Annotated in this window: 91 protein-coding genes and 2 riboswitches; of the genes, 78 read left to right on the top strand and 13 right to left on the bottom strand. The window is 43.4% G+C overall.

The genetic code is table 11. From position 1 onward, the window contains the following. The first annotated feature begins 225 nt into the window (after window positions 1–225). The 9 genes from GPK88_RS04160 (at window position 226) to GPK88_RS04200 (ending at window position 4,761) form a co-directional block, all read left to right on the top strand. A complete protein-coding gene (locus GPK88_RS04160; RefSeq protein ID WP_173762510.1) occupies window positions 226–444 on the top strand; it encodes an aspartate dehydrogenase in 219 nt (72 codons plus the stop codon). Between the two features lie 25 nt (window positions 445–469). Continuing rightward, the gene (locus tag GPK88_RS04165) at window positions 470–832 is read left to right on the top strand and encodes a YccF domain-containing protein (protein ID WP_015526476.1); all 363 of its coding nucleotides are present in this window, start codon (window positions 470–472) and stop codon (window positions 830–832) included. A 213-nt stretch (window positions 833–1,045) separates the two neighbouring features. Further along, window positions 1,046–1,261: a hypothetical protein gene (locus GPK88_RS04175; protein WP_173762509.1), complete on the top strand. Its 216-nt coding sequence runs from the start codon at window positions 1,046–1,048 to the stop codon at window positions 1,259–1,261. An 18-nt stretch (window positions 1,262–1,279) separates the two neighbouring features. Then, window positions 1,280–1,690, top strand: a complete 411-nt coding sequence (locus tag GPK88_RS04180) for a peptide deformylase (protein ID WP_173762508.1) — start codon at window positions 1,280–1,282, stop codon at window positions 1,688–1,690. 56 nt (window positions 1,691–1,746) lie between these two features. Continuing rightward, window positions 1,747–2,115, top strand: a complete 369-nt coding sequence (locus GPK88_RS04185; RefSeq protein WP_173762507.1) for a VOC family protein — start codon at window positions 1,747–1,749, stop codon at window positions 2,113–2,115. Between the two features lie 10 nt (window positions 2,116–2,125). Then, complete coding sequence (locus GPK88_RS04190) at window positions 2,126–2,581, top strand: YaiI/YqxD family protein (protein WP_173762506.1); 456 nt, start codon at window positions 2,126–2,128, stop codon at window positions 2,579–2,581. 1 nt (window position 2,582) lies between these two features. Further along, window positions 2,583–2,924 carry an arsenate reductase family protein gene (locus tag GPK88_RS04195; protein ID WP_021650098.1) on the top strand — a complete coding sequence of 114 codons (342 nt, stop codon included), beginning with the start codon at window positions 2,583–2,585 and terminating at the stop codon, window positions 2,922–2,924. A 507-nt stretch (window positions 2,925–3,431) separates the two neighbouring features. Then, window positions 3,432–3,554, top strand: a complete 123-nt coding sequence (locus tag GPK88_RS19105) for a hypothetical protein (RefSeq protein ID WP_256442545.1) — start codon at window positions 3,432–3,434, stop codon at window positions 3,552–3,554. 16 nt (window positions 3,555–3,570) lie between these two features. Then, window positions 3,571–4,761 carry a phosphopentomutase gene (locus tag GPK88_RS04200; RefSeq protein ID WP_173762505.1) on the top strand — a complete coding sequence of 397 codons (1,191 nt, stop codon included), beginning with the start codon at window positions 3,571–3,573 and terminating at the stop codon, window positions 4,759–4,761. A 318-nt stretch (window positions 4,762–5,079) separates the two neighbouring features. On the opposite strand, the gene GPK88_RS04205 is transcribed toward GPK88_RS04200, so the two are convergent. Both GPK88_RS04205 and GPK88_RS04210 read right to left on the bottom strand, forming a co-directional pair. Next, window positions 5,080–6,279: an MFS transporter gene (locus tag GPK88_RS04205; protein ID WP_173762504.1), complete on the bottom strand. Its 1,200-nt coding sequence runs from the start codon at window positions 6,277–6,279 to the stop codon at window positions 5,080–5,082. Between the two features lie 72 nt (window positions 6,280–6,351). Next, window positions 6,352–6,486: a DUF1349 domain-containing protein gene (locus GPK88_RS04210; protein ID WP_147604293.1), complete on the bottom strand. Its 135-nt coding sequence runs from the start codon at window positions 6,484–6,486 to the stop codon at window positions 6,352–6,354. A gap of 150 nt (window positions 6,487–6,636) precedes the next feature. Here GPK88_RS04210 and GPK88_RS04215 point away from each other — a divergent pair, with 150 nt between their 5' ends. From GPK88_RS04215 to GPK88_RS04235, 5 genes are all read left to right on the top strand, one after another. Then, window positions 6,637–7,488: an AraC family transcriptional regulator gene (locus tag GPK88_RS04215; protein ID WP_243279013.1), complete on the top strand. Its 852-nt coding sequence runs from the start codon at window positions 6,637–6,639 to the stop codon at window positions 7,486–7,488. Between the two features lie 40 nt (window positions 7,489–7,528). Beyond that, on the top strand, window positions 7,529–7,684 hold the full coding sequence (locus tag GPK88_RS18810) for a DUF6440 family protein (protein ID WP_330597024.1): 156 nt from the start codon (window positions 7,529–7,531) through the stop codon (window positions 7,682–7,684). Between the two features lie 294 nt (window positions 7,685–7,978). Beyond that, window positions 7,979–8,722: an MBL fold metallo-hydrolase gene (locus GPK88_RS04225; RefSeq protein ID WP_118063987.1), complete on the top strand. Its 744-nt coding sequence runs from the start codon at window positions 7,979–7,981 to the stop codon at window positions 8,720–8,722. Then, window positions 8,709–10,076, top strand: coding sequence for an MATE family efflux transporter (locus tag GPK88_RS04230; RefSeq protein WP_173762503.1), 1,368 nt, complete (start codon window positions 8,709–8,711; stop codon window positions 10,074–10,076). Before GPK88_RS04225 ends, GPK88_RS04230 begins: the two co-directional genes overlap by 14 nt. Window positions 10,077–10,226: 150 nt before the next feature. After that, entirely contained in the window at window positions 10,227–12,245 is a 2,019-nt protein-coding gene (locus tag GPK88_RS04235) for an ATP-binding protein (protein ID WP_173762502.1), read from the top strand. 81 nt (window positions 12,246–12,326) lie between these two features. Here the strand turns inward: GPK88_RS04235 and hcp (GPK88_RS04240) are convergent, their stop codons facing one another. After that, window positions 12,327–13,931, bottom strand: a complete 1,605-nt coding sequence (hcp, locus tag GPK88_RS04240; protein WP_173762501.1) for a hydroxylamine reductase — start codon at window positions 13,929–13,931, stop codon at window positions 12,327–12,329. 149 nt (window positions 13,932–14,080) lie between these two features. Here hcp (GPK88_RS04240) and GPK88_RS04245 point away from each other — a divergent pair, with 149 nt between their 5' ends. From GPK88_RS04245 to GPK88_RS19110, 8 genes are all read left to right on the top strand, one after another. Further along, the gene (locus tag GPK88_RS04245; protein ID WP_173762500.1) at window positions 14,081–14,773 is read left to right on the top strand and encodes a Crp/Fnr family transcriptional regulator; all 693 of its coding nucleotides are present in this window, start codon (window positions 14,081–14,083) and stop codon (window positions 14,771–14,773) included. A gap of 109 nt (window positions 14,774–14,882) precedes the next feature. Further along, window positions 14,883–15,572: a Crp/Fnr family transcriptional regulator gene (locus GPK88_RS04250; RefSeq protein ID WP_173762499.1), complete on the top strand. Its 690-nt coding sequence runs from the start codon at window positions 14,883–14,885 to the stop codon at window positions 15,570–15,572. 20 nt (window positions 15,573–15,592) lie between these two features. Then, window positions 15,593–16,591: an anaerobic sulfite reductase subunit AsrA gene (gene asrA, locus GPK88_RS04255; protein WP_173762498.1), complete on the top strand. Its 999-nt coding sequence runs from the start codon at window positions 15,593–15,595 to the stop codon at window positions 16,589–16,591. A 1-nt stretch (window position 16,592) separates the two neighbouring features. Next, on the top strand, window positions 16,593–17,381 hold the full coding sequence (asrB, locus tag GPK88_RS04260; protein WP_118368662.1) for an anaerobic sulfite reductase subunit AsrB: 789 nt from the start codon (window positions 16,593–16,595) through the stop codon (window positions 17,379–17,381). Window positions 17,382–17,395: 14 nt separating this feature from the next. After that, window positions 17,396–18,361 (top strand): sulfite reductase subunit C, encoded by a 966-nt coding sequence (asrC, locus tag GPK88_RS04265; protein WP_173762497.1) that lies wholly within the window; start codon window positions 17,396–17,398, stop codon window positions 18,359–18,361. A gap of 318 nt (window positions 18,362–18,679) precedes the next feature. Next, window positions 18,680–19,150: a GNAT family N-acetyltransferase gene (locus GPK88_RS04270; protein ID WP_173762496.1), complete on the top strand. Its 471-nt coding sequence runs from the start codon at window positions 18,680–18,682 to the stop codon at window positions 19,148–19,150. A 367-nt stretch (window positions 19,151–19,517) separates the two neighbouring features. Beyond that, window positions 19,518–20,873: an MATE family efflux transporter gene (locus tag GPK88_RS04275; protein ID WP_173762495.1), complete on the top strand. Its 1,356-nt coding sequence runs from the start codon at window positions 19,518–19,520 to the stop codon at window positions 20,871–20,873. Between the two features lie 2 nt (window positions 20,874–20,875). Continuing rightward, complete coding sequence (locus GPK88_RS19110; RefSeq protein ID WP_256442547.1) at window positions 20,876–20,998, top strand: hypothetical protein; 123 nt, start codon at window positions 20,876–20,878, stop codon at window positions 20,996–20,998. An 89-nt stretch (window positions 20,999–21,087) separates the two neighbouring features. On the opposite strand, the gene GPK88_RS04280 is transcribed toward GPK88_RS19110, so the two are convergent. The 4 genes from GPK88_RS04280 to GPK88_RS04295 all read right to left on the bottom strand — a co-directional run bounded on the left by GPK88_RS04280 (window position 21,088) and on the right by GPK88_RS04295 (window position 25,000). Further along, complete coding sequence (locus GPK88_RS04280; protein WP_173762494.1) at window positions 21,088–21,975, bottom strand: hypothetical protein; 888 nt, start codon at window positions 21,973–21,975, stop codon at window positions 21,088–21,090. Between the two features lie 63 nt (window positions 21,976–22,038). Further along, a complete protein-coding gene (locus GPK88_RS04285; RefSeq protein WP_173762493.1) occupies window positions 22,039–23,403 on the bottom strand; it encodes a VirD4-like conjugal transfer protein, CD1115 family in 1,365 nt (454 codons plus the stop codon). After that, on the bottom strand, window positions 23,396–24,040 hold the full coding sequence (locus GPK88_RS04290; protein WP_215707553.1) for a ClpP family protease: 645 nt from the start codon (window positions 24,038–24,040) through the stop codon (window positions 23,396–23,398). The genes GPK88_RS04285 and GPK88_RS04290 overlap by 8 nt, the downstream gene beginning before the upstream one ends. Window positions 24,041–24,118: 78 nt before the next feature. Then, on the bottom strand, window positions 24,119–25,000 hold the full coding sequence (locus GPK88_RS04295) for a hypothetical protein (RefSeq protein WP_173762492.1): 882 nt from the start codon (window positions 24,998–25,000) through the stop codon (window positions 24,119–24,121). Window positions 25,001–26,224: 1,224 nt separating this feature from the next. Here GPK88_RS04295 and GPK88_RS04300 point away from each other — a divergent pair. From GPK88_RS04300 to GPK88_RS04355, 12 genes are all read left to right on the top strand, one after another. Next, window positions 26,225–28,042, top strand: a complete 1,818-nt coding sequence (locus GPK88_RS04300; protein ID WP_148445608.1) for an McrB family protein — start codon at window positions 26,225–26,227, stop codon at window positions 28,040–28,042. Window positions 28,043–28,061: 19 nt separating this feature from the next. Continuing rightward, on the top strand, window positions 28,062–29,411 hold the full coding sequence (locus GPK88_RS04305; RefSeq protein ID WP_195566934.1) for an McrC family protein: 1,350 nt from the start codon (window positions 28,062–28,064) through the stop codon (window positions 29,409–29,411). Then, window positions 29,404–30,606, top strand: a complete 1,203-nt coding sequence (locus tag GPK88_RS04310; RefSeq protein WP_195566932.1) for a DnaB-like helicase C-terminal domain-containing protein — start codon at window positions 29,404–29,406, stop codon at window positions 30,604–30,606. The genes GPK88_RS04305 and GPK88_RS04310 overlap by 8 nt, the downstream gene beginning before the upstream one ends. Before the next feature lie 63 nt (window positions 30,607–30,669). Next, the gene (locus GPK88_RS04315; protein ID WP_215707554.1) at window positions 30,670–31,740 is read left to right on the top strand and encodes a hypothetical protein; all 1,071 of its coding nucleotides are present in this window, start codon (window positions 30,670–30,672) and stop codon (window positions 31,738–31,740) included. A 117-nt stretch (window positions 31,741–31,857) separates the two neighbouring features. Continuing rightward, window positions 31,858–33,099: a cytosine permease gene (gene codB, locus GPK88_RS04320; protein ID WP_173762490.1), complete on the top strand. Its 1,242-nt coding sequence runs from the start codon at window positions 31,858–31,860 to the stop codon at window positions 33,097–33,099. Between the two features lie 89 nt (window positions 33,100–33,188). Next, window positions 33,189–33,264, top strand: a riboswitch (cyclic di-GMP riboswitch). A gap of 171 nt (window positions 33,265–33,435) precedes the next feature. After that, window positions 33,436–34,008, top strand: coding sequence for a hypothetical protein (locus tag GPK88_RS04325; RefSeq protein WP_173762489.1), 573 nt, complete (start codon window positions 33,436–33,438; stop codon window positions 34,006–34,008). A gap of 10 nt (window positions 34,009–34,018) precedes the next feature. Further along, window positions 34,019–34,210 (top strand): diguanylate cyclase domain-containing protein, encoded by a 192-nt coding sequence (locus tag GPK88_RS04330; protein ID WP_173762488.1) that lies wholly within the window; start codon window positions 34,019–34,021, stop codon window positions 34,208–34,210. Window positions 34,211–34,367: 157 nt separating this feature from the next. Further along, window positions 34,368–34,589 carry a hypothetical protein gene (locus GPK88_RS04335; protein WP_148445595.1) on the top strand — a complete coding sequence of 74 codons (222 nt, stop codon included), beginning with the start codon at window positions 34,368–34,370 and terminating at the stop codon, window positions 34,587–34,589. Window positions 34,590–34,606: 17 nt separating this feature from the next. Continuing rightward, complete coding sequence (locus GPK88_RS04340; RefSeq protein WP_173762487.1) at window positions 34,607–34,825, top strand: hypothetical protein; 219 nt, start codon at window positions 34,607–34,609, stop codon at window positions 34,823–34,825. 97 nt (window positions 34,826–34,922) lie between these two features. Further along, window positions 34,923–35,630, top strand: coding sequence for an AzlC family ABC transporter permease (locus GPK88_RS04345; RefSeq protein ID WP_173771346.1), 708 nt, complete (start codon window positions 34,923–34,925; stop codon window positions 35,628–35,630). Window positions 35,631–35,639: 9 nt separating this feature from the next. Further along, a complete protein-coding gene (locus GPK88_RS04350; protein ID WP_275945157.1) occupies window positions 35,640–35,966 on the top strand; it encodes a branched-chain amino acid transport AzlD family protein in 327 nt (108 codons plus the stop codon). 646 nt (window positions 35,967–36,612) lie between these two features. Further along, window positions 36,613–38,130 carry a CoA-acylating methylmalonate-semialdehyde dehydrogenase gene (locus GPK88_RS04355; protein ID WP_021977103.1) on the top strand — a complete coding sequence of 506 codons (1,518 nt, stop codon included), beginning with the start codon at window positions 36,613–36,615 and terminating at the stop codon, window positions 38,128–38,130. 293 nt (window positions 38,131–38,423) lie between these two features. Here the strand turns inward: GPK88_RS04355 and GPK88_RS04360 are convergent, their stop codons facing one another. Further along, window positions 38,424–39,188 (bottom strand): DeoR/GlpR family DNA-binding transcription regulator, encoded by a 765-nt coding sequence (locus tag GPK88_RS04360; protein WP_021977104.1) that lies wholly within the window; start codon window positions 39,186–39,188, stop codon window positions 38,424–38,426. Between the two features lie 177 nt (window positions 39,189–39,365). Continuing rightward, entirely contained in the window at window positions 39,366–41,006 is a 1,641-nt protein-coding gene (hcp, locus tag GPK88_RS04365; RefSeq protein WP_195566926.1) for a hydroxylamine reductase, read from the bottom strand. Window positions 41,007–41,257: 251 nt separating this feature from the next. Between hcp (GPK88_RS04365) and GPK88_RS04370 the strand changes: the two genes are divergently transcribed. From GPK88_RS04370 to GPK88_RS04390, 5 genes are all read left to right on the top strand, one after another. Next, window positions 41,258–41,674 carry a Fur family transcriptional regulator gene (locus tag GPK88_RS04370; RefSeq protein ID WP_148445585.1) on the top strand — a complete coding sequence of 139 codons (417 nt, stop codon included), beginning with the start codon at window positions 41,258–41,260 and terminating at the stop codon, window positions 41,672–41,674. Further along, window positions 41,671–42,621, top strand: coding sequence for a metal ABC transporter substrate-binding protein (locus GPK88_RS04375; protein WP_174095707.1), 951 nt, complete (start codon window positions 41,671–41,673; stop codon window positions 42,619–42,621). The genes GPK88_RS04370 and GPK88_RS04375 overlap by 4 nt, the downstream gene beginning before the upstream one ends. 13 nt (window positions 42,622–42,634) lie before the next feature. Next, window positions 42,635–43,297, top strand: a complete 663-nt coding sequence (locus GPK88_RS04380; RefSeq protein WP_173771339.1) for a metal ABC transporter ATP-binding protein — start codon at window positions 42,635–42,637, stop codon at window positions 43,295–43,297. Beyond that, window positions 43,294–44,091: a metal ABC transporter permease gene (locus GPK88_RS04385; protein WP_015526431.1), complete on the top strand. Its 798-nt coding sequence runs from the start codon at window positions 43,294–43,296 to the stop codon at window positions 44,089–44,091. The genes GPK88_RS04380 and GPK88_RS04385 overlap by 4 nt, the downstream gene beginning before the upstream one ends. 96 nt (window positions 44,092–44,187) lie before the next feature. Then, the gene (locus tag GPK88_RS04390) at window positions 44,188–45,648 is read left to right on the top strand and encodes a S1C family serine protease (RefSeq protein WP_148445577.1); all 1,461 of its coding nucleotides are present in this window, start codon (window positions 44,188–44,190) and stop codon (window positions 45,646–45,648) included. Window positions 45,649–45,888: 240 nt separating this feature from the next. Here GPK88_RS04390 and GPK88_RS04395 read toward each other — a convergent pair whose 3' ends face one another. Continuing rightward, the gene (locus GPK88_RS04395) at window positions 45,889–46,647 is read right to left on the bottom strand and encodes a response regulator transcription factor (protein ID WP_178004125.1); all 759 of its coding nucleotides are present in this window, start codon (window positions 46,645–46,647) and stop codon (window positions 45,889–45,891) included. 302 nt (window positions 46,648–46,949) lie between these two features. On the opposite strand from GPK88_RS04395, the gene GPK88_RS04400 reads away from it, so the two are divergent. The 6 genes from GPK88_RS04400 (at window position 46,950) to GPK88_RS04425 (ending at window position 54,343) form a co-directional block, all read left to right on the top strand. Continuing rightward, on the top strand, window positions 46,950–48,305 hold the full coding sequence (locus GPK88_RS04400; protein WP_215707555.1) for a Na+/H+ antiporter NhaC family protein: 1,356 nt from the start codon (window positions 46,950–46,952) through the stop codon (window positions 48,303–48,305). A 12-nt stretch (window positions 48,306–48,317) separates the two neighbouring features. Then, on the top strand, window positions 48,318–49,934 hold the full coding sequence (locus GPK88_RS04405) for an amidohydrolase (RefSeq protein WP_215707556.1): 1,617 nt from the start codon (window positions 48,318–48,320) through the stop codon (window positions 49,932–49,934). A gap of 34 nt (window positions 49,935–49,968) precedes the next feature. Beyond that, complete coding sequence (locus tag GPK88_RS04410) at window positions 49,969–51,450, top strand: aldehyde dehydrogenase family protein (protein WP_215707557.1); 1,482 nt, start codon at window positions 49,969–49,971, stop codon at window positions 51,448–51,450. 90 nt (window positions 51,451–51,540) lie between these two features. Then, on the top strand, window positions 51,541–52,155 hold the full coding sequence (locus GPK88_RS04415) for a cytidylate kinase-like family protein (protein WP_173771325.1): 615 nt from the start codon (window positions 51,541–51,543) through the stop codon (window positions 52,153–52,155). 22 nt (window positions 52,156–52,177) lie between these two features. After that, entirely contained in the window at window positions 52,178–53,038 is an 861-nt protein-coding gene (gene aguB, locus GPK88_RS04420) for an N-carbamoylputrescine amidase (RefSeq protein WP_173771323.1), read from the top strand. 192 nt (window positions 53,039–53,230) lie between these two features. Next, on the top strand, window positions 53,231–54,343 hold the full coding sequence (locus GPK88_RS04425) for a 4-hydroxybutyrate dehydrogenase (protein ID WP_215707558.1): 1,113 nt from the start codon (window positions 53,231–53,233) through the stop codon (window positions 54,341–54,343). 721 nt (window positions 54,344–55,064) lie between these two features. Here GPK88_RS04425 and GPK88_RS04430 read toward each other — a convergent pair. Further along, a complete protein-coding gene (locus GPK88_RS04430; protein ID WP_173771319.1) occupies window positions 55,065–56,072 on the bottom strand; it encodes a LacI family DNA-binding transcriptional regulator in 1,008 nt (335 codons plus the stop codon). Between the two features lie 261 nt (window positions 56,073–56,333). Between GPK88_RS04430 and GPK88_RS04435 the strand changes: the two genes are divergently transcribed. The 8 genes from GPK88_RS04435 to GPK88_RS04470 all read left to right on the top strand — a co-directional run bounded on the left by GPK88_RS04435 (window position 56,334) and on the right by GPK88_RS04470 (window position 66,043). Beyond that, window positions 56,334–57,734, top strand: coding sequence for an L-fucose/L-arabinose isomerase family protein (locus tag GPK88_RS04435; RefSeq protein WP_148448958.1), 1,401 nt, complete (start codon window positions 56,334–56,336; stop codon window positions 57,732–57,734). 58 nt (window positions 57,735–57,792) lie between these two features. Beyond that, window positions 57,793–58,662 (top strand): transketolase, encoded by an 870-nt coding sequence (locus GPK88_RS04440; protein ID WP_330626555.1) that lies wholly within the window; start codon window positions 57,793–57,795, stop codon window positions 58,660–58,662. Window positions 58,663–58,664: 2 nt separating this feature from the next. Then, window positions 58,665–59,597: a transketolase family protein gene (locus tag GPK88_RS04445; RefSeq protein ID WP_173762474.1), complete on the top strand. Its 933-nt coding sequence runs from the start codon at window positions 58,665–58,667 to the stop codon at window positions 59,595–59,597. 10 nt (window positions 59,598–59,607) lie between these two features. Beyond that, complete coding sequence (locus GPK88_RS04450) at window positions 59,608–61,128, top strand: FGGY-family carbohydrate kinase (RefSeq protein WP_148448952.1); 1,521 nt, start codon at window positions 59,608–59,610, stop codon at window positions 61,126–61,128. A 189-nt stretch (window positions 61,129–61,317) separates the two neighbouring features. Next, the gene (locus tag GPK88_RS04455) at window positions 61,318–62,073 is read left to right on the top strand and encodes a sugar phosphate isomerase/epimerase family protein (protein WP_173762472.1); all 756 of its coding nucleotides are present in this window, start codon (window positions 61,318–61,320) and stop codon (window positions 62,071–62,073) included. Between the two features lie 28 nt (window positions 62,074–62,101). Beyond that, window positions 62,102–62,866 (top strand): gamma-glutamyl-gamma-aminobutyrate hydrolase family protein, encoded by a 765-nt coding sequence (locus GPK88_RS04460; RefSeq protein ID WP_173771317.1) that lies wholly within the window; start codon window positions 62,102–62,104, stop codon window positions 62,864–62,866. Continuing rightward, window positions 62,863–63,420, top strand: coding sequence for an LOG family protein (locus GPK88_RS04465; RefSeq protein ID WP_173771315.1), 558 nt, complete (start codon window positions 62,863–62,865; stop codon window positions 63,418–63,420). Before GPK88_RS04460 ends, GPK88_RS04465 begins: the two co-directional genes overlap by 4 nt. 103 nt (window positions 63,421–63,523) lie before the next feature. Then, entirely contained in the window at window positions 63,524–66,043 is a 2,520-nt protein-coding gene (locus GPK88_RS04470; RefSeq protein ID WP_173771313.1) for a beta-mannosidase, read from the top strand. A 125-nt stretch (window positions 66,044–66,168) separates the two neighbouring features. Here the strand turns inward: GPK88_RS04470 and GPK88_RS04475 are convergent, their stop codons facing one another. After that, a complete protein-coding gene (locus tag GPK88_RS04475; RefSeq protein WP_173771311.1) occupies window positions 66,169–67,581 on the bottom strand; it encodes an alanine/glycine:cation symporter family protein in 1,413 nt (470 codons plus the stop codon). 1 nt (window position 67,582) lies between these two features. Then, window positions 67,583–67,685, bottom strand: a riboswitch (glycine riboswitch). A gap of 174 nt (window positions 67,686–67,859) precedes the next feature. After that, window positions 67,860–68,759, bottom strand: coding sequence for a LysR family transcriptional regulator (locus GPK88_RS04480; RefSeq protein ID WP_173771309.1), 900 nt, complete (start codon window positions 68,757–68,759; stop codon window positions 67,860–67,862). Between the two features lie 349 nt (window positions 68,760–69,108). Between GPK88_RS04480 and GPK88_RS04485 the strand changes: the two genes are divergently transcribed. From GPK88_RS04485 to GPK88_RS04605, 25 genes are all read left to right on the top strand, one after another. Then, window positions 69,109–70,374: an SLC13 family permease gene (locus GPK88_RS04485; protein ID WP_173771307.1), complete on the top strand. Its 1,266-nt coding sequence runs from the start codon at window positions 69,109–69,111 to the stop codon at window positions 70,372–70,374. Window positions 70,375–70,586: 212 nt separating this feature from the next. After that, the gene (gene ttdA / locus GPK88_RS04490; RefSeq protein ID WP_021977662.1) at window positions 70,587–71,492 is read left to right on the top strand and encodes a L(+)-tartrate dehydratase subunit alpha; all 906 of its coding nucleotides are present in this window, start codon (window positions 70,587–70,589) and stop codon (window positions 71,490–71,492) included. Window positions 71,493–71,512: 20 nt separating this feature from the next. Next, window positions 71,513–72,145, top strand: coding sequence for a L(+)-tartrate dehydratase subunit beta (gene ttdB, locus GPK88_RS04495; RefSeq protein WP_021977663.1), 633 nt, complete (start codon window positions 71,513–71,515; stop codon window positions 72,143–72,145). 245 nt (window positions 72,146–72,390) lie between these two features. Further along, window positions 72,391–73,065, top strand: coding sequence for a YczE/YyaS/YitT family protein (locus GPK88_RS04500; protein ID WP_330626557.1), 675 nt, complete (start codon window positions 72,391–72,393; stop codon window positions 73,063–73,065). Between the two features lie 470 nt (window positions 73,066–73,535). Next, window positions 73,536–74,831: an aminotransferase class V-fold PLP-dependent enzyme gene (locus GPK88_RS04505; RefSeq protein ID WP_173762465.1), complete on the top strand. Its 1,296-nt coding sequence runs from the start codon at window positions 73,536–73,538 to the stop codon at window positions 74,829–74,831. 191 nt (window positions 74,832–75,022) lie between these two features. After that, window positions 75,023–77,017 (top strand): beta-galactosidase, encoded by a 1,995-nt coding sequence (locus tag GPK88_RS04510; protein ID WP_215707559.1) that lies wholly within the window; start codon window positions 75,023–75,025, stop codon window positions 77,015–77,017. Window positions 77,018–77,186: 169 nt separating this feature from the next. After that, the gene (locus tag GPK88_RS04515; protein ID WP_118609019.1) at window positions 77,187–77,387 is read left to right on the top strand and encodes a helix-turn-helix transcriptional regulator; all 201 of its coding nucleotides are present in this window, start codon (window positions 77,187–77,189) and stop codon (window positions 77,385–77,387) included. A gap of 3 nt (window positions 77,388–77,390) precedes the next feature. Next, entirely contained in the window at window positions 77,391–77,723 is a 333-nt protein-coding gene (locus GPK88_RS04520; protein WP_118608985.1) for a HipA N-terminal domain-containing protein, read from the top strand. Further along, window positions 77,720–78,679 carry a HipA domain-containing protein gene (locus tag GPK88_RS04525; protein WP_173771305.1) on the top strand — a complete coding sequence of 320 codons (960 nt, stop codon included), beginning with the start codon at window positions 77,720–77,722 and terminating at the stop codon, window positions 78,677–78,679. Before GPK88_RS04520 ends, GPK88_RS04525 begins: the two co-directional genes overlap by 4 nt. A 156-nt stretch (window positions 78,680–78,835) precedes the next feature. After that, on the top strand, window positions 78,836–79,357 hold the full coding sequence (locus GPK88_RS04530; RefSeq protein ID WP_148445555.1) for a cysteine hydrolase family protein: 522 nt from the start codon (window positions 78,836–78,838) through the stop codon (window positions 79,355–79,357). A 379-nt stretch (window positions 79,358–79,736) separates the two neighbouring features. Next, entirely contained in the window at window positions 79,737–80,879 is a 1,143-nt protein-coding gene (locus GPK88_RS04535) for a tyrosine-type recombinase/integrase (RefSeq protein WP_173771301.1), read from the top strand. Between the two features lie 187 nt (window positions 80,880–81,066). Beyond that, complete coding sequence (locus tag GPK88_RS04540; RefSeq protein ID WP_173771299.1) at window positions 81,067–82,782, top strand: DUF7601 domain-containing protein; 1,716 nt, start codon at window positions 81,067–81,069, stop codon at window positions 82,780–82,782. A 13-nt stretch (window positions 82,783–82,795) separates the two neighbouring features. Then, a complete protein-coding gene (locus GPK88_RS04545) occupies window positions 82,796–83,167 on the top strand; it encodes a hypothetical protein (protein WP_148445549.1) in 372 nt (123 codons plus the stop codon). Next, on the top strand, window positions 83,167–83,712 hold the full coding sequence (gene lepB / locus GPK88_RS04550) for a signal peptidase I (RefSeq protein ID WP_173771297.1): 546 nt from the start codon (window positions 83,167–83,169) through the stop codon (window positions 83,710–83,712). The genes GPK88_RS04545 and lepB overlap by 1 nt, the downstream gene beginning before the upstream one ends. 106 nt (window positions 83,713–83,818) lie before the next feature. Continuing rightward, window positions 83,819–84,793, top strand: a complete 975-nt coding sequence (locus GPK88_RS04555) for a DUF7601 domain-containing protein (protein WP_173771295.1) — start codon at window positions 83,819–83,821, stop codon at window positions 84,791–84,793. A 30-nt stretch (window positions 84,794–84,823) separates the two neighbouring features. After that, window positions 84,824–85,597, top strand: coding sequence for a class B sortase (gene srtB, locus GPK88_RS04560; protein WP_173771293.1), 774 nt, complete (start codon window positions 84,824–84,826; stop codon window positions 85,595–85,597). A gap of 7 nt (window positions 85,598–85,604) precedes the next feature. Continuing rightward, on the top strand, window positions 85,605–86,342 hold the full coding sequence (locus GPK88_RS04565) for a streptococcal pilin isopeptide linkage domain-containing protein (protein WP_118609257.1): 738 nt from the start codon (window positions 85,605–85,607) through the stop codon (window positions 86,340–86,342). 69 nt (window positions 86,343–86,411) lie between these two features. After that, a complete protein-coding gene (locus GPK88_RS04570; protein ID WP_243279055.1) occupies window positions 86,412–87,380 on the top strand; it encodes an AP2/ERF family transcription factor in 969 nt (322 codons plus the stop codon). A 169-nt stretch (window positions 87,381–87,549) separates the two neighbouring features. Continuing rightward, window positions 87,550–89,157 carry a response regulator transcription factor gene (locus GPK88_RS04575; RefSeq protein WP_118608934.1) on the top strand — a complete coding sequence of 536 codons (1,608 nt, stop codon included), beginning with the start codon at window positions 87,550–87,552 and terminating at the stop codon, window positions 89,155–89,157. Between the two features lie 21 nt (window positions 89,158–89,178). Beyond that, a complete protein-coding gene (locus tag GPK88_RS04580) occupies window positions 89,179–90,030 on the top strand; it encodes a sensor histidine kinase (protein ID WP_118608935.1) in 852 nt (283 codons plus the stop codon). A 161-nt stretch (window positions 90,031–90,191) separates the two neighbouring features. Next, window positions 90,192–91,094 (top strand): sugar ABC transporter ATP-binding protein, encoded by a 903-nt coding sequence (locus GPK88_RS04585; protein WP_215707560.1) that lies wholly within the window; start codon window positions 90,192–90,194, stop codon window positions 91,092–91,094. A 172-nt stretch (window positions 91,095–91,266) separates the two neighbouring features. After that, the gene (locus tag GPK88_RS04590; RefSeq protein ID WP_173771287.1) at window positions 91,267–92,577 is read left to right on the top strand and encodes a substrate-binding domain-containing protein; all 1,311 of its coding nucleotides are present in this window, start codon (window positions 91,267–91,269) and stop codon (window positions 92,575–92,577) included. A gap of 98 nt (window positions 92,578–92,675) precedes the next feature. Beyond that, window positions 92,676–93,593, top strand: coding sequence for a sugar phosphate isomerase/epimerase family protein (locus GPK88_RS04595; RefSeq protein WP_118608939.1), 918 nt, complete (start codon window positions 92,676–92,678; stop codon window positions 93,591–93,593). 251 nt (window positions 93,594–93,844) lie between these two features. Then, window positions 93,845–94,324, top strand: coding sequence for a PTS sugar transporter subunit IIA (locus tag GPK88_RS04600; protein ID WP_173762840.1), 480 nt, complete (start codon window positions 93,845–93,847; stop codon window positions 94,322–94,324). A 113-nt stretch (window positions 94,325–94,437) separates the two neighbouring features. Continuing rightward, entirely contained in the window at window positions 94,438–95,910 is a 1,473-nt protein-coding gene (locus GPK88_RS04605; protein WP_215707561.1) for a PTS transporter subunit EIIC, read from the top strand. Window positions 95,911–96,064: the final 154 nt, after the last annotated feature.

Below are 96,064 nucleotides of genomic sequence, written 5' to 3' on the forward strand. Positions count from 1 at the left end.
TTCTTCCATTTACGATGATTGGTTTTGGAAGATATTTTATGAAAAAGGCTCCAAAGGAAATAAATTCAGTATTTGGATATGACTGATACATATGTTATTGATGTGCAGGATCCAGGAAATGCATTGGATGCGTTGATGTTCGTACTTGCGATTGATGCAGAAAAATGTTCCAGGAATTAGATAGTTGATCTTGTTGTCGAAGATATTCGGAGATGGGGAGGTAGCATGGGATTATTCAAAAAGAAAATCGTGAAAAAAACATATGACCGAGAACATATGAAACCTGTTATTCGTGCAAGCATTTGCACCGGAGAAGAAGTAGCAGAATTTAAAGATATACGGACCGGAAAAATCGAAGAAATCATGCTGATCAGATCTCCAGAGGACTTAGAAAAATTCAAAGAGATATATGAGATAATAGAGGAAATTGCAAAAGAATATTAAACATTGATAAGGAGGATGTGTTGTCATGAGAACGATAGGTAATATTCTTTGGTTTATATTTGGAGGATTACTGGGCGGTTTGGCCTGGGTTTTTGCAGGATGCATATGGTGTATTACAATTATTGGAATTCCGGTAGGTCTGCAATGCTTTAAATTTGCAACCCTGGCATTCTGGCCGTTTGGAAAAGAAATCGTGTATGGAAATGGCATGTTTTCGTTTCTGGTAAATCTTATATGGATTATATTTTTTGGATGGGAAATGGCACTTGGAAACCTAATAGTTGGTTGCATTTGGTGCATTACGATAGTTGGAATTCCATTTGGAAAGCAGTTTTTCAAGATGGCAAGACTCTCTTTTATGCCATTTGGGGCGAGTGTAATAGGATAGAATATGTGAGGTCTTATAGATGAAAAATGAAATAATATTATTTACGGATGGTGATATTAATATTGAAGTTCAAATAAACCCTGAACAGGAAACAGTCTGGTTGACACAGAAGCAAATGGAAGAAAGATATTATTGAGTATCGTACGATGGAATATTATCGGAGAAGGTATGTAGAAAACTGATTCTTAATATTATCTCCAGAGGAATTGAGTTATGATGTACACAGTAAAACGAATCGATGAAGATCTGAATTTTGGTTGTGAAGAACGACCGGATGATGCACCAGTCATGGCAATAGTGACTCTTATGGATTCTTCAGGAAAAGAAGTGACAGTAAAAGCGGAGGACGCCAGGCTCTATGAGCGTAATATCAATGAAGGAGACAAAGTTTGTCTCGATGTAAATAATAAATTGGAAAAAGTAGAATGAAAGCTACAGGGAGAAAAAATGGTAAAGCAAATTGTAAGAGACATTTTCTTTTTAGGCCAGCCATCTGAACCAGCCACGAAAGCAGATATTCAGGTTGGAAAAGATCTGCAGGACACACTGCGGGCAAACCGGGAACGGTGCGTTGGTATGGCTGCAAATATGATTGGTGTAAAGAAGAATATCATCATTGTAAATATGGGATTCATAGATGTTGTGATGTTCAATCCGGTGATTGTTTCAAAGCGTGATATGTATGAGACAGAAGAAGGCTGTCTGTCTCTGGATGGTGTTCGTAAGACGACCAGATACCAGGAAATTGAAGTAGAATATTATGACTTCAACTGGAAAAAACAGCGCCAGAAATTGTCAGGATGGACAGCACAGATTTGCCAGCATGAAATTGATCATTTGTCTGGAAAGATTATTTAACCGCATGCGGATTGCGAATATTCGCTTGACTCAAAGCGGATTGTGAGGTGACGGATATGCTGAAAAATGTACTGATCGTGGTAGATGATATAGAAAAATCTATAGAGTTTTATAAGGACTTATTTGGACTGCAAGTGATTCTTAAGAATGAAGGTAATGTGATCTTATCGGAGGGACTTGTTTTGCAGGATGCCGACGTATGGGGGAAAACATTGAATGAAACTTCTACGCCATTCAATAACATGATGGAACTGTATTTCGAGGACTTTGATATAGATGGATTGCTTGCGAAATATGAATCTGGTAAGTATTTCGTTCGATATGCCACAGAACTGACAGAACTTGCAGGTGGGCAGAAGCTTGTAAGGCTGTATGATCCGAGTGGTAATCTCGTCGAGGTTCGTACGCCATTTATGTGTAATTAAAGGAGAAGATATGCAGATTTTTGTTGATGCAGATGCCTGCCCGGTAGTCGGTATTGTTGAAAAAGTTGCAAAAGAGCACAGTATTTCGGTAACGTTATTGTGTGATACCAATCATGTGTTATCTTCTGATTACAGTGAGGTGATTGTAGTTGGAGCCGGAGCAGATGCCGTGGATTATAAACTGATCAGCATTTGTCATAGGGGCGATATTGTTGTATCACAGGATTATGGAGTTGCGGCAATGGCACTTGGAAAAAATGCGTATGCGATTCATCAATCTGGGAAATGGTATACCAATGAAAATATTGACCAGATGCTTATGGAGCGGCATCTGAATAAGAAAGCACGAAGGGCATCCGGAAAGAAGCACTTAAGAGGCCCAAGAAAACGAACATCGGAGGATGATGAGCATTTTAGAGAATCCTTCGAGAAAATGATACATATGGCAATGGATAAGGAGAATTGATTTGAACGTACAGATTTTTGGAACAAAGAAGTGCAATGATACAAAGAAAGCAGAACGTTTCTTTAAAGAACGTGGGATCAAGTTTCAGTTTATTGATATGAAAGAGAAGGGCATGAGCAAGGGCGAATTTAATTCAGTTGCTCAGGCAAATGGTGGACTGGAAAATATGATCAACTGGGAGGGCAAGGATAAGGATCTGCTTGCGCTCATTAAGTACATTGCAGAGGAAGATAAACTTAAGAAGGTGCTGGAAAATCCGCAGGTGATTAAGACACCGGTGGTTCGTAATGGAAAACAATCCACTCTTGGATATCAGCCGGATATCTGGAAGGCGTGGAAGTAAGAGTACCGGTAGATTTTTGACCAGGATAAAACAAATGATTCAACTGAAAGGCAAGGTACGTGGTGGAGCCATGCAAGATATCCTGAGCGAGAGACACCTAAAAATTTCAACATTCCGGAGACGGAAACCCGGCGTCCAGCCTTTTTGGCAGCTTCCGTCTTCTCAGACACTTCAAGATAAATGGCTTCCGTCATTTTCCCAGAATGTTGATTGCTTTTTTTAACACATCAAGTGCATCTTGGGTATCACGTAATTCACGTCTGAGACGGGCAATTTCCTTCTGCTCATACAGCATGATGAAAATGCACTTCTTCTGCGGACGAAAAACGTGATGTCAACCCTGACATCTGAAAGCGTAAATCACCGTAAATATATGTTCATGAGCTGTAAGGAACGTCTGATGAAGTATCTTGTAGAGTCCTACGCATGTAAAAGAGAAATAAATACTTGCATATTGCGGCTGAACAAGACACAGACGGAGCTCTGTCCGACAGAGGTGGATTCAATGTGAGAAGTGTTCAGAGAAGTATTGCAGCCTTGGAAAAAGAGAATCTGATCACCCTGGAAAGCGGAAAGATTACCGTATCTCAAGAACAGTTCGTGAAAATGAGGAAATATCTGGAAGAGTAGGAAGGAGACAAAAACCATGAAGAAATATAAGAGAATATTTACTATTGTAATAGACTCTTTTGGGGCAGGAGAAATGCCGGATGCGGCTCAGTATGGGGATGAAGGAACAGATACTATGGGACATATTTCCCAGAATGTAGATGAATTTACGATTCCAAACCTTCAGAAACTTGGAATTGCAAATCTTCATCCGTTGAAACAGGTTGCAGCAGTGGAACGACCAATGGGTTATTATACATTTTTAGAAGAAGTCAGTACCGGAAAAGACACTATGACAGGACACTGGGAAATGATGGGACTTCACATCACAAAACCGTTTAAGACTTTTACTGAGACCGGATTTCCAAAAGAGCTGATCGATGAGCTTGAGAAGAGAACGGGACATAAAGTAATTGGAAACAAGAGCTCCAGTGGAACAGAGATCCTTGATGAACTGGCTGAGGAAGAAATCGCTACCGGTCATATGATCGTTTACACATCTGCTGATTCTGTATTACAGATCTGCGGAAACGAGGAGACATTCGGACTGGATGAACTGTATCGCTGCTGTGAGATCGCTCGTGATATCACTATGAGGGATGAGTGGAAAGTCGGACGTGTTATTGCAAGACCTTACCTTGGCAAGAAAAAAGGTGAGTTCAAACGTACCAGCAACCGCCATGATTATGCACTGAAGCCCTACGGGAAAACTGCGCTTAATGCATTGAAGGATGCAGGTTATGATGTGATCTCCGTTGGAAAGATTTTTGATATTTTTGACGGTGAGGGACTGACAGAGTCCAATAAGTCAAAAAGCTCTGTTCATGGAATGGAGCAGACAATTGACATTGCAAAAAGAGAGTTTGAGGGGCTTTGTTTTGTAAATCTTGTAGATTTCGATGCTCTTTGGGGACATCGACGCAATGTAAAGGGATATGCAGAGGAACTTGAAAGATTTGATGTAAAACTTGGTGAACTTCTTGATGAACTTCGTGAGGATGACCTTCTGATCATTACAGCTGACCACGGAAATGATCCGACACATACAGGAACTGATCACACAAGAGAAAAAGTACCATTTTTTGCTTATTCCCCATCTATGGAGGGATATGGAAAGCTGGAAGATCAGAATACTTTTGCAGTAATCGGTGCAACGATCGCAGATAATTTTGAAGTTAAGATGCCGGAGGGAACAATTGGAAGTTCTCTTCTGGATGAATTGAAATAAAAGGAAGGTAAAGAGGAAACTGGTATGAAACTCTTATTAAATGTGGTTGGGATTTTGTGAAGAAAACGGTGTGTATGTAAAAGAACTATAAAAATACATTAGGTAATCGATATAAAATGATTCGTGCGAACCAATAACTAAAAGACAGGTCTAGATACATTGAAATAATTTCAGTGTGTCCAGACCTGTTTTTTTTACAGCTTCAGGTAGTTCAGATGCAATACAGATTTTTCTCTTTCTGAGAATGAATTTCATTTTTGACCACATTTTTTCAATAGGGTTTAAATCCAGGCTGTTTTATGTTTACTTTATACAGTACTATTTCTGATTGCACTGATTTTTTCGATATAGAAGAAACAGCATAAATAATAGAATTACCGGAAAAATAAGTCCGCATCCCATGCCAATCCGGATATTATTTCCAGCATTCTGGGTAATACGACCAACGATTCCAGGTCCAATACTGCCGCCTAAATCTCCAGCCATGGCAAGAAGAGAGAACATAGCTGTTCCGCCTGTTGGAAAAGTTTTTGAGGAAATACTGATTGTTCCAGGCCACATGATTCCAACTGAAAATCCACATGCAATACAACCGATAAGTCCGATAATCGGGTTGGATGACAAAGCAGTAAGTAGATAACAGACAACGCATAATATGCCTGAACCACTCATAAACTTCATTAAATCTAACTGTTCTCCATATTTCCCAAAAATTATACGGCTGATTCCCATTGTTATTGCAAACATACATGGACCTGCCAAATCCCCCAGTGTTTTTGATAATCCAAGTGCAGATTCAGCATAAGCAGATGCCCATTGAGCCATTGCAAGTTCAGAAGCTCCGGAACAGATCATCAGACATATTGCAACCCAGAAAAATGGTTTGGAAAACAGATTCTTAATTTCCATTCCAGAACCATTATCAACCAGAGGTTCAATAGGACAGGTCATGAAGTTATAAGTATTAACTGCAGGAATGATTGCCCATATTACGGCGAGCCATTTCCAGTTGTCTATTCCAAATATAAGAAAAAATAAGCTGGAAATCAAAATTGTCCCAACAGCTCCCCAACAGTAAAACGAATGGAGCAGACTCATAGTTGCTTCTTTGTTTTCAAACGGACAGGCCTCGATAATAGGGCTACAAAGTACTTCTATTAAACCGCTTCCGATGGCATAAATAATAACACTACATATAATTCCAATAAAAGGATCAGGTAAAAAATCAGGTAAAAATGCCAGCCCAAGCAGACCCAGTGCAGAAAATATTTCTGATGCAATAATGCACACACGATATCCGATATGATCTACGAATTTGGCACAGAACAGGTCAACCAGAAGCTGTGTAAAAAAGAAGAAAGTGGATATCAGAGCAATGTTACCGAGAGAAATATGGTAGTCACTGTGAAATTTCAAAAAAAGAAGCGGTGCGAAGTTTGCCGCAATAGCCTGTGTGATAAAGCCCATATAACAGGCAATTTTTGTCTTATGGTAGTCAGTTTTTTTAATAGCATTCATTTTTTATTTTCCACTCCGAATGTTTTTAACAGTTTTATGTTCGATAGAAAGATGCTCATAACAACATTTTGCCTAGTGACTGTCATCTGCCATTACCATTACAGAAGCAGAATCATAGGTCTCTTTAAAATCATGAGATACTTTTACTTTAAGGATAAAGTCGCCTTCAATGCTGATCTCACTTTCATTCATCCATTTAAAAATCATAAGAATACCTCTTTCCTTTTTTTACTTGATTATATAGCAAATATTAGATATATACATTGAATTAAATTGTAGAAATACTGTATAATATCGTAAAAGAAAGAATGTGATATGAAGATGGATTATAATAAGATACTTACAGACGAGGAGTTCATGGAAATTAAACAGCATGGAAGCAGTGCTTATCCATTCCAGTATTATTATGATAATCTGGAATTGTTTGATTTTCATTGTATTGAATGGCACTGGCACAGGGAATTTGAGTTTTTATATGTCGAGTCTGGACAAGTTACATGTGGGATAGGCGAAAAAAAGATTATATTGTCAGAAGGAGAGGCGATTTTTATCAATTCTAAAATATTGCATCAGTTTTATGCATCATCTGATGGTGTTATTCCTAATTTTGTATGTATGCCTGAATTTATTGCGCCAGAGAACAGTTTGATCTATAAAAAATATATTTTACCAATCATTTCATCGAATATATCCTTTCAATGTTTTCGAATTAATGAATCATGGCAGGTAAAAATTATACAAATTATGATAAAAATAATGGAAATACAGGAGAATGAGAAAATAAGAGAGCTTGCTACTTTGGCATTGTTGCAGAATTTATGGCTGATTTTTTATGAAAATGTAAAGTTATCTGGTAAAGAAGAGGTGCAAACAGTTGATGAGGCTGCACAGAAAAGAGTACAGTTAATGATGCAATATATACATGAAAATTATAATCATGGGTTGTCGCTGGATGAAATAGCTTCACATATAGGAGTAAGCAAAAGTACAGCACTTAATTTGTTTCGACGATTTTTACATACTACGCCGGTTGCTTATCTGATAGGATATCGTTTACAGGCAGCTTCCTGGTTATTGAAAAATACGAATAAAAAAGTAAAAACAATTGCTTATGAAAGCGGATTTCGTAATGTGGATTATTTTTGTAGATTGTTTAAAAGGCGTTATCATTTAACACCATCAGAATATCGTTGCATATGCTTAAAATAGTATAATTTATGAATAATAAAAAGATTCTGCATATGAAGGGATTCGTCAAATTCTTGTAGATAAGGAGACGGGAGTTAATTACCTTTGTTGGACATCCGGAAATGGAGCCGGTATTACACCTCTTCTGGATTCTGAAGAGTTTGATAAGAGTTTTACTTACAAAGAGAAACTCAAGCTCCCAGGACAACTTTTCTAAAAGGAAATTAATCTGATGATGGTGGGGAGATTTACTTCTCCCCGCTTGAAATCGACAAATTTATAACCAGGAAGTCGCTGGGGAATAGATATGGAAGTAAGATCTGGTTGATTTTTATGGAATCAGTGCACAGATGAAGACTTTTATTGACCGTACTTATCCAATCTGGCAGCATCTTGGTAAAAAAGAGGTTTACTATATTATATCGGCTGGTCTGGGTGTGGACATTATTTAAAGTAAGGGGATGTGTTGATTTGCTATCCGGTACCGGCGTTAATTTATACAGGTGATATTATGAAAATTACTTACATTAATCATAGTGGATTTTTACTTGAAACAAGAGACTGCTATTATATTTTTGATTATTACAAGGGTGAATTACCGAATCTTGACAAGGAAAAAGAAGTGATCGTCTTTTGCAGTCACTTCCATAAGGATCATTTTAACCCACAAATCTTTGGGATCCTTGATGATATGGGTATGACTTATCAGGCAGTTCTGGCGAATGATATACGAAAAAGGAACCATTTGTCGGGTATGAAGATCACATATGTTTATCATGATCAAACTTATAATCTGGATAATGGAACCCAAGTCGATACATTACTATCCAACGATAGTGGTGTTGCATTTATTGTTAAAACAAAGGAAGGCATCATTTACCATGCCGGTGACTTAAACGACTGGTATTGGGATGGTGAGTCGAAAACTGATAATCAGAGACTTACTTCAGCATATCGTGCGGAGATCAGGAAAATCAAGGGTATGTATTTTGACGCTGCATTTGTTCCATTGGATCCGAGACAGGGAGATCATTATGCCGACGGGATCCTGTATTTCCTTAAAAATGTAGATTGCAATGTCATTTTTCCAATGCATTACTGGAATGATGCCAATGTAATTAAGCGGTTTATTACTGAATATCCGCAATATAAGTCACGCATTAGAAACACAGAATGTACAAAACTAATTTTGATGAAAGGAAGAATAAGTGAAATTATGAAACCTGTGGGGGAATATGATAATGTCAAAAGATGAGTATTTAATCACAGATGCGCCTCTTAAAGCACTGACGTTTTTTGCAATGCCAATGATTCTGGGCAGTTTTTTTCAGCAAATATATAATATGGCTGACTCCATCATCGTTGGTCAGTTTGTTGGCTCCTCCGCACTTGCGGCTGTCGGTGCCTGTGCAGCACTGACCAACGTTTTCATTTGTGTGGCACTGGGCGCCGGGGTCGGTGCAGGTGTGCTCGTGAGCCGCTATTTCGGTGCCAGGGAGTATGGAAAAATGAAAACCATCGTGTCAACATCCTTGTTTAGCTTTTTAATTCTAAGCATAGTCCTTGGTGTTTTCGGCTTTTGCTTTTCCCACTGGATGATGAGTGTGTTACAAACCCCTGGAGATATACTGAATGATGCAGTGTTATATCTGCGGGTTTATTTCGTGGGATTTCCTTTTCTGTTTATGTATAACATTCTTTCCAATATGTTTACTTCCATAGGCGAATCAAAAATCCCACTGGGGCTTTTGATATTTTCGTCAATCTTAAATATTTTTATGGATCTCTGGATGGTGGCCGGACTTGGTCTCGGTGTGTTTGGCGCAGCTCTTGCGACTCTTATAGCACAGGGAATTTCTGCGGTGTTTTCACTTTTGCTTTTCCTTAGCAGGATGCGTCGATATAAAAGTCGCTTTGACTGGTTTGACAGGCAGGAGTTACATTCCATGCTTCAAATTGCTGTACCTTCAGTTCTTCAGCAGTCTACAGTGTCCATCGGTATGATGATCGTACAGGCAGTTGTAAATCCCTTCGGTACACAGGCACTCGCGGGGTATGCTGCGACGATGCGGGTAGAGAATGTTTTTTCATTGATTTTTGTATCGATCGGCAATGCGGTTTCCCCATATGTTTCCCAGAATCTTGGTGCAAAGAAAATTGAACGGATCAAAAAAGGATATCACGCAGCACTGGTGTTAGATATATGTTTTGCAGTTCTTGCTTTTATAGTCATTGAAACATTACATACTCAGATTTCCTCGCTATTTCTTGGTAAAGATGGAACTGCCGTGGCTTATCAGGTATCCGAGGGTTATATGAGATGGCTCGGTTACTTCTTCATCTTTATGGGAATCAAAATGGCAACAGATGGGGTCCTTCGTGGTCTCGGAATCATGCGCCCGTTCCTCATTGCAAACATGGTGAACCTGGCGATTCGCCTGTCTGTTGCTTTGATCTGTGCACCGCGTTTTGGCATTATATTTGTCTGGCTCGCTGTACCAGCTGGTTGGTTTGCGAACTTTTTAATATCCTATGTGGCTCTCAGAAGATCATGGCCGCCTGTTGAAGTGGTGTCACAATTGCCAGGGACACCTGGCTTGAAAAACTGATGGCATAACAATATGATGCTATGCTATAATAAAGTAAACGATTTGAAATATAAATTCAGAAATTCGGGAAGAAAATGGCAAATGGAGAAACTTGGAAATTAGGCAGAAAACCAAAAATCATTTTGGATTTTCAGGCGGGGGGAAAAGCGTATGGATGATTTCAAAAAACTCACAGAGCAGCTTTTGAAAATATATATTAACGCTGATTCAGCAAATGATCTGGGTATCGAAAATTACTTTGACGAAAATATCAGTCTGATTGGAACCGGGAAACATGAGCTTTACAGGAATCTGCATGAGTTTTTAGAATCATTTAAATTTGATGTAAAACGGAGAGGTAAAATCAGAATTGAAGTACGAAATTTACATCAGGAAGAAGAAAGACTTGATGATGACCATGTTCTTGCACACGGGACAGTAGATTTTGCAGGTCTGTTTAAGGATGGTTCAAGCTGTTTTGAAATGGAGACAAGATTTACCGTTATCTATAAGCGGACGAATGGGAAATGGCTGGTTCAGCATCTGCATCAATCAGCACCAGATCTGGAACAGATGGACGGTGAAGAGTTTCCTCTCACATTGGGAAAGCAGGTCAAAAAAACTCGGCAGGCACTTCAGGGATTAGGCACTGCCTACTATCACATCTCAAGGTTGAATTTAAAAACAAAGAAGGTTGAACTTGTCAAAAGATCTCGAAAAATGGATTTGGATATAAAAGATAATATTGCAGATTGGGATCCTCAGTTCAAGATTATCGAAAGTATTATAGCAGAACCGTTTGTACAGAAGTATATAGATTTTTTTGATATACAAACCATGGCGGCACGGCTCCATAATAAAGAATCTATGTCTTCCGAATTCAAAAAAAAGGATGGATCATGGTTTCTTTCCATGGTTGTTCCTCAGAGCTATGATAAAAATAGAAAGGTTACATCAGTTCTGATTGCAAATCGAGATGTGACAGAAGAAAAACTGCGGGAATTAAGACAAGAGGAAGAATTGCGGGAAGCTAAATTAAAAGCAGAATGTGCAAATAAAGCAAAATCATCATTCCTGTTCAATATGTCTCATGATATCAGGACTCCTATGAATGCAATTATTGGTTATGCAGATCTGGCATCCAGACATTTGAAAGAAACAGAAAAAATTGGCAGATATCTTGAAACAATACAAATATGCGGAGAAAGACTTTTGTCGTTACTCAGTAATGTTCTGGATCTTGCAAGAATTGAAAATAATAAGATCGAAATGGAATATGATGTTTCGAATGTCCATGAAAACTTTGAAAATTGTGTCGCTATGTTCCAACAGCTGGCAGAAAGTAAAAATCAGACACTCTCTCTGACAGAACAAATTATGTATCCGTATGTATATATGGATGCACCACATTTATCAGAAATCTGTTTCAATATTATAAGCAATGCTATAAAGTATACAAATACAGGAGGTACGATATCCTGTGATGTTGTACAGAAATCTTGTGAAAAAGATGACTGGTGCAATATGATCATCACCATTACCGATAATGGAATTGGTATGTCTGAAGATTTTCAAAAGCACATTTTTGAAATTTTTGAAAGAGAACGCAACTCTACAGTCAGTCATATTGAGGGCAACGGCATCGGAATGGGTATTACGAAAAAGCTTGTAGATCTTATGGATGGCTCAATAGAAGTGAAAAGCAAGCAGGGTGAGGGTTCCATATTTACAGTGACTGTTCCTTGCAGAAAAGCGTCAAAAGAAGATTCTATGATGAAGAAAAAAAGTAATCTGCGTAATAAGAATTGCCTGAATGGTGTTCGGATTTTATTAGTCGAAGATAATGAGATCAACACAGAAATTGCAACGGAACTATTAATGGAAGAAGGCTGTATTGTTGAGACTGCAAATGATGGTGCTGCATGCATTGATATGATTGAAAAGGCTGATGCTGATTATTACAAGATGATCCTTATGGATATTCAGATGCCGGTTATGAATGGATACGATGCCGCATTAGCTATTCGAAAGATGAAGGATACTAAAAAATCCAGGATTCCAATTATTGCAATGACTGCGAATGTCTTTGCGGAAGATATACAAAAGGTTCTTTCTGTTGGAATGAATGCTCATGTTGCAAAGCCTGTAGATATGAATATTCTTGTGCCAACAATGATGAAATATTTGTAAAAGACGTAAAGAAACAACATACCGCGAAAGTCCTTATGAAAGGGTAGAAGCCCCCACTGTTTTGTGGGGGCTTTGAAAAATTTATTTATTATGCTTCACCAGTGCTTTGAGGTCTTCTTCCGGTGTGGTAATAGGTGCAATACCATAATTTTCTACCAGAAAATTCAGAATATTAGGAGAAAGGAATGCCGGAAGAGAAGGACCAAGACGGATATTTTTGATACCCAGATGCAGGAGGGTTAACAGGATACAGACTGCTTTCTGTTCATACCAGGAGAGTACGAAGGAAAGCGGAAGCTCATTTACAGAACATCCAAATGCATCTGCAAGTGCCACAGCAACCTGGATCGCACCATAAGCATCATTACACTGACCCATATCCATCAGTCGTGGCAGACCACCGATCTCTCCCAGATCGAGATCATTGAAACGGAATTTTCCACATGCCAGGGTGAGGACAATACTGTCAGAAGGTGTCTGCTTCACAAATTCCGTATAATAGTTTCGACCTGGCTTGGCACCGTCACAGCCGGCAACCAGGAAGAAATGGCGGATCGCGCCTGATTTTACGGCTTCTACCACAGTACCTGCATGGGACAGGATAGCTGCATGACCAAAACCGGTTGTCACTTTTTTACCACCGTTGATACCGGAGAACATCTGATCCTCTTTGTAACCACCCAGCTCCAGTGCTTTTTCAATAAGTGGTGTGAAATCTTTCTTCTCGTCAATATGGACAGCTCCCGGGAAGGCAACTACTTCTGTTGTAAATACTCTGTCAGCGTAGCTGCTTTTTGGAGGCATCAGACAGTTGGTAGTGTAGAGGATCGGGGCTGGAAGATGGTCAAATTCTTTCTGCTGATTCTGCCATGCAGTTCCGAAATTGCCTTTTAAGTGAGAGTATTTCTTTAAGAATGGATAGGCATGGGCAGGGAGCATTTCACCATGTGTATAGATATTGATTCCTTTTCCCTCAGTCTGTTCAAGCAAAAGCTGCAAATCTTTCAGATCATGTCCGGTCACGACAATAAAAGGCCCTTTTTCTACCGTAAGTGTAACATCAGTTGGCTCTGGTGTTCCATAGGTTTCTGTATTTGCCTTATCAAGAAGTGCCATGCACTTCAGATTGATCTCTCCTGTTTTGAGTACTGTAGAAAGCAGTTCTTCTGTGTTTTCTTCATAACCGATCTTAGATAATGCTTCGCAGAAGAACTGATTCACTTCGGCATCTTCATAATTCAGAACATTTGCATGATAGGCATAGGCAGCCATTCCGCGGATACCAAAGAGAATAAGAGACTTCAAAGAGCGGATATCTTCGTTGGCATTCCACAGCTGCTGAAGATCATATTCCTCTGTTTTACTGTATGGAGCCTGACATTTGTTGCAGTCAGAAATCAGTCTTTCTTTTTCTGTTCTGACTTTTTGTATCATATTTTCGATTGCAGCATTGTCAAAATTTACATTTGTAACTGTAGTAAACAGTCCTTCAATTATGATCTGTCCGGTTCTTTTTGAAATAGTTTCCGTGCTGTCGGCAGCTTTAGCCAGACTGATCAACGCACCTGTCAATTCGTCCTGTAATTTCGCTGTATCTGCTTTTTTTCCACAGACACCGGCATTTCCGGTGCAGCCGGTACACCCGACAGTCTGTTCACACTGAAAACAAAACATTTTTTTATCCATTATTGTATTCTCCTTTTATTCTGTGATTTTTCCGAAGGATCGTTCTTATTATTTTATCCTCGGCCAGTAGTATTTATCCTTGGTTTCTGTTAGGAGTATAGTATAATAATTACAACGTGTATGTTTGATTTCCAACAGGAGGATTAATTTTGAAAAAATATTTACCCATTTTGAGAATCAGTCCTTTCTTTAAGGGTCTTACTGATAATGAGATATTATCTATACTACACTGCGTAAATGCAGCAACAATCTCCAGAAAAAGGGATTCTTATATTTTCAGAGCCGGAGACTCTACCGAAGTAATGGGACTTGTGGTGTCAGGCTGTGTTCTTGTTATTCAGGAAGATCTGTGGGGACATCGGAATATTTTGTCAAAATGTCATGCAGGAGACTTTTTCGGTGAACCATATGCGGCAAGTCCGGGAGCTGTTCTGAATGTCAGTGTGGTAGCAGATGAGGATTGTGATATTATTTTATTAAATGTTCAAAGGCTTCTGGTTTCCTGCCCAACAGTATGTGAGCATCATCAGAAGCTGATTCGTAACCTGGTCGGTGTCCTGGCAAATAAGATCCTGATCCTCAACGATAAAATCACACATGTGGGCAAACGAACGACAAGGGATAAGCTGTTGTCCTATCTGTCGTCGGTATCTATCAGACAGGCATCGTTATCCTTTGATATTCCTTTTGACCGGCAGCAGCTGGCAGATTATCTTTGCATTGACCGTGCGGCAATGTCTTCGGAGATATCAAAGCTGCAAAAAGAAGGACTTATAAAAACAAACAGAAACCATTTTGAGCTGACTGTCTGTAATGATACGGATTCAGGAATAAAAATGTGATATACATCACGGAAAACGATAAACTTTTTCATTATAATACAAAAGGAATGCGAGACAAGAGTAGTTTATTATCAGAAACTGCAAAAGCTATACCAGCGAGGTTGATACAATGGGACAGATAACACTCAGGGAACTGGAGAAGATGGATTTTTTTAAAGAAATACCAAAGGATATTCTGCAGAACCTGCTTAATGAAAGTAAAGTTGTTTCTTATAAGAAAAAAGAAGTGATTTTTCATTCACGCAGCAGAACCAAAACAGTATATTTTGTGTATTCCGGCGAAGTGATGCTTTATAATCTGACCAAGCATGGAAATCGAAAGGTGATTTTTATCCTGGGAAAAGGACGGCTTTTAAATCAGAGCATTGTAAGCAAAAAGCCGAATGCACTTTTTTGTGAGGCTGCCTGTCCGGTGCAGGTGATAGAAATTGCAGAAAAACAGTTTCTTCAGCTTATGGAACAGAGCCATGCTTTGACAAGAGCTGTTTTGAGAGAGTATGAGAGAAATCTCTGGCGAATGGGGCACCAGCTAAAGAATACGACCGGAAACATGCAGATGGAGCGAAAAATAGCTGCAAAATTATGGAAGCTCGGTCGTGATTTTGGCGTAGATACGGAAGACGGGGTGATGATAGATATTGATCTTACCATTACCCTGATGGCTGATCTGGTTGGTGCACCAAGGGAAAATGTATCTCGTGCCTGTAAGGTTCTTACGGACAGAGGTCTGATCCGTTATGGCAATAAGCGCTTTATTCTGATAGATTTTGATGGTCTTGCAAAATTTTATAAAATGTGATTATGAGAAAGGGGTATCTGATGGGAAAACGAGTCAGCAGTGATGAGATGCAGAATATTTTTAAAATTTTGCAGAAATCCTATGATGTGTATGGACCGAAAATTTACCAGGGGACAGGATGCTTTTCAGATACAGATGTAGTTCGTTATGGTCTGCTGAACAGCTGGGAAGAGATTGTCTGGAATCAGAAGTCGGATTACAGCTTTAAGGAGGTACTGCTTCCGATTTCAGAGACGATTCTTTATTTTACGGAGAATGAGATGAAAACAGCAGACGGAGCAGCAAGACAGCGGTTGATTTTCTTAAAAAGCTGTGATTTTCATGCCCTGAAACGCCTGGACGACATGTATTTGAAAAATGGTGCAGAGGATTATTATTACAGAAGAATGCGGGAAAATACAGTTTTTGCTGTGATGGGGTGTAAGGAATCCGGAAAAAATTGTTTTTGCGTAAGTATGGGAACGAATCGTTGTGAAGAATATGATATGTATATTTTTCAGGATGAAAATGGATGTTACATGGAGCTGAAATGCAGAGAACTGGAAGAATTATTATGGGATTATGGACAGAATGTTCAGGAGAAACCGATTTTTGTGGAAAATAATGAGGTTCATGTAGAGGTTCCGGAAAAACTTTCAAATACAATCCACCAGGATTCCATGTGGCAGGAATATGGCAGTCGATGTATTGGCTGTGGCCGCTGTAATTTTGTCTGTCCTACGTGTACCTGTTTTACTATGCAGGATATTTTTTATAAAGATAATCCAAAGGCCGGAGAGCGTCGCCGTGTATGGGCTTCCTGCCAGGTAGATGGATATTCTGATATTGCCGGAGGACACAGCTTCCGCCAAAGTCAGGGTGAAAGAATGCGCTTTAAGGTATTACATAAAATTTCAGATCATAAGAAAAGATTCGGATATCATATGTGCGTCGGCTGCGGGCGTTGTGAAAATGTCTGTCCGGAGTATATTTCCTATATCGAATGTCTTCAGAAACTGAAAGAAAAGGAGGGAAAGTAAGATGACGAATGAATATATTCCTTTCTTATCTAAGATAAAAGAAATCGTGAAGCATACAGAGACAGAATATACATTCCGTATGACATATGTGGGTGAAGTAAGACCGGGACAGTTTTTTGAAGTTTCTATTCCTAAATATGGTGAGGCACCGATTTCTGTCAGTGGTATAGGAGAAGATTATGTTGATCTGACCATACGCAAGGTTGGCAAGGTGACCGGAGAGATTTTTGAACTGAATGAGGGAAGCTGTTTTTTTATGCGTGGCCCGTATGGAAACGGTTTTGAGAAGGAGAATTATCAGGGAAAAGAACTGATCGTGGTAGCTGGTGGAACAGGAGTATCTCCTGTGAGAGGAGTGATCAGTTACTTCGGTGAGCATCCGGATGAAGTGAAAAAATTACATACGATCCTTGGGTTTAAATCGCCGTCAGATATTTTGTTCCGTGAGGATCTGAAGATTTGGGAACAGCAGATGGAGCTGATCCTGACGGTGGATTCCGCTGATGACGATTCTTATAGGACAGGACTTGTTACAAAATATATTCCGGAACTTGAGCTTGATAATATCCATGAGACTGCAGCTATTGTTGTCGGACCACCGGTTATGATGAAATTTGCAGTAGCAGAGCTTTTAAAGCTGGGAATGAAGGAAGAACAAATCTGGATATCTCAGGAGAGAAAAATGTGCTGTGGACTTGGTAAATGCGGGCATTGTCGAATGAATGATACATATATTTGTCTGGATGGTCCGGTATTCTGTTATTCAGAAGGCAAAAAACTGTTTGATTAGGGGAGAAAATCGTAATGGATATCAATACAAAGAAACTAAAGAAAAATGCCTTCCGTGTATCAAAGGTCCGTGGGCTTACGGCTTCCAGAGTTCGTGTTCCGGGAGGGTGCTGTAATGCAGACGTTATGCAGCAGGTGGTGGATATTGCCAGAAAATATGGAAACGGACAGATCCATGTTACCACTCGTCAGGGATTCGAAATTGAAGGAATCCATATGGAAGATATGGATAAAGTTAATGAGATGCTTCAACCGATCATTGATAATCTTCAGATCAATCAAAATGAGGCAGGTACCGGGTATTCAGCATCAGGAACCAGAAATGTCTGTGCATGTATCGGAAACAGAGTCTGTCCTTTTGGAAATTATAATACAGCAGCTTTTGCGAAGAGAATCGAAAAGGCTATATTTCCTAATGATCTTCATTTTAAAATTGCACTTACAGGTTGTGCCAATGACTGTATCAAAGCAAGAATGCACGATTTTGGAATTATTGGTATGACAGAGCCACAATATGCCCCTGATCGTTGTGTATCCTGTGGCGCCTGTGTAAAAGGCTGTGATAAGCTTTCGGTGGATGCGTTAAAGATGGATAATTACAGAATCGTGCGCAATGAAGAAAAATGCGTAGGCTGTGGAGTATGTGTGACAAAATGTCCTACCAGAGCATGGACCAGAAGTGAAAAAAAATATTATCGTTTGACACTTATGGGACGAACTGGAAAGAAAAATCCACGTCTGGGAGAAGATTTTTTGATCTGGGCAGATGAAGACACTATCGTCAAGGTTATCCTGAACACCTATAAATTTGTAAAAAAATATATTGATCCAAATGCGCCTGGCGGCAAGGAACATGTGGGATATATTATTGACCGTGTAGGGTTTGCAGAATATAAAAGGTGGGCGTTGGATGGTGTAGTACTTCCGCAGGAAACGATAGTGAAAGATAATATTTACTGGAGCGGAATACATTACAGATAATTATAAATAAGATAATTCCAATATAAGGAATTTTGCAAAAGAAGGTTGAACGGAAAAAAATTGCCTGTCTAAAATGATGCTATTGTTATAAGCTTTCTTAAGTGATATACCGAATATACACAGGGAAAGAAACCATGTGAAATTACAGTTTTGTTTTCACATGGTTTCTTTTATATACAGAGGTTAGTTTACACTAACAGAAGAGGGCGGATTGCTTTTGCAACCGTCGATCTTTCTTTACCAGGAATCCACACGATGGTATTATGGTATGTATAAAGAACCTATAAAATCAGTTGTTGAGAAACAGGGAGGATAAAAATGATCATTAGAAAAGCAGAAGAAAAAGATATTCCGAGAATCCTGGAATTGTTAGGGCAGGTGCTGCAGATTCATGCAGATATAAGGCCTGATATTTTTATTCCAGCCACAACAAAATATAAGACAGACGAATTGGCAGAGCTTCTGAAAAACGAAGAAAAGCCAATATATGTTGCAGCAGATGAGGCTGATGTTTGTGTGGGGTATGCATTCTGTCAATTACAGGAGCAGCCTTTTTCAAACAATATGGTGCCGTTTAAGTCTTTTTTTATAGATGATCTGTGTGTCGATCAGGAGGCACGAGGTCAGCATATTGGGGAAAGCCTGTTTGAATATGTAAAAAACGAAGCAAAGCAGCTGGGATGCTATGAAGTAACATTGAATGTATGGGCAGGAAATATTTCAGCAGAAAAATTTTATGAGAAAATGGGAATGCGGACAAAAGAAAGGCAGATGGAATACATATTATAAGGCGGTTCGCCTGTTTAGGGAAAATTTATTTCATAAAGTGCGGCATCTGCACAGCACATGAGCTGTGAACGGCTGGATGCAAATGGAACCATATTAGAGAGAATACTGAAAAAACTCGCGGTTTTGTAAGGTATATGATATACTGTTCTCTATAAGTAAATATCTTATGGGAATTCACTGAGGACCTGAGTAGTGCTGCAAAACCGGTCCTGGACAGATGAGAATTTCCTTCCACTCAATGACAGGATGGAGCTGTATTTTGAGGACTTCGATATGGACGGATTGCCTGCGAAAGATGAGTCAGTCAGGCATTTTGTCAGATATGCCACAGGATTATAAATTCTAAAAACTAAGGAAGAACTGTTGTATGTTAAATAAAAAAGATTTCTTGAAATATGCATCAAAATTAGCATTTCCGATCATGATCCAAAATCTGATCGGAACACTGGTAAATGTTGCTGATACCGTAATGCTGGGATATGTAAGCCAGACTGCCATGTCGGCTTCGTCCCTTGCCAACCAGTATACATTTATTCTTTTCTGTTTATATTACGGCATGGCCACAGGTACCTCGGTTTTGTGTGCTCAGTACTGGGGAAAGGGGGATAAAAAGACAGTAGAAAAGATTCTCGGCCTGGCAGAGAGGATCTCGCTGATCGTTTCTCTTGTATTTTTCGTTATCTCTTTTTCCATGCCGACTACGATTATGAAGATTTTCACAAACAGTCCGGATACTATTGCTGCCGGCAGTGAATATTTGAAGGTAATCTCATTTTCCTTTATGTTTATGGGATTCTCTCAGGTTTTTATGAGTGCTCTTCGAAGTGTCGGAAAAATAATGCTGCCTTCTGTTACATACATTGTATCTCTTTGTGTCAATGTGCTTTGTAATGCCTCCTTTATCTTTGGATTGTTTGGACTTCCAAAGCTTGGCGTTACAGGTGTTGCCCTTGGTACTGTTATTGCCAGAATCGCAGAGGTATTGATTTGTCTCATCTATTCATTAAACAGCTCCGATGTCAGATTCCGGATAAAATATTTCTTTGCAAAATCAGGTATTCTGTTTCGGGACTTTATGAAAATTGCCTCTCCGGCTGTAATAAATGATGTTGTCTGGAGCTTTGCCAGCTCAGCATTTGCAGCGATTCTTGGCCACATTGGTGATGATATGGTTGCCGCAAATGCTGTTGCTGTTATGGTGGTAAACATTGGTGCTATCGCCTGTCGTGGCTTTGCCAACGCTACTACTATCATTATCAGCCAGGAGCTTGGTAAAGACCATAAGGATACAGCAAGAGAATATGGGAAACGTATGCTGAGAATAACAATTATCGTAAGTCTGATCGGATGTGCCGTTATCCTGGCAGTCCGCCCTATGATACTGGATTTCTACCGGGATAAACTGACAGAGAAAGCCATTTATTATCTTGGTATTTTTATAGTTATGACAACCTGGCGTCTTGTGGGAGAGGGTATCAATACCTGTCTTATATGTGGTTGCTTCAGAGGCGGTGGTGATTCCAGGTTCGGAATGATCGTGGATTCCATATTTATGTGGCTTGTTGCAGTTCCTCTTACTTTCCTTGCAGCATATGTTTTAAAACTGCCGCCTGTCTGGGTATATTTTATAATGACCCTAGATGAATTCGAAAAAATGCCTGTGGTGTTCATCCACTATTTCAGAAATAAATGGCTTACGAACATTACCAGAGATTTTGACTGATCATGTGGCTGCAGCTATCAGAAGCTATCAGAACTGTACAGATCATGTGCAGAAAGACTGTGGAACGAATGATCGATCTTCTGGAGAATGAATCTCAAATTGAGAAGAATGTGTGTTCTCTGTGAAATAGTTCGCAGATGTACTACAGATTATTAAAGGTGAATCAGATAAGTCCCCGGCGGAGCTGCAACAGGCATACGCAGGGGACTTTGTTTTATTTGGCAACTGGGAGTTTCTCAAAAGCATCAACCGGAAGAAGGTAGCGCATAGTGCAATTTCCTTTGTATTTTGGTGTATTTGGGTATTCTCCCAGAGGTACATATTTGTTTCCGTATTTGTATCCGGATTCGATCAGCTGCTGGAGTTTGTCCAGGGTCATGGTATATACGTCGGTTTTGTGCTCATCTTTATCTACGAAGATGATTTCATAATGGGACAGATCAATACCGGAACGGCAGGCGAATTCGATCATCAGGAAACAGAGGTCTTTGTTGAAGAGAAAGCTTGAACAGCCATAGGTCGGAACATGAATTGTACGACGGAGTTTTGATTTATCAGGGTCCTCATACGGCATATAGCTGTTTTTTCCGGAAATGGTATTGGTAAAGAGAGAGTTTTTACGAAGCATTGCCTGCATCAGTTTATCTTCCGTATAAATTGCACAGTCAGGATGTCCGATGATCCATGGGTTAGCTGAGTTTCGGTCGAATCGGAAAGGCATTTCTGAGTCGTAGAAGTGAAGCTGGCAGGAGGTGCCAATTTTGCCGGAAATTGCATTACAGATTGCCTGTTTGAGTTCTCTGTTTCCCTGCATTGATTCTTTATCTGTCTTATGCTGGTAGTAACTTGTCATAGGCCTGGAGATAGATTCATTTAACTGAACGGAAACGGCATATTCGCAGATTTTTCCGTTTTTGTTGATGCTGTTACCTTTTCGGATATCTAAGGTAACAATATCACCAAGACTAAGAGAGTGACAGCCAGGATCACTGGTAGAGAAGTTGATGTCGCCATGTTCGCGTCCCGGGTCTTCACATAATGAAATGTATCCAAAACCATGTTCTTTGTTTAAGTATTTAACTTTTCCTGTATATTTATCCATAATAAAATTCTCCTTTACTTTACATTATATTTTGTATTTTTTTGATCATTGATTTGTTGTAAACTAGTATGCTACATCTGTTAATTCGTTGTTTTTGGAACGGTTGTCTTTTGTATGGATAACCGGGGTTCTGTGTGTTATGGTATCAGCCGCCGAAGCGGAGACCAGTTCGAGATACAGAGGGTCTTCTTCCAGACTGTATTTCGTAACCTGCTGAGGTTTCTGGCCTCTGACGAAAAGCAGAGCGGCATCAATTGGAAGTGTGAGGATAGTGTCTGCGGTTTTGTTTGCTTTTACGGCGATGTAGCGGGCGGTTTCCACATCCTGTCCGCCAAGGTACAGGCAGGAATCGCAGTTATTGATGATGGTCATGGCACGGTCTTTTCCATACATGGAGTCAAGCTGTGAAAGACTCTGAAGGATAAGGCTTACATAGATTTCTCTGGAGCGGATGACAGAGATGACCTTATCAAAATCAGGGATTACTGCATTGGATGCAAAGTCATCCATGATAAACCGTACCGGAACCTTAAGTCGTCCATCAGGAGAGCAATCTGCGCTGTCACAAAGCTCATGAAGGGCCTGAGAGTAAAGCAGATTCAGCAGTTTATCGTTGGAACGATCGGTATCGCTCACATTGATGAACAGGGCGATTTTTCGACGGCCCAGGGAACGGAAGTCCACCTGATGTGGATTGGAGAACATTTTGAGTGCTCCTTTTGAGGTATAGGAACTGAGCTTTTCTCCTACGAACATGCGGATGCAGGCGTGGGTTTTGTCAGCAGAATCCGTGCCTTTGTAGAGCTTCCATTTCTGCAGGGCATAGCTTTCCGGAAATGCGTCACCCCATTCGGTTATCAGCGATTTGAACATGGATTTTGCCATAAATTCCTGAATCTCTGCCACGGAGCCAAGGTGCTTTTCGTTCTCAGGAAGTGCTTCCATGACATAGGCGATCAGTGTTGCCATAAACATTCTTGCCGAATAATCCCAGAACGGATCTCTGTCACATTCGATAGGGCAGAGATATTCTGCAAGCATTTCGATGTCCTGTGTATTGTAAGGATAGGACTGGTCTGTGTAACGTTCTATGCAGGAGAGAGGGTTATATCCCATGGGAGACTGATCCATTTTTGCAAAGTTCAGGTTCCAGACTTCATAACCCTCCTTTTTCAGATGTGGAGACAGCCTTCGGGAAAGGGTATTTTTTGTGTCTACGATGACCATGCTTTCGTTGGAATGGAGGATATTGGGTATTACATATCCTCTGGTTTTTCCGGCGCCGCTGACGCCGATTATCAGGTCATTGTTGTTGAGGCCTGTCTGCCAGGTATTGTTGTTTATGTAGCGGCCCTGTGCCAGGATACGGTGATTATCGTTCAGAGTAGTGCTTACCGGTTTCATAAGAGTTGTAGTTTTATTAGTCATTGTTCTGATCTCCTTTTTCTTCTGATGATTTTGTTGTGGATTTTGTTTCTGTTGTTTTAATGATCGTGTCTGCCAGGCCGTAATCGACTGCTTCTGAGGCAGTAAACCAGGTATCTTGAGCTGTTTTTTCGTAGATTTCCTCCAGTGTTTTGCCGGTGTGCCGGGCCAGAAGTTCTCCAAGTATCTGTCTGGTTTCCATGAGGGAATCTATTTTTGTATGCAGAAGCGTTGCGCTTCCGGTCAGCCCCTGACCTGCGATCAGAGGATCGTGGATCATTATTTTTGAATGGGGAAAAATCTCTCTGGTGTCACCAGCCGTGAACAGCAGTGCTCCGAAGCTGGCAGCAGTTCCCATACACACAGTGCGTATCGGGCAGGGTATGGTCTGCATGATGTCATAGAGAGCCAGTCCGTCAGCGACAGATCCTCCGGGACTGTTTATATAAAGAGTGATTTCTGCTTCCGGATCCTGGGCTGCAAGGTACTGGAGCTGCAGGATCAGGCTGCCGGCAGAGTCTGCGTCTATTTCTCCGAGGCAGTAGATTTCCCTTTGAGAGAGAAGGTCGTCCAGTACGGAGAGATGGAAGTAGCCGTCGCTGGTTTCTTTGATGATCTGTGGCATATTGTAAGGGTTCATTTTCATAGTGATATTCCTTTCTTTTGTTTGTTGAATTTGAGTTGTTACAAGTCTTCACCCGCTAACCCCGCAGGGGTTTTATTTGATTTTGTTGAAATCTTTTTTTATCAGTGCAGAATATACCTGTGCCATAGGATAAATGAAGAGTGCATAAAGGCCCTGTTCAAAATAGGTTCGGTCAAAATCTCCACAGGCATAGTATTCCAGGATAGTGGCATCCTGACCATAGCCGCTGTGGGACTGTTCCAGTCTGTTGTAAAGATTTCTTGTTGGAGTTATTTTTGTCAGAGACATACTTTTCAGGCACTCAAAGTAGTCACAGAATGTTGTATTGTTCAGAAACAGGCAGAATGAATATCCAAGTTCTGAAGGAATCATGGCAGGAGGAGTATTTGCCATATTGTAACAGTAGAATTTGGCCTTGTATTCCTTGGAGCTTTCTATACGTTGTATCCGTTCCTGAAGAGGGATCCTCTGTTTTTCACCATAGACGATATGGGTAGAACGGCAATGATTTACATATCTCCAGGCAGACTTCTGAAGCAGATCCTCTGGTGTATGGATTGAGCCATGAAACGGATCACCAGGGTCATAAACAGCCATATCGAAGATATCCAGAAATGGCTGATAGACAGCATTCAGAAGTTGCTTCCGAATGATCGCCTCTTCTCCTGTTGTAATACGTGCGGATGGCGACATTCCTGTCTGTTCTGCAACAAACTGAAATGCCATTCCTGTTGGGATTTCCGGAAAATTCCACTTTTGTTTGTGATTGGTAAATTCTTCCATTACAGAGGCATATTCTTCCGGATGGCAGAACATGAAATCCGAAAATGGCATCAGGACGATCTTTTCTATGATGTTGCAGATCGCCAGAGGTTCTGTTGTATGAGCGTTACGGATATTCTTTTTTCGCTGTTTGAGTGGAGTCTGTGTCAGAGTTATAGTTTTGTTGTTCATAGAGTTTCTCCTTTTCTGTTGAATTTTTTTTGTTGATTTTAATGTGTTGCGTACCATACCATATGCAGACAGCGCGAAACTGTTTTTTACAGAAGACTTTTACATCATCATCACTTTGTATCACATATAGGAGTTATGGAAAATTATGAAGTACAATAAATAAAATCAATAATCAAGAAAGGAATTTGATATGTATTGATTTTCAGTTCCTGTTGTCTGCATATGGTGTGGTACGCTTTATTCAGTTTTTTATTATCATTGTTTCTCCCGACAGAGCAGCTGCGCTGCGATTTAGCTTTTTGTGTTTTCTGTTCTGTTGGGATTTTTGTTGTAAAAGGGCAATGCAATGCCACAGCAGCAGGGACCGACGTGTCCGACTTCTTCACATACTGCGGATACCAATATCTGTACAGACAGCTTTTACCTGTGAGTTAAAGTGAGCGAAAGCGGGCCGAAGTGCCCTTTTTTGTTGAAAGAGAAAATTTAATGAAAAATCAAACACATTGTTTTATTTTTGTTGTTCAGGATTTTCACTGTCTGTATATGATAATTTTGCAGGTACATCTCTATTGGATCATTGCATTACCTGTTTTACATTCTGTCTCCCGTCCGAGCAGCCTGGCTGCGTTAACTTTTTTGTTGGGAGTTTTGTTGTAATTCTGTTGTAATGCAATGTGGCCGCAGCCGGAACCGGTCTGCCTTTTTTCTGTTAGCTTCTTTGTTGATTCTGTTGGAAAACGCAGATGCCGGTAGTATATTTTCACCTCCTTGAAGCGGCAGGCAGCCAATGCATTATTAAGATTTACATTTTAACTCCCGTTAAAGCAGCTCTGCTGCTTTTGTATGTTTTGATTTTGTTGTTTTATTTTGTTGAAGGTTTTTTCATCAGAGATAATTTAATAAGTAAAATTTACATATCAAAACATACACACTATGAAATATGCAATAAAATATATGGAATAGATTTGAAAAATTAAAGAATAAAGCGGATATTTACGACTATGCATCAAATTTCACGGATATTATTGAATCATTAATTATTACAATTTATTCATTAAATAATTGATATTAAATCATTGTAAACTAAAAATACAAACAGATATTTTCTATAATATATAAATTAAAAACAACATTTTGGTAGAAATATATCCGAAATAATTGCAATCGAAAATGAACAAATATATAATGGATGAAAAAGCACAGAAATGGAGAGAACAGGCATAGATGTATAGAGAAGTACTTGAGTATATCCGTGAGCTTGGGGAAGAGAGAGATTTGTCACCGGACAGACAGGGAGAAGTCCGCGAATGTATGGACGGTATTGCGAAAGAAATATGCGGAATATATGGACTTACTATGGGGAAAAGTGAAAAGGGTAAAAGAGAAAAAAATTATTCTTTTCATGGAACTTATCAGTGTGTAGCAAGATATTTAACTGCGGACACAGAATCAGGTATATGCATTGGAATTTACGGTGAAAGAAGTCTTGAGAAGAAATCACGCTATTGTATCTGTATAGGAACGGCACATGCATTTCTGCACAGTAAGAAGGAAACAAATGAAGAAGAGAGAGAAAGACTGAAAAAAAACAGAAAACAGTATTATAGTTTTATAGATATGAAACTTCGAGATGGACTGTGCTATACGTATAAAAATATGTATGGAAGCGGTGATGAAGATATAAAAACTAAGGATCCAAGAACTATTTTTGTCCACAAAGAGAAAGAACTTAAAAATAAAGATGAAAATATTATAAGAGAATTTGTAAAGGAAAAAACGGATACTGTAAAAGATAATGATGATGATATTGAACCATGTTATCTGATAGAAGCAGAAACAGAAGATGGAAAACTTCGGACAGAAGAAGAGCTTAAAGCAGAGGTAATAAAGGGGGTAGGTCTTTTAATGCCATACTATAAACATATTATGGATTATCCAGAAATAGTGAAAAATATGATTCTCTACGGACCTCCTGGAACAGGAAAAACATACATAACTGCTACATATGCAGTATTGATCTGTGGCTGGTATACTCTGGATACACTGAAAAATATGAATCACAGCAAAATCATGGAAATCTATCATGAACTGGAACAGGAAGGAAGAATCGGTTTTACCACCTTCCATCAGTCTTACGGATATGAGGATTTCATAGAGGGAATCCGTCCGGTGCTGGATAAAGAAAAAACGGATGCACAGAACCAGTCTGAAGAACAAAAGTCAGAGAAATCCCGTAATCTGGAATATACCATGGAAGCGGGCGTTTTCAAAGCATTTTGCGAAAAAGCAGAAAAAAGCAAAAAACCTTACGTTTTTATTATTGATGAGATCAACAGAGGAAATATTTCCCGTATTTTCGGCGAGCTGATCACACTGATCGAGGAATCAAAAAGAAAGGGAGAAGCGGATGAGAGAAGTGTGATCCTTCCATATTCCGGGCTTCCGTTCAGTGTTCCTTCTAACGTATATATTATCGGAACAATGAACACGGCAGACCGTTCTATTGCACTTCTGGATACTGCATTACGCAGACGTTTTTCCTTCGTGGAGATGATGCCGGATACAGAGGTGCTGAAAGATATAAAGATAGAAGTGCCAGAAATGCCGGATACAGTTGATAAGAAAGCGGGCAAAAGCACCATAGATATACAGAAACTACTGGAAATCATCAATCAGAGGATAGAGGTTCTATATGACCGTGAGCATACCATCGGACATGCTTATTTTTGCGGCCTTAAGAAAACTGCAACTCTGGATGGATTAAAAAATGTTTTCAAAAAATCTGTACTTCCGCTTCTTCAGGAGTATTTCTTTGATGATTACGAGAAGATCGCAATGGTGCTGGGTGATAATCAGAAAAGGAACCGCAATTACAAATTTATAGTAGAAGACAACGGAAAAGATATACATACCTTATTTGGAAAAGAACTGGAAACGGATATGCTAGATATGCTTCAGCGTAAGAAATACATGATCAATGAGAAGGCTTTTGACTATGCAGAAAGTTATATCCAGATCTATGAACCATCCCGGAAGAATTGATGACAGAGCGTGAAACGTTATGAAAAAACGAGTAAAAACTGTAAAAGAATATGACGAGATCTGCAGTGAAAAAGCAGAAGTATATGTTTTTCTTCCGGAGAAAGATATGGACTGCCTGGTAGAATATGTGCAGACTCTGGAAAAAACTCTGAGAAAAAAAGAGGAAGCTCCGGCAACGATCCAGTATAAATACAGTTATGAAAAAAAGTGTTCCATCCCGGTTGTCAAAATCCAGAAGTATGTAGGAGAGCTGGAACTGAAAAGCGGACTGCGGCTTCAGATTCTGCCAAAGATTTATTTTGGCGGCAGTGAGGACCGGACGAAACAGATCTATCTGGAGATGCTTAAGAACACCTACAGGTTAAAGGAAAAAGCGATGAACCAGATTTCTCTTGGAACGGGGGATATGGAACTCTTTGAGGCCTATATCCGGATGTATCTTGATGAGGCACAGATGCTGGTGAAACGGGGACTTCGTTCTGCATATGAAGAAAAAACGGATAACCTCAGATGCTTTCGCGGAAAGCTCCAGGTGGCGGGGCATATCCGGCGAAATATCGCACATAAAGAGAGATTCTATGTAACGTATGAGGAATTTACAAAGAACCGTCCGGAGAACCGACTGATAAAAGCTACGTTAAAGAAATTGCAGAAAGTTACCACAGACGAGCAGAATAAACAGGATGCCAGAGAACTTCTGCTGTTTTTTGACGGGATACAGGAATCCATGGATTACCCCCAGGATCTTGCACGGATAAGGATTGACCGGAATTCCAGAGAATATGAGAAGATCATGAAGTGGACGGAAGTGATCTTACAGGGAAACAGCTTCCTGAATTTTTCTGATGGGATCAAAGCCAGATCCATATTATTTGCCATGGACGAAGTTTTTGAGAATTATGTGGCATGCCAGATTAAAAAATATTTCAGAGAAAACTGGGAGGTATCTTCCCAGGATAAAAATTATTATCTGTTTGAAAAACCACGGGATTTTCAGCTGAGACCGGATATTGTAATGAAAAAAGGAGAAGGAAACAGACCGATAATCCTTGATACAAAATGGAAAAGTCTTCCCGATATGAAGAACGAAGGATGGAGTGCCTTCAACGAAAAAGCCAGAAATGATATTTATCAGATGGTTACATATGCAAGCCGTTACGAGGCAGAGGAAATCTGGCTTCTCTATCCGAAAGCAAAGTATTCATACCAGTATGAAGGAATCAGGGACCGTTTTGAAACGAAGATTTACGGTCATACACTGGTGATCCATCTGTTTTTTATTGATCTGGAAAATATGGAAGAGTCTATGAAACGTTTATCTCAGGGACTTGAAAGCAAAATGGCCGGGGAGGTGAAGAAGTATGAGTGAACAGGCAGCCGGAAATTTTATTTCTGTTTCAGAGAGACTGAAACAGTTTAAACCGGCCAGTGGAAGAAGAACCGTAAAGCATTATCCTACCGGGATCAAAAAGCTGGATCAGATGCTTGGCGGCGGACTTTATGCAGGCCTTACTTTTCTTGGCGCAAGACCGGGAATGGGAAAGAGTACCTTTGCACTGCAGATCGCTTCGGAAATTGCAGCAGCTGGTTCGCCGGTACTGTTTTATTCCCTGGAAATGCCATCGGTCCGTATGGAGGCAAAAATATTAAACCGTGCCATTCATATGCGATATCCGAACAGCTCCCTGACCGCAGACTGGTTTTTAAGGGAAGAAAACAATACAGGAAAACAGAAAGACTGGAAGCTGGTAGAAAAGGTGGGAAAAGAGATCAGCGGCAGTTTTGACAAGATGTACATAAAAGAGCGTAAAAAGCTTTCTGTTTCGGGTCGGGATATCGTTCAGGATGTGGAAATGTTCATGAACGAAAAGAAAGAAAAGCCGGTAGTTTTTGTAGATTATCTGCAGATCCTTTCTTCCTGCACTGGAAACAGGAACGCTACAGAACGGCAGAAAAATGACGAGAATATCAATGAGCTCAGCGGCCTTTCCAACAAGTATGATCTGGCAGTTTTTGTGATCAGTTCCCTGAACAGAGAGTCTTACCGGGAGGAACAGCGATCTCTGAGAATGGATTCTTTTAAGGAGACGGGAGGAATCGAGTACTCTGCAAGCGTGATCCTGGGACTTCAGCCAAGAAATATCCGACAGCCCAAATTTAATTACGAACAGGAAATGTCGAAAGAGATCCGGGAGCAGGAGATTGTTTTTTTGAAACAGAGATATGGCATATCAGGAATGAAGGCGAATGTGAGTGTGGATTTCCATGCGGCGAAGGACCTTTACACAGAAAAAGGAGCGTCCGGAAAAAAATCAGCCCCAAATGTTTCACGTGAAACAAAAACGGATAAGAAAAATACGGAGAATGCAAATGCTTTACCGAAAAAGAGCGAGAGCGCTTCAGAAGCTGCAGTACCGCAGGATGTGAAAGTCAATGCAGATTCACTGAAAAACACAGAAACACAAGCTCCGGAAGCAGAACGCCCACAAACTCAAAATACAAATCTGGAATATCCGGATGATCCAAGAGCACGTCTGGCAGAAGAATTTCGAAGTCTCCTGTAATATTCCGGGAATCGCAACAGAAGAGAGGAAAGAATAACCATGAAAATACCTGATAATATTTACATGAACATATGCAAAGTATTTCAGGAAATATACAAAAATAAATTTGAACTGAATGAGCTGAATATTGCAGAGGTAGGCAGCCGCGGAAAAAATATGACATGCAGATACCGCATTACCGTTCCGGAAGAAATGGAGAGCGTGACATTTTCCTACTATGATGCGGTTGTTTATGATGCGGTCTACACCCTGTACAGAGCAAACTGTTCCAAATTCACCCTGACAGATTTACTCCGGGTAATGTCCGGAGACGAGAAAGTGCGGTTTTACTGTACAAAAGGCAAGATACAGAAAAGAGAGCAGAGGCTTCGAGATTCCCTGGAAAAGCTTCGGAATACAACCATCGCCATCGATTACAGTGAAGAGGTCCAGATGCGGGAATTGAAAGATGACAAAGGAAAGCCACTGGAAGGTTTTGTAGCAGATTATCTGATTCCCGTAGCAGTGGAAAAAAACGGAAAAGCATACTGGTTTCTGGAAGGAAGGGAGCTTCCGGTTTATAAATATGCGGAAGATATCGGGCAGATGATCAGCGTGTCCCGGGAACTGCTTGATCCGGCAGCTCTCCTTAAAACAATGTTTCCGGATCAGGAATTTCAGGATAGCGAAGAAGGGAGAAAACTTCTGGAGAACGTAAAGTTTTCAAGTACAGATGAGATGATACTTCTGAAAAGAATTCTGATCCAGCGTCTTGAGATCATGAGAAACTCCAGAAATAATGCAGATGGCAGGCGAATTCGCTACTATGCCATGAAAGCAGATGAGGGAATCCTGCCCATGGCAGATATCCGCAGGGAAAATTTTGAGCAGGATGTCCGATTTGTCAGCGACCGGGGAAAAGTACGGTTCGAGAGCCGGGGCTGGAAGAATAAAGTACATGCGGTAAACAAAAAACTGTGCGCGATCCTGGATATCTACAAAAAATGCGGTTATGTGACAGAATACGAGCTTTTACGAAATGAACCGAGATCTCTGGTGAGAGGAGTGGAGATCCTGGGAGAGATCAAAAAGGTAGAACTTAGAAAAAAACGGGAAACGGAAACATCTGCGGAAAAAACTGCAGAAGAGAAATGATTTGTGTTATAATCTCCACAGCAAACAAAAGAAAGGAGACGGGAAAGGGCGGAGTGTGTAAGGGAAAACACTCCACAGAGTAACTGAAAACAGTATAAGATAAACAAAGGAGTAAAAATGAGCGAAAAAACAAAACCCCAGGTAACTGCGGCAGATGACGATTATTCCATGGAAGCAGTGCCGGAAAGTGCGAGAAAAGGTTTCCGCAGCATGTTTTTTGTAATGCTGGGATTTACTTTCTTTTCCGCAAGCATGAGTGTCGGCGCGAAACTTGGAAACGGACTGGATCTGAACGGATTTGCGGCAGCCTGCGTTATTGGCGGCGTGATCCTGTCTGCATACTGCGGAATTCTTGCGTACATTGGTTCTGATACAGGAATGAGCATGGATCTTCTGTGCAGAAGAGCTTTTGGAAAAAAAGGTTCTTATCTTTCATCACTGGTACTTGGCCTCACACAGATCGGATGGTTTGGTGTCGGTGTTGCCATGTTTTCCATTCCAACTGCAGAATTACTGGGAATCAATAAATGGGTTCTGACAATTGTGGCAGGTCTTCTGATGACCATTACCGCAGCCACAGGAATGAAAGCGCTGGAGATCGTAAGTACGATTTCCGTACCGCTGATCGTGATCCTGGGAGTATATTCCATGGTGACGGCAGCAGCAGACGGCGGTGGCCTGGCAGCAGTATTTAACCAGTCTGTGGGATCGATTACTTTATTTACCGGTGTCGGATATGTAATCGGATCTTTTATTTCCGGTGGTACGGCAACACCGAACTTTATTCGTTTTGCGAAGAATAACAAGGTTGCTGTATGGACAACTGTGATCGCATTTTTCCTTGGAAATACCCTGATGTTCTGTTTCGGAGCTATCGGTGGTGCGTTCACAGGAAAAGATGATATCTTTTATGTTATGATAGCACAGGGACTTGCGATTCCGGCGATCATTGTGCTGGGAGCCAATATCTGGACAACCAACAACAACGCACTGTACACCGGCGGACTTGCAATCTCAAATATCACCAATGCAAGAATGAAGATTGCTACCTGTATTTCCGGTGTGATCGGAACCGCACTTGCGATCTGGTTATACTATAATTTTACAGGATGGCTGAATATCCTCAACTGTGCCCTGCCACCTATCGGCATCACAGTAATTCTGGACTTCTTCCTCCGACGTGACAAATATAAAGAAAAAAATGTACCGCTGCAGACAGCCAACTGGTTTAATCTGGCAGGTGTTGTGGCAGGTGCGGTGGCAGCCAATCTGATTCATGCAGGAATCGCGGCAGTAAATGCCATGGTAGTGGCAGCAGTATTCTATCTGATCGGATTTGTGGCAACAAAACAGAAATAACCTTCAAAAACCGGCGAATGTATATTTTTGCGAACAGCTATTGAAATGATCGTAGATAATGAGCTATAATTGCTATAGAAAATAACTATGATCATAAAAGGCAAAACAGCTGAAAGACTGTGACGCAAAGCTATAGGGCCTGTAAAATGGCAGCCAGTTGCATAGATTTAAATGTAAACATGCACTATAGTACAACGTAAAGATACTATAGGGCATGTTTTTTATGCTCTGCGTTTATCAGCAGAGCATCAGCTAGGAGCAGAAATGTAGAAAATAAAATACGATAAAATACGAAAATTAGATAAAATCGTATTCCTTGCGCTGGGGCTTATTCTGATGGCTTTGGTTATCCAGATGGCTATTTTGAACTGGATCAACAACAAAAATACGGCGAAAATGTCAGAGGTACTGTTGGACCGGGTAGTCAATGTAATTGAGAAGAACGAAGATAACGAGAAAAATATGATTACGTCGCTGAAAGAGGACTATATTGTACGTGCCAAAGCAGTTGCCTATATTATCAATGCGAATCCGGATGCTGAGAAAAATGTAGATGAGCTGAAAAAGATTGCGGATCTTATGTCTGTAGACGAAATTCATCTGTTTGATACTACGGGAAAAATCTACAGCGGTACCATACCGGAATATTACGGCTACAATTTTGATTCTGGAGATCAGATGGAATATTTTAAGCCAATGCTGGAAGACAAAACGCTTACTATGTGCCAGGATGTCACACCGAATACTTCCGAGGGAAAAAAGATGATGTATGCCATCACCTGGGATGAAACCGGTACCCGTATGGTTCAGGTTGGGATTGAACCGGTGCGGTTGCTGAATGAAGTAAAGCAGAATGAGATTTCTTCTATCGTAGAGAATATGCCTGAACCGGAGAGCCTACAAGGATGATCTGAACGGAATGTCCCTTGCATCGGAGTTTGTCTATGCTGCTCTGGATGTAAATGGATTGAAAGGGATAAATGATACACTGGGACATAATGCCGGTGACGAGCTGATTCAGGGCGCAGCGGGTATGGATGCACATATTACAAAGCCGGTCAATGAAAGTAAATTAAAAGAATGCATGGTGCGGCTGCTTGCAAGCAGGTAAGATATAAAAAACATAATGTTTCACGTGAAACATATAAAAGAAGTTCGGAGAAATCCGGGCTTCTTTTTTGCTCAGAGAGGTCAGGTAGCGGAGTGGATTATGAATGTGGTATAATAAAATAAATCATCAGCAAAACAGAACAGAAGGGAGAAAAATTATGAGCAAAATTGTAAATATCACATCAAGAGAAGATAAGGATCAGAAACTGCAGGATATTGCCAATTCACTGGAAGAGCTGAAAGACGTTATGGCAGAAGTCATTGATGCATATGAGGAAGATCATGCAGACAGCCGGAAAATGGATACGCTGACAGAAGCGCTGGACGCACTGGAAGATGCTTACGAGGCAGTGAATGATGTGCTGTTGGATGAATTATAAAGAGGGCGGCCTGAATTATGCAGTATAAAGTAATCAGAATCGAAGAGGATATGGATTTTGGATGCGAAGAACGGCAGCCTGGAGAAAGGCTTATGTCGGTGGTGATACTGGAAAGTGAAGATGGACGGGAAATCAGTCTGAAGCATGATGATGAACGTTTGTATGAAAGAGATATCAACGAAGGAGATATCGTTACGCTGGATGAAAATCGTGAGATCTGGAAAGTTCAGGCATGAAAACGTTTGCAAAAAAATGCTGATGGATATTCTTGACAGTTCCGGTAGGAAAAAGTAAAGTATAACGTGGAAATGAATGAAAGGAAATATCTGAGGCATGAAGAAAAAAGCATTTAAAGCAGCCTTTCCGTATACGTTGCCTATCTGTGTGGGCTTTCTTTTTCTGGGAATGTCGTATGGATTTATGATGCGAAGCAAGGGATTTTCCTTTGTATATCCGTTGTGCATGAGCTTTTTTATTTACGCAGGTTCCATGGAATTTGTTACGGCAAATCTGCTTTTGTCAGCGTTTAATCCGGTGTATGCATTCTTTTTGACATTGATGGTAAATGCAAGACATCTGTTTTATGGAATTTCCATGCTGGAGAAATATAAGAATACAGGATGGAAGAAGTTTTATCTTATTTTTGGAATGTGTGACGAGTCATTTACGGTCAACTGTACCGTAGATCCTCCGGAAGATGTGGACAGAGGATGGTTTATGTTCTTTGTCAATGCACTGAATCAGTTTTACTGGGTGGCTGGTGCGACTTCCGGTGCACTTCTGGGGTATGTGATCCATTTCAATACAAAAGGCATTGATTTTGTTATGACTGCGCTGTTTGTAGTTATGTTTATCAATCAGTGGGAAGAGGCAGAAGATCATAAACCTGCACTGGTAGGTGTTGTATGCTCTGTAATCTGCCTGATACTCTTTGGAAGTGATAGTTTTATCCTTCCGGCAATGGCATCCATTATTTTATGCTTCCTGGGAATGAAGAAGTATGGGGAGAAAAGAAAAAAAGAGTGTATACAGGAGGGATAAAGAATGACTATGACAATAACGCAGCAGATTATAACCGTTGCTGTAGTAGTTCTGGGAACTATGACAACGCGATTTCTGCCGTTTATCATATTTCCGGAAGGAAAAGAACCACTGGCTGTGATTACCTATCTGGGAAAAGTATTGCCTTATGCAGTGATTGGATTGCTGGTAGTGTTCTGCTTAAAAGATGTGCCGGAAAGTACTCACTTTGGATTGCCGGAATTGATTGCCATTCTGTTTATTGTGGTGTTACATAAATGGAAGAAGAGCACGCTGCTCAGCATAGGCGGTGGCACGGTACTTTATATGGTTCTGGTGCAGACAATATTTGGGTAATCCGGAATCCGCAGAAATTATAACGATGATAAGATATGAGATAATGTATGGAAAATATGTTATTTCATGTCTTTTTTTGTTTAAATGGCAAATTGAGATGATATCTGCTGGTTCCAGGTGTCTGAAATACCGGTGGTTGGGTAAAAAATGATAGTGTACGCATTGTGCGTACAAATGTATTTTTGACTTACTGAAATATACGAGGATTTTTGCTCTTTTTTATTACTTTTTAATCGAATGCGGATTACGAATATCCGCTTGACCTAAATTAAGGAAGTCCCCTGCGGGGGTGTGAAAAGCAATAATGGTGTATTTTTCGGATGTTGTTTCGGGCACCGTTCCGGGTGCATGTTACGGAAATAACAAAAATGAGTATCTTTTGCAATAATATTGAATAAAAAAGCAGAAAGATGGGACATGAATTTACACCATAAACACGACTGTTACAAGAGTTTACATAGTGTATCTGAAATATCATAAAATGTGAATAAATTAACACATATTCTTGCGGATATACTCAAAATATAACCATACTATATTGACAAAGACAAAAAGAAATGATAATATGTGACCAGAACGAAATGAGAACGACAGAAATTTATGTAATGAAAAAATAAAAGATAAACACGAAAGGGGTATCTTGAAAATGGCTGAGATTAAGAAAATGGGTTACTGTGTAAACGGTGAGTGGAAAGAGTCAAAAGCAGAGAAATACATGGATGTTACAGATTCCAGTACAGGTGAGGTAATCGCACAGGTTCCTTGCTGTACACCAGATGAAGTAGAAGAGGCAATTGCTTCCGCACAGGCTGCATTCCCGGAATGGTCCTCACTTTCTCTTGCAAAGAGACAGCAGTATATGTTCAGATGGAGAGACGTTCTTTATGCTCATAAAGAAGAACTTTCCGTACTTTGCGCAAAAGAGCTTGGAAAGAACATCAAAGAGGCAAGAGGAGATGTTCAAAAAGCGATCGAGCCTACAGAAGAGGCATGTGCACTTCCGACAATGATCCAGGGCGATGCTGCAATGCAGGTAACTACAGGATATGACACAGCTACATATCGTAAACCACTTGGAGTAACTGCTGGTATTGTTCCGATGAACTTCCCTGCAATGATCCCATGGGGCTGGATGGTTCCGCTTTCCATCGCATGTGGAAATACAGTAGTACTGAAAGCAAGCTCTCAGACACCGCTGACAGCTATGAGAATCATGGAGCTGTTCTATACAGAGGGTGGATTCCCGAAAGGTGTTGTAAACCTTGTAACATGCAGCCGTGTAGAGGCTGATATCCTTCTTACAGATGAGAGAGTAAAGGCTGTTACATTTGTAGGTACAACAGGTGTTGGTAAACAGGTATATTCCAAAGCAGCAGCTCATGGCAAACGTGTTCAGGCACAGTGTGAGGCAAAGAACCATGCACTTGTACTTGAGGACTGCAACCTTGAGGCTACTGTTAATGCGATCATCAACTCCACATATGGATGCGCCGGTATGAGATGTATGGCTCTTCCGGTTGTATGCGTGCAGGAGAGTATTGCAGATGAGTTTGTTTCCCTCCTTAAGAAAAAAGCAGAAGCCATGAAACTTGGATGTGCATATGATGAAGCTACAGATCTCGGTCCTGTAGTAAATGCAGGCCATAAGGAGAAGATCTGCAACTGGATCCAGAAAGGTATCGATGAGGGCGCAGAGCTTGTACTTGACGGACGTAATGTAGTAGTTCCGGGATATGAGAACGGATTCTTCGTAGGACCGACAATCCTTGATCATGTAACACCTGAGATGACAGTAGGAAACCGCGAGATCTTCGGACCGGTAACCTGCATCAAACGAGTAAAAGATTATGAGGAAGGTATTGCGATCATGAATGCCAACCCATTTGCAAACGGTTCCTGTATCTTTACACAGAGCGGATATTACAGCCGTAAATTCGCTATGGAGACAGACGGCGGTATGGTAGGAATCAATGTAGGTATCCCGGTTCCGACCGCATACTTCCCATTCTCCGGAAATAAAGATTCCTTCTTCGGTGATCTGCATGTTCTCGGAAAAGACGGATATCGTTTCTTCACAAGAGCAAAAACAGTTACAACACACTGGTTCGATGAAGCTGCCGGAAAGAGAAAAGTCGGCACATGGGAAGGAAGTACTGAGGCATAAGAAAGCTTCGAAAATAAATCCATGACACTGTAAGGCAGACCATGTAAAGTCTGCCTCTCAGATAAAATCCTCTAATGAGATGAGCATATTCAAAAACGGTGCATCTGCTGAACTCCTGGCAGGTGCACTGTTTTTGCCTGGCTGAATATCTGAATGGTTTTGCGGCGGATCATAAAAAAGTGTATCGGTGACAGAAATAAAGGATGTCACCGATACACTTTTTTGGTGCGTATGTTTTGTGCGTATGCTACCGGACTGGCGTATCTTACGGTATGCGGCTCATGATGAAAAGATCAGTCGATCGTCATAACACGGATGCCGTGTTCCTGGCAGAAATTATCGTATTCTTCCGGAAGTGCCTGGTCGGTTACGATGGCGTCCAGTTTTTCCATTGGAGAATAGGTCATAAGTGAGATCCGGCCGAACTTGGAATGGTCAGCAAGAAGGATCATGCTGTTGGCGTTCTCTGCAATGGCTTTCTTTGTGATGTATTCTTCGGCACTGGCGTTGGTGAGTCCGCTCTTCATCGTTACGCCTGTGCAGGCCATAAAAGCCATGGAAATGTTGTAAGTCTGCAGATAATCGTTGATATCAGGACCTGTGAAAGACAGGGTCTTGCGGTTCAGTCTTCCGGGAACGGAAATGATATCCAGGTTCGGATAGGATGCTGCCTTGTTGAAGATAAGCAGGCTGTTGGTAAGGATCGTGCAGTGCTTATCCGCAATAAAATCAACCAGATTCAGACAGGTTGTACCGGTATCGATATAGATGGTGTCGTCTTCTGCCACAAGTTCTGCGGCACGGCGGCAGATTTCTTTCTTTTCTTCAGGAAAACGTCCGCCACGCTCTTCGTAAGACAGAAGGGGGAGAGTTTGTGGAGTTTCAAGTGCTGCGACACCACCGTATACTTTCATGATACTGCCGCGTTTCAGAAGGATGTCGACATCTCTTCTGATGGTGTTTTTGGATACGTTAAATTTCTCACATAATGTATCGAGAGAAGCGTTCTTATGCTCCAGCACATATTCTTCGATCATGTCCAGTCGCTGTGATTTCATAGAGGTCTACCTTCTTTCTATTGGTTAAGTCTTGGTTATATTTTATCATAAAAGAAGGCGGAGATAAAGTGTTTTTATGAGAACATACCAAAAAAATTGAACGCAGATCCTGTGCGGGACCTGCGTTCAGAAATGACTGGTGTAAGAGCATTGCAGATGATCAGTTTATATCGGGGATTATTTTCCGAAAAACAGTTCCATATCTTCTTCCACGCTGCTAATTCCTGCAATACCAAAATTGTTAACCAGAATTTTGGTTACATTTGGAGAAAGGAAGGCCGGAAGTGTTGGTCCAAGGTGAATATTTTTTACCCCGAGGGAAAGCAGCGCCAGGAGAACGATCACGGCTTTCTGCTCATACCAGGCAATGTTGTAGATGATCGGAAGCTCATTGATATCCTCAAGGCCAAAAACTTCCTGAAGTTTCATGGCGATCACTGCAAGGGAATAGGAATCGTTGCACTGGCCTGCATCCAGAACTCGTGGGATGCCGTTGATATCTCCCAGATTCAGTTTATTGTAGCGGTATTTTGCACAGCCTGCGGTGAGGATCACGGTGTCTTTTGGGAGCGCCTGGGCAAAATCGGTGTAGTAGCTTCGGGATTTTGCCCGGCCGTCACAGCCTGCCATGACTACGAATTTACGGATGGCACCGGATTTTACGGCATCTACGATCTGATCTGCCAGGGCGATCACCTGATCATGGGCAAAACCACCGACAATTTCACCATGCTCGATTTCGGTTGGAGCTGCACAGCGTTTGGCGTGGCTGATGATTTGTGAGAAATCTTTTTTGCCGTCAGGCCCGGGTGTGATGTGGGTGCAGCCTGGATAACCGGTAGCACCTGTGGTGTAGATCCGGTCTTTGTAGCTGTCCTTTGGCGGAACGATGCAGTTGGTGGTCATGAGGATGGGACCGTTAAAGCTTTCGAATTCTTCTTTCTGTTTCCACCAGGCGTTTCCATAGTTTCCTGCAAAGTTCGGATATTTTTTGAACGCCGGATAGTAGTGGGCCGGAAGCATCTCAGAGTGGGTGTAAACGTCAACGCCGGTTCCTTTTGTCTGTTCAAGCAGCATTTCCAGATCGTGAAGGTCGTGGCCGGAAACCAGGATTCCGGGATTTTTGCCTGTGCCGATATTTACTTTTGTAATTTCCGGATTTCCGAAAGTTTCGGTGTTTGCCTGGTCGAGAAGGGCCATTCCACGGACACCGAATTTTCCGGTTTCCAGAGTGAGAGCTGTTAATTCTTCAGCGGTGAGACTGTCGTCCAGGGTTTTTGCCAGAGTGCTCTGGATAAAAGCGTCCAGTTCCGGATCTTCGCGGAGAAGGGCGTTTGCATGGCTGGTGTAGGCACAGAGCCCTTTCAGGCCGTAGGTGATCAGCTCGCGGAGGCTTCGGATGTCCTCGTTTTTTGTGGCAAGAATGCTGGTGACATATCCCATGGATTCATAGTCCGCAGGGCTTTCCGGATGCCAGAGTGCGGCAGCGGGAAGGCTTTTTCTGTCAGAAAGCTGTGCGAGAAGCTGCTCTTTGGCTGAGAGGGTTTCGCTGATCTTTGCAACGATGGAATCTTTGTTGAAATTTGCATTTGTGATGGTGGTGAAAAGATTCTGAATCACCATGTGGTTAATATCAGAAGGAATTTCCCGGCCTTCATTCCGGAGTGCGGTGGTGATGGCAGAAAGTCCTTTTGTTACGTAAACAAGAAGATCCTGCATGGCGGCTACGTCAGGTTTTTTGCCGCAGACACCAGAGATGGTGCAGCCGGAACATCCGGCGGTTTCCTGACACTGATAACAAAACATTTTTGGTTCCATAATGTATACCTCCTGTGGTAAGTGAGTGGGTCTTTGAAAAGGAAGACCTGCTTTTTTTATTGTGATTGATTTTGTGTTTTTTATCCCTGTCTTCAGGTGATGGGGAAAGGATAGCATACGCCAGTGGAAAAATCGGTAACATATGATACGAAAAAGACCTTGACGGAATTCTTTTTTAAATGTAATATGAAAACGATTTTCAAATTCAAATCTGCCATAGAAGGGCAGTTGTTGAAAGAGAGTGAGAATATATGGAAGAAAAAATGAAATACAGTACCAGGCAGCAGAAGATGATTCTGGAGTGTCTGCAGGAATATGGAGATACATTTTATACCATCGATCAGTTTATGGAGATCCTTCGCGGAAAAGAGATCCAGATCGGAAGGACAACGGTGTACAGAGGTCTGGAGCGTCTGCAGAAAGAGGGCGCGGTGCTGAAAGTCCCGTCTGTGGAAGGGGCACCTGCCCAGTATCGGTTTATCCGGGATGAGGAAAGGAAGAATTATGGTAAGCTTGTGTGCCTGGAATGTGGACATACCATTCCTCTGCAGTGCGGATGTATCGATCATTTTGTGGGACATGTGCTGGATGAACACGGATTTGAGATCGACCAGAGCCGGACGATCTTTTATGGATATTGTGACAGCTGCAGGAGGCTTAAAAAATGAATTTTGACAGAGGGAAGATGGCTGCGGCAGCAGTTCTGGCGGCAACGCTCCTTGTGGTGAGTGGCGTGACCGGATATGGACTTTCCAGAGCCGGGACGGTTGGGCAGCCATTTGCGGATGATGGCCGGCTGAAAGTGATGACCAGTTTTTATCCCATGTATGATTTTGCCCGGAAGGTGGGCGGCGATAAGATCCAGGTGAAGGATATGGTTCCTGCGGGAACGGAGCCCCATGACTGGGAACCCGCGGCAACGGATATCCGGAATCTTGAGGATGCGGATGTTTTTGTCTACAATGGCGCAGATCTGGAACACTGGGCGGAGGATGTACTGGATACCCTGGAGAATCAGGATCTGGTGGTGACGGAAGCATCAGATGGTGTGGAGCTTCTGGATGGAGGCCATGATCATGCTCATGGTGACGACGGAAAAGATCCTCATGTCTGGCTGGACCCTATGCGGGCGAAGCAGGAGATGGAGAATATTAAAGATGCTTTTGTAAAAGCGGATCCCAAGAACCGGGATTATTACGAAGCAAATTATGAGAAATATGCCGGTGAATTTGATGAGCTGGACCAGGAATTCCGGGATGGCCTGAAAGGTACGAAGAACCGGGATATCATTGTGGCTCATGAAGCTTTCGGGTATCTGTGTAATGCCTATGACCTGACACAGTTGGCCATTGAAGGCCTGACACCGGATTCCGAGCCTGATCCTGCCAAGATGCAGGAAGTGATCGAATATGCGAAAAAATACGACATCCATACCATATTTTTTGAGGAACTGGCAAGCCCCAAGGTGGCGAAGACAGTGGCCAAGGAAGTGGATGCGGTGACGGCTGTGCTGAATCCCATTGAGGGACTGAGTGAGGAAGATATAGAAGCCGGCGAGGATTATTTTTCTGTGATGAGGAAGAATCTGGAAGCGTTGCAGAAGGCGCTGAACTGAAAAAGGAGAAATTATGGGAATTTTGATAGAGAATCTTTCGTTCCACTACACGGGGACGCCTGTGCTGGAGCAGGTAAACCTGGAAGTAAAGGATGGGGATTATGCCATTCTTACCGGTGAGAACGGAAGTGGAAAAAGTACGTTTCTGAAGCTTCTTCTGGGTGAGCTGAAGGCCCAGGAGGGAAGTATTACCGTAAATGGAAAAGATATTTCTGCCACATTTGGAAAAGGAGATCTGGGATATGTTCCGCAGAACAGTATCAGCAGAAACCAGAATTTTCCGGCTACGGTGGAAGAGATTATGATGACAGGTGTGTATTCTTCTTCATGGAAGGCACGTTTTCAGGTGAAAAAAGAGATTCCACGTCTGAAAGCCGCACTTGCGGAGATGGAAATGGAAGAGTTCTGGAAAAGAAGGATCGGAGATCTTTCCGGAGGACAGCAGCAGAGGGTTATGCTGGCACGTGCACTGGCAGGAAAACCGAAGATCCTGATCCTGGATGAGCCTACCACAGGAATGGATATGGTTTCTGTGAAAACACTTGCAGAAGTTCTGAGGAAGCGGAATGAGGAACAGGGGCTGACGATCCTTATGGTTACTCATGGAAATTCCGGTGAGTTTAAAGGAGCAAACCGGTTCTTTAAAGCGGAAGAGGGGAGGATCGACGAAGTATGAGTATTTTACAGTATGGATTTATGCAGAGGGCTTTTCTGGTGGGAATCCTTCTGGCTGTGATCACGCCCTGCATCGGGATCACCATTGTTCTGAAACGGATGTCCATGATCGGAGATGCGCTTTCCCATTCTTCACTGGCCGGTGTTGTGCTGGGACTGATACTTGGAGTGAATCCGGTAGCCGGTGCAGTAGTGATGTGCATCGTAGCTGCTCTTGGAATTGAGGCTATCCGCAAAAAAATCCCGCGTTATTCGGAGGTGGCGATCTCCATCGTCATGTCTGCCGGGATCGGACTGGCCGGTGTGCTGTCCGGCTTTGTGGAAAATGGTGCCAGTCTGAACAGCTTTTTGTTCGGAAGTATTGTGTCCATCAGTGAAGGAGAGCTGGCGCTGGTAGTTGTGATCAGTGTGCTGGTACTGGCAGCAGTGCTGTTTTTTTACAGGGAACTGTTTTATATCGGATTTGATGAAAATGCGGCAAGGATCTCCGGTGTTTCCGTGCGGAATATTAATTTTCTTTTTACTATTCTGACGGCTCTGACAGTTTCCATTGCGTCCCGTACAGTAGGAACCCTGATCGTTTCCTCCATGCTGGTAGTTCCGGTGGCGTGTGGGATGCAGATGGCAAAAAGCTATAAGGGTACACTGATCTGTGCCATTATCGTGGCGGTATGCACCACCATTGCCGGACTGTTTCTTTCCTATTATGCCGGACTGAAACCAGGTGGAATGATCGTTCTTCTTGAGGTTGCGTGGTTTGTAGTTGTGATGACAGTGAAAAGTTTTAACAAATAAAACACATTTTTCCCACAAAGTAAACACAATTAACCCATATACTTTGAAGCATCAAAAGGAAACAGAGAAGAATTTTTTCCCAGGGAGGACTTAACCATGAACAATAACAGAAAATTAAAAATAAAGAAAATGATGAAAAAGGGTGCAACCATCAGCCTGTGTGCAGTACTTGCCGGCGGCATTGGAGTTGGTGCATATGAAGGTATAAATTATTTCTCCGGTGCACAGTCCGTACAGGCGGCAACCGACAGCTCCGAGAATCTGACTCTTATGAAGTCTGATAAAAAATCAAATAAAGACAGCGAAGATACAGAGGATACAAAATCCTCCGATACAAAGGGCAGTCTGGATGTATCAGATGTTGCTGAGAAGGCAATGCCTTCTGTAGTTGCCATCACAACCAAGTCCGTTCAGGAGGTTCAGGATTATTACAGCATGTTTGGTTCCCAGTATGCGCCGAGCCAGGAGCAGGAAGTTGAAGGAAGCGGTTCCGGTATTATCATCGGAAAAACAGATTCTGAGCTGCTGATCGCCACAAACTATCATGTTGTGGATGGTGCCGATACCTTGTCAGTTGCCTTTGCAGATGGTAATGCTTATGAGGCTACGGTAAAGGGCTTTGATGAAAGCGAGGATCTTGCAGTTGTTTCTGTTGCAACGAAGGATGTTTCGGATGATACAATGGATGCAATTTCTGTTGCAAAGATCGGAAGCTCTGATGATCTGAAGATCGGTGAGCAGGTTGTTGCCATCGGTAATGCACTTGGCTATGGCCAGTCCGTTACTACTGGTATTGTCAGTGCTAAGAACCGTAAGACAGATGCGTCAGGACAGATCGAGGGTGATTCTACAGATAACAGCAGCAGTATCAACAAGGGCGTGAACCTGATCCAGACAGATGCGGCTATCAATCCCGGTAACAGTGGCGGTGCGCTTCTGAATATGGATGGTGAGGTTGTTGGTATTAACTCTTCCAAGCTTGCTTCTACTGAGGTTGAAGGTATGGGGTATGCCATTGCAATTTCTGATGTTGCGGATTCTCTTGAGAACATGATGAATGCCAAGGCAAGAGATAAAGTGGATAATCATGGTATCCTTGGTATCACAGGCAGTACAGTAAGTACGGAGGCAGTACAGATTTATGGTATCCCGCAGGGTGTATTTGTTTCGAAGGTAACCGAGGGCGGCCCTGCCGATGATGCAGGTATTACCAAGAATATGGTCATTACAGAGTTTGATGGTAAAACGATCACCAGTATCGATCAGCTGATTGAGCTGCTTCAGTATTATGAGCCGAAGGAAAAGATCGATGTGACGGTTGCAGTTCTGGATGGTAATGAATATAATGAGAAGACACTTACTGTAAAACTTGGTAAAGATGACAGTTCCAGCAAGGATAGCTCTGAGGAAGGCGCGGCTCAGGATAGCCAGGATTCCCAGGATGAGAGTATCGAGGGAGGACAGGATGGTTCTGAGCAGGGCGATGCGAATGCGTTTGCGGATGATGGTGAAGCCAGTTTGTTCAGGGATTTTGAGCAGAATGGATTGAAAGACTGATATTGGAACCAGTTGTGATAGACGTAGATAAGCATGCGAGATAGATATACGTATAAAAAATTAAGGCTTCGTGGCTGACCCAGGATTGGGTGGCTACGAAGCCTTTTTTGAGGAGTCCAATGAACTTCCGCTTATTTATTCCATTCTTACCGTCCGAAACAACCAGCCCCCGACGAAGCCCCAGAGACAGAGAGTACACGCCTCCCGGGCGTCCCTTTTTCAAACATCCTACATACACCATCACTGCGTACGCAATCTCAGAAGCTCCCACCGGGAAGTCACATTAGTCTTACGAAAAATATTCTGCAAGTGCTTCTGAAGAGTATTTTCCCTGATGCCAAGGGATTGGGCAATTTCATCATTGTTGCGGTACTGGTAGACCTGTTCGGCAATCTGGAGTTCACGGTTTGTGAGGTGGCAGGTGTTTTTCAGGTAGGCGAGAGTCTGTTTGAGGTCGTTGGTCTGAGGCTGACTGTGGGTGATCTGGTAGAGGACGGCGTTTAAGTGCATGCCGATGGCCTGGAGGTAGAACATATCTTCATTGGTGAATGGGCCGTCTTTTTCGGTGCGGAAGAGGGTGAGAATCCCTAAGAGTTCCTGCTGGTAGACGCTGGCGTATTGCATGGAGTCGAAGATGTTGTATTTGCGGTAGCAGTGGACATAGAGGGGCGAGTTGAGTCGCTGCTGGTCTTCCAGGAGATCACTTTCGCGGACAAGGCGAGGTTCGCGGGAGTGGAGAAGCCAGAGAAGGTGGTCTTCATCTGCGACCTTCATGTATTCGTTTTCTGCTTCAGTGAAGGATTCGGGGATGCAGATGGGGGTGGTGAGGCGGATGGTGTCCGGGTCTTCGGTGGTTTCGTGGAGGAGGATGCTGGCGTAGCTGTAGGGGATGACCATTTTCAGTCGGAGGAGGAATTTGGCTTTGATTTCATTGAGGCTGGTGCAGGAATAGAGGTCATAGATCATGTCGTTGATCATAAGGAAGGTATTTTTTTCCATGGTTTATTCTCCTTTGAATTATTTGAAATCAGTATACTATCACATATACTTGAAATCAAGTATATGTACTTGAAAAGTATTAATTTAACTCCCGAAATTAAGCATTGTATCAGCGATTGAAAAATAATAGTATATCAGTATCAAAATAATAAAAAACACGAAACGTACGATGGTGTATTGATTGCGGAAACGCAATGAATACGCCATTTTTTGTTTCACGAAAAAGACTGTTGATGCAAAGGGGCATATCCGTTTAACGGGTATGCCTCTTTCTGGTTTACAGAAGGAAAGGGGAGAAAAAAATGAATACTGGACTGATTGCAATTTTTATTCTTCTGATTATTATCGTCGGTGCGATCGCAACCAGGAGATGTGTGGAATTTCTGATCGGAGGTTCTCTTCTGGCGGCCATATTCATGTATGGGAAGGATTTTCTGCCGCAGTGGTGTACGCTGATCCAGGATGTGCTTGCTGAAAATGTATGGATCGTTCTGGTGTGTGGTCTGTTTGGAAGTCTGATCGCTCTGCTTCAGGAATCGAAGGGTACATTTGGTTTCCAGAAGCTGGTTTCAAAATTTTGTAATACCGAGAGAAAAACCCTTCTTACTACTTTTATTATGGGTATTCTGATCTTTGTGGATGATTACCTGAATGTGCTTTCCATTGGTGTCTGCATGAAAGGTGTCTGCGATAAACGTAAGATCCCGAGAGAGGCACTGGCGTATATGCTTGATGCAACAGGTGCTCCTGTATGTGTACTGCTTCCGTTTTCCACATGGGCTGTTTTTTACGCAAGTCTTTTTATCGATCAGGCAAGTGTAAAGGCACTGGGCTTTAAAACAGGTATTCAGGCATATATCCATGCGATCCCGTATTGTTTTTATCCGATCATTACCATTGCCATCGTTTTTCTCTTTGCGCTGGGTGTGGTGCCGAAGCTCGGTGCTATGAAAAAGGCTTATAAGCGTGTGGAGGAGACCGGTAAGGTTTACAGCGATGCCAGCAGAAAATATAACCACGATGACAGAAAGGGCTATGAGGAGGATGGTAATATCTGGAATTTTGTGATTCCTATGGGTGTACTGGTTGCCATCGCCATTGCCACCAGTAATCTTCTTCTGGCGGTTGTAGTTTCCCTGATCGTCTGCTTTGTGCTTTATGTACCGCAGAAGGTAGTTGCACTGGATGATTTCTTTAACCTGATTGTCCGAGGCTTTGCGGATATGCTCCCGATCCTGATCCTTCTTGTAGTTGCTTTTGTTCTTCAGAAAGTGACAGAAGGAATGGGTATGACAGACTTTATTATTTCCGTTGCAAAACCGCTTCTCTGGGGCCCGGTTTTCCCGGCAATCGCTTTTGTTCTGGTTGCGGCACTTACATTTACGACCGGTTCTCTCTGGGGCATGAGTGCAGTCGTTGCACCGATCGTATTTCCGCTTGGTGCGGCTATCAGCGCAAACCCGATCCTCATTATGGCAGCGATCATTTCCGGTGGTGCATTTGGAAGCCACGCCTGCTTCTATACAGACGCGACACTTCTTTCCTCCCAGAGTGCAGGTATTGACAATATGGAGCATGCGCTGACACAGCTTCCATACGTTATCATTGCAAGTGTACTTTCTGTTGTGGGATTTCTGATCTGTGGTTTTGTGATGTAGGAGGTATGGCTTATGGGAAAATTTATTCTGAGAAGTAAAGCTGTTTTTACAGGTCTTGAAGATTTCCCCAGACCGGCTGCGATCGCAGTAGTGGACAAAAAGATTCAGGCAGTTCTTCCCTGGGATTATCACAGAGATAAGGATTATGCAGACTGGCCTCTTTACGATTACGGAGAAAAAATGATCATGTCTTCTTTTCTGGATGCACATACCCATCTTTTTTCCGGAGCCATTGATGGCAGCAGATATGTGTGTTCGGATCTGGGAGAAGGATGTTCTCAGGCGGAATGTGTGAAGATCATTAAGGAATTTGCAGATGCACATCCGGATTACAAAAGAATTCGAGGTTCCGGATGGTTTATCACCAACTGGGGAGATGAGCCACTTCCGGATAAAAGACTTCTGGATGAGGCGATTCCGGATCGACCGGTATATCTTATCTGTGCGGACTGTCACAGCATGTGGCTGAATTCCAGAGCTCTGGAAGAGGCAGGAATCGACCCGGACCGGAAAATGGATAACGGTGTAAATGTAAAGTTTGAAAATGGTGAATTAAGCGGACTTCTTCTGGAACCGGCAGCATGTGAACCGGCTCAGAAAAAGTATATGGAGTTTTCGGAGGAAGAGATGCGGGAGATCCACCGGAATTTTCAGGATGTTCTGGCAGACTACGGAATTGCCGCGGCAAGTGAAATGTTTGCCGATGATTACACCGAAGAAACCATGAAAAAATACGATATCCTGAAAAACCTGGATGAGGAAGAAGGGCTTAAGGCGCAGATTTTTTCCTACATGAAACTTTTCGGATATACGGAATTTTCGAAGTATTTTAAATTTCAGAAGCATTTTGATTCCCCGCATTTTCACATTGCAGGGGTAAAGGGCTTTATTGATGGCGTGACAGAGACTTACACAGGGCTTCTTCTGGAGCCTTATACCGATAAGCCGGAAACCTGCGGCGAGGGGCTTCCGTTATGGCCGGAGCGGAAAATGAAGAAAGAGATCATTGCGGCAAACAAGGCGGGGATCCAGGTAAGACTTCACTGTATCGCAGATGGTTCCGTGCGGATGGCGCTGGATCTTTTTGAAAAATCTGCGGAAGTCAACGGGGAGCATGGTCTTCGAAATACCATCGAGCATATCGAAAATATCCATTCCGATGATCTGGATCGTTTTGCGGAGCTTGATGTGATTCCTTCGGTTCAGCCGTATCATGTGACACTTGCGGCAAATGGAAAGGTGAACCAGATCGGGGAAAAACGTGCGAGGCTTCAGTGGCCATTCCGGACTTTGCTGGAGCATGAAGGTGCGCTGGCACTTGGAAGCGATTATCCGGTTGTGACCATAGATCCTTTTACAACGATCTATGCGGCAGTTACAAGAAGAGATGATGACGGAAACCTGACATCTACCAATTCCTGGGAAAAAATCTCCATGGCAGATACGCTGAAAGCTTACACTTCCGGTGCGGCCCGTGTTTATCATGTGGAGGATTCCATGGGAACCCTGGAGCCGGGAAAAATGGCAGATATCATTGTTCTTGGCGGAGATCTTTTTGAAGTGGATAAGGAAGAAATCCGGGGGATGAAGGTGGAAGCAAATTATTTTGAAGGTGAAAAGATTCGATAAAAAGATTTTGGATGAGAAATAAAGGAGGACGCTTATGGAACTTCAGAAAATGTTTATTGATGGTGAATGGGTAGAAGGCAGTACGGGAAAATCAGTTCCTACATTAAATCCTTCCAATGGTGAGGTTCTTGCCATGGTAACGGAAGGTAATGTGGAAGATGTAGATAAAGCCATTGCGGCGGCAAAAAAATCTTTTTATGTGACAAGGGAATGGCGTGACATGGATTCCCAGACAAGGGCGGATATCCTTCTTCAGATCGCAGATGCCATTGATGCGGAAAAAGAGGATTTTGCGAAGCTGGACTGCATGGATCATGGAAAACCGTTAAGAGAGGCAGAGGCGGATGTGGATGACGCAGTTCACTGTTTCCGCTATTATGCAGGACTTTTAAAAATGCCGCAGGGCGGTGTTTATGAAGTAAATGAAGGTTTTGGAAAAATGCATTCCTATACAGTTCATGAGCCGGTTGGCGTGTGCGGACTGATCACTCCGTGGAACTATCCGCTGCTGATGGGCGTGTGGAAACTGGCTCCTGCGCTGGCAGCGGGCAACAGTGTGGTGTTTAAACCAAGTTCCAACTGCGTGCTTTCCTGTGTGAAACTGTTTGGGATTTTTGAGAAGATTGGAATGCCGAAGGGCAGTGTGAACCTGATCCTTGGACCTGGCGGAATTACAGGAAACCGCATTGCAGAGAGCAAAGATGTGGATATGGTTACTTTTACCGGAAGTACGGAAGTTGGACAGAGTATCATGCGTGCGGCAGCAGGCAATGTAAAAAAGATCGGCCTTGAGCTTGGCGGAAAGTCACCGAATGTGATCTTTGCAGATGCAGATCTGGACGGCGCAGTGGAATGGGCCATGATCGGTATTTTCCTGAATCAGGGCGAGGTGTGCTCTGCAGGTTCCAGAATTATTATCGAGGAAAGTATCAAGGATGAATTTGTGAAACGTCTTGCAAAGAAAGCAAACGCCATCACTATTGGAGATCCTATGGAGAATCCGGATATGGGCCCTCTGGTTTCTGAGAGCCATATGAATAAAGTTCTTGGATATATTAAGAAGGGCATTGAGGAAGGTGCTACTCTTGTGTGCGGCGGTGAGCGTTATACAGAAGGGGAATGTGCGAAAGGATTTTATGTAAGACCGACAGTGTTTGATAACTGTACTTCGGATATGACTATTGTTCGGGAGGAGATTTTCGGACCGGTTGTGACCATCCAGACGTTTAAGACAGAGCAGGAAGCCATTGACATGGCAAACGATACAGAGTATGGTCTGGCTGGAGCAGTATTTACCGCTGATGGTTCCAGAGCCCTTCGGGTGATCAAAGAGATCCGCGCAGGTATTACCTGGATCAACTGTTATAATCCGGCATTTAACGAGGCTCCGTGGGGCGGTTATAAGAAGTCCGGAATCGGCCGTGACCTTGGTGTTCAGGGCCTTGAAGAGTATCAGGAGATCAAACAGATCAATATCAATCTGAATCCGGGAATCGTCGGATGGTATGAACATTAAATGCAAAGGGAAAGCGGAATGAAAATGTCCGCTTTGCCGTTTTTCAGGGGTATATCGGAAGGATGTGTCTCTTAAATTGGAGGAAATCATATGGGAAAAAGTAAGTACGTAGTTACGATCACCAGACAGTTTGGAAGCATGGGGCGTCCTATCGCGAAAAAGATGGCGGAAAAACTGGGGATTGAATATTATGACAGGGATATTGTGGATCAGGCTGCAAAGAAGCTGAATCTTCCGGTGTCTGTTGTGGATGAAGTGGAAGAGACTGCGAAAAAAGTCAAAGTCAGCCCTTTTGCAAGAATGATGTTTCCTCTTGGAAAGGGAACCAGCAATACACAGGATAAAATTTTTGAGGCGCAGCAGAATATTATTAAATTTCTTGCGGAAAAAGAGACCTGTATTATTGTGGGAAGATGTGCGGATTTCACTCTGGAAGAGATGGAAAACGCCATGCATATTTATATTTATGCGCCGTATGAGGTTCGTGTGGAGCATTGTGTAAAGGACCTGAATATTGAGGTTGAAGAGGCCAGAAAAATGATCGTGGCTGTTGATGAAGCCCGTGATTCCTATCACATGCAGTATGCGGGTTATCATCCGGATGACAAGAATCATAAGAGTATTCTTGTGGACAGCAGTTTCCTTGGTGTGGAAGGCACCGCGGATTTCCTGGTGGATGCAGTGAAAAGGAAGTTTCAGTTATAGAACAGAAGGGACTTAAAAATTTATGCGGAAAGTTGTAGTAGCGGCTACACAGATGAGCTGCACATGGGACAGAGAAGCGACGCTTGCAAAAGCGGAAAAACTGGTGCGGGAGGCGGCTGCAAAGGGTGCGAATATCATTCTTCTGCAGGAGCTTTTTGAGACGCCGTATTTTTGTCAGAGACACGATTTTGAATATATGGACCTTGCCACAACGCCGGAGGAGAATCCGGCTGTGAAGCGCTTTCAGAAAGTGGCAAAAGAACTGGACGTGGTGATCCCGGTGAGCTTTTTTGAGCGGGCAGGAAATGCGGCGTTTAATTCTATTGCCATTATTGATGCGGATGGTACGGTTCTTGGAAAATACAGAAAGACGCATATTCCGGACGGGATGCCTTATGCGGAGAAGTTTTTCTTTACTCCGGGCGATACCGGGTTTAAGGTCTGGAAAACAAAGTACGGAACCATTGGTGTGGGAATCTGCTGGGATCAGTGGTTTCCGGAAGCTGCCAGATGTATGGCGCTTCTGGGGGCGGAGATCCTGCTTTACCCCACTGCCATCGGCAGCGAGCCGGTTCTTCAGACGGATTCCAAACCGCACTGGCAGAGATGTATGCAGGGACATGCGGCTGCAAATATCATGCCTGTAGTTGCTTCCAATCGGATTGGTCATGAGGTGCAGAAGAATTCGGAGATGACGTTTTATGGTTCTTCATTTATTGCGGATGAGACCGGTGGACTGGTGGCTGAGGCTGACAGAGAGACGGAGGGTGTGATCACTGCGGAGTTTGATCTGGATGCCATCGCGCAGAAGAGACGGGAGTGGGGTGTTTTCCGGGATCGGAGACCGGAGATGTATGGTACACTTCTGACTCATGGATGTTGAAATCTGTGGTTGAGAGAATCATATTCCGGGTGGTGGAATGAAAGGTGAAGGTCTGCTTTGGGACATGATCTGTTTTATGGTGGGCGGGTGGTACTGCGGATTGCGGATGGCTGGCTGCCTGTGCTATTATAGTTGTATAAAAATTTTTATGGAGAGCTTCTGCGAAATGCGGGGCTGACAGGAGGAGAAATTATGCAGGAACTGATGATCAGGCCGACGATTTACAGTTTTGATAATTGTCGGCAGTTTGCGGAGAAATTTAAGCTTGGTGAGGGAGATCTGCTTTTTACCAATAAGAGATTGTTTAAGAAATTTTTTGAACCGCTGGGGCTTGGCTGTGATGTGATCTTCCGTGAGGATTATGGTAAGGGTGAACCTACGGATGTGATGGCCGAGGCAATCTGGAAGGATGTGCCGAAGGATGCGAAGAGAGTGGTTTCTGTTGGTGGCGGCAGTATTCTGGATCTTTCCAAGCTGTTTGCACTGGAGAATATTTCTCCGGTTACGGATCTTTATGACGGGCTTCTTCCGATCGTGAAGAATAAGGAACTGGTTCTGGTTCCGACTACCTGTGGTACGGGTTCTGAGGTGACGAATATCTCGATTCTTGCGCTGACTACGAAGGGGACGAAGAAGGGGCTTGCTGTGGAGCAGCTTTACGGGGATTCTGCTGTGCTGATCCCGGAGCTTCTGGAGGATCTGCCGTTCCAGTTTTTTGCTACGAGTTCTATTGATGCGCTGGTGCATTCTGTGGAGTCCAGTCTTTCTCCTAAGGGAAATGAGACTACAAGGATGTTTGGGTATAAGGCGATCGAGATGATCCTGAAGGGTTATATGGAGATCAGGGATCATGGTCAGGAGGCCCGGATTCCGTTGATGAAGGATTTTCTGATGGCGGCTAATTATGCGGGTATTGCGTTTGGTAATGCGGGGTGTGCGGCTGTGCATGCTTTGAGTTATCCGCTGGGGGCTAAGTATCATGTGGCTCATGGGGAGTCGAATTATGCGATGTTTACGGGTGTGCTCAACAACTATATGGAGATCAAGAGTGACGGTGAGATCGCACGCCTGAATAAATTTATGGCGGGAATCCTTGGTTGTGAAGTGGATGTTGTTTATGAGGAGCTGGAGAAGCTGCTTAATGTGATGATTCCTAAGAAGGCGCTGCATGAGTATGGGGTGTCTGAGGAGGAGCTTGAGGAGTTTACGGATTCTGTGCTGGAGAATCAGGGTAGATTGATGGCGAATAATTTTGTGGAATTGGATCGGGAGAGGGTTTATAAGATTTATAAAGAGTGCTTCTGATTGATTGAGTCCTGGGATTCAGGTTTTTTGGGAACGGGTCGGTGTGTGTGCCGGCCTGTTCTTTTTTTGTGAGAGGGATGTTTGTGAAAGGGACGCCCGCGAGGCGTGTGCTGCCTGTCGCCGGGGCTTCGTCGGGGGCTGGCTTCTAGGCTGCCGGGAATCTGCTAAAAGCGTTTTCCAAAAGTCCGAACTCGCTTCGCTCAAACAGCGAACTTTTGAAAAACAACGCAGATTTCCGCCAGCCAAGAATCAGCACCCCTCCTGCAGAGTCCGGCGACAGGCAGCACACGCCTCACGGGCTGGCTTTTCAGGGCGGGAGGGATAGGATGGCTGCTCGGGAGCTTGGTTTATAGTGTGAGGTTGAGTGGATTTCAGAGAATTGGATGAGCCGTCAGCGCTGCGCTGGACGGCTGGGAGGAAAGGCTGAGTTTCCTTGTGGTTTGATGGGAGTAAGTGATTGCCTGAAAAAAAGTTGTAGAGAATAGGAATAAATCGGCACAGCGTTTCATATCCAATACTGTGGCATCCATCGCCCCGCCAGTATTTGAACATATCTCCATAACCTACAGTAATTTGCGTGGCCGGAGGGGAGGAGCGCGAGGAGGGGAAATGGCCTTCGCAACTGTGAATGCTTCCCCTCCTCGCAATTTACTCAGCTTTGAAAAGCGAAAAAATTTGCCGGAAAAAGCGGAACCTATTCTCTTACAGAAAAGGATTTCGGTTATACAGAAAACCGTTTGATCAGTGTGGTGGATACTTCAATTTTTACGGAATGTGGCACGGAGGTCCGGATCTCACGGATCAGCTGGGCGGCGGCTGTTTCTCCCATGAATTTACGGGGGACGTCGATGGTGGTGAGGGCGGGGTCTATGACGCGGCCTTCGGAGATGTTGTCGAAGCCTGCGATGGTGATGGCTTCGGGAATCTTGTAGCCGCGGAGTTTCAGGGCTTTGATGGCGCCGATGGCGATGAGGTCGTTGTCTGCGAAGTAGGCGCCTGCCAGTGGGGTTCCGCTGTCGATGATCTCCAGCATGTCGGAGAAGGCTCCTTCGATGGAGGGGGAGAGTTCGTGAATGATGGATTTGGCAGTGGACATTCCATGTTCCCGGACAGCTCTGTGGAAACCGTGCGTACGTTCCCGGAAGTTTGTGATTTTGTAGGAGGAGCAGAGGTGTCCTGGCTGGCGGCCGCAGCGGTCGATAAGGTAGCTGGTGGCCTGGTAGGCGCCCTGGGCGTTGTTGCTGAGAACACAGCTGCAGTCTGCAGAATCAAAGTAGGAATCCAGAAGGACAACCGGGACGGAGAGTTGAAGGAACTCGTGGCATACAGAAGCGGATACTTCGGTTCCAAGAAGGATGACACCTGCACACTGGGAAATGCGGAGTTCTTCGATGTATTTCTGGAGATCGTCTGCTTTTTCGTAGAGCTGGAAGGTTTTCAGATGATAGCCGTTTTTACGGCATTCCTGTTCAATACCTTCGGTGAGCTCTGAAAAAATTGGAGTATAATTTAAAATTGCGTTGTGGGCACGGCAGATAATGCAATAAATATCGCCTGTCACATTTTTTTTCATGGAAAGCCGGCTGAAGTCATAGCCGGCTTTTTCTGCTTCCCGGATAACCAGAGCTCGGGTTTCTGTGCTGACGCCAGGTTTTCCGTTCAGGGCCATGGAGACGGCGGTGGCGGAGAGATTTAATCTGGCGGCCAGTTCTTTTGCTGTAATTCCCATATCGATAGTCCTCCTGTATTGAATGTAGAGTTGTGTCTGTATATCGGTATAATTTTTCCTGACTGTATTTTTTCAACTGTTTTAATTATAAAATGTTTTTCTTGCATCTACAACAATAAAGTGAAAAATAAAGTGGAAATCACTTTATTTTTTGTAGAAATAAAGTAGAAATCAAGATATTATACAGATAACAAAGATGAACATAAAAAAATGAATCACATAGAAACAGGTAAAACATGGATTTATGAAAGGAGTTCAAACATGGACAAGATTAAAATTGGTTACGCACCAACCAGAAGAAGTATTTTCAGCGCACCGGATGCAGTAAAATATCGTGGACTTACTGCTAAGAGACTTGAGGAGCTTGGCGTTGATTTCGTAGATATCACAGACATTAACGATGAGGGACTTCTCTACAACGATGAGGGACTTGAGAAGATCATCGCCAAATTCAAAAAAGAGAAAGTTGACGGACTTTTCCTTCCACACTGCAACTTCGGTACAGAGTATGAGTGTGCAAGACTTGCAAAAGCTCTTGATGTTCCGGTTCTTCTGTGGGGGCCTCTGGATGAGAGACCTGAGCCAGACGGAACAAGACTTCGTGATACACAGTGCGGACTTTTTGCAACAGGTAAAGTTTTAAGAAGATTCCGTGTTCCGTTTACATACATGACAAACTGCAGACTGAATGACCCGGTATTCGAGAGAGGAATCAAAGATTTCCTTGCTGTCTGTAATGTAGTTAAAACATTCAAAAATATCCGTATTCTTCAGATTTCCACAAGACCGTTTGATTTCTGGACAACCATGTGCAACGAGGGCGAGCTTCTTGAGAAATTCAACATCCAGCTTGCACCGATCCCGATGCCGGAGCTTACCGATGAAGTAAAGAAAGCAAAAGCAGAGCAGACAGAGGTTCAGGAGGTTATGCAGTATTGCCGTGACAACATGGAGATCTGCATCAAAGAGGACGAGCTTGAGAACGTAGCAGCTCTTAAGGTTGCCATGAAACATCTGGCTGAGAAATACGGCTGCAAAGCAATCGCAATCCAGTGCTGGAACCAGCTTCAGAGCGAGCTTGGAATTATGCCATGTGCAGCAAACTCCCTGTTAAATGACGAGGGAATCCCGACTGTATGTGAGACAGATATCCATGGTGCAATCACAGCTCTTATGGTAGAGGCAGCTGGCATGGGCGAGACAAGAAGCTTCTTCGCTGACTGGACAATCCGTCATCCTGACGTAGAGAATGGCGAGCTTCTTCAGCACTGCGGACCATGGCCGATTTCCATCGCAAAAGAGACACCGAAGCTTACTTACCCGCTGGCATTCGATCATCCGGGAAGCATCACAGCTGAGGCAAAACACGGCGATGTTTCTCTGGTTCGTTTTGACGGAGATAACGGAGAGTATTCTCTTCTTCTTGGAAACGCAAAAGGTATTGATGGCCCGAAAGGTATGGGAACTTACCTCTGGGTTGAGGTTGAGAACATCAAACGTCTTGAGGCAAAACTGGTTGAGGGACCATACATCCATCACTGTGTTGGTATCCACAAGAACGTTGTTCCGGTACTTTACGAGGCATGCAAATATATCGGCGTAACACCGGATCTTTATGACCCGATTGAGGAAGATGTTAAGGCATATCTTCGCGGAGAATGATAAACAGGAAACACAGCAGCACGTTTTTCCAGGATAAAAAATGTGCCGGGCTGTGAATATGAAATATAGATTGAAAAAAGAAAGGACAGGAATCAGCATGGATTTTAGAGAATTAAGCAAACTTGCGTATGATCTCAGAAAAGACACAGTAGATATGATCGTTGCCGGTAAAGGCGGACATATCGGTGGTGATATGAGTGTTATGGAGACTCTGGTTACTCTGTATTTTGACCAGATGAATATTTCCCCGGAGAATATGAATGATCCGGACAGAGACCTTTTTGTTATGAGTAAAGGTCATTCTGTAGAAGCTTATTATGCAGTACTTGCAAAGAAAGGCTTCCTTGATATCAAAGAAGTAAACGAGAAATTCAGCAAATTTGGAACACAGTATATCGGACATCCGAACAACAAACTTCCGGGAATTGAGATGAACTCCGGTTCTCTGGGACATGGACTTCCGGTTTGCGTAGGTATGGCACTTGCCGGAAAAATGAACAAGAAAAACTATCGTGTATACACAGTAATGGGTGACGGTGAGCTTGCAGAGGGTTCTGTATGGGAAGCTGCTATGGCAGGACATCAGTACAAACTGGATAACCTCTGTGCAATCGTTGACCGTAACAGACTTCAGATCTCCGGAAATACAGAGGACGTTATGGGACATGACGATCTTCATGAGAGATTCAAAAGCTTTGGATGGCATGTAATTGATGTTGCCGACGGAAACAGCATTGAGCAGCTCCACGCAGCATTTGAGGAAGCAAAACAGACAAAAGGCCAGCCGACAGTCCTGATCGCGAATACTGTTAAAGGTAAAGGCTCCGCAGTTATGGAGAACAAAGCTGCTTGGCATCATCACGTACCGAGCCAGGAAGAGTATGAGCAGATCATGAAAGATTTTGAAGAGAGAAAGGAGCAGCTGTAATTATGAATAAGATTCCAAACCGTAAAGCAATTTGTGACGTACTTTTAAAAGAAGCGGAAACCGATAAAGATATCGTTGTTCTCTGCAGTGACTCCAGAGGATCTGCATCTCTGGCACCTTTTGCAGACGCATATCCGGAGCAGTTCGTTGAGATGGGAATCGCTGAGCAGGATCTTGTCAGCGTATCTGCAGGTCTTGCACACTGTGGTAAAAAAGCTTTCGCAGCTTCTCCTGCATGCTTCCTTTCCACAAGAAGCTATGAGCAGTGCAAAATTGATGTTGCATACTCCAACACAAATGTAAAACTTATCGGAATCAGTGGTGGAATCAGCTACGGTGCTCTTGGAATGAGCCATCATTCCGCACAGGATATCGCTGCTATGTCCGCAATCCCGAACATGAGAGTTTATCTTCCAAGTGACCGTTTCCAGACAGCAAAACTGATCGAAGCACTTCTGAAAGATGAGAAACCGGCATACATCCGTGTAGGAAGAAATCCGGTTGAGGATATTTATACAGAGGACAACTGCCCGTTCGAAATGGACAAGGCAACGGTTCTTACAGAAGGTACAGACGCAGCAATCATCGCATGTGGCGAGATGGTACGCCCGGCTTACGAGGCTGCCAAACTTCTTGAGAAAGATGGCATTCACGCAACAGTTCTTGATATGTACTGTGTAAAACCTCTGGACAAAGAAGCAATCGTAAAAGCAGCATCCAACGCAAAAGTTGTTGTAACTGCTGAGGAGCATGCACCATTTGGCGGACTTGGTTCCATGGTAAGCCAGGTTGTTGGCACTGAGTGCCCACGTAAAGTTCTGAACATCGCACTTCCGGACGCACCGGTTGTAAGCGGAACTTCCAAGGAAGTATTTGACTACTACGGAATGAACGCAGAAGGAATTGCAAAAACTGTAAAAGACGCGCTGAAATAAGGGGAAAACTATGGAAAAAAAATATGTTCTTGCGGTTGATCAGAGTACCCAGGGAACAAAAGCGATCCTGTTCGATGTGAATGGTGACCTGGTCTGCAGAACAGACCTTCCTCACAGACAGCTGATCAACGAAAAAGGCTGGGTTTCCCATGATCTTTCCGAGATCTACAGCAATACCATCCAGGTTGTAAAGAACCTTGTGGAAAAAGCCGGAATCCAGAAAGAAGAGATCGCGTGTCTCGGAATCAGTAATCAGAGAGAAACATCCGCAGCGTGGAGCCGCAGCACAGGCGAGCCTCTGGCACCTGCCATTGTATGGCAGTGCTCCAGAGCTTCCGAGATCTGTGAGCGGATCAAAACAAACGTGATGATTGACCCGGACCGTGAGCAGAAGAAAAACGGCGGTGTGGCAGAGATCATCCGTCAGAAGACAGGAATGCATCTTTCCCCGTATTTCCCAGCAGCGAAGTTTGCATGGCTTCAGGAGAATGTGGAGGAAGTAAAACAGGCAAAAAGAGACAACGATCTCTGCCTGGGAACCATCGACACCTGGCTTCTGTTTAAACTGACAAAAGGCGAGGTTTATGCAACAGATTATTCCAACGCATCCAGAACCCAGCTTTTCAATATCCATAACCTGAAATGGGATAAAGAGATCTGTACCTGGTTCGGCATCAACGCAGAGCAGCTTCCGAAAGTATGTGATTCCAGCAGAGAGTACGGAATAACAGATTTCGAGGGATATTTCCAGACACCGATTCCGATCTGTGGTGTGATCGGAGACTCTCAGGGTGCACTGTTCGGACAGGGCTGCATTGAAAAAGGAATGGTTAAGGCTACATACGGAACTGGTTCCTCTGTTATGATGAACGCAGGAACAGAACCGATCATGTCAGATCTTGGTCTTGTAACTTCTCTTGCATGGGGACTTAACGGCAAAGTTACCTATGTTCTGGAAGGAAACATCAACTACACAGGTGCAGTGATCACATGGCTGAAAGATGACATGGGACTGATCACTTCTCCAGGTGAGACTCAGGAAATGTCAGAGCAGGCGAATAAGAATGATACCACTTATCTGGTTCCTGCATTTTCCGGTCTGGGAGCACCTTACTGGAAATCCGATGCAAAAGCCATTATCTATGGAATGAGCAGAACAACCGGAAAGAAAGAGGTTGTAAAAGCAGCTCTGGAATCCATCGCATATCAGATCACAGATATTGTGGAGATGATGAAAGCGGAAGATGGAATGACAGTAAAGGAGCTCTGCGTAGACGGTGGTCCTACAAGAAACCAGTATCTGATGAAATTCCAGAGTGATATCCTGGGAACAAAAGTAAGTCTTCCAAGATGTGAGGAGTCTTCCGCATTCGGAGCTGGCCTGATGGCTGGTTTAAGCTGTGGACTTTACAAGATGGAAAGTATCTTTGAGGTGAAAAACCGCAACCAGTTTATCCCGTCCATGAATGCTGCTGAGAGAGAGCAGAAATACAGCGGATGGAAAAATGCGGTAGAGAAAGTTCTCGTATAAAAAGTTTTCGACCAAAAATTAAAATGGGAGTTTCGGGCAGCGGCAATTGCTTGACCCCATGTGTATGTCAGATTATAATAAAATAACAGGCATTTCCGGATGCACTCCAGATGTATCGGAAATGACGGAAAGCCGGTCTTTGCTTTGAGAGCAGAGGCCGGCAAAAGTTATATTCAGAGGTAAATAATCATGATATATATCAGTCATCTTCTGCCGGATGATGAGATGAAGGAAATCATCAGTCAGACAGGAGTGGGAATCGAAAGTATTGAATTTTCCATTGCGGACAATCTGGATCATCTAAAGGAATCTGTCTGCAGTTATCGGGAACGACTGAAATTTATGGGATGCCGGGGACTGACTTTGCATGGGCCTTTTATGAACATCGATCCTGCAGCCTTTGACAGTGAAGTGCGAAAAATTACTATGATGCGTTTTCACCAAACTTATACAGCAGGTGTGGAACTTGGGGCAAAAAAGATCGTTTATCATACCTGCATGAATCCTTTTGTCCACTACCTTCAGGGATGGCCTGAGAGAGTGGCGGAGTTTTTCGGAGAATTTCTGGAAACGCATAAAGAACTGGAAGTTGTCATGGAGAATGTGTTTGACCCGCAGATTGATCCGGTTTTGGATGTTTATAAACTGATGGGGGAAAAATATCCGAATTTTCATCTCTGTTTTGATATGGGGCATGCCCACTGTTATTCGAAGATTCCGGTGCTGGAATGGACAGAGAAGCTGGCGCCTTATGTGACTCATGTGCATGTTCATGATAACAGCGGCGACCGGGATTCCCATGCAGCTCTTGGGGAGGGGAATATCCCTTATGAAAAAGTACTTGCATTACTGCCCCAGACAGAAAAACGGACATGGACGATTGAATGTTGCAGAAAAGAGGATGTGTTACAGACGATAAAAATATTGGAAGTACTGAAAAAATAATTATTTTTTTGGTGGAAAGAGGAGAAGGATGAGGGAAAGAAAACCTGTGATCGGCGTCACCTGTAATTTTGACTACAGGGATGCTGTTGGAATGGTTTCAGGTATGGGGATCACCGGGCAGGACTGGGATTTTGTCAGTGGTGATTATGTGTATATTCTGGAAAAAGCCGGGGCGATTCCTGTGCTGCTCCCGCAGTATGGAGATCTGGAGGCGGCGAAGCCGTTTCTGGACCAACTGGACGGAGTGCTGATCTCCGGCGGACATGATGTGGGACCGGAACGGTATGGGGCGTTTCCGAAAGGATATTGCGGAACAATCATGCCCATGCGGGATGAGCAAGATATTGCGATTTCCAGATATTTTATGCTGGAAAAGAAAAAGCCGATCCTCGGGATCTGCCGTGGCATTCAGATCATGAATGTGGCCTGTGGTGGGACCTTGTATCAGGATCTGGAAAAAGAGGGCGGTTTTGAACATCATTTCGGGGATAAGTACCCCAGAAATGTAGCGTGGCACGGAGTGAGAATTGCCGGAGCCAGTATATTGGAAAAGATTTATGAGAAGCGAGATATCCGGGTGAATTCTTTTCATCATCAGGCAATAAAAGATGCCGGGGAGAATGTGAGGATCACAGCCTGGTCCGAAGACCGGGTGCCGGAGGCTATGGAACTTGAAGGTCATCCATTTGCGGTGGCTGTTCAGTGGCATCCGGAGATGATGTATGATTCCTCGGAGCAGCTGAAGCTTCTCCGGGCATTTGTGGAGGCAGCAGGGAAGGAGACAGAATCATGAATATTTGTATCTATGGAGCGTCCAGCGCAGAGCTGAAAAAGATCTATTATGAGAAAACAGAGGAACTGGGACAGCTGATGGGAAAACGTGGCCATGGCCTTGTTTTCGGTGGTGGAAAAGAGGGGCTGATGGGTGCGGCAGCCCGTGGCGTTGACCGGGAAAAAGGTTATATCCTGGGGATCGCGCCGAGATTTTTTGACAAGCCGGGAGTGCTGTATGAGCATTGTACAGAATTTATTTTTACGGAAAATATGCGTGAAAGGAAGCACCTTTTGGAAAGTCGTTCTGATGCAACGATCGTGGTACCCGGGGGAATTGGCACTTATGAGGAGTTTTTTGAGATCCTGACGTTGAAGAGTCTGGGACGGATCGACAGGCCCATCGTTCTTTATAATATTCAGGGATATTATGATAGTATGAGGGCGCTTCTGGAGTATACAGCTGGGGAAAAATTTATGTCCAGAGATGTTGTGGATATGTGCCGGTTTATGAAAGATCCGGAGGAGATTCTGGATTATATTGAGAATTACCGGAATTATGGGGGAAAGTTATAAAGGAAATAAAGTACGGTTTATAGGACACTTAAAAATGGGATGATACAGTCTGTAATATAGGACTGTATAGAGATGGGGATTTTTACAGGAGAAGGTATATTTTATGAGAAAGATCATGTTGAATGGCCGATGGGAGCTGGCGGAAGCGGGGAAAGATACATTATGTGAAGTGCAGGTTCCGGGATCTGTGCTTTTTGGGCTTTACGGGGCTGGAAAGATTGAAGATCCTTTTTACCGCACCAATGAAGACGCTACGAGGGAACTGTTCTGGAAGGATTATGAATTTTGCAGAACGTTTGTGGTTGCGGAGGAGGCTCTGAAAGAAGAGAAAGTGGCTCTGGTCTGCGAGGGGCTGGATACTCTGACAGATATCTATATCAATGGAAAAAAGGCCGGATCTACAGACAATATGCATCGTACCTGGAAACTGAATGTAAAAGAATTTCTTCATGCCGGGGAGAATCAGATCCGGATCGTATTCCGTTCCGTATTCAAATATATCGAAGATTATGAGTATGAAGAAAATAAAGAGATCCACTATGTTCCCTGCGGTGGAATGAAAGGAAACCAGCTAATCCGGAAGGCGCACTGTATGTTTGGATGGGACTGGGGCCCTCAGACCATTGATGTCGGAATTTTCCGGGATATTTATCTGGAAGCGTACAGCCATCCAAGGATTGAGGATGTGAAGATTACACAAAGGCATGGGGATAATGCTGTGGATGTGTGTACAACGGTGGTGGTAAGCGGAGATGCTGTGGATAAGTGCCGGGTGAGAGTGACGATCCAGGAGGATGTAGAGAGTGCCTGTGGACATAGAACAGATGCCAATGACCGGAAAACGGAAGCCTATGTATGCGAAGTGGAGGAGACTGTATCAGCGAATAATAATCCAGCAGTGCTGACATCCACGATTCACAACCCGAAACTCTGGTGGCCAAACGGATACGGCGACCAGCCGTTATATAAAGTTCAGGTGGAGCTTCTGGATGAGAATGGAGAAGTTCTGGAAACCATAACGAAGCGTATCGGTCTCCGTACTCTTACCATCAGCCAGGAAAAAGATCTCTGGGGAAAAGAATTCGCATTCTGTATCAATGGTGTGAAGATTTTTGCCATGGGCGGAAATTATATTCCGGAGGACTGTATCTATTCCAGGATTACGCCGGAGATCCAGGAGTATCTTCTGGAATCCTGTAAACGTGCCAATTTTAACTGCGTCCGTGTGTGGGGCGGTGGTTATTATCCTTCGGATCATTTCTATGATCTCTGCGATGAGATGGGACTGATCGTATGGCAGGATCTGATGTTTGCATGTAATGTCTATGATCTCACGGAAGGATTTGAAGAGAATATCACGAAGGAGATCACGGAGAATGTTAAACGTCTTCGTCATCATGCATCTCTTGGACTGTGGTGCGGAAATAACGAGATGGAATCTGCCTGGGATCACTGGCCGGAGGTGCAGAGCGAGTCGAAATATCTCCGTGCGGACTACATAAAAATGTTTGAACACGTGGTTCCGAAAGCAGTGAAAGCGGCAGACAGCGAGACCTTTTTCTGGCAGTCTTCCCCGAGCTCCGGAGGATGCTTTGATGATCCGGATGATGAGAACCGGGGTGACTGTCACTACTGGGATGTATGGCATGGTCAGAAGCCTTTTACCGATTATCAGAAGCATTATTTCCGTTTCTGCTCGGAGTTTGGCTTCCAGTCCTTCCCGTGCCTGAAAACGGTGGAGAGCTTTACGGAAGAGAAAGACCGGAATATTTTTTCCAGGGTGATGGAGAACCACCAGAAAAATCCGGCGGCCAACGGAAAGATCCTGTATTACCTCTCCGAGAATTTCCGTTATCCGGAGAATTTCCGCAAGCTTCTCTATGTGAGCCAGATCCTCCAGGGAATGGCCATGAAGTATGGCGTGGACCACTGGAGACGTCACAGAGGCCGCTGTATGGGTACTCTTTACTGGCAGATCAACGATAACTGGCCGGTGGCATCCTGGGCAAGTATCGACTATTTTGGCCGCTGGAAGGCGCTTCACTATATGGCGAAAAAATTCTATGCGCCACAGGCTGTGAGCATGTGCCGGGATGGGGATACCATGCAGGTGTATCTGGAAAATGAAAGTATGGAAGCGCAGCCATACCAGGTTGTCTTTTATGTGAAAAATATGGAATGTGAGATCCTTGAGAAGATCACCGGAAAGGGCACTGTGGGTGTGCAGGAGTCCGGGCAGATCTTGGTTGTGGATGTTTCCAGATGGGAAGACAAGAAGTATGAGATTTTCCTTGAGGCGGAAGTGACACTTGCTGATGGAAGTGTGCTCCGTGATGTGGAGACTCTTGTCCCATATAAATATCTGGAACTGGATAAACCGGAGATCACTGCCGAGGTGGAGGAGCAGGATGATGCATTTGCAATCCATTTGAAGAGCAGCTGCTTCAGCCCGTTTACAGCTATTGGATTTACAGATGTGGATGTGACGCTTACAGATAATTTTTTCCATATGACAGATGGCGAGGAAATGTGTATCCGGCTTGATAAGAAGGATGTACGAAACGGAGAAATCCTGGATGCAGCGGATCTGACACAGCAGATGGAGATACTGACGCTGGCGTAGGAGTTTTGTAATAAGAAAGACGCAGGTCTTTTATCGGATGATAAAAAGGCCTGCGTCTTTTTGTATGATATTAGGGGGAATTTTATGGGTTTGTGCGTGTTTTCAGTTGATTACGATGTCCGGGATCAGAACTCGTAATTTTTATGTCTTTTGAAGAAATCTTTTGTTTCTTTTACAACCACACCGCTCAGGGCAAGAAGAGCGATCAGGTTCGGGAATGCCATCAGGGCATTGAAGATATCTGCGATGTTCCATACAGCTGCTACAGTCATATATGGTCCCATGAATACGCAGATGATATACAGCCAACGGTAGGTTTTTACTGCGGCTTTGTTTCGGTTGAAGAGGTATTCCAGACATCTTTCACCGTAGTAATCCCATCCGAGGATTGTTGTGAATGCGAAAAATACCAGGCACAGCATCAGTGAGAAAGATGCTACAACCGGCGGGAAAGGAAGTCCTTTCTGGAAAGCGGCTGTTGTGATGGCAACACCCTCAAGACCTGTGTTCCATGTCTCTGTGATGACGATGGAAAGACCTGTCATGGTACAGATCACGATAGTATCGATGAATGTACCTGTCATGGATACAAGACCCTGACGTACCGGCTCTTTTGTCTGAGCTGCAGCAGCTGCGATCGGGGCACTACCAAGACCGGACTCATTGGAGAAGATACCGCGGGCGATACCTTTCTGCATAGCTACGACCATGGTTCCCATTGCGCCACCTGCAAGTGCACTTCCTGTGAAAGCAGATTTTACGATAGTTACGATCGCTGCAGGAACTGCTGTGATGTTTGTGATCACGATGATCAGTGCCAGTGCAACATAGAGAACTGCCATAAACGGTACAACGACCTGGGATACCTTTGCGATTCTCCGGATTCCGCCGAGAACGACAAGTCCTACGCATACGGTAAGTACCAGACATGCAACTACAGTTGCCCAGGAATATGTATTTCCGAAAAGTGCTACTGTGTGTGCTTTATCCGGATCAAAGAAGTTGGTGACTGCAGATGCGATACCGTTTACCTGTGTAAATGTTCCGATACCGAAAAGTCCAACGCCTGCTCCGAAAAATGCGAAGATCTTTGCAAGCCATCTCCACTGTTTTCCCATACCGTTTTCGATGTAGTAGAATGGTCCACCGAGAACGTGGCCTTCTTTGTCAATGGTACGGTACTTGATTGCCAGAAGTCCTTCTGCGTATTTGGTTGCCATTCCGAAAAATGCGGCTACGATCATCCAGAAAAGTGCTCCAGGTCCGCCGGCTGCGATAGCAGTTGCAACACCTACGATATTTCCAGTTCCGATGGTTGCTGAAAGCGCAGTACACAAAGCTCCAAAGCTTGTGACCTCACCATCACCGCCTTCTTCATTTTTAACCATGAATTTCAGTGCTTTTCCGAGATGCCTTACCTGTAAAAGGCCTAACCGAGCGGTTAACAGAATTCCTGTGAACAGGATCAGAATGATCAGCGGAAGTCCCCAAACGACTCCGTCAAACCATGTGATAAAGTTGTTGATTTGTGTAAACATTACTCTTTCCTCCATCCTTTTGCCTGAGAGATTTACAGCATTTTGTGTGCTGCGTACACCTTCGGCGCTCTTCTTTTCAGAAGAGACTCTCCTGAGTTTTTTTATTTTTGAATGATGCCAGGACCTTTTTGTGTACGGTGGTAGCGGTCATTCGTTTTGTGTAGAAATACACTGTAACACAGAGTATCACATGAATTGACGGATTTCAATGGGTTTTATTAAAAAAATTCCATTTATTAGAAATATTAATCGACATATAATCAGGATCTGGTAAATTGTTATTTTTCTATCAGCGGATGTTCTTTGTAATACATGCGGGTGAAATGCAGAAATGTCAGCATATCGCCGCTGATGTATTTGCTTTTTTTCCATACCATGCCGATTTTTATGCGGACAGGTGGATTGAGAGGGATGCCGGTAATATTGGAAGAGGAAAATTTATCGGTCATGCTGGAATAGAGAAAACAGCCGTATTTTCCGGTTTTTACAAACTGCAAAGTAGTGTAGATCTGGCTACTTCGCATCACGACATTGGGCTTGTAGCCGTCCATTTCAAAACGCATTTTCAGGATCTGATTCTGGACAGAATCCGCGTTAAAAAAGATCAGCTGTTCTTTTGACATTTCTTTTGTTGTGACAGATTCTTTTTCTGCCAGTTTATGGTCATTGCTTACGCAGAAAACTACCTGGTCGTTGGCCAGGACAGCGTTGTGGAATTTATCAATATTATACTGTTCCATATTGACCAGAGCTACATCCAGGGTGTCATCCTGCACCAGGTTGCAGGCACGGACAGATCCATATTCCTCCAGGACCACGGCGATCTCCGGGTGTTTTTCATGAAATGCCATAAGCAGCTCCGGGAAAAATACAGTACTCAGCATGGGCGGGATTCCAATGCGAAGAGGGGGTTTTACCCTGGACATGCTGGAGTAGTCAGCCTGAAGTTCATTACAATATTGAAGAATATAAGTAGCTTTTTTGTAGAAGGATTCTCCCTCCTGGGTCAGACTCAGCTGATTTCCTTTTCTGGAAAAAAGACTGATTCCGAATTCGATTTCCAGGTCGCGAATGGCCATGGAAATGGTTGGTTGGGTCACATATAATTCTTCGGCTGCTTTTGTGATGCTGTGGCAGCGGCTGGCTGTGCAGAAATAGCGTAGTTGATTCAGTGTCATAATATACCTTCTCTCCGTGTATGATCAGATGAAATTTTTGACAGATTTCGCTGTTTTTTATCGAAAGAAATTCGGAACAGGACATGCTCTTTGGAGCTGACTGTCATTATAAAGATATCATGGACATGTGAAAAATTCCATATTCATTTGAAAACGAGAAAGTTTTGTGGTAATAGTGCATAAAAATTATCATTAAAAATTGAGAGTATAAAAATTTTTTATGGGGATATGTGTTTCATTAATTTGTTTTTTTATATGTACACCGGTTATAATGGAACCATCAAAAGAAACGTGTACGGCCTATACTTTTCAGGAGAAAACCAAAACTTAATGGAAGGAGAGTACAGAAATGTCTCAGACAACTATCACATTGCTGTTTCTTGTGTTCACCATTATCAGTTTCATCCTTGAAAAAATTCCTCTTGGTCTGACGGCTTCGATCTGTGCGATCGGCCTGACCCTTACAGGAGTTGTGGATGCGACAACAACGTTTTCACAGTATGTAAACAGTAACGTAATCCTTTGCGTTGGCATGTTTGTAGTTGGCCAGGCATTGTTTGAAACAGGAATGGCAAATAAGATCGGAGGACTGGTCACAAAATTTGCCAGAACAGAAAAAACACTGATCATCGCGATCATGGTAATTGTAGGTGTAATGTCCGGATTCTTATCCAACACAGGTACCGCAGCAGTGCTGATCCCGGTAGTCTGTGGAATCGCTGATGAGTCCGGTTATTCCAGAAGCCGTCTTCTGATGCCGCTGGTATTTGCCGCTGCTCTTGGTGGAAACCTTTCTATCATTGGTGCACCGGGAAACCTGATGGGTGTGAATGCACTTCAGGAGATGGGGCTTTCCACAAGCTTCTTTATGTATGCACCGGTTGGAGTTCCAATGCTTCTGATCGGAATCCTCTACTTTATCCTTATCGGATATAAATTTCTTCCGGACGGAAAGAATGCATCCGGGGAAGCGCTTGAAGATCAGCAGGATTTCAGCCATGTACCGAAGTGGAAACAGACCGTTTCTCTGGTAGCTCTGATCCTTGTGATCCTTGCAATGATCTTTGAGAAAGAGATAGGTATCAGCATTGAGGTTTCTGCATGTATCGGAGCGATCATCCTGGTTCTGACAGGAGTTATTTCCGAGAAGGAAGCACTGAAATCCATTGATCTGAAAGTTGTATTTCTTTTCGGCGGTTCTCTGACACTTGCAAAAGCGCTGGATACAACCGGAGCCGGAGAGCTGATCGCAGATAAAATCGTGGGACTTCTTGGATCTGATCCAAGTCCGATCCTTCTTCTTCTGGTGATCTTTATTGTAACCTGTGTACTGACAAATTTTATGTCAAATACAGCAACCACAGCACTGATGATCCCGATCGCGGTATCTCTTGCGAACAACCTGGGAGCAGATCCGAGAGCTGTTGTTATCGCAACGGTTATCGCAGGTTCCTGTGCATATGCAACACCGATCGGTATGCCGGCAAACACCATGGTAGTTGGTCTTGGAGGATACAAATTCAAAGACTACGTAAAATCCGGTCTGCCGCTGATCCTGGTATCTTTTGTGATCTGTATGATCCTGTTACCGATCCTGTTCCCGTTTTATCCGTAAGAGGATAAAGGGAGAAACTTTTGATCAATTAAGTTAGTTCTCTCTGCGCCGATCATAAAGCGCAGGGGAAGAAATAAATAAGTCAATAAATAACCTAAAAAGCCATCTTAACCATTAATCAGCCAAATTAATGATGAAACAACCAACCAAATTTATGTAAACCTATGTAACTAAAAAACATTAAACCATCGAACCATATCAGGAGGTAAATCATGACTAAGGAAAATGGAGTTAAAGTATTAACAGACATGGTAGCAGATTTTGTTGCCCATATTGGAAAAAAATTACCGGATGACGTAGTTAAGAAACTGGAAGAGCTTGGTTCCCAGGAAACAGCTGCACTTCCAAAAGTTCTCTATGAGACAATGACAAAGAACCAGGGTCTTGCTGTAGAGCTGAACCGTCCAAGCTGTCAGGATACAGGTGTTCTTCAGTTCTGGCTGAAATGCGGAACAAATTTCCCGTATATCAATGAGCTGGAAGCACTTCTGAAAGATGCTGTTGTTCAGGCTACTTTTGCAGCACCGTTAAGACATAATTCCGTTGAGACTTTTGATGAGTACAACACAAAGAAAAACGTTGGTAAAGGAACTCCGACTGTATGGTGGGATATTGTTCCGAACAGCGATAAATGTGAGATCTACGCATACATGGCAGGCGGCGGATGTACCCTTCCTGGAAAAGCAATGGTTCTGATGCCAGGTGCCGGTTATGAGGGTGTTACAGATTTTGTTCTGGATCAGATGACAACTTATGGACTGAATGCGTGTCCTCCACTTCTTGTTGGTGTTGGTGTAGGTACATCTGTAGAGACAGCTGCCCTGAACTCCAAGAAAGCGCTGATGCGTCCGATCGGTTCTCACAATGACAACGCAAACGCGGCAAAAATGGAGAAGCTTCTTGAGGACGGTATCAATGCGATCGGCCTTGGACCGCAGGGTATGGGCGGAAAGTATTCTGTAATGGGTGTTAACATCGAGAATACCGCGCGTCATCCATCTACCATCGGTGTTGCAGTAAACGTTGGATGCTGGTCTCACCGTCGTGGACATTTGGTTGTAAATCCGGATCTTACAGTAACCTGTGATACTCATTCCACATGGAAATTTAATGCTTAATATAAACGGAGGGAAAAATCATGATCGAAATCAGAGGAGATAAAAAAGTTCTTATTACACCTATAAGCGCAGAAGACCTGGCTGATATCAAAATCGGCGATATTGTATGGCTGGACGGAGATCTGATGACCTGCCGTGACGTTGCTCACCGTCGTCTGGTTGAGTATGGAAGAGAGCTTCCGTATGATATCCGCAACAAAGCGATTTTCCATGCCGGCCCGATCGTTCGCAAGATCGAAGGTACAGAGGATGATTACGAGATGGTTTCTGTAGGACCGACAACTTCCATGCGTATGGAGAAGTTCGAGTATGAGTTTACAAAACTGACTGGTGTCAGAGTGATCGTTGGTAAAGGTGGTATGGGCCCGAATACGGAGCGTGCTTGTAAAGAGTTCGGTGCTATCCATTGTGTTTTCCCGGCTGGATGTGCAGTTGTGGCTGCTACAGAGGTTGAGAAGATTGTTGAGCATCACTGGGATGAGCTTGGTATGCCTGAGACTTTATGGTGCAATAAGGTTAAGGAGTTTGGTCCGCTGATCGTGTCTATCGATGCTCAGGGCCGCAACCTGTTTGAGGAGAATAAGGTTGTATTTAATGAGCGCAAAGAGGCTGCTAAGCAGGCGATTTATCCAGAGGTTAAGTTTATTAAATAATATTTGGATAATATTGAAAAAAGTTTTCGTGATATCTGAGGTGCCGGAGCTCTGCCATGAGGGGTTCGGGATTGAATGGTGATCGTAAAATAATGGCGTGATATGAAAAAGAGGATATCCTGTGGATTCGGTTAAACGGTCTGCAGGATGTCTTTTTTTGTTGATTTTTTTGGCTTTTTGTGTCTTTTTGTGTTTTACAGGGGTGGTTGGGTGTGGTAAAATGAAAAAAGTTGTGTATATTGATTATGATTGTTTTGAAAGAGAGAGGAATTGATGCTATGGGGGAGTATTTGAGGAATATTAACTGGAAGCATGTTCTGATCATGTGCATCGGAAATGTTTTTGCAGGTATGGGGATTGGAATTTTTAAGCTGGCCGGGCTTGGTACGGATCCGTTTAGTGGAATGAATATGGCGGTTGCGGATATGCTTGGTATGGCTTATGGTAATTTTCAGCTGATTGTGAATATTGTGCTGTTGATTATTGAGATTGCTTTTGGAAGGAAGTTTCTGGGGATTGGTACAGTTGTAAATGCGGTGTGCCTGGCTTATATTATTACGTTTTTTTATAATATTTTTCATGGAGTTATGGGATTGGAGCTTGTGGCGCTGCCGGTGAGATTGGTTGCGCTGTGTATTGGGGTTGTGATCTGCTGTCTGGGGTTGTCGATGTATCAGATGCCGGATGAGGGGGTTGCGCCTTATGATAGTCTTTCTTTGATCATGACGGAGAAGTGGCCGAGGATTCCTTATTTCTGGCACAGGATGTCTAATGATGTGCTTTGTGCACTGATCTGTTATCTGACTGGTGGTGTTGTGGGAATTGGTACGCTGGTGACGGCTTTTGGTTTGGGGCCGGTGATCCATTTCTTTAATAGAGTTTTTACTGGGAAGTTGCTTGCCTGGGTTGATGGGGAGTGAGTTTCTGGGAGGAAGCTGAACTGGCTGTGGTGTGGCTGGTTCGGCTTTTTTTGTGGGAAAAGGGACGCACATGAAAGGGACGCCTCACGGGCTGGCTTTTCAGGGCGGGAGGGTAGGGTGGCTGCTCGGTAGGTTGGTTTAGAGTGATAGGTTGAGTGGTGGCCCGGGAGTTGGATGAGCCGTCAGCGCTGCGCTGGACGGCTGGGAGGAAAGGCTGAGTTTGTTTGTGGTTTGACGGAAGTATCAACAGCAACTTTTTTGCAGTATTACATGGCTGTTATGCTGTGTTAAAATATAAACAATGTTAATATAATACACTCACATTATTCATTTTATAACTATTTATAAATGTGTTATGCTATCTTCTGATGAAAGAGATATAATGAACGCAGTCGTGAAACGAGGGTGTTCATGAATTGATGGCTATCCGGGAGACCGGGGCTTTGTGTGATGAAGGAGAGGATATCATTATGGAATTTAATCATGGAGTTTTATTTTCAGATACATATCAGAAGAAGCTGAAATCTCAGTTTTGTTATGCAGATAAGGATCCGCAGTATGGTGCGCGTCTTTTCTTTGAGAACTCTGGTGGTTCTCTGAGACTGAAGAAGGCGGTTGAGGCTAAGGCTGCGATTGAGGAGTTTCCGGATTGCCCGGAGCGTGCACGTGGCAGAGGGTTTGATCTGGCTGATTATGTTAAGGATGGTACTCAGCAGATCCTTGAGGTTATTTTTGGTGCGAAGAGTGGTGCTCTGATTACGGAACTGACTGCTTCCCAGACTATGTTCCATGCAGTTGGTACAATTATGGAAGGTGTTGACTGGGGTAAGAATGCAGTTACTTCTGCTCTGGAGCATCCGTCTGCTCATGATGCGGTTGAGTATTATTGCAAGAAGACTGGCAGGGAGTTCCGTGAGGTTCCGGCTAATAAGGTGACGGGTGGTCTTGATCCGGATGAGATTATGAAGTATGTGGATAAGGATACAGTTCTTCTCAGCATTATGGCTGCTTCCAATATTTCCGGTAATATCATGGATATCAAGGAAATTGCACGCCGTGCAAAAGAGATCAATCCGGATATTTATATTGTCAGTGATGCGGTTCAGCATGCTCCTCATGCAGTGATCGATGTTGAGGACTGGGGTGTGGATGTCTGCAACTTTGCTCCGTATAAGTTCTTTGGTGTTCGTGGTTGTGGTTATGCTTATGTTTCTGACCGTGTTGCTGTGATGCCGCATATCAAACTGACCTGCAAGGATGATAATGTCTGGGCTCTTGGTACTCCGGCTCCGGCTAACTTTGCGGCTATGATGGCTGTTATTGATTATGTTTGCAGTATCGGTAAACATTTCCTGGGCGATTCCGCACATAAATATAATAAGCGTGAGCTTTTTGTTGAGGGTATGAATCACATTCATCTTCAGGAGAGAGCGCTTCTGTACCGTATGCTGGAAGGTACCGATAAGGTTCCGGGTCTTCGTCATATCCCGGGTGTTCAGGTTTATGTGGATATGGAGGATCTTACATACAAAGATCTCATTGTTGCCATGGGTATCGAGGGTATTGAATTTGCAGAGTGTGCAAGAAGATATCTGGAGCATGGTGTTACTCTGTTCGAGCGTGTAAAGAGCAGCCCGTATTCCAAACGTATCGTAGAAACTCTTGGTCTTGAGGGTGCGCTTCGTGTTTCTCCGCTTCACTGCCATGGAACAGACGATATTGATAAGTTCCTGAAGATCACCAAGGAGATCGCTGAGGGTAAATAAGATAAAATAAATAACTGTAAAAAATAAATGGAAGACCGCTCTTTTCTCGTATTTTAATATGAAAGAAAAGAGCGGTTTTTCTGTTAATGAGGACGTTGGTATAATCTGTAAAAAATATTCAAATAAATGATATCCTGTATCGGAAACTTCTGTTAAGATAAATTTATCAAAATATACCATGGGAGGAAGATATGAAAAAACTTCTTTTTGGCGTGGCATACTACGATGAATACATGCCGTATGACAGACTTGATAAAGATATAGAAATGATGAAAAAAGCGGGGATCAATACGGTGCGTATTGCGGAGTCTACGTGGAGTACCTGTGAGCCGCAGGATGGGGTGTTTGATTTTTCTCATGTGGAGCGTGTGATGGATGCTATGGAGGAGGCCGGGATCCATGTGATCATCGGTACGCCTACGTATGCGGTTCCTGCCTGGATGGTGAAGGCCCATCCGGATGTGATTGCCACGACGAAAAATGGGGCGGGGATCTATGGTGCCAGACAGATTATGGATATTACCAATCCGGTGTATCTTTTTTATGCGGAGCGTGTGATCCGGAAACTGATGGAAGTCAGTGCAGGAAGGAAGTGTGTCATTGGTTTTCAGGTGGATAATGAGACCAAGTATTACGGTACAGCAGGCAAAAATGTGCAGCTGGCTTTTGTAAAATATTTAAGAAAAAAATTTCAGGATGATCTGGATGCCATGAACCATGAATTTGGGCTGGATTACTGGAGTAACCGGATTGATGCCTGGGAAGACTTTCCGGATGTGAGGGGAACGATTAATGGCAGTCTGGGTGCGGAGTTTGAGAAGTTCCAGCGGACCCTGGTGGATCAATTCTTAAGCTGGCAGGCCGGGATCGTCAGCGAGTATAAGAGGGAAGATCAGTTTATTACCCACAACCTGGATTTTGAGTGGAGAGGATATTCTTACGGTGTACAGCCGGATGTGAATCATCTTCATGCATCACAGGCTCTGACCATTGCGGGAACGGATATTTATCATCCGTCTCAGGATGATCTGACCGGTACGGAGATTGCTTTTGGAGGGGATATGATCCGCAGTCTGAAGCATGATAACTATCTGGTACTAGAGACGGAAGCTCAGGGATTTCCGTGCTGGACGCCGTATAAAGGTCAGCTTCGTCTCTGTGCCTACAGTCATCTGGCATCCGGGGCCAACAGTGTGATGTACTGGCACTGGCATTCTATCCATAATTCTTTTGAAACTTACTGGAAGGGACTTCTGAGCCATGATTTTGCGGAGAATGATACTTACCGTGAGGCTTGTATTATTGGAAAAGAATTTCGGGAAAAAGGCAGCCGTCTGGTGAATCTTAAGAAGAAAAATGATGTGGCTGTGATGGTGAGCAATGAGGCTCTGACTGCATTGAACTGGTTTGGCATTCAGGCGACTTCCGGGGATAATGGTGAAATCCGCTACAATGATGTGGTTCGCTGGATTTATGATGCGCTGTATCAGATGAATGTGGAGTGTGATTTTGTATGGCCGGAATCGGAGAATCTTTCCCGGTATAAGGCGATTTTTGTACCGGCGCTTTATGCGGTTCCGGACAGTACACTTCAGAGGCTGAATCGTTATGTGGAAGAAGGCGGTACGCTGGTTGTGACATTTAAGAGCGGTTTTGCCAATGAGAATGTGAAGGTTCATGTGGATGCACAGCCGCATATTCTAAAAAGTGCGCTGGGGATCAGTTATAATCAGTTTACATTTCCGCGGGAGGTCAAGCTGGCCGGAAAGCTGTATGGCGAAGCAAGGGTATTTATGGAACTTCTGAAACCGGAAGGCGCAGAGGTACTTGCCGGATATGAGCATTATAACTGGAAGGGATATGCAGCCATAACCAGAAATAAATATGGGAAAGGTACGGCATATTATCTGGGATGTATGACAGATGATGCCACCCTTCAGAATGTAATAAAAGATGCTCTTGGAAGTGCAGGCGTTGAGTTATCCGGTTACAGCTATCCGGTGATTGTACGTAAAGGAACGAATGATCTTGGAAAAACGATCAGGTATTTCCTGAATTACTCAGGATCAGAACAGGCTGTTACGTACAAATATGGTGATGCAGAAGATGTAATTACCGGCAAGGAAATTAAGGCTGGTACAGAGCTGAAGATTCCTGCCTGGAATGTGCGGATTATTGAGGCTTAAGATACAGAAGAAATATAAATGAGAGAAAATCTCTGGCATGTTGGCAGAAAGCTGATGTGACAGAGATTTTTTCATGAAGTAAACTGTGATCAGTATAAATATACCCGATCGGGATTGAATTGTAAATTTTAACTTGAAATTATACCCGATAGGGATTAATATGTTTATTATGAACAGGATTGGTAATTATATAAAAGAAGAAAGAAAAAAAGCTGGACTTACACAGGAAGAGTTTGCAATGCGTGCTGGCCTGGGGCTCAGATTTGTAAGAGAGCTGGAGCAGGGAAAAGAAACTGTGCGTCTGGATAAAGTAAATCAGGCATTGGCAATGTTCGGAAAAGAAGCTGTACCGGGTGAAAGGGAGGAATAGCAGGTGGAGTCGGAATATAGAAAAGGTTATGTATATATTCAAAATTGTTTTGCCGGAATAATTGCTGAAACAGAAGAAGGATATATTTTTTCGTATGATAAAAAATATTTAAAAAGAGAGGATGCGGTGGCGGTAAGCCTTACTCTACCTTTACGTGAAGCCCCATATGAAACAACCATTTTGTTTCCATTTTTTGATGGACTGATTCCTGAGGGCTGGCTTCTTGGCGTAGTCAGTCGAAACTGGAAAATTAATCAGAAGGACAGATTTGGTCTTTTACTGGCGGCATGCAGAGACTGTATCGGAGACGTTTGTATCAGAGGAGAAATAACATGAAATGTTTATGTTGTGGAAAAACGATCAATCAAAATGCAGCAGAATCAGAAAAAAAGTGGCAGTGGCATAAAAAATGTGTGGTAAATTTTTTTCATACAAAAGAAATGCCTGTTTTGGATATAACAAAAGAACAACTGGAATTTCTTGTAAATGAAACGGTTAATGAAGGATTAACTGTGCCAGGTGTTCAAAAGAAATTATCACTTCATTTATCAAGTGATATAGATGCAAGACTTACAATTGTAGATTATCCGACGGGTTATATATTAAAGCCGCAGACAGAAGAATTTGAAAATATGCCGGAATTTGAAGATCTTGCCATGCGACTTGCTGAGATCATGGGGATACAGACAGTGCCACATGCACTTATAAAAATGAATGGAGAGTATGCATATATTACAAAACGGATTGATCGGGAGATAACGGAAAAAGAAATCAAGTTATATGCAATGGAAGATTTTTGTCAGTTATCCTGTAGATTAACGCAAGATAAGTACAAAGGTTCTTATGAACAATGTGGCAGGATTATTAAGAAATATTCGACGACACCGGGACTGGATATGTCAGAATTGTTTTTACGTGTATTGGGCTCTTTTGTCATGGGAAATTCAGATATGCATTTGAAAAATTTTTCATTGAAAGAGACGGAACCTGGAAACAGGAAGTTTCAGCTGTCAAAAGCATATGATATGTTGCCTGTAAATATAATCATGCCGGAAGATAAAGAACAGCTTGCACTTACGATTAATGGAAAAAAACGAAATATTCATAAAAAAGAATTCCGGTTGTTGGCAGAAGCCTGTGGGATACCATCGAATGCAGCAGAACATATGCTGAAAAAAATATGTTCTAAGAAAGATAAATTTCTGAAGCAAATAGAGGAAGCATATCTGTCTGAGGAGAAGAAGGAAAACGTAAAGGAACTTATTTCAGAAAGGATTGAAATTTTGCAGTAAGTGGAGGAAACTGTCTGGCATGTTGGCAGAAAGCTGATGTGACAGAGATTTTTTATGAAGTTCTTTCGCTTGACATCTTCCGGTAGAGTATGCACAATAAAGATATTACAGATTTGTCGGGCAGAAATAAGTTATAAAAATAATGGGGTGACAAACATGCAGAACATTCTCATCGTAGTAGACATGCAAAATGATTTTATTGACGGCACACTTGGCACGAAGGAGGCTGTGGCCATTGTTCCGAAGGTGGAGGAGAAGATCCGAAATTTTGACGGAAAAGTATTCTTCACGAGAGATACCCATGAGACATATTATCTGGAAACACAGGAGGGGAAAAATCTTCCGGTTCCTCATTGTATCCGGGGGACAGATGGCTGGCAGATTCGGAAAGAACTGGATGTTCTGAGAAAAACAGAGCCAATTGATAAAGAAACTTTCGGTTCTACAGATCTTGCAGGGGAGCTGGTTACGATTAATGAGGATGAAGAAATTGGAAGCATTACCCTGGTAGGACTTTGTACAGATATCTGTGTGATTTCCAATGCACTTCTGATCAAGGCTTCTCTTCCTGAAGTTCCGATTTGTGTAGATGCCGCATGCTGTGCAGGCGTTACACCGGAGAGTCATGAGAATGCACTGAAAGCCATGGAGATGTGCCAGATCAAAATTCTCCGGTAAAAAAGACAGGATAATAAAAATAAAGAGAAAAATCAGAAATTCCCGCGTATATCAGGAAGGATATATGCGGGAATTTTTTACTTAAAAAATATAGTTATTTTAAGATAATTAACTGGTAAAATTTCACAGAGCACAATACTCTGTTTATATAAAGTTACCACTTTTTTTCTTAAAATTCAAGCTTTTAGCTCTGGAAAAACAGCTTTTTTGTCGTGGTTTTTCGTCAGATTTTACGGATAATATAGGGCTGCAAATGGGAAAGCAGCTGTAAAAGGAGGTAATACGCCGTCAGGATTATCGTCAGAAGGTACCTGGTGGTGGATAAAATATCTCATTTGTGATCAGACTATAAGAATTCTGTTTAACAGGAGGAAAAACAATGAGCAGAAAAGGAGAAAACATTTACAGGAGAAAAGACGGTCGCTGGGAAGCCAGGTATATCAAGGGCCACAGGCTGGATGGAAGGATCCATTATGGCTACTGTTATGGAAAAACATACCATGAAGCCAGGGACAAAATGAATCAGGCCCGTTTTGCGCTTATGAATAATCAGCCTCAGTCCGTGCGCGGAAGGAGAAAACATCTTTCCGATTATTGTGACGAATGGCTTTGCCTGAAACGGAGCAGCGTAAAGCCAGCTACTTTTGTAAAATATACAACGATTCTGGAAAAATACATCAAACCTGATCTGGGCGAATATTTTTCGGAAGCTGTCTCAGAAATACTTGTGGAGCAGTTCAGTTATCATCTGCTTCATGAGAAAAATCTTTCACAAAAAACAGTGCGGGATATTCTTTCCGTATTGAATTCCATTTTAGATTATACAGTAAAACAAAATCCGCTTGCCCGGTCTGTGGAAATCGTATATCCACGTGCAGAACAAAAAGAAATGCGTGTACTGACCGTTGAAGAGCAGAAAAGATTTACGGAATATCTTCTGAAAGATATGGACGTATGCCGGTTTGGCGTTTTGCTAGCACTTATGACCGGACTTCGAATCGGAGAACTCTGTGCCCTGAAGTGGGGAGATATTTCTCTGGAAGAAAAAGTCATTTATGTGCGTCACACCATGCAGCGCCTGAAAGATCTGAACCCTGTCAGTGAGGAAAAAACAAGAATTGTAACCGGCGGGCCAAAAAGCGGAAAATCTGCAAGAGTGATTCCCATGAATGAGGACATTGCAAATCTTTGCGCCCGGTGGAAAAAAGATAATCCGGATGCCTATATTCTGACCGGTAAAAAAGAGCAGTTTCTGGAACCGAGAACTTTGCAGTACAGGATGAAACTGTATACAGATGCCTGCAATCTGGAAGGTGTGCATTTCCATACTCTGCGCCACAGTTTTGCCACAAGATGTGTGGAGGCCGGTTTTGAAATCCGGAGTCTCTCGGAGATTCTGGGGCATTCCAGCACCAGGATTACTCTGGAATGTTATGTACACTCGTCTATGCGACTGAAGCGTGCAAATATGGAAAAACTGAAGTTGAAAACAGATGAAATGAAAAAAATTTTCAGACTGTAAATTTTTAAGAACCGTCAGAAATCGCCGTCAGAGACTGAAAAAAGGTTGATTTTCAGACAACTGCGAAAAATTTTACGCAGAGTATTGTGCTCTGCGAAAGAGCAGAAATACCGGCACGGACAAACAGTATGTATGAGCAGTGCCTGTTTTTTTGATTGCCATATCATACAAGAAGGAGGTATGAGGTATGATACATAGTCATTCATCTGGAAAACACAGCCTGCTGAAGAAGATGCTGGCGGTCTGTATTGCGTTTGCAATGATCTGCAGTGTTTCGATTTCAGCGTTTTCAGTAGAGGCCAGCAGCGAAAATACAGATGAAACAGTACAGTCTGTCATGACAGAGGAAGCGGGAGATCCGGAGGTAGCAGAGGCAGAGACGGACAGCGAACAGACGCCCGGGGAAGAACAGACGGAAGAACCGGAAGTCACTCCACCGGAAGATAATATGGAGAATCCGGATGCGGATAATGCGGAGCCGACCCCGTCAGAAGATAATGAGCAGCCAGCGGACCCGACTGTGACTGAGCAGCCGGAGGAGCCAACGGTGACGGAACAGCCAACTGCTACACCAACGCAGGTGGAAGAGCTGGAAAAGGATAAAGCAGATTCAGAGGTACAGACACAAGATGCGAAAGCAAAGTGGCCAACACCTACACCAGCATCCTCAACAACATATTCTGGGAAAGCAGCAATTTATTATCTTGCCAATCCTGCAGGAGATCCATGGACAAATGATACAGGAGCATGGGCACCGGCACAGGAAACAAGTAATACAATAGGAAATATTAATACAGATGGTGCAACCTGGGAAGATGGTTATGTAGGAAATACGGTTTACAAGGAGAAAAATATTAAATCAAATGTATCTAAGTATATTACTTCATGGCCGGATGGAAGTAAAGGTACAACCTGGACAGTAAAGCGTGGAGATGCGACTACTGGTTCATATTTCACATTTGTATTGGATTCAATCTGGGATAATTATAAAACTGCAATCAGTAAAGATACAGGGATTGCTCTTGGGGATCTTAATAAAGAAGATATTCTGGAGATTACATTAACGCCCCGTAAAATTTCACGTGACAATGGAGGAACATATCCATATCACATAGACTGTGCGCTGAGTATAAAAAGTAAAAGTGTATTTACCGCAAAATTCTGGGTAAAAGACCCGGGTGAGACGGACTACACACAGGTTGATGCGAAAAACTATAAAACTGGCGATTCTGTTGTCGAAACAACAAAAGCTGAGATAGGCAGTACAAAAGAAGTTAACGGAATAATCTATGTTCTGGATGGCTGGTATCCGGAAAATGAGACCGGAGGAGCTTACAAAGACCAGAAAATTACAAATTGGAATTATACCCCGAATGCCACAGAGTTGGCAGACGGTACCGTAAACTTCTATGCTCACTATATACCACTCTATACATCCGTAAATATCAAAAAGCTTGTAACCGGAAATATGGGAGATAAGAACAAACCCTTCCGTTTTACAGTCTCGGTAGTAAATGGAAATACTAATCTTCCATTTAAAATCGATGAGACACAGTATACAGGTTCAACGAAAATTACATTGTCAGATAACCAGACAAGAAAGCTGACACAAGTTCCGGTTGGAGCAACGGTGACAATTACGGAGGATGATTACAGCGGCAGCAGATATACAACTTCCTGTACAATAGACGGTTCTGCTTCTGCTGGTGACAGAATAGCGACAATATCCAATATTCAGCAATTGAATAACGATACCGCACATGAAGTCATTTTTACCAACAATAAAGAAGCCATTCCAGACACCGGTTTAAACCTTGGAACAACACCATATATTCTGGCGTTGGGAATTGTAGCCCTAGGTGCTGGGCTTCTGCTCTTCGGACGCAGAAAACGTCAGAGTTAAGGGCGGACATGCGATGAAGGAAAAAAAGACAGCAAAGAAAGGGAGCCGCAATGCACAGCCGGAGCGGCTTCCGGAAACAAATACAAAGGCGTTAAATCATGAGCAGGAAAAGCTGAGACAGTGGTTTCAGGAAGTAAAGTTCCGGAAGGTACTGTTTGGTGGAGTGGATGAGATCCAGCTCTGGAAAAAGCTGGAAGAGCTGAACCAGATCTACGAGACATCCTTAAGCGCAGAACGTGCACGTTACGATGCACTCCTTGCCGACCACCAGAGAAGCTGCAATGCCGTGATTCGCAAATATAAGAAACTTGCTGAAAGCAGGAATACCGGGCAGGATGCCGGAAAAGAAAAGGCAGACAGCTCCGGGGAAGAGGTGCGGGGGTGATGCGTGCTGAAAAAGATCAAACCTGTTCTCAGACAATCCGGAAAAGAAGATATTCTACAGAAATAAAGGAAGGCTACATCCGTCTTTTCTGGCGGATCGTGTTGATCGTGGCCGTTGGCTGGCTGCTGTTTACACAGGTTTTTCTTATAGGCCAGGCACCGGACAACGAAATGTTTCCGGCAGTGGACGCCGGAGATCTTCTCATCGGTTTTCGGATGGAACAGAATTTTGCAAAAAATGATGTCGTCGTCTATGAAGCCGGCGGCAAAACTCATGTGGGACGTATTCTGGGATGCGAGACGGATGTGGTTACAATGGATGACACAGGAACGCTTCTCGTAAACGGAACGGCCCAGACAGGAGAAATTGCATTTCCTACATATGCAAAGGAAGGGATCACATATCCCTATACAGTTCCGGAAGGCAGTGTATTTATTCTGGGAGATTACCGGACACAGGCAAAAGACAGCCGGGAATTCGGCCCCATCTCCACAGAGGATGTGAAGGCAAAAGTAATCACCATACTTCGAAGAAGGGAACTGTAAAAAACGGAACGGTTCTTCCATTTACGGGAGAACAACACAGTCAAAATGTATAAGCTGCTTTTTTATGAGCTTATAAATAAATTTATATTTCTAGGAGGATTTTCTTATGAAAAAGACAAAGAAACTGTTAGCATGTTTGATCGCAGCAGCCACCATGTTTACCATGGGAAGTACGGCGTTTGCGGCAGATACTACACCTACAGATCAGGAAACTGTTACTGTTAAGAAGGTTTACATGCTTACAAATGAAGGTACGACTTCTCCAGCAGAAACTTTCACATTAGAGCAGGTAGGGAAAGGTAGTGTATCAGACAGCGAGGCAACTACGGCTCCAGATCTTGGAACAATTACAGGTGCTGAATTTGCAAAGGGAGCAGCAACTGTTGATGGAACAACAGGAAATATAACAGTTGCATTGCCTGCTTATGACAATGTTGGTATTTATGAGTATACATTACGGGAAGTTGCAGGAACAAAAGCAGGTGTTAATTATTACGGAAATGATATTAAACTGAAAGTAACAGTAGTTAATGGGACAAATGGAAAACTTCGTATTGCAGCAGTTCATACAGAATCAACAGGAAAAAAATCTGATTCATTTGTAAACACCTATTCTGCAGGAACATTAGATATTTCCAAAACTGTTGAAGGTAATCTTGGTGATAAAGATAAGTATTTCGAGTTCAAAGTAACTTTAAGAGGTGTAGAAGGAAAAACATATGAAGAGTCTTATGCTGTAACAGGTGGAAGTGAAGGTGCAAGTAATCCTACATCTATTAAAATTGGCGAAGAGACAACTTTCAAACTGAAACATGGTGATACAATTAGCATTAAAAATCTCCCATATGGAGTAAGCTATACTGTTACTGAGACAGCTGCTGCAGGATATACCACAACAAGAAATGGTGACGACAGTACTGTAAATGCTGCTGATCAGAAAGTAGAATTTACCAATACTAGAACTGGCAACGTCGACACAGGCGTCAACCTCACAACCCTCCCATACATCCTCGTATTCGCAGGTGTAATCGTAATCGCAGGTGCAGCATTCATCACCAGAAGACGCAAATTCGAAGACTAATGATTATTCAGGCAGCAGAGAGGAGGCAGTATGAACGCATCTAAGTTTTTCCTGAAAGCAGCCAACTCTCTGATCACTGCCATTGTGGCATTGTTTCTGATCCTTGCAGCGGCATATTCCGGATACGCACTCTGGGATAATGCACAGGTTTATGCAGCCGTGGATGATGTTCAGTCTGAGCTTATGAAACTGAAGCCGGACCCGGAACAGAAGGATGGGGGAGCTTCTTTTGAGGAACTTCGAAAGATTAATCCGGATGTCTGCGGATGGATCACACTGGATCATACAAAAATTGATTATCCGATTCTACAGGGAGAAGATAACCTGACCTACATCAACACCGATGTATACGGCGATTTTGCACTGTCAGGAAGCATCTTCCTGGATTCAGGCTGTGATAACACATTCCAGGGAAAATATTCCCTGCTGTATGGCCATCACATGGCCAACCACAAGATGTTTGGTGATCTGGATCTCTATAGAAAAAAGAAGTTTTTTGACAAAAACACCACAGGCACCCTGATTCTCCTTGACCGTTCCTACAAGCTGGAAATTTTTGCATGTATGCAGGTTTCCGCTTCTGAGGATTCAATTTTTAACAGTGGGAAATGGCAGGCAGACACCAGCGGGCTTGTGGATTTTGTCAGAAAGAATGCAGAAAATATCCATCAGAAAACCATGGATCAGATTGGAAAGTCCGAAGATTTTTCTCAGATACTGGCAATGTCAACCTGCTCTTCGGAATTTACAGATGCAAGAACAGTTCTTCTGGCGGTAATGAAACCTTATTCGCCGGAGACGTAAGGAGGGGATGAAGACGAATATACGAAAATTTCCGGCAGTGCTCCTGCTTGCGGTTCTGTGCCTGACAGTTTTTCCGATTTCAGCTATGGCAGCTGGAGTTGCGGAAGTAAAGATTCCTGTCAGCGTGGAATTGTCAGGTGAGAAGCCATCTCCGGACGAAACTTATACGATCATTCTTCAGGGTGAGGACGAAGCGCCCATGCCGGAAGAAAACATATTGACAGTAACAGGAGCCGGGAAAGCGGAATTTCCGGCAGTGAGCTATTCTGTGCCGGGTGTGTACTGCTACACAGTTTCCCAGCAGCCGGGCAGCCTGAAAAAAGGCCATTATGACTCCACCGTTTATTACGTAAAAGTGACAGTAACAAACGGAGACTCCGGCGAGCTGGAAGCGGTTGTTGCCGCACATACAGATGCGCAGATGGTCAGTGAAAAACAGGACATCACATTTGTGAATACCTATGATCCTGCGGACACACCAACACCAACGCCGGAAAATACACCGACACCGTCTCCTGCATATACACCGACCAGTACACCGGCAACTCCGGTGACAACGACTCCAGATAAAACTGGCAGCAACCCAACTGCTTCAGGAACTTCTTCCAGTCATGTAAAATCCATGCCAAAAACCGGTGATAATACCAATATCGGAAAATGGATCGCAGTAATCTGCGTTTCCGGATGTGCGGTATTACTTATAATCGGTTTTGCCAGAAAAAAACAGAAGACGGATAAAAAATAAAATCTGAACAGCGGTGCGGCCGAAAAAAATTTTCTACCGTACCGCTGTTTTTTGTAAGGGATGAAGAATATGAACAGGGGACTTGAGCTGGAAGGCCAGAGATTTGGACATCTGACTGTGCTGAAAAGACTGGATGAACGTGAGAACCGGTACATTATGTGGCTGTGCCGTTGTGACTGCGGGAATGAAATAAAAGTAAATACAAGGCGTCTGGTGAGAGGAACCGTGGATAACTGTGGATGTATTCTGGAAAAAACGGCCAGACGTGGACCGGTGGCAGAAGACCTTACAGGTCAGAGATTCGGGAAACTTGTGGCAGTAAGAAGGATTCGGAGCCAGAACGGAAGAACCAGATGGGAATGCCGCTGTGACTGTGGAAATATCCATATCGTTACCGCACATGCGCTGAAAGCTGGAAAGTGTACCAGCTGTGGCTGCAGTCGTTACGAAAAGGGAAGGGGAGTCACAGATATCAGCGGCCAGAAATTCGGACGTCTGACTGCGCTTTACCACACAGATAAACGGAGCAAAAAAGGCTCAGTATTCTGGCATTGCCGCTGCGACTGTGGAAATGAAGTGGAGGTCACAGAAGACGGGCTTCTTCACGGCAATTACAAAAGTTGTGGCTGCCTGCGCCAGGAAATCTGGAAAGAACTTCCGGGGCAGCTTCATATGGTTGATGGAACCTGCGTGGAAATGCTGGAAAAGAGAAAACACCGCAGTGACAATACCAGCGGTTTTCGTGGAATCTACCATATGAATAATGGAAAGTACCGTGCCACCATAGGATTTAAGGGGAAGAGATTTTATATAGGAACATTTAAGAATTATGAAGATGCAGTACAGGCACGCCTGGAAGCAGAAAATACCATTCACGGAGGTTTTGTCCAGGCCTGGTATACCTGGAACAGCCTTGCGGAAAAAGATCCGAAGTGGGCCGAAGAACATCCACTGGTATACGAAATTGAGAGGGTAAACGGAGAGTTTCAGGTAATCACAAACATGAACCGGCAGATGGAGTTACCGGTCCATAAATAAACAGAAATCAGAACAGGCCGGAAAGACAATCATCAGTCTTTCCGGCCTGTTTTTCTGAAATATTTTGTAATATAATCTGGATGAAAAAATATAAGGTGCGTGATATAATTTCTGTAATATATAACAGTTATTTTTGCTGAAATAAAAGGAAACATATCTGGGGGAAATTATGCTGAAAGTAATCATTGCAGATGATGAGCCGAAGGTAAATCTTTTGTTGCAGAAGATTGTGGACTGGGAAAAACTGGGGTACCAGATCGCGGGAACTGCCAATGACGGGGAAAGAGCACTTCAGCTTATTGAGGAAGAAAAGCCGGATGTTCTGATGACAGATATCCGGATGCCGGGAGTGGATGGAATGGAGCTCATCCGGCGGGCAAAGGAACTGCGGCCGGATCTGGTTTTTATCGTGGTAAGCGGGTACCGGCAGTTTGAGTACGCACAGACTGCGCTGAAATACGGAGTGACCGATTATCTTCTGAAACCGGTAAATGCGGAAGAACTGACGCAGCTTCTCATCCGAATCCGTGAGGAAGAGGAGAAAAAGAGACGTCTGGATAACTGGACAGCGTCTGTGGACCGGCAGCTTCGTGAAAACGAGTGGAAGAAACGGGAACAGCTGGTAGATAATCTGCGGGAATACGCACAGGAAAACAGGGAGCTGAACGGTTATGAAAGCCTGAATCAGGAATATGGCTGTGATTTTCATGAAGGCACTTATCAGGTGATCATTATAAAACCGGATATTCCTTCTGCGGAAGAACATGGGGATGCATACAGGATCATGATGAAACGGTCGCTGTCTGTAGTTCAGAAAGCGCTGGAACAGTTTGCGGATGAATCTGCGGCGGCTGTTCATGCGGAGGGGATCATGGTTGTGATCTATAAGGAAAAGTATGATCCGGTACAGCTGCGCCAGTTTCTTACACGAGTCCGCAGAGAGATTGAAAATCAGAGAGATCTTTTCTGGGGAATCATTGTCACCATGGCAATGGGTGGCGAAAAACACAGGATCCAGGAGCTTCCACAGTCCATGAAAGAAGCCGTACAGCTCTGCAAGAATCGCATCACCGGTGGAAAAGGCGGCTGGCTTTCCTGGGATGCCGGCGACAATGAGACAAGGGAAGATTATGAGATGCTTCCGGAGGAACGGAAATATTTCCAGGAGATCGGAGAATATCTGGACAGCAAAAAAATCTCCATGGAGGTTGCCAGAACAGAAGGGATCATGACAGCTCGCAGGGCATCCGGAAGTCAGATCTATGACTGCTATATGGAAATTTCCGATGCAGTCCTCACAGGAATCCGTCAGAATGAAAAACTGGATATCGACAAAATCCGAAAAGATCTGATCTATGGATTTTACAGGTGTACCACAACCTCCGAGGCGTTTGGTTTCCTGAGAGAATATATTTCCGATCTGATCGAAAACTTTGAGAAGAAAAAAGAAACAAAAGAGCAGAAACCCATCACAGAAGCCAGAAAATATATCCAGGAGCATTACCTGGAGCCTCTGAAGCTGGAAGATGTAAGTAAACACATCGGATTTAACGCTACATATTTTTCTTCGGTTTTCAAGAAGGAAACAGGGAAGAACTTTCTGGACTATGTGACAGAGCTTCGCATGAACAAGGCAAAACAGCTCCTCTGCAGTGGTGAGATGTCTGTGAATGATGTGGCAGAGGCTGTAGGCTATCAGGACCTGAAATATTTTTCCAGATTGTTCAAAAAGAATGCCGGGATCAGCCCGTCCGATTATAAGAAAATGTATCAATAGGAGGAGGCCTGTGAGAGTGCAATGAGCCGTTTTATGACATACATTCGTTTTATTAAAAAACTGAAGCAGTTTCATAAAAATCGAAATTTGGAAAATGTGCTTCGGGAGGACTGGTCGTCATGCAGAGAGCTGGAAGAATTCTGCAGGGATATCACAAGCATCACGGAGGCCGGACCGGAAATGCGTTTTCAACAGAAGCAGGCGGAGTATCTGGCACTGCAGAACCAGATCAATCCTCATTTTCTTTATAATACCCTGGAAGCCATACGTGCGGATGCCCTGATCGCAGGTGTGGATCAGATTGCAGATACCACAGAAGCGCTGGCTACCTTTTTCCGTTATACCATCACGGATGTGGAACGGCTTGTGACCTTGTCTGATGAGCTGGAAAATGTGGAAGATTATTTTACCATTCAGAAATTCCGCTTCGGTGATCGGATGAATCTGGAACTGGAACTGAACGATGAGGAGCTCTTAAGCGCCAGGATGCCAAGGCTTGTGCTGCAGCCTCTTGTGGAAAATGCGGTTGCCCATGGCCTGGAAGAAAAGACAGGAGAGGGAACCGTGAAGGTGGTAGTGGAAAGCAGCCGAAATGTTCTTTATATTTATGTAAAGGATGATGGTGTAGGTATGGATACCGAACAGATGGAGAAACTCAACGAAATCTTTTCTGCGCAGAACCGTACCAGGAAACGCTTTGGAGATGGCAGGAACCGAAAGGGTGGTATTGCACTTCCCAATGTAAACAGCCGCATTAAGCTGCTGTTTGGAGAAGATTACGGACTGCATGTGTTCAGTTCGGAAGGAATGGGAACCGAGATCCGCATGCTTCTCCCGCTGATCTACGATGACGGAGAAATCAATCTGAGGTAGCGTAAATAAAAGAAGAACTTCTTAGAATTGAAAATGGCCTTCTGCCTGTAAAAAATAAAAAGATCATTCTGGATCTGGAAATTTCCAGAGGAGAATGCGTGGGAATTTTTCCGGACAGTATCTCGGACTCGGATATGATCCTGAATTTTTTTCGCGGGACTATGGATCTGAAAACGGGAAAAACATTTATCTGTGAGGAACAGGCGGACAGTATGTCCATACACAGGGAGATTTCCAACCGGGTTGCGGTTCTGGAGAGAAAAACCAATTATTCGCCGGAACTGACAGTAGGAGATTATCTTTTTTCCCTGAAAGGAAATCTTGGGATCAGGGACCGCAGGGAAATGAAGAAAAGGTTCAAAAGCCAGGAGGCTTTGGAAATGAAGGAGCTGCTGTGTGGGGAAATTGACTGGAAGGACCGCATCCGGGATCTAAGCCCCATTGATTATGGAAGGGTATTTTTGTTCCAGTCCTGGCTGTATGATGTGGATATCCTGGTTTTCAGTTTCCTGACAGAGTATCTCCGGCCTGATGATATCGAACGTTTTATGGAATACAGCGAGCTTCTTCTCCAGAGAGGAAAGGCTGTTTATATTCAGGATCAGAGTTATGAATTTCTGTTCCGCTACGCCGGAAGGATCGATATCCTGAAAAAAGGTCTGATCTGTTACCGGCTTAGTGTGGATGAGTATGAAAAAGAAAAACTGTATACAGCAGCTTCTGGTGTATGGAAAGGCGCTGTACCGGTCACGGCAGGAAAAGGAAGGATCATTCTGGAAATGGATCATATAAAATTTCATGATCAGGAAGAGGAACCTTTTTCACTGAAGGTCAGAAGCGGAGAGATCGCGGTGATCCGTGACAACGATTACAAAACAGCCAGCAGATTGGTAAACACGCTGGCCGGCAAACAGAGATGGAGAGAAGGAGAAATCCGCATTAACGGAGAAAAAGCAACCCCCGGAATTCTGAAAAATTACCTTGGAAAAAAGATCGGCATCCAGACCTCTGTTACCAGCAGATGTAACAACAAAGAGTTCTTAAATCGCCTGCGTATTGTGTGAAAAATATAAAAATCCAAAAATCATCCCCCCTGATATGAAAAATGTCGGTTGGAAAGTGAGCATAAATTGTTTAATATATGCTCATAAACAAACCAAAACATTATCAGGAGGGATTTTTAATTCCCCTGTATGGTTATTAAGCGAGGAAAAAGGAGAGGAAGGGAGAAAATCTATGGAATATGTTCTTGAGCTGAAAAACATCTATAAGTCATTTCCGGGTGTGAAGGTTCTCGAGGATGTTACCCTTCAGGTCAGACCAGGTGAGGTACACGCCCTGATGGGTGAAAATGGTGCCGGTAAATCCACACTGATGAAGATTCTAATGGGAATTTACAAGGCAGACCAGGGAAGTATCTTTCTGGAAGGTAAAGAAACTGTCATACACGGGCCGAAGGATGCCATGAGCAAAGGAATTTCCATGATCCATCAGGAGCTGAACACAGTGCTGGACATGGAAGTGGCAGAGAATGTTTTTGTTGGAAGAGAGCTTCTTAAAAAAGGATTTGAGAAGCTGAAGATCGTGGATATCGCCAGAATGAGAGAGGAGACCGGCAAATATTTCCGGGAAATGAATATCGATATTGATCCCCGGGCAAAGATGCGTACCTTAAGTGTAGCGGAAATGCAGCTGGTAGAGATTGTAAAGGCAATCTCACTGAATTCCAGGATCATTGTTATGGACGAGCCTACATCCGCCATCACAGAGAAAGAAGCAACTGTACTTTTTGCACAGATCGAAAGACTGAAAAAACAGGGTGTTGCCATTATCTATATTTCTCATAAGATGGATGAGATCTTCCGGATCTCAGATACCATCACAGTTTTAAGAGATGGTCAGTGGATTGGAACCAAACCGGCAAAAGAGGCAGGCGTTAATGTCGTTATCGTAAACCAGAGAATCAGTGATCCGGAAGCTGCTGACTGCTATGTAGGTGCAGATGCGGCAACCACAGGTTCCAAACTGATGGAAGAGGTTATGAAGGACATCGACGGAAAAGGTAATGTAGCTCTTCTTCTTGGACCTATGGGTTCTGACGGACAGGTTGGACGTTCTGAAGGCTTTGACCAGGTACTTGCAGATTATCCGGATGTAACCGTAGCATTCCAGGATACTGCAGAGTGGCAAACAGAGCCGGCACTTACCATTGTTGAGAACTGGCTGAACGCAGGAAAAGAGATCAGCGCAGTAGTTGCACAGAATGACAGTATGGCTGTAGGTGCTGCGAAAGCCATTGCAGATGCACAGAAGACAGGTGAGATCAAAGTATATGGAATCGATGCTACATCGGAAGGACTTCAGGCAGTTCTGGATGGAAAGCTTCAGGGAACCATGGCACAGGGTACTGCTGACCAGGGAAAATTTGCAGCAGATGCATGCGCAGACCTTCTGGATGGCAAGGAAGTTGATTCCGAGACCATCGTAGATAACGTATACTACACAGCAGACAATGCTCAGGAAGCACTGGATGCCATTGCAAAATAAGTAAAACAGAGATATGCGAAATATATGAAAACGGGCGGAAGGCGGGAAGGTAAATTTCCCGCCTTCTGTTTTAACTGAGAAATTGGGAGGGTTTTAACATGAAAATTGCATTTGATGTAGATGTTCTGGCAAAACAGATGGATATCAACCGTATGGTCCACCAGGTTGCTGACTGGGGTTACAAATATATTGAACAGTCTCCGCACCCCAGGATCAATCCTTTTTACAAGCATCCGCTTTTTTCGAAGGAATGTGAAATGGAATACCGGGATGCGCTGCGTGAGACCGGCGTGGAGATTTCTTCCTTCATCTGTGTCTACCGCTGGTCCGGCCCTACAGAGGAGGAGCGTCAGTTTGCAGTTGCCAATTGGAAAAAAATGATCGAGATCGCAGTAAACATGGGAGTTCCTGTGATCAATACCGAGCTTTCCGGTGATCCGAACCAGGCAGAGATCTGCAACGGTATGTGGTTCCGTTCCATGGAAGAACTTCTTCCGATCATTGAAAAAGAAGGCCTTCGTGTGGAGATCCAGTCTCATCCCTATGATTTCTGTGAGCTGAATAATGAAACCTGCGATATGGTAAAATCCTTCCGTTCCAAAAATCTGGGTTACGTATATTCTTCCCCTCACGGATTTTTCTACGATCAGGGAAAGGGTGATGTGGAAAGCATGCTGAAATATGCAGGCGATGAACTGACCCATGTGCTTTTTGCAGATACCTTTAATCAGACTATGGACTGCCGCTACATTCTGAATCCGCCGTCACTGAACGGAAGGGGAAAAGCAGATGTGACGGTGCACCAGCATCTGGCCATGGGCGAGGGAGATGTTGATTTTGACGGTATCTTCCGTACCTTAAGAGAAATGGATTTTGCAAAGAAGCAGCTTGCACCGGATGCCCCGAAGGTGGGTGGTGACAATATCGCCTGTGTATCCATGTTCGGCTTCCCCGAGAAGATGAACAAGCAGGCTCCGGAGGCGAGAGAAAGGATCGAAAAAGAACTGCTGAAGTAAACTGAATATTCTTGCATAAGCTGTCGCATTAATGTGCTACAGCTTATTTTTTTGAAAAATACCGATAAAAATGTGGACAAAACCAAAAATAATGGTTAATATATACACATGCCTAAAAAACAAAATATGAAAATTATGCGAAATATATAATATAAACCCGGCGTTGATAAAAAATATATAGATATATTTACAAATCAACATCACGGATATCAATACCTGAGGAAGTGGGAAAACAACGGGAGGAAGAGGATATGTTGAAATTTTTTAAAGGAAAAGATAAAGGAAATTTAATTTATGCACCCTGTAAGGGTAGAGTGGTTCCCCTTGCGGAGGTTCCGGATCCGGTCTTTGCGGATAAGGTACTGGGTGACGGTTTTGCCGTGATCCCGGCAGACGGCAGGATATATGCTCCGGCAGACGGTGAGGTGGCAATGGTATTTGATACTCTTCATGCTGTTACGCTGACAAGTACTCAGGGAGCAGAAATACTGATACATATCGGACTGGATACAGTCACACTTAAGGGCGAACCCTTTAAAGCCCACGTTGCAGCAGGTGACAAGGTCAAAAAAGGTGACCTTCTGATAGAAGCTGATCTGGATAAAATCGAGAAAGCCGGTTTAAACACAATTATCCCGGTTCTGATCTGCAACACAGATGATTACGGAAAGATAAGCCTCCAGAAGGAGGGGGATGTTTCGACAGAAGAAGCAGTCCTCAAGCTTTCATGATCATCTTCATGCAGCTGACAGGCTTATAACAGCCCGGAGATAGTAGCAATTTTCGGGGTGTTATAACCGGAGTGATCCGGTCAAATATATTTATTTTAAGGGAGGGGAAATATATGAAATTTCTTCAAAAACTGGGAAAAGCGTTAATGCTTCCGGTGGCAGTACTGCCAATCTGTGGTATCCTCATGGGTATCGGATACTGGTTATGTCCGGCAACCATGCAGGGTGGAGACATTCACGGCGCAGCCAATCTGATCGGTCTGTTTCTGGTTAAGGCAGGCGGAGCTCTGATCGACAACATGGCAATCCTTTTTGCTATCGGTGTCGGTGTCGGTATGTCAGAAAAGAATGACGGAACCGGCGGAATCGCTGCACTTGCATCCTGGCTGATGCTCACAACACTTCTTTTTACAGGATTTGTTACAACCATCATGCCATCAATCGCTGACAATGCAACAAAAACTCTTGCGTTTGACAAAATTGCGAATCCTTTTATCGGAATCCTTGCCGGTATCATCGGATCTACATGCTATAACAAATTCAAGAGCACCAAGCTTCCTGACTGGCTGTCATTCTTCAGCGGCAAGCGCTGCGTAGCGATCATCGCAGGAGTGGTTTCCATTATCGTATCTGTTGTATTACTGTTTGTATGGCCATTACTTTTCAGTGCACTTGTAGCATTAGGAAAAGCAGTTGCAGGTATGGATGTTGTTGGTGCAGGTATCTATGCATTCCTGAACCGTCTGCTGATCCCTACCGGATTACATCACGCACTGAACAATGTATTCTGGTTTGACACCATCGGACTTGGTGATCTTCAGCACTTCTGGGCAGGTGAAACCTCTGCAGATGTATCCTGGAGCCTTGGAATGTACATGTCCGGATTCTTCCCATGTATGATGTTTGGTATTCCTGGTGCAGCACTTGCAATGGTTAAATGTGCGAAACCTGCAAAGAAAAAAGTTGCCATCGGTCTTGTTGCATCCGCAGCGATCTGTGCATTTATCTGTGGTGTAACTGAGCCGTTCGAGTTTGGATTTATGTTCCTTGCTCCTGGCCTCTATGTGATCTATGCATTACTTTACGGTATCTTCACCATGATCACAGTTGCTCTTGGCTTCCGTGCAGGCTTTAGCTTCTCCGCCGGTGCGATGGATTTACTTTTCTCATCCTCACTTCCGGCAGCACAGAAGACATGGCTCATCCTTCCTCTTGGAATCGCAGCATTCATCGTATTCTATGTTGTATTCCTTTTTGCCATCAAGAAATTTGATCTGAAGACTCCGGGAAGAGAAGACGATGACGATCTTGAGGCAGAGAAGAATATCGAGCTTGCAAATGATGACTATACTGCTATTGCTGCGAAGATCCTCGAAGGCTGTGGCGGAAAAGAGAACATCACAAGCATCGATAACTGCATCACAAGACTGAGACTTGAGGTTAAGGATATTACAGCTGTAAATGATAAGGTGATCAAATCTGCAGGTGTTGCAGGCGTGATCAAACCTGGAAAAACTTCTGTACAGGTTATCATCGGAACCAAGGTTCAGTTTGTTGCAGATGCATTTTCTGCGCTTTGTAAATAATGGCTTTTTTGGAGTTAGGTATTTGTTAAAATAATTATGGGGGCAGCAGAACTGTGAAAACGGTTCTGCTGCTGTTTTTGTGTGACAGTAAAAATAAACCCCCTGCTATGCAGGGGGAGGGAAGATCTTTAGATATAAGTAATCTCCTGTGTTA

This window comes from Blautia sp. MCC269 (genome assembly GCF_018785655.1).
Lineage (GTDB): Bacteria > Bacillota > Clostridia > Lachnospirales > Lachnospiraceae > Blautia_A.

What these genes read in the sequence shown, in the direction of transcription:
- GPK88_RS04160 (WP_173762510.1), top strand. Translation starts at nt 226, where the DNA reads ATGGGATTATTCAAAAAGAAAATCGTGAAAAAAACATATGACCGAGAA.
- GPK88_RS04165 (WP_015526476.1), top strand. Translation starts at nt 470, where the DNA reads ATGAGAACGATAGGTAATATTCTTTGGTTTATATTTGGAGGATTACTG.
- GPK88_RS04175 (WP_173762509.1), top strand. Translation starts at nt 1,046, where the DNA reads ATGATGTACACAGTAAAACGAATCGATGAAGATCTGAATTTTGGTTGT.
- GPK88_RS04180 (WP_173762508.1), top strand. Translation starts at nt 1,280, where the DNA reads ATGGTAAAGCAAATTGTAAGAGACATTTTCTTTTTAGGCCAGCCATCT.
- GPK88_RS04185 (WP_173762507.1), top strand. Translation starts at nt 1,747, where the DNA reads ATGCTGAAAAATGTACTGATCGTGGTAGATGATATAGAAAAATCTATA.
- GPK88_RS04190 (WP_173762506.1), top strand. Translation starts at nt 2,126, where the DNA reads ATGCAGATTTTTGTTGATGCAGATGCCTGCCCGGTAGTCGGTATTGTT.
- GPK88_RS04200 (WP_173762505.1), top strand. Translation starts at nt 3,571, where the DNA reads ATGAAGAAATATAAGAGAATATTTACTATTGTAATAGACTCTTTTGGG.
- GPK88_RS04205 (WP_173762504.1), bottom strand. Translation starts at nt 6,279, where the DNA reads ATGAATGCTATTAAAAAAACTGACTACCATAAGACAAAAATTGCCTGT.
- GPK88_RS04210 (WP_147604293.1), bottom strand. Translation starts at nt 6,486, where the DNA reads ATGATTTTTAAATGGATGAATGAAAGTGAGATCAGCATTGAAGGCGAC.
- GPK88_RS04215 (WP_243279013.1), top strand. Translation starts at nt 6,637, where the DNA reads ATGGAAATTAAACAGCATGGAAGCAGTGCTTATCCATTCCAGTATTAT.
- GPK88_RS04225 (WP_118063987.1), top strand. Translation starts at nt 7,979, where the DNA reads ATGAAAATTACTTACATTAATCATAGTGGATTTTTACTTGAAACAAGA.
- GPK88_RS04230 (WP_173762503.1), top strand. Translation starts at nt 8,709, where the DNA reads ATGTCAAAAGATGAGTATTTAATCACAGATGCGCCTCTTAAAGCACTG.
- GPK88_RS04235 (WP_173762502.1), top strand. Translation starts at nt 10,227, where the DNA reads ATGGATGATTTCAAAAAACTCACAGAGCAGCTTTTGAAAATATATATT.
- hcp (WP_173762501.1), bottom strand. Translation starts at nt 13,931, where the DNA reads ATGGATAAAAAAATGTTTTGTTTTCAGTGTGAACAGACTGTCGGGTGT.
- GPK88_RS04250 (WP_173762499.1), top strand. Translation starts at nt 14,883, where the DNA reads ATGGGACAGATAACACTCAGGGAACTGGAGAAGATGGATTTTTTTAAA.
- asrA (WP_173762498.1), top strand. Translation starts at nt 15,593, where the DNA reads ATGGGAAAACGAGTCAGCAGTGATGAGATGCAGAATATTTTTAAAATT.
- asrB (WP_118368662.1), top strand. Translation starts at nt 16,593, where the DNA reads ATGACGAATGAATATATTCCTTTCTTATCTAAGATAAAAGAAATCGTG.
- asrC (WP_173762497.1), top strand. Translation starts at nt 17,396, where the DNA reads ATGGATATCAATACAAAGAAACTAAAGAAAAATGCCTTCCGTGTATCA.
- GPK88_RS04270 (WP_173762496.1), top strand. Translation starts at nt 18,680, where the DNA reads ATGATCATTAGAAAAGCAGAAGAAAAAGATATTCCGAGAATCCTGGAA.
- GPK88_RS04275 (WP_173762495.1), top strand. Translation starts at nt 19,518, where the DNA reads ATGTTAAATAAAAAAGATTTCTTGAAATATGCATCAAAATTAGCATTT.
- GPK88_RS19110 (WP_256442547.1), top strand. Translation starts at nt 20,876, where the DNA reads ATGTGGCTGCAGCTATCAGAAGCTATCAGAACTGTACAGATCATGTGC.
- GPK88_RS04280 (WP_173762494.1), bottom strand. Translation starts at nt 21,975, where the DNA reads ATGGATAAATATACAGGAAAAGTTAAATACTTAAACAAAGAACATGGT.
- GPK88_RS04285 (WP_173762493.1), bottom strand. Translation starts at nt 23,403, where the DNA reads ATGACTAATAAAACTACAACTCTTATGAAACCGGTAAGCACTACTCTG.
- GPK88_RS04290 (WP_215707553.1), bottom strand. Translation starts at nt 24,040, where the DNA reads ATGAACCCTTACAATATGCCACAGATCATCAAAGAAACCAGCGACGGC.
- GPK88_RS04295 (WP_173762492.1), bottom strand. Translation starts at nt 25,000, where the DNA reads ATGAACAACAAAACTATAACTCTGACACAGACTCCACTCAAACAGCGA.
- GPK88_RS04300 (WP_148445608.1), top strand. Translation starts at nt 26,225, where the DNA reads ATGTATAGAGAAGTACTTGAGTATATCCGTGAGCTTGGGGAAGAGAGA.
- GPK88_RS04305 (WP_195566934.1), top strand. Translation starts at nt 28,062, where the DNA reads ATGAAAAAACGAGTAAAAACTGTAAAAGAATATGACGAGATCTGCAGT.
- GPK88_RS04310 (WP_195566932.1), top strand. Translation starts at nt 29,404, where the DNA reads ATGAGTGAACAGGCAGCCGGAAATTTTATTTCTGTTTCAGAGAGACTG.
- GPK88_RS04315 (WP_215707554.1), top strand. Translation starts at nt 30,670, where the DNA reads ATGAACATATGCAAAGTATTTCAGGAAATATACAAAAATAAATTTGAA.
- codB (WP_173762490.1), top strand. Translation starts at nt 31,858, where the DNA reads ATGAGCGAAAAAACAAAACCCCAGGTAACTGCGGCAGATGACGATTAT.
- GPK88_RS04325 (WP_173762489.1), top strand. Translation starts at nt 33,436, where the DNA reads ATGGCTTTGGTTATCCAGATGGCTATTTTGAACTGGATCAACAACAAA.
- GPK88_RS04330 (WP_173762488.1), top strand. Translation starts at nt 34,019, where the DNA reads ATGTCCCTTGCATCGGAGTTTGTCTATGCTGCTCTGGATGTAAATGGA.
- GPK88_RS04335 (WP_148445595.1), top strand. Translation starts at nt 34,368, where the DNA reads ATGAGCAAAATTGTAAATATCACATCAAGAGAAGATAAGGATCAGAAA.
- GPK88_RS04340 (WP_173762487.1), top strand. Translation starts at nt 34,607, where the DNA reads ATGCAGTATAAAGTAATCAGAATCGAAGAGGATATGGATTTTGGATGC.
- GPK88_RS04345 (WP_173771346.1), top strand. Translation starts at nt 34,923, where the DNA reads ATGAAGAAAAAAGCATTTAAAGCAGCCTTTCCGTATACGTTGCCTATC.
- GPK88_RS04350 (WP_275945157.1), top strand. Translation starts at nt 35,640, where the DNA reads ATGACAATAACGCAGCAGATTATAACCGTTGCTGTAGTAGTTCTGGGA.
- GPK88_RS04355 (WP_021977103.1), top strand. Translation starts at nt 36,613, where the DNA reads ATGGCTGAGATTAAGAAAATGGGTTACTGTGTAAACGGTGAGTGGAAA.
- GPK88_RS04360 (WP_021977104.1), bottom strand. Translation starts at nt 39,188, where the DNA reads ATGAAATCACAGCGACTGGACATGATCGAAGAATATGTGCTGGAGCAT.
- hcp (WP_195566926.1), bottom strand. Translation starts at nt 41,006, where the DNA reads ATGGAACCAAAAATGTTTTGTTATCAGTGTCAGGAAACCGCCGGATGT.
- GPK88_RS04370 (WP_148445585.1), top strand. Translation starts at nt 41,258, where the DNA reads ATGGAAGAAAAAATGAAATACAGTACCAGGCAGCAGAAGATGATTCTG.
- GPK88_RS04375 (WP_174095707.1), top strand. Translation starts at nt 41,671, where the DNA reads ATGAATTTTGACAGAGGGAAGATGGCTGCGGCAGCAGTTCTGGCGGCA.
- GPK88_RS04380 (WP_173771339.1), top strand. Translation starts at nt 42,635, where the DNA reads ATGGGAATTTTGATAGAGAATCTTTCGTTCCACTACACGGGGACGCCT.
- GPK88_RS04385 (WP_015526431.1), top strand. Translation starts at nt 43,294, where the DNA reads ATGAGTATTTTACAGTATGGATTTATGCAGAGGGCTTTTCTGGTGGGA.
- GPK88_RS04390 (WP_148445577.1), top strand. Translation starts at nt 44,188, where the DNA reads ATGAACAATAACAGAAAATTAAAAATAAAGAAAATGATGAAAAAGGGT.
- GPK88_RS04395 (WP_178004125.1), bottom strand. Translation starts at nt 46,647, where the DNA reads ATGGAAAAAAATACCTTCCTTATGATCAACGACATGATCTATGACCTC.
- GPK88_RS04400 (WP_215707555.1), top strand. Translation starts at nt 46,950, where the DNA reads ATGAATACTGGACTGATTGCAATTTTTATTCTTCTGATTATTATCGTC.
- GPK88_RS04405 (WP_215707556.1), top strand. Translation starts at nt 48,318, where the DNA reads ATGGGAAAATTTATTCTGAGAAGTAAAGCTGTTTTTACAGGTCTTGAA.
- GPK88_RS04410 (WP_215707557.1), top strand. Translation starts at nt 49,969, where the DNA reads ATGGAACTTCAGAAAATGTTTATTGATGGTGAATGGGTAGAAGGCAGT.
- GPK88_RS04415 (WP_173771325.1), top strand. Translation starts at nt 51,541, where the DNA reads ATGGGAAAAAGTAAGTACGTAGTTACGATCACCAGACAGTTTGGAAGC.
- aguB (WP_173771323.1), top strand. Translation starts at nt 52,178, where the DNA reads ATGCGGAAAGTTGTAGTAGCGGCTACACAGATGAGCTGCACATGGGAC.
- GPK88_RS04425 (WP_215707558.1), top strand. Translation starts at nt 53,231, where the DNA reads ATGCAGGAACTGATGATCAGGCCGACGATTTACAGTTTTGATAATTGT.
- GPK88_RS04430 (WP_173771319.1), bottom strand. Translation starts at nt 56,072, where the DNA reads ATGGGAATTACAGCAAAAGAACTGGCCGCCAGATTAAATCTCTCCGCC.
- GPK88_RS04435 (WP_148448958.1), top strand. Translation starts at nt 56,334, where the DNA reads ATGGACAAGATTAAAATTGGTTACGCACCAACCAGAAGAAGTATTTTC.
- GPK88_RS04440 (WP_330626555.1), top strand. Translation starts at nt 57,793, where the DNA reads ATGAAATATAGATTGAAAAAAGAAAGGACAGGAATCAGCATGGATTTT.
- GPK88_RS04445 (WP_173762474.1), top strand. Translation starts at nt 58,665, where the DNA reads ATGAATAAGATTCCAAACCGTAAAGCAATTTGTGACGTACTTTTAAAA.
- GPK88_RS04450 (WP_148448952.1), top strand. Translation starts at nt 59,608, where the DNA reads ATGGAAAAAAAATATGTTCTTGCGGTTGATCAGAGTACCCAGGGAACA.
- GPK88_RS04455 (WP_173762472.1), top strand. Translation starts at nt 61,318, where the DNA reads ATGATATATATCAGTCATCTTCTGCCGGATGATGAGATGAAGGAAATC.
- GPK88_RS04460 (WP_173771317.1), top strand. Translation starts at nt 62,102, where the DNA reads ATGAGGGAAAGAAAACCTGTGATCGGCGTCACCTGTAATTTTGACTAC.
- GPK88_RS04465 (WP_173771315.1), top strand. Translation starts at nt 62,863, where the DNA reads ATGAATATTTGTATCTATGGAGCGTCCAGCGCAGAGCTGAAAAAGATC.
- GPK88_RS04470 (WP_173771313.1), top strand. Translation starts at nt 63,524, where the DNA reads ATGAGAAAGATCATGTTGAATGGCCGATGGGAGCTGGCGGAAGCGGGG.
- GPK88_RS04475 (WP_173771311.1), bottom strand. Translation starts at nt 67,581, where the DNA reads ATGTTTACACAAATCAACAACTTTATCACATGGTTTGACGGAGTCGTT.
- GPK88_RS04480 (WP_173771309.1), bottom strand. Translation starts at nt 68,759, where the DNA reads ATGACACTGAATCAACTACGCTATTTCTGCACAGCCAGCCGCTGCCAC.
- GPK88_RS04485 (WP_173771307.1), top strand. Translation starts at nt 69,109, where the DNA reads ATGTCTCAGACAACTATCACATTGCTGTTTCTTGTGTTCACCATTATC.
- ttdA (WP_021977662.1), top strand. Translation starts at nt 70,587, where the DNA reads ATGACTAAGGAAAATGGAGTTAAAGTATTAACAGACATGGTAGCAGAT.
- ttdB (WP_021977663.1), top strand. Translation starts at nt 71,513, where the DNA reads ATGATCGAAATCAGAGGAGATAAAAAAGTTCTTATTACACCTATAAGC.
- GPK88_RS04500 (WP_330626557.1), top strand. Translation starts at nt 72,391, where the DNA reads ATGATTGTTTTGAAAGAGAGAGGAATTGATGCTATGGGGGAGTATTTG.
- GPK88_RS04505 (WP_173762465.1), top strand. Translation starts at nt 73,536, where the DNA reads ATGGAATTTAATCATGGAGTTTTATTTTCAGATACATATCAGAAGAAG.
- GPK88_RS04510 (WP_215707559.1), top strand. Translation starts at nt 75,023, where the DNA reads ATGAAAAAACTTCTTTTTGGCGTGGCATACTACGATGAATACATGCCG.
- GPK88_RS04515 (WP_118609019.1), top strand. Translation starts at nt 77,187, where the DNA reads ATGAACAGGATTGGTAATTATATAAAAGAAGAAAGAAAAAAAGCTGGA.
- GPK88_RS04525 (WP_173771305.1), top strand. Translation starts at nt 77,720, where the DNA reads ATGAAATGTTTATGTTGTGGAAAAACGATCAATCAAAATGCAGCAGAA.
- GPK88_RS04530 (WP_148445555.1), top strand. Translation starts at nt 78,836, where the DNA reads ATGCAGAACATTCTCATCGTAGTAGACATGCAAAATGATTTTATTGAC.
- GPK88_RS04535 (WP_173771301.1), top strand. Translation starts at nt 79,737, where the DNA reads ATGAGCAGAAAAGGAGAAAACATTTACAGGAGAAAAGACGGTCGCTGG.
- GPK88_RS04540 (WP_173771299.1), top strand. Translation starts at nt 81,067, where the DNA reads ATGATACATAGTCATTCATCTGGAAAACACAGCCTGCTGAAGAAGATG.
- GPK88_RS04545 (WP_148445549.1), top strand. Translation starts at nt 82,796, where the DNA reads ATGAAGGAAAAAAAGACAGCAAAGAAAGGGAGCCGCAATGCACAGCCG.
- lepB (WP_173771297.1), top strand. Translation starts at nt 83,167, where the DNA reads ATGCGTGCTGAAAAAGATCAAACCTGTTCTCAGACAATCCGGAAAAGA.
- GPK88_RS04555 (WP_173771295.1), top strand. Translation starts at nt 83,819, where the DNA reads ATGAAAAAGACAAAGAAACTGTTAGCATGTTTGATCGCAGCAGCCACC.
- srtB (WP_173771293.1), top strand. Translation starts at nt 84,824, where the DNA reads ATGAACGCATCTAAGTTTTTCCTGAAAGCAGCCAACTCTCTGATCACT.
- GPK88_RS04565 (WP_118609257.1), top strand. Translation starts at nt 85,605, where the DNA reads ATGAAGACGAATATACGAAAATTTCCGGCAGTGCTCCTGCTTGCGGTT.
- GPK88_RS04570 (WP_243279055.1), top strand. Translation starts at nt 86,412, where the DNA reads ATGAACAGGGGACTTGAGCTGGAAGGCCAGAGATTTGGACATCTGACT.
- GPK88_RS04575 (WP_118608934.1), top strand. Translation starts at nt 87,550, where the DNA reads ATGCTGAAAGTAATCATTGCAGATGATGAGCCGAAGGTAAATCTTTTG.
- GPK88_RS04580 (WP_118608935.1), top strand. Translation starts at nt 89,179, where the DNA reads ATGAGCCGTTTTATGACATACATTCGTTTTATTAAAAAACTGAAGCAG.
- GPK88_RS04585 (WP_215707560.1), top strand. Translation starts at nt 90,192, where the DNA reads ATGGATCTGAAAACGGGAAAAACATTTATCTGTGAGGAACAGGCGGAC.
- GPK88_RS04590 (WP_173771287.1), top strand. Translation starts at nt 91,267, where the DNA reads ATGGAATATGTTCTTGAGCTGAAAAACATCTATAAGTCATTTCCGGGT.
- GPK88_RS04595 (WP_118608939.1), top strand. Translation starts at nt 92,676, where the DNA reads ATGAAAATTGCATTTGATGTAGATGTTCTGGCAAAACAGATGGATATC.
- GPK88_RS04600 (WP_173762840.1), top strand. Translation starts at nt 93,845, where the DNA reads ATGTTGAAATTTTTTAAAGGAAAAGATAAAGGAAATTTAATTTATGCA.
- GPK88_RS04605 (WP_215707561.1), top strand. Translation starts at nt 94,438, where the DNA reads ATGAAATTTCTTCAAAAACTGGGAAAAGCGTTAATGCTTCCGGTGGCA.